The organism is Kribbella caucasensis (assembly GCF_004361855.1).
Taxonomy (GTDB): domain Bacteria; phylum Actinomycetota; class Actinomycetes; order Propionibacteriales; family Kribbellaceae; genus Kribbella; species Kribbella caucasensis.
The window spans coordinates 1-113954 of record NZ_SNWQ01000022.1; the positions used below are offsets into that span (position 1 = coordinate 1).

A 113954-nucleotide genomic window follows, 5' to 3' on the forward strand; every position below is an offset into this window, starting at 1 on the left:
AACCAACGCCGCCGAGTACGGTACTTCTGCACCCGGCAATCACGCCGGAGCACAGCCAGACCAGAATCGCTGCCCGGTCAAGTTTGAAGAGCCCGTTAGGGCCTGTCTGACGGTTCCCTGCGTGCTGCGCGGCACGCTCAGGCAGGCCCTAGTCGAGCGTGCGGAACAGCAGCCCCACGCGTGGCTTGGGGCCGAACGAGGTCGCCTTCTGCGGCAGGACGACGCCCCGCACGGCTGAGCGGAGTACCTGATCCATCTTGGGAGCGGTCAGCTCCACAGCGACCTGTGTGGGACCGGCGAGGGCCAGCGCGTCGCTCAGTGCGTGGTGGAAGCCGATCTCATTCACGTCAACGCCCCAGGCCGGCAGGAGTTCACCGTGCAGCAGGGAGACCGTCGGCTCCGGTCGGTGGTCGGTGGACCGCAGGGTGACCCACGTGGAGCCGTCACTGATCGCGATGCGGTCCGGTACGCCGTCCACGCGTCCGGGCAGCACGTCCCAAGTCGGAGGAGTCCGCTCCGACACCGTGGCCAGTGACAGACCAGGGACCACTCGGTGGATCGGGTCCAGGGTTAGTGGGTGCCGGTCGTTGTCCACCAGCATCGCGAGACCAGACCGCGTACCGGGTCGCTCTGGTTGGCGGCGGGACCTCTCCAGGTACGCCGCGTACCGGTGGTGGCCGTCCGCGATCAGGGCGTCGTGCCGGGCGAGTTCCGTTGCGATCTGGCGTAGTACTGCGGGGTCGTCGATCCGCCAGATCCGGTGGTGTGCGCCGTTCTCGGTGTCGGCGACCAGCCACGGCGTACCGGAGCGGGCGGAGTCCACGGCATCACTGGCGGCCCCACCACCGGCGTACGCGAGCAGGATGGGCTCCAGGTCGGCGTCAGTCGCCTCCATCAGCTGGAAGCGGTCGTCGACCCAGTGCGGCATCACGTCCTCGTGCGGGAGCACCACCCGACGGGCCGGGTCGAGTCCGAGCGATCCGACCAGACCACAGAGCACTGCGCCCTGGTACTGCTGCTCGTAGACGTACAGTGCGGGCCTGGTGTCCTGCACCACGATGCCGTCGTGCTGCCAGCCGGCCAGGCGTCGCGCCGGTTCGTCGTACCGGGCAGGGCCGAGCTCGGGGTCGCGTGGAAGGATGAGCCTCACCATGTTGTGCAGATCAGCGTCAGTCAGCCGCCGGACCAGGGCGGGTTCCAGTACGTCGTACGGCGGCGAGGTCACGGCGCCGAGCGCGCTCACCTTGCCGGCGACGAATCGCCAGGCACGGAACGGCTCCAATCGGAGCACCGGCGCCGCAGGCATGCGGGGCATCGTACGGGGGGAAGCATGACCGCGAAACGGGAATCGCCCGCGCCGCTCTCGGAGTGTGACGAACCGCTCGCCAATCGGTACGACGTGGCGCTGCTCGACCTCGACGGGGTCGTGTACGTCGGCCCCGACCCGGTCCCGGACGCACCGGATAACCTCCGTAAGGCTGCGAAGGAGGGCATGCGGCTCGGCTACATCACCAACAACGCCAGCCGGCCGGCCTCGGTGGTCGCCGAGCATTTGGCGTCGTTCGGGCTGGATGTGATCGCCGATGACGTGGTCACCTCCGCGCAGGCTGCCGCGAAGCTGATCGCGGACGACTTCCCGGCCGGGTCGCCGGTGCTGGTGATCGGCGGTGAGGGGCTGTACGCCGCGCTGGAGGAGTACGGGCTGAAGCCGGTCCGGTCGAGTGACGCGGATCCGGTGGCCGTCGTACAGGGGTTCCACCCGGACGTGAACTGGGTGATGCTCGCCGACGGGGCGCACGCGATCAACGAGGGCGCGAAGTGGTACGCGACGAACCTCGACCTGACGATCCCGACCGCGGGCGGGATGGCGCCGGGGAACGGGACGCTGGTGCAGGCGGTCCGGGCGGCCGTCGGGCGGGACCCGATCGTGGCGGGCAAGCCGGAGCCGCCGCTGCTGGAGACGAGTATCGAACGGCTGAAGGCGAAGCGGCCGCTGATGATCGGCGACCGGCTGGACTCCGACATCCAGGGCGCGAATGCCGTCGGGATCGCGAGTCTGTGGGTGGCGACCGGCGTGCATGACGCGCACGACCTCGCGCGGGCGCCGAAGGACCAGCGGCCGACGTACATCGCGGAGGGGTTGACCGCGCTGCTGGACAAGCAGCCGGGCGTGGTGGTTGAGGGCGGCAAGCACACGTGCCGCGGGTGGACGGCCGAGGTGGTCAACGGGTCCGCCGCGGTGAAGGGCGAGGGCGAGCCGTACGACGGGTTGCGCGCGATCCTGTCGGCCGTGTGGACCGCGGTGGACGAGCCGGCCAAGCCCACGGCGAAGTCGGTCAGCCGCGGCCGCCGCCCGCTCCCGAAGCCCACCCCCAAACCCGGCACCATAGCCATCGACACCGCCCTCCACCGAGTAGGCCTGGACAAGTAGGGCCTCCCCGCCTGACACCCACCGGCCCCGGCGGCATTTCGGAGGCTAGCCCATGAGGTGAATGGTTAGCCCATCGGATTCTGAGGGGGGTAACCATGAAGGTGCGAGGTTAGCCTCTGAGATTTCGGCGGGGCGGGTCTGGTTGTTGGGTGCGGGGTTGGGGTGGTGTTGGGGGGTTGGCGCGATACCGTTGCTGGGACGGACCGAGGAGGTAGTCATGGTGATGGATGCACTGCGCGGCTATGTACAGCTGGCGAACGGGCTGACCGAGGTGACCAAGCAGCGGGCACAGCAGGCGGCGAAGGCACTGTTGCAGCAGACCGGTGCCGACGCGCTGACCTCCGGGCTGACCGCCAAGGTGTCCGACCTGGCCGACGAGATCGTTGCCACCAGCAAGAGCAATCGCCAGTTGCTGCAGGCGATCGTGGCGAACGAGGTCGAGGGTGCGGTGGCGCGGCTCGGGTTCGTCCGGTCCGAGGAGGTCGCGGCGCTGACCCGGCGGGTGAACCTGCTCCAGCAGGAGCTGGCCGATGCGATGGCGAACGCGGCCGCGGCCCCGGCAGCTCCGGCCAAGGCCGCACCGGCGAAGAGCGCACCGGCGAAGAAGGCGCCGGTGAAGAAGGCGACCGTGAAGAAGGCGGCGGCGAAGAAGACCGCGACCAAGAGCACGGCGAAGAAGGCGGCCAAGAAGGCCCCGGCTAAGAAGGCCTGACGTGACTGAGCACCCCGGCGAGCAGGTACCACCGGCGTTCGACCCGGACGTCGAGCCCGGGTTCGGTCCCGAGCCTGACGAGCACACCCCGGACTACGACACAGAGCCCGAGCCGGAGAGCACCTACGACGAACCACCCGCCGACGACTTCCCCGGCGACTCCCCGACCGACCAGGCCTCGTATGGCGACCCGGCGGGCGATGCGGCGTACGGGGAGGCGGTTGAGGAGAGGGTGGGTGAGGGGGCGCATCCGTTGGTGGAGGAGACCATGGCTCGGCTGGATGGGTTGCGGGAGCGGCCTGTTGGTGAGCATGCCGAGGTGTACGCGGACCTGCACGAGCGGTTGCAGAACGCGCTCGTGGAGGCGGACGCCGAGTCCGGCGACCGTAACTGAGTGCCTAAGGGAGCTGCCAAGCGGCTGAGGCTCGACGCGGAGCTGGTACGGCGCGGGCTGGCGCGGTCGCGGGAGCATGCGAGTGAACTGGTCGCGGCGGGGAAGGTGAAGGTCTCCGGCACGGTCGCCACCAAACCGGCGACCGGTGTCGGCGCGGACGCCCCGATCCTGGTGGACACTTCTGAGACCGAAGACCCGGGATACGCGAGCCGTGGCGCGCACAAGTTGCTCGGGGCGCTGGAGGCGTTCAGCGGCGTACAGGTGAAGGGCCGGCGGTGCCTGGATGCGGGCGCGTCCACCGGCGGATTCACCGACGTGCTGCTGCGGAACGAGGCCGCGAGCGTGATCGCGGTCGACGTCGGCTACGGCCAGCTCGTCTGGTCGCTGCAGAACGACGAACGCGTCATGGTGATGGACCGTACGAACGTTCGCACGCTCACCCTGGACGATATCGGCGGCGACCCGGTCGACCTCGTGGTGAGCGATCTGAGCTTCATCTCGCTCACCCTCGTCCTGCCCGCCCTGATCGGCGTGGTGAAACCGGACGGCGAGCTGGTGCTGATGGTGAAACCGCAGTTCGAGGTCGGCAAGGAGCGGTTGGGCAAGGGCGGCGTCGTCCGCGACCCCGAGTTGCGCGCCGACGCGGTCCGCGGGGTAGCGGCGAAAGCTGCCGAGCTGGGCTGGGGCGTGGAGGGTGTCGCGGCGAGTCCGTTGCCTGGCCCGTCAGGAAATGTCGAATACTTCCTGTGGATACGCAGGTCGGCGTCACCTCTCGATGAGACGATGCTGCAGACCGCGGTCGAACGCGGCCCGCAATAACTAACCGTGAAACCGAGTGAATCGGCCCAGTGAGCCGATCGAAGGCAGGTCGGAGTGGAAGAGCGCGAGCCGCGGCGAGTGCTGCTGGTGACCCACACCGGCCGCGACCATGCGGTCGAGGTCGCCCGGGAGGCGCACCGGCTGCTCACGGCCGCCGGTCTGCTGGTCCGGCTGCTCGGTGAGGAAGCGGACGCGCTTGCCCTGGACCCGGTCGAGATCGCCAACGACCCGGAGAAGGCCGCCCTGGACGTCGAGCTGATCATCGTGCTCGGCGGCGACGGCTCGATCCTGCGCGGTGCCGAGCTGGCCCGCCCGCACGGTACGCCGGTGCTCGGCGTCAACCTGGGGCACGTCGGGTTCCTGGCCGAGGCGGAGGTCGACGATCTGGAGCGGATCGTCGACGTCGTGGTCGCCCGCACGTTCACGGTCGAGGAGCGGATGACGCTCGCGGTCGACGTGTTCGTCGGTGACGACCTGATCTTCGACACCTGGGCGCTGAACGAGGCGAGTGTGGAGAAGGCCGCGCGGGAGCGGATGCTCGAGGTGATGGTCGAGGTGGACGGGCGGCCGTTGTCGCGGTGGGGTTGCGACGGGGTCGTGGTCGCCACCCCGACCGGTAGTACGGCGTACGCGTTCTCTGCCGGCGGGCCGATCGTGTGGCCTGAGGTGGAGGCGATCCTGATGGTGCCGTTGAGCGCGCATGCGTTGTTCTCCCGGCCGATCGTGGTGGCGCCGTCTTCCCAGTTGTCGGTCGAGCTGGTCGCGGCCTGGCACGGGCGTGGTGTGGTGTGGTGCGACGGGCGGCGGATGGTCGAGGTGCCGCCGGGCGCCCGGATCCAGGTTCGCCGCGGCAAGCATCCGGTCCGGCTGGCGCGGGCGCACGAGGCATCGTTCACTGACCGGCTGGTGGCCAAGTTCGACCTGCCGGTGCTCGGCTGGCGCGGCACAGCGGCGGCCCGGAACGAACGCAACGCGGCGGCGCGCCGGCAACGCGATGAAGGTTCACAAGAGGAGACCTAGGACATGCTCTCGGAGATCCGTATCACCGGGCTGGGCGTGATCGAGGACGCCACCCTGGACCTCGATCCGGGCTTCACCGCGGTCACCGGCGAGACCGGCGCCGGAAAGACGATGGTCGTTACGGGTGTGAACATGCTGCTCGGCGGCCGCGCCGACAGCGGCCTGGTCCGGCACGGCACCCGCCGGGCGCGGGTCGAGGGCCGGGCCAGTTCGGTGCCGAGATCGATCGTGCAGCAGGCCGAGGAGCGCGGTGGCGAGCTGGACGACGACGAGTTGCTGATCGCCCGCGAGCTGTCGTCGGAGGGGCGCTCCCGGGCGTTCCTGGGCGGCGCCTCGGTGCCTGTGTCGGTGCTCGCCGAGGTCTCCGGTGACCTGGTCGCGATCCACGGGCAGGCCGAGCAGTGGCGACTGCTGCAGCCCGCGCGGCAGCGGGAGACGCTCGACACGTTTGCGGGCAAGCCGGTTCTCGTTCCGCTGGGGGAGTACGCCGCGGCGTACCGGCGGCATCGGGAGGTCGAGGCGGAGCTGACCGAGCTGACCACCCGGCAGCGCGATCGGCTGGCGGAGGCGGATCTGCTGCGCTTCGGGCTGGACGAGATCGCCAAGGCCGAGCCGCTGCCCGGTGAGGATGCCGAGCTGGCCGCCGAGGAGGATCGCCTCGCGTACGCCGACGGCCTCCGTACTGCGGCCACGACGGCGGCCGACGCTCTCGCCGCGGAGGACCTGGATTCGACCCGCCCGGGCGACGTACTCGGTCTGCTGGCGCTGGCGAAGCAGGCCCTCGAGGCGGAGCGCGAGCACGATCCGAAACTCGCCGAGCTCGCCGACCGGGCCAGCGAACTCGGGTACCTCGCGGCAGACCTGGCCGGCGAGCTCTCGTCGTACGCCGCTGACGTGGACACGGATCCCGCCAGGCTCGCCGTGGTCAGTGATCGGCGGGCCGCGCTGACGAACCTGGTCCGCAAGTACGGCGCGGACGAAGGCACGGTCGACGAAGTACTCGACTGGGCGAAGCGGTCGGCTGCAAGGTTGGCCGAGCTGGACGGCAGCGACGAGCGGGTCGAGCTGCTGGCCGGCGAACTGGACGAGTTGCGGGCCAAGCTGGCCGACCTCGGGCAGCAGGTCAGGCAGGCCCGGATCGAGGCCTCCGAGCGGCTCGGGGTGTTGGTGTCCGAGGAGCTGACCGGGCTGGCGATGCCGCACGCGAAGCTGACCGTCGAGGTGCACGAGACCACGGCCGGTCCGTTCGGGATCGACGAGATCGAGTTCTGTTTCGCGGCGAACATGGGCAGCCCGGCCCGGCCCCTGCAGAAAGCGGCTTCGGGCGGTGAGTTGTCCCGGGTGATGCTGGCCCTCGAGGTGATCCTGTCCGACACACATCCGGTGCCGACGCTCGTGTTCGACGAGATCGACGCCGGGATCGGCGGCCGGGCGGCGGTCGAGGTCGGCAAGCGGCTGGCCCGGCTGGCGGAGAAGGCCCAGGTGATCGTGGTGACGCACCTGCCGCAGGTGGCCGCGTTCGCGGATCGTCACGCGGTGGTGCTGAAGAGTGACGACGGCTCGGTCACCACGAGTGGCCTGGTCGCGCTGGACGACGACGGGCGGCTGAAGGAGCTGTCCCGGATGATGGCCGGCCTGGAGCACTCCGACGCCGCCCAGGCCCACGCCGAGGAGCTGCTCGCGCTGGCGGCGGAGCGGCATACCAGGCCGCGGAAGAAGTCTCGCCCAAAAGGATGATTTAACCCAACGCCACACGGGTATTCCTACGGGATTGACCCTCGCAGGCCGCAAATAGGCGGGCGTGGGGCTCTTGACATGGCAGGATGAGAGCGCGATGAAACTGCCCAGCCTGCGGAGAGCACGCCCTACTGAACTGCCCGGGACCGCCGGGGTGGTCCGGCTGGATCGCCGTACCAAGAATCTCACCAAACGGCTCAGGCCGGGCGAGATCGCGGTGATCGATCACGTCGACCTGGACCGCGTCAGCGCGGAGGCCCTGGTGGACCGCCGGGTCGCCGCCGTGGTCAACGTGGCCGACTCGATCAGTGGCCGGTACCCGAACCTCGGCCCGGAGATCCTGGTCGAGGCCGGCATCCCACTCGTCGACGGGGTCGGCCGCGAGGTCTTCTCGGTCCTGCACGAGGGTGAGCGGGTCCGGCTGCACGACGGCACCCTGTACCGCGGTGAGGAGGTCGTCGCCAAGGGGATCGCCCAGGATGACGAGACCGTCGCACAGCTGATGGACGACGCCCGTGCGGGTCTGTCGACCCAGTTGGAGGCGTTCACCGCGAACACGCTGGAGTACCTGCGCCGCGAGCGCGACCTGCTGCTCGACGGTGTCGGCGTGCCGGAGGTCCACACGGCGATGGACGGCAAGCACGTGCTGATCGTGGTCCGCGGGTACGATTACCGGGAGGACCTGGTCGCGCTGCGGCCGTACATCCGCGAGTACCGGCCGGTCCTGATCGGTGTGGACGGCGGCGCCGACGCCCTGGTCGAGAACGGCTACGTGCCGGACCTGATCGTCGGCGACATGGACTCGGTCAGCGACGACACGCTGAAGTGCGGCGCCGAGGTCGTCGTGCACGCCTACCGGGACGGGCGCGCGCCCGGTTCGGAGCGGCTGGAGCGGCTCGGCGTCGACTCGATCGAGTTCCCGGCCACCGGCACCAGCGAGGACGTCGCGATGCTGCTGGCCGACTCCAAGGGCGCCTCGCTGATCGTCGCGGTCGGCACCCACAACTCGCTGGTGGAGTTCCTGGACAAGGGCCGCTCCGGGATGGCGAGCACCTTCATCACCCGGTTGCGGGTCGGTGCCAAGCTGGTCGACGCCAAGGGTGTCGGCCGGCTGTACCGGAGCCGGGTCTCTACCTTCCAGGTGGTCGCGTTGATCGTGGCCGGCCTGTTCGCGCTCGGGGTGGCGATGGTCGCCATCGGCGCCGACGACGTGCTCTGGTCGATCCTGCGGGCGCGCTGGAACGACCTCGTCTACTGGATCCGGGAGCTGTTCACGTGATCGACTTTCGCTACCACATCGTCTCGATCGTGGCGATCTTCTTCGCACTCGGCGCCGGCGTGGTGCTCGGCGCCGGCCCGCTGAAGGGCACCGGCAGTGAGATCGTCCAGAGCCAGGCCGACCGGGACCGGGCCGCGCTCGAGGACGCCCGGGCCGAGCTGATCGAGGTCAAGGCACTGGACAAGTACCGCGACGACTACGTGGCCAAGGTGACCGCCGGGCTGACCGACGGCAAGCTGACCGGCAAGAAGGTCGCGATCGTGACGATGCCGTCCGCCGACGGCGACATGACCAACGCGGTGTCCGACGCGATCGAGAAGGCCGGCGCGCAGGTGACCACCCGGGTCTCGCTGGACAGCAAGCTGTTCGACCCCGGTCAGCGCCAGCTGGTCGAGCCGCTGGTGAACGAGCTCGTCACCGCGGACGTCACGTTCCCGAGCGACAGTACGACGTACCAGCGGGCCGGCCTGATCCTGGCCCGCGGCATCGTCGCCCGCGAGGAGGGCAAGACGCTGGACTCGGAGTCCACCAAGATCCTCAGCGGGCTGACCGATTCGAAGCTGCTGTCGCTGAAGCCGACGCCGAAGGACCGGGCCAGCCTGGTCGTCGTGATCGCCGCTAAGCCGCCGACCCCGGCCCCGGACAACTCGTCGTACGACGACGCGGTGAACTTCATCACCGGGCTCGACCTCGGCAGCGCCGGTTCGGTGGTCGCGGGCAATCCGGACAGCGCGCAGAACGGCGGCCTGGTGAAGGCTCTGCGCGGCAACTCCGACGCGACCGAGGTCGTCTCGTCCGTGGACGTCGCGAACATGCCGAGCGGGCAGGCGACCGTCGTCTTCGCGCTGGTCGAGCAGACCGGCGGCAAGGCCGGGCAGTACGGCGGCGTGGACGCGAAGAACGGGGTCGCCCCGTCCGCGGTGCAGGCGAAGGAGAACTGATGGGCTTCCTCGGTGCTGTGGTCGCGGCTGCGGCCACGGCGGGACTCGAACGGGCCGCTGCGAAGCTGCCTAAGGAGAAGCGCGAACCTTTCGAGCGGACAAACCATCGCGGTGAGACGGTCACGCTGCTCGAAGGACCGGTCGCCGTTATCGGCGCGCTCGCTGGTGTCGCGGCGGGTGGTTCTGACGGTCGGGTGAAGGCCGCTGCCCTGCTGGCTGGGTCTGTATCGGGTGCCGTCGGCGCGTATGACGATCTGGCGGGAACGACTGATACCAAGGGATTCCGGGGTCATCTCTCGGCTCTTCGCCGCGGTGAGGTGACCAGCGGGGCGGTGAAAATCCTTGGCGTCGGCGCGGCTGGGTTGGCGGCTGCGGCTTTGTTGCCTCGTCGCTCCAAGGGGGTAGGTGCGGTCGCCGGGATCGTTGCCGACGGCGCCTTGATCGCCGGTGCGGCGAACCTCGCGAATCTGCTGGATCTCCGTCCGGGCCGGGCGCTGAAGGCCGTCACCGCGGTGAGCGCACCGGTCGCTCTGACCGGAAGTGGTCCCGCCGCAGCGGTCGTCGGCGCGGCGGCCGCAGCGGCTCCGTCGGACCTGGGCGAGCGATCGATGCTGGGAGACTGCGGTGCCAACGGACTCGGCGCGATCACCGGTACTGCGCTGGCGGCGTCGCTGCCGCGTCCGCTCAAGGTGCTGGCGCTCGGTGCGGTGGTGGCGCTCAACCTGGCCAGTGAGAAGGTCAGCTTCACCAAGGTGATCGCCGGGAACCCGGTGCTGGACAAGATCGACCAGTGGGGCCGACGACCCAGGTGAGCGGGCCGGCTTCAGCCCAGCCGCTTCTCCAGCCCCGATGAGGTGAGCGGACTGTGAGCACAGGTGGCCGGGTCGCTCGGGCGGCCTTACTGGTCGCCGGGGTGACCGTGCTGGCTCGGGTCGTTGGGTTCGGCCGGTGGCTGGTCTTCTCGAAAACGGTCGGCGCGGGGTGTCTGGCCGAGGCGTACGCGACGGCGAACCAGTTGCCGAACGTGCTGTTCGAGATCGTCGTCGGTGGTGCGCTGGCCGGTGCGGTGATCCCGGTGCTGGCCGGTCCGGTGGCTCGTGGCGATCGGGCCGCGCAGGGGCGGATCATCGGTGCGCTGCTGACCTGGTCCGTGGTGTTGCTGGCCCCGTTCGCCTTGCTGGCTTGGCTTTTGGCCTCGCAGTACACGTCGGCCATGCTTGACGCGGGGCCGGAGTGCGGTGGGTCCGCGGAGACGGCGACGCGGATGCTGGTGATCTTCGTACCGCAGGTGTTCGGGTATGCGGTGGCGGTGATCGCGACCGCCGTACTGCAGTCGCACCACCGGTTCGCGGCCGGTGCGCTGGCGCCGTTGGTGTCCAGTGTGGTTGTCATCGGCACCTACCTGATCTTCGCCGCGCAGGCTCCGCGTGCGGATGAGGCGTCGCGGTCGGCAGCCGATCTGCTGGCCTGGGGAACGACTGCCGGTGTGGCGGCTCTGGCGCTCACCGTCCTGCTGCCGATGCTGGCCTTGCGCATCCCTGTGCGGCCGACCTTCCGGTTGGATCCTGGTGTCGGCCCGGTACTGCGCCGGCTGGCTCTGGCCGGTCTCGCGGTACTGGTGGCGCAGCAGCTCGCGTTCCTCGCCGCGACCTACCTGGCGAACCATCGGGGCATCCCGGGCAGCATCGCCGTCTACACGTGGGCCAACGCGGTCTACGTGCTGCCGTACGCCGTACTGGCCGTGCCGATCACGACTGCGGTCTTTCCGCGGCTCGCGGCTGCCTTTGAGGCTCGGGACACGGCAGGCTTCGAGCTGTTTGCTTCGACCTCCACGCGGGCCGTCATGCTGGCCGGGGGAGCTGGGGCTGCGTTGCTGGTCGGTACTGCGGTGCCCGTGGCGCGGGTCTTCGCGTACGACGACGGGCGGGTGCAAGAGGCGCAGGCGTCGTCCCTGGTGGACGGACTGTTTGCCTTCGCGCCGGCCCTGATCGGATTCGCTGTGCTCATGCACGTCGGCAGAGTGCTCTACGCACGCCAGGCAGGGCGCAGCGTCGCAGTGGTCACCGGTACGGCGTGGTTGGTGGTGGCCGCGGTCGGCTTCCTGCTGTCGCTGCGGTGGGACGGCGGTGGTGTGGTCTTCGCCCTGGCCGCGGCGATGTCGGTCGGGATGCTCGCCGGAGCGGTCGTACTCCTGGTCGTCCTGCGTCGCGCGGCCGGACCTGCTGTGCTCAGTGGGCTTCCGCGGGCAACGGTCGCCGCTCTGGTTGGTGCGGTGCTTGCTGCAGCAGTCGGCTGGTTCATCTCGCTGCCGTCCGGTGACGGAAGTTGGGGCAGTGGACTGGTGTTCTCGGTCCTGTCCGGGTTGGCTGTGGTGATCGTGTACGCCGGTGTCGTGGTCGCCCTGGATCGGCAGGACGCCCGAGCCCTGTTGCGCCGGGGCGTGCCGACAAGTGCTGTTACTGGAGAGGAGAAGCGATGAGGATCGGCCTGCTGCTGGCGGAGTCCCGGGGCGGGATCGGTCAGCACGTCGCCTCGCTGGTGCCGCGCTACCTGAACGCCGGCCACGAGGTGCTCGTGTGCGCACCGCCGGGCACAGCCGACCACTTCGACTTCAGCGGCGCCACTGTGGTCGGTCAGGCCGTAGGGCTGCGTGGATCCGACGTGGTGCACGCACACGGCTACCGGGCCGGGATGACCGCTCTGCGCGACCGGTCGCACCTCCGGCCGCTCGTGGTCACCTGGCATAACGCGGTCATCACCAGCGGTCCCCGGGGACTGGTGATGCGGCTCGGGCAGCGGTTGGTGGCCAGGGGAGCTGACCTGACCCTCGGGGCATCGTCCGACCTGGTCGAGCTGGCCCGGAGCCTCGGCGCTCGGCAGGCCAGGTTGGCGCCGGTTGCCGCGCCTGCGATCCCTGAGGTCCGCAAGCCGTCCGCGGCTGTGCGGGAGGAGTTGGGGATCGGGGATGCCCCCCTCGTACTGACTGTGGGTCGTCTGGCGCCGCAGAAGGACTACCCGACGCTACTGTCCGTGGCCGCGGACGTTGCGAGGGGCAACCCCGAGGCAGTGTTCGCCGTGGTGGGTGACGGACCGCTGCGGGACAACCTGCAGGCGCGGATCGATGCGGAGAACCTCCCCGTACGACTCCTGGGCCACCGGGACGACGTACCGGATCTCTTGGGGGCGGCTGACGTGTTCCTGCTCACGTCTCACTGGGAGGCGCGGGCTCTGGTGCTGCAGGAGGCCCTCCAGGTCGGCGTACCGGTGGTGGCGACCGCTGTCGGGGGAGTGCCCGAGTTGGTCGGCGACAGCGCGGTACTGGCGTTTCCAGGCGATGCGGGCGGCCTGGCGGACGGCGTACGGAAGGTGCTGGCTGATCCGGAGGCCGCGGCCGCTATGCGGACAGAAGGACTGCAGTTGGCCGCTGGATGGCCGGACGAGGACACGGTGGCGAAGAATCTGCTCGATATCTACGCGGGTCTCGTCGCGACCAGTGCTTGACAGCAGGTAGGCTGAAGGCCCGTGGACAGGGCTTCGAACTCCCAGCAGACCAAGCACGTATTCGTCACCGGTGGCGTGGCATCCAGTCTCGGCAAGGGGCTGACAGCGTCAAGCCTCGGCAGTCTGCTGACGGCGCGGGGCATCCGGGTCACCATGCAGAAGCTGGATCCGTATCTGAACGTGGATCCCGGCACCATGAATCCGTTCCAGCACGGCGAGGTGTTCGTCACCAACGACGGCGCCGAGACCGACCTGGACATCGGGCACTACGAACGTTTCCTCGACCGGGATCTCTCCCAGGTCGCCAACGTCACCACCGGCCAGATCTACTCGTCGGTGATCGCCAAGGAGCGGCGCGGCGAGTACCTGGGCGACACCGTCCAGGTCATCCCGCACATCACCAACGAGATCAAGGACCGGATGCTGGCGATGGCCGGTCCGGATGTCGACGTCGTGCTGCACGAGATCGGCGGCACGGTCGGCGACATCGAGTCGCTGCCGTTCCTCGAGGCGGCGCGCCAGGTCCGGCACGACGTCGGCCGCGACAACGTGTTCTTCCTGCACATCTCGCTGGTGCCGTACATGGCGCCCAGCGGTGAGCTGAAGACCAAACCGACCCAGCACTCGGTCGCGGCGCTGCGCTCGATCGGTATCCAGCCGGATGCCATCGTGTGCCGTGCGGACCGGCCGATCCCGGACAGCGTGAAGCGGAAGATCTCGCTGATGTGCGACGTGGATGTCGAGGCCGTCGTCGCCGCGGTAGACGCGCCGAGCATCTACGACATCCCCAAGGTGGTGCACGCCGAGGGCCTCGACGCGTACGTCGTACGCCGGCTGAACCTGCAGTTCCGGGACGTCGACTGGACCCGCTGGGACGAGCTGCTCCGGGTCGTGCACCACCCGAAGGACCACGTGACCGTCGCCCTGGTCGGCAAGTACATCGACCTGCCGGACGCCTACCTGTCCGTCGCGGAGGCGCTCCGCGCGGGCGGGTTCGACAACGACGCGAAGGTCGAGCTGCGCTGGATCGCGTCCGACGAGTGCGCGACCCCGGAGGCGGCCGCGAAGCTGCTCGGCGACGTGGACGCGATCTGCATCCCGGGCGGGTTCGGCGTCCGCGGGATCGAGGGCAAGATCGGCGCGATCCGATTCGCCCGCGAGGCCGGCATCCCGATCCTCGGGCTGTGCCTCGGCCTGCAGTGCATGGTGATCGAGGTGGCGCGCAACCTGGCCGGCCTGCTGGAGGCGAACTCCAGCGAGTTCGACCCGGACGCCGACCAGCCGGTGATCGCGACGATGGAGGAGCAGAAGCACATCGTCTCCGGATCCGGCGATCTCGGCGGCACCATGCGGCTCGGCCTCTACCCGGCGAACCTGGCCGACGGCTCGATCGTCCGCGACCTGTACGGCGCTCCGTCGGTCCAGGAGCGGCACCGGCACCGGTACGAGGTGAACAACGCGTACCGGGACAAGCTGGAGACGGCCGGCCTGGTTTTCAGCGGGTTGTCGCCGGACAACGAGCTGGTCGAGTTCATCGAGCTGGAACGGTCGCAGCACCCGTACTTCGTCGCCACCCAGGCGCACCCCGAGCTCCGGTCCCGGCCGACCAAGCCGCATCCGTTGTTCTCCGGGCTGATCGCGGCCGCACTGGTTCGGCAGCGCGAGTCCCGGCTGCCGGTGGAAGAGGTCCCCGCCGCCAAGGAGCCGGTCAAGGTTCCCTCTGGTCGCGGAGATGCGGTCGCCGGCGCCGGTCGGGCGAAGGCTCGATGACGGATCGGCCGGAGCTCCGGTACGGTTCAGGACTCGCCGACGAGCGCGAGTCCTGGCCGGTACTGGACTCGTCGACCGTGCACGAGACCGGCCGGGTGATCTCGGTACGCCGGGATCACGTGTCGCCGCCGAACGGGGGTGAGACCTTCACCCGTGACGTCGTGGTCCACCCCGGCGCGGTCGGCGTGGTCGCGCTGGACGGGGAGGACCGGATGCTGCTGGTCCGCCAGTACCGTCATCCGGTGGGTTATCGGCTGTTGGAGCCGCCCGCCGGGTTGCTCGACGTACAGGGCGAGGCGTACCGGATCGGTGCCGAACGCGAACTCTGGGAAGAAGCCGCCACCAAGGCCGCCGACTGGCGCATCCTAGTCGACGCGTTCACCTCACCCGGTCTGACCAGCGAGGCGGTCCGCATCTTCCTCGCCCGAGACCTGTCGGCGGCAGACGAAACCTACGACCGCCTCCACGAGGAAGCCGACATGGAAACGGTCTGGGCTCCCTTGGAAGACGTGGTCAAGGCGGTACTGGCGGGCGACCTCCACAACCCCGTCCTGGTGATGGGCTCCCTCGCAGCCTGGACCGCCCTCCACGGCAAAGGCTTCGACGCCCTCCGCCCCGCCGACTCCCCCTGGCCCGCCAAAGACAGCTGAGCTGTTTTGGGTTGGGTGGGATCATCTGGGGGTGAGCACAGCGCGGCAGCCGGAGGTGCGGCGCCGGGTTCTGGGGGGGGAGGTTTGGCTGGTTCTTGCGCTGTCGCTCGGCGCGTCCGCGGTGGCCGCATCCATCACCTTCATCGGTGTGCTCACCTCGGGCCAGGGGTTGAGCAGCCAGACGGCCGTGATCGTGGGTTCGCGGGCGCCGGGGCGTCCGTGGCTGAACCTCGCCTGGCAGCTGTTCGCGCTGGTGAGGGCGCTGGTACCGGTCGCGTTGGTCGCGCATCTGATGGCTCGTGGTGGTGAGTCGCTTCGGACGTTGGGATTCGACCTGCGCGACCGCAGACGTGACCTGATCCGCGGGACCGTCATTGCCGCCTGTGTCGGCGGGGCCGGCCTGGCGTTCTACCTCGCCGCGTACGCGTCCGGCGTCAACCTGACCGTCGATCCCGCGCAACTCCCGGGCGCTTGGTGGCGGATCCCGGTCCTCATCGCCGTCGCGGTACAGAACGCCATGCTCGAGGAGGTCATCGTCCTCGGCTATCTCAACCGGCGGCTGGACCAACTGGGGTGGTCGACCGCTCGCAGTACCACGGCCAGCGCGGTACTGCGCGGGTCGTACCACCTGTACCAGGGACTCGGTGGCTTCGCCGGCAACGTGGTGATGGGCGTCCTCTTCTGCCACCTGTACCGCCGGTGGGGACGGGTGATGCCGCTGGTCGTCGCCCACACCCTGATCGACACCGCCGCCCTGATCGGCGCCACCTACCTCATCGGCAAGGTCGGCTGGCTCCCCGGCTGAACGGCGAACCCGGGTCAGCCGAACAGGTACTGGTTGGCGATGTCGATCATGGCGGGGGCGCGGTAGTCGGGGTAGCGATCGACGATGGCCTTCTTGTAGGCCTCGCCGTCGTCGCCGAGAAGTTCGCGGGCGTCCATCAAGTACTGCGACAGCTCGGCGTACACGCTTCGGTTCGCGGGCAGGCCGTGTCCGGCCAGGATGATGTCGTACGCCGGGTCGGCGGCGAGCCGGTCGATGGCGGACTGCCAGCCGGTGATGTCGTTGTTGCCGAGGAACAGGTGTGTGCGGTTGAAGACGAGGTCCTGGGCAACCAGCACACCCTGTTCGGGGAGGCGGATGACCAGTTCGTCCGAAGCCTCACCACCGGAGTGTGCCTCGAAGACGAACGGCACCCCGTCGATGACCTCGGTACCCGGCTCGATGACGTGAGTCGGCGTGAAGTCGGCGACGGGGATGACCGTACCGCCCGGGTCCTGGCCGTCGCCTTGGGCAACGATCTGGTCCCGCACCACGGCCAGCGCGTGGACGGGTGCGCCGAAGCGGGCCGCGCCGTGGAAGTGGTCGGGGTGCGCGTGGCTGATCACCACCCGGTCGAGAGGCTTGCCCAGACCCTTCGCGTACGCCACCACCTCGTCGGCGTACCCGAGGGCGTACTGCGCGTCGACCGCGATGACGCGACCGGGTGTCTCGATGAGTTGCGTGGTGACGTTCAGGCTGTCGTCGGGCGACATGTAGCTGTGGACCCGGACCGGGCCGGCGTCGATGACGGTGATGGTGCCGTTCATGGTTCTTCCCTCATGGTCTCTTGGCGACCCCTCGTCGCCGTACACCATTCAGCATCCCTGTGAATACGCGGGCCGACGAGGTACGCTGCCAACCACCAATGGTCAAAAACGGACATCCGATCCCTGGGTTCGGATTCAGCGCGGAGAGTGCGCGGGTCCCCGGTTTCGAGGTGATGGACCTCGCCGAGGTGCACCGGCGCATCCCCGACGGCCGTCTGCAGCGCGTCCACCGGACCGACTTCCACAGCTTCTTCCTGATCACCGGGGGCAGCGGAGAACACGTCGTCGACTTCGTGAGCTACCCCTGCCGCCCCGGCACTCTGTTGTGGGTCAGGCCGGGGCAGGTCCAGCGCTTCGACCAGGCCGGCCGGATGGACGGCCGGCACCTCCTGTTCACCGCTGCCTTCCCACCCGAGTTCAGCGCCGCTGATCGCCTGGTCGCGGACTGGTCAGGCGTCACCTGCTGGCAGCTGGGCACCAGCCGGGACTACGCGACCGCGGCCGGTCTCTTCGCCCAGCTCAGCGCTGAGTACAGCCGCCCGTCCGGGACCGTGTCGCGGGAGATCCTCCAGTTCCTGCTGGCCACCTTGATGCTGCAGATCGACCGGCTGTCCGACGCCGGCGGTGACGGGCCGCGCCAGGATGCCCGCCAGGTGTACGCCCGCTTCCGCACCGAGCTGGAACGCTCCTACCTGCACACCCGCCGAGCCGAGGACTACGCCGCGAAGCTCGGCTACACGGTCAAGACCCTCACCCGCGCATGCCAGGAGGCGACCGGGCAGTCGATGAAAGGGGTCATCGATGCCCGCGTCGCCCTCCAGGCCCAGCGGCTGCTCGCCCACACCGACGACCCCGTCGCCGCGATCGCCCGCCACCTCGGCTTCTCCGAACCCACCAACTTCGGCAAGTTCTTCACCCGCCACACCGGCAGCACCCCAGGCGAATTCCGCCGCATCCAACGGGCCGAGGTGTGACCGCCGAGCGGATATGCGTGGTGCGGGGGGAGGTCAGCGGCCGACGGGGGAGAGGCCTAGTTGGCGGCCGAGGAGGCCGCGGGGGCGGCCGCCGAGGCGCTGGGCGATGTCGGCGAGGATCTGGGCCGCCGGGGTGGTCGGGTCGGCCGCGGTGAGCGGCTGGCCGAGGTCGCCGCCGCTGCGGAGGCGCTCGTCCAGCGGGATCTCGCCGAGCAGCGGGATCGGGTACCCGAGCCGCGCGGACAGCGTCTCCGCGACCCGTACTCCGCCGCCTGTCCCGAAGATCTCGATCCGGTGCTCCGGACCGCAGTGTGGGCAGGGCAGGAACGACATGTTCTCGATCACGCCCGCGACCCGCTGGTGCACCATCTGCGCCATCGTCCCGGCCCGCTCGGCCACCTCGGTCGCGGCCTCCTGCGGCGTCGTCACCACGATCACCTCAGCGCTGGTCAGCCGCTGGCCGACCGAGATCGCGATGTCACCGGTGCCGGGTGGCAGGTCGAGCAGCAGGACGTCGAGGTCGCCCCAGTACACATCGGCCAGCATCTGCACCAGCGCGCGGTCCAGGATCGGCCCGCGCCAGGCGACCACCTGGTCGCGCTTCGGCTTCAGCATGCCGATCGAGATCACCTTCACGCCGTGCGCCGGCACCGGCATGATCATGTCCTCGACCGCCGTCGGCCGCTCGTCCGCGACACCGAGCATGGCCGGCACCGAGTGCCCGTAGATGTCCGCGTCCAGTACGCCGACCGACAGGCCCTTCGCCGCCATCGCGACGGCCAGGTTCACCGTCACCGACGACTTGCCGACTCCGCCCTTGCCGGATGCGATCGCGAACACCTTGGTCAGCGAGTCCGGCCGGGAGAACGGGATCTCCTTCTCGGCAACCCCACCGCGCAACTGCGTCTGCAGGGCCGCCCGCTGCTCCGCCGACATCACCCCGAGCTCGATCTCGACCCCGGTGACACCTTCGAGTTTGCTCACCGCCGCCGTCGTATCGCGCCGCAACGTGTCCTTCATCGGACACCCCGCGACGGTCAGCAGGATCTTGACCGCGACCACACCGTCGGTCCGTACGACGACGGACTCGACCATGCCCAGCTCGGTGATCGGCTTCTTGATCTCAGGATCAAGCACACCGCCAAGCGCAGCGGTCACCTCATCAGTAGTGGGAGCCATACGTACAGGCTACGTGTTCCACCGCCCCCACCCCACCACGATCCCCTGTGACCTACCCCCGGCAAGGCAACCCTTACCTGCTCCACCCTTTCTGCCGGATCGAGGGCACCAAGCCGACAGCCCACTGGCCGCATCTTGCCATCGGCGGGCTGAGCTTCCTGGGCTGGTTAGTGTCGTGCGGTGATCATCCGGTTACTCGTTGCCCTCCTGGCCGTCGGCGCGCTCGTCGGATGCGGTCAGTCGTCCACGGCGTCGGATCAATCGCCGACCGGCGGCGCAACCCCCAGCCCCGCACCGACCGCGAGTCGCACACCTACCCCCACGCCCAGCCCCACCCGCAGTGCTTTCGAAGTCGCGGCCAGTGGACCGTTGAAGGTCGGGAAGGGGATGACCAAGCCGAAGACCCGATTGCGGTTCGGGCAGCGGGCGATTGTGCCCATCGAGTTCACCGGCGACGCGGTCCGGTTCCGCGGCGTGGTCTCGATCGTCGCCCAGGCTCCCCGGAAGGCGCCGGCGAGCGTGGTGGCCGCGCTCCCCGAGGACTCCCGGCCGGCCCGGGGACAAGTCGTGTACTACGTGCCGATCGTCATCACCAACGAGTCGACCAACAATCTGGTCGGCTACTCGGCGCCGATGCTGGTCGCCAAACTCCGCAGCGGCCGCTCCACGGCGTACCTGATCGGTGTCGGTGGAGTCGCCGAGTGCGACCCACACGGAGGACAACTCCAGTTGCCGGCCCTCGGATCCGCCGACCGCACCTGCGTGATCGCCGCGACCTCACCCAAGGACCCCCTGGGCGAGATCCAGTACGTCGACCCGCCGTACGGTTACGACAACGAGTTCACCGGCGACGAGCCCGACTACAACAACTCCTACAACCTCGGCCCAATCACCTGGCGCTGACCTTGTCGCATCACTGACTGAGAAGTAATTATTGAGTATTTGTTGCTCTCTGGCGTATATTTAGTCGACAGATGTTGCTTTCGCTGGATGAGGTCCCGGAGTTTCGCGATGAATGTTGCCCAGAACGCGCCGCACCCTGCAGGGCGTCTCGAGTTCGCCACCGCGACCAATCGCGCCTCATTGTCCCGGTTTCACCGGTCTGGTCGCGCCATCCGGCTCGCGTCAGGTCTATACGCCATCGACGCGACGCTGCCGCCGGAGAAGGTCGCGCATCATCACCGGTTTGCGGTGGCGGCGCACACCTGGCCCGCCGCGGTCATCTGCGACAGATCGGCGTTGAGTGGAGGTGAGCCGGTCGACGGCTGGCTGTTCCTCTGCCATCCGGAGCCGCCGCGTACTTCGGATCTGTCCTTGCCTGGTCTCACCCTGTCCGCACGAATCGGTCCCGGCCCACTGCCCGGTGACATGCCGATGCCCGACGGGCTGCACTTGTCCGGTCCAGCACGAGGGCTGGTCGAGAACGCAGTCACCCGTGGTCGGCCGCGGGAAGGTAAGCCCGCCAGGTACGCCGGACTGCGTGCGGTAGAGGACCGGATGGACGAGGAGGCCCGGATCGGTGGGGCCGGCCGCATCAGCCGTCTACTGGCGCAACTCGATGTCATCTCGGGACACTTCGGCAAACGTCAGGTCGAGGACGTCCGGTCGCGACTCGCGGCCCTGCTCGGGACATCGGCGAACACGCGGCTGACCTCGACCCGCCTGGCCGCCCGACTGGCCGGAGAGCCGTACGACGAACACCGGCTGCAGTTGCTCGAACGTCTGACCCGCTACCTGCAGACGATTCCGCCGGTACCGCGACCGGCCGTCGGCGGTGAGAGCCGTTGGGAGTGGCTGCCGTTCTTCGAGTCGTATTTCTCGAACTTCATCGAGGGCACCCAGTTCGGCGTCGAGGAGGCCCGCAGGATCGCCATCGACGGCGAAGTACCCACTACTCGGCCGCAGGATGCGCACGATGTCGCGGCCACCTACCGGATCGCCTCCGATCCGGTTCTCTCGAAGACCATTCCGGCCTCGGGAGACCAACTCCTGGAGTTGCTGGTGGAGCGGCATACGACCCTGATGGCCGCCCGGGACGACAAACGTCCGGGTCAGTTCAAGGTCGCCCAGAACTACGCTGGCGGATACGCCTTCGTCGCGCCGGAGATGGTGCAGGGCACGTTGGCGCGGGGCTTCGAGGCGATCGTGCCGCTGACCGACCCGCTCCAGCGTGCGGTGGCAGTCATGCTGCTCCTGACCGAGGTTCATCCCTTTGACGATGGCAACGGACGGATCGCGCGACTCTTCACGAACGCCGAACTGGCCGCGGCCGGACAGGTGCGGATCATCATTCCCACTGTCTATCGCAACAACTACCTAGCCGGTCTCGTCGGTGTCAGCAACGGTGCCGGTGACGGTCAGACGTTGTATTCCGTGCTGGACTTCGCTCAGCGCTGGACGGCGATGATCGACTGGAGCAGCTACGAGCGAGCTGACGCGGACCTGCGGAGCACCAACGCGTATCTGGACTCCGGAGTCGCCGAGTCCAGTGGGATCAGGCTTCGGCTGCCCGGCTGATCAGAGGCCGGGGGCGTTGTAGATGGGGAACCAGCGGGCGAGGTCTGGTTCCAGGTTCAGGTCGGTGGTGAGGAGGGACTTGATCTGGAGTTCGACTGTGTTGTCGCGGCGGTCTGGGCCGGTGGGGACGAAGGGATACCAGGAGCCGCGTTTGTAGAGGTAGACGAGGCCGAGGGACTTGGTGCCGTCGGTGAAGGCGACCAGGGTGCAGAGCAGGGCGGAGCCGAAGCCGGCGTCGACGAGCGAGGTGTTGACCGCATGCAGGTCGGTGACCAGTCCCTCGAGGTCGTCGGCGGAGGTCTGGCGGACCAGCCAGGTGAAGCCGTACGCGTCGGTGTGGCTGGTGAACTTCCCGTTGTCGAGCGCGAGCAGCTTGTCGACCTCCTCGCGCAGGGCCGAGAACCCGCCGCCCTCGGCCGTCTTGAAGCAGACCGAACCGCTGCCGGTCGCGCGGTAGCCGGCTGCGGTCTCCAGGGTGATCGCGGCCGAGGGGAGGGAGAAGAGCTGGTCGAGGTTCGGCGGGACGGCTTTGCTCCGGCCGAGCAGGATGTCGAGAAGGCCCATGGCTCCAGTGTGTGCCGAGTGCCCTAACAGGCGCGGCCTAGACCTGCTCACCCAGCTCGCGGGCGATGGCGCCGAGCCGGTCGAGGCGCTGGTCGAGCGGCGGGTGGGTGGAGAACAGCGAGGACAGGCTGAAGCCGCCCGATCGCGCCGGGGCGAAGAAGAACGCGTTGAATGCCTCCGCCTGCCGCAGGTCGCGGGACGGGATGCGGGCGATGTCGCCACTGATCTTGGTCAGCGCGGACGCCAGCGCGGAGGGCCGGCCGGTCAGCATCGCGGCCGCCCGGTCCGCGGCCAGCTCCCTGTACCGGGACAACGCACGCGTCAGCAGGAACGAGATCGCGTAGACCGCCGCGGACACCAGCACGACCGTCAGGACCACCACCGCCGTGTTCTGATCCCGCCGGCCAAAGCCGCCGTACAGGCCGAAGCGGGTGACGAGCCCGGCCAGTACGCCGAGGAACGAGGCGATCGTCATCACGGCCACGTCCCGATGCGCGACATGGGACAACTCGTGCGCGAGCACGCCTTCGAGCTCATCAGCGTCCAGCCGGCGCAGAACCCCGGTCGTCACGCACACGACCGCCTTGTCCGGATTGCGCCCGGTCGCGAACGCGTTCGGCAGGTCCACATCCGCGATGGCGACCTTCGGTTTGGGCATGTCGGCCAGCGCGCACAACCGGTCGATCGCGCCGTGCAGCTCCGGCGCCTCCTCGGGACTCACGACTCGGCCGCGCATCGCATAGAGCGCGATCCGGTCGGAGAACCAGTACTGCGCAAACAGCATCCCGCCAGCGATCACCACCGCGAGCACAGCACTCTTCGTCAACGCGATCAGCAACGCCACGAACCCGACGTACAGGAGGCCGAGCAGGAAGCTGGTCACCACCATCCGGCTGGTCAACCCGCGATCTGGCTTGAACCGACTCTTCATTTCACATCGATCCTTTCGCACCTGCTAGCGAGCGTAGCTCGGTGCGAAAGGGCTTCAGACGCGGTCGTCCTCGCGGGATCTGAGGTCGAGATCGGCGAGCAGGGAGCGGAGTTCGGAGCGGATGAAGTCGCGGGTGGCGACCTCGCCGATGGAGGTGCGGAGGGAGGCCATTTCGCGGGCCAGGAACTCCATGTCGGCCCTCGATCGGGCGTCGACCTCGCGATCGCGCTCGTACTGGACCCGGTCGCGGGCCTCCTGGCGGTTCTGGGCGAGCAGGATGAGCGGCGCGGCGTACGACGCCTGCAGGCTGAGCGCGAGCGTGAGGAAGATGAACGGGTACTCGTCGAACCGCACGCTGGCCGGGGCGAAGATGTTCCAGCCGACCCAGAACAGGATCGTCGCGGTCATGTAGACCAGGAACTGCCCGGTGCCGAGGAACCGCGCGATCCGCTCGGACAGCCGGCCGAACGCGTCCGCGTCGTACGCCGGCCGCGGTACGAAGGTGCGGCGCAGTTCGCGGGGCACGTCCAGCCGGGCGACGGTGCGCAGCCAGCGGCGGTCGTCGGTGCTGCGATCGTCACGGGGCATCGCGGTCCACCTCCTGCGGTTCGTGCGATAGGGATTCACGCTCGTGCGACAGGGAATCGCGCTCGTCCGATGGGGATCCGGGCTCGTGTGGTGGGTCGGGCTCGTTCGGTGGGGATTCGCGCCAGTCCTCGGGGAGCAGATGGTCGAGTACGTCGTCCACGGTGACCGCGCCGAGCAGCCGGCCCTCGTCGTCGAGGACGGGCGCCGCCACCAGGTTGTAGGTGGCGAGGTACTTGCTGACCGTCTGCAGGCTGTCGTCCGGCCGGAGTCCGTCCAGGTCGGTGTCGAGGATGCCGGAGACCAGCGCCGACGGGGGTTCGCGGAGCAGCCGTTGGATGTGGCCGATCCCGATGAACCGGCCGGTCGGCGTCTCCAGCGGTGGCCGGCAGACGTAGATCATCGCGGCCAGGGCCGGGGTGAGTTCGGCGTTCCGGACCTGGGAGAGTGCGTCCGCCACGGTCGCGTCAGCGGGCAGGATCACCGGCTCCGACGTCATCAGGCCGCCCGCGGTCCGCTCCGCGTACGTCAGCAGCCGCCGCACGTCCTCGGCCTCCTCCGGTTCCATCCGGGTCAGCAGTCGTTCTGCCAGTTCGGTCGGGAGGTCGGCGATCAGGTCGGCCGCGTCGTCCGGTGACATCTCCTCGAGCACGTCCGCGGCCCGCTCGGTGTCCAGATCGGCCAGGATCTCCACCTGATCGTCCTCGGGCAGCTCTTCCAGTACGTCGGCCAGCCGCTCGTCCGGCAGCGCGGCCGCGATCTCCTTGCGCCGCTTCGCCGAGAGTTCGTGCAGTACTCCGGCCAGGTCGGCGGCCTTCATCGACTCGAACGCGGCCAACATGTGCGCCGCACCCTGCCCCTCCTCGGTCTGCGCGATCCCGCTGACATCGGCCCAGTCCAGGACATGCGTCTGGCCCCGCCGGCGGAACCGTTTCGCGCCCTCGGTCACCGCGACCTTCGTCAGCAGCCAGTCCCGGTTCCGGACCTGCTCCATCGCCAGGTCGAACACCACCGCCTGCGCGTCGGTCTCGCGGATGGTGACCGTCTTGTCCAGCAGTTCGCCGAGCACCAGCACCTCGGTCGGCCGCTGCTCGAACCGGCGCATGTTCACCAGGCCGGTGGTGATCACGTGCCCGGCGTCGACCGAGGTGACCCGGGTCATCGGCAGGAAGATCCGCCGCCGGGCGAACACCTCGACGACCAGGCCGAGTACCCGCGGCGGCTGGTCGTTCTGCCGGAGCATCACGATGACGTCGCGGACCTTGCCGACCTGGTCCCCGTTCGGGTCGTACACCGGCAACCCCGCCAGTCGGGCGACGTACACGCGCGCCGGAGATCCGCCCATACAGCGAGGCTAACCGCCCGAGCACTGATTGACGTGGAGGGTCGGGTCTCAGCTGAGTTTCGGGCGTCGCCAGGCTCGGCGGTGCAGGGTGATCGGGCGCTTGCCCCGGGTGGTGGCAGGGGAGCCCGGTGGGGACTCGGCACGCGGTGTGGCATCGAACGAACCGCTGGTCTCGGTCAGCTCGCCGGTGGGCTCCAGGACGAGCAGGTCGGCCTCTGTCTTCCAGCGATCCAGTTGCTTGTCCAGTTCCGACGCGTTGAGCCGTTCGGTCCGCAGTACTTGGGCTGCTGTGGTCCACTCCTCGCTGCCGGGCTCCAGCCGCCGTACGGTCGCAGTCCACGCCGCCAGGCGGTTCGTCGCAGGCTTTGCCGGTACTACGACCTGCACGGTGCCGGCGTCGGCCAGTCCGGGCAGTGGTTGTTCAGTCCCACCGGACCGATCCGCGAGGACGACGTACGAGCCTTCCACCGCGGCGAACCAGGCTGGAGCCGGCCGGCCGCCGTTCCACGACAGCCAGACGAGTCCCGCCTTCTTCATCACACCGGCGATCTCGGCAGCAGCCTCTTCCTCGGTCACAAGCCTAAGACTGTCACACGGACCCGTTGCCGAGGTCACGGATCGCGGCCTGCGCGCCTGCCTGGAACCGGGTGTGCGCACCGAGGTCCTGCATCAGGGTGGCGATCTTGCGCTGGGCGGTACGAGCACTGACCCCGAGCTGGCGGGCGATGGCCTGGTCCGTCAGCCCGGACAGGAGCAACGCGACGAGTGCCTCGATCCCGTCGTCCGCCGACTCGGCCGGTAGCGAGTGGACCGGCAGGGCGCGTTCCCAGAGTCGTTCGAACAGCTCTGCATAGGCGTCGAACAACCCGCACGGCTGGAGGATCACCGCCGAGTCCGGAGCGAGCAGCACCAGCGCCAACCGGTCGTCCGCGAGGTAGAAGTGGATCGGCACCGACGGCAGCACTCTGGCTTGCTCGGCCGTCGTGAGCAGGTCGGCAACCTCGTTGCCGTCAGCATCGAGTACGGCGTGCTCGTACACGGTTCTGCAGTCGGCGCGGTGGACCGGTGGTGCACCGAACGGCGCCTTCACCAGTCGTCGCAGTTCGGTCCGTGCGGCCTGCTGTACCTGCCTGATCCGTTGCTGGACCGATGCGGTCCCGGTGACGAGCTCCAGCAACGTCGACGTGGGCGTGCCGGTGTGGTTGCGGTAGTCCGCAGCCAGTTCGTCGATGCGGGCGCGTGCGTCGCGCAGGAGTCGCTCCTGGTCGAGTAGCAGCACCTCCAACGCGATGTCCGGTGACACAGCGACGTACCGCCCCTCAACCTCACTGACCAGACCTTTGGCGACCAGTCCGCCCAACGCAGGTGACATGTCCAGTTCTTCAGCCGTTGCGGGTGGACGACCCACCAGGGCGCAGTACGTCGCCTCCTCCGATGGACTGAGTCCCAGTGCGGTCAAGTCACCCACGGTGCTCCAACCAGCCACGCAGTACGGCCTGATAGCCGGCCTGGAAGCGGGTGTCGGCGTCCAACCGGTGCCGCATGCCGTCGATGTGCTTGCGGACGGTCCGCTCACTCCAACCGAGGTGAGCGGCCATCTCCAGGTCCGTGAAGCCCGACATCAGCAGTGCCAGCAGGTCCCGCTCCTCGGCCGTCGGACGGTCCGCGGCCGGCTGTTGACCGTCATACGTGGCGAGCGGGACGGCCCTGTCCCAGTACAGCTCGAACAGCGCGGCGAGTCCGGCCACCATCGTGGGGTCGTGGATCAGGAGTGCCGTCTGGTGCCGCGTTGCCCGTACGTCGAAGGGGACGAAGGCCAGGGGTGCGTCGCTGATGGTCATCTTCAGCGGTACGTCGCCCACTCGGGCCTGCTCGCCGTCCGCGATGCCCTGGATGAGCGCGGCCAGTCGTCCCGGTCGGTCCACCGAGCCGCGTCGGTCGTACACCACCCGGAACGTGACACCACGCTTCAGCTGGTCCAGCTCCAGTTGGTTCACCTGGTTCGGGTCGTCCCGGTACGGCGGAGCGTCCCAGCCGCAGACCTCGTTGCGGGCACTGAGCAACAGCCTGGGCATGATCTGTGCGATCTCCTGATCGCCGTGTAGCACCTCCACCAGGTCCGCGGGCTCCCGGCGAGCCGTACTGCCGTGGAACCGGACAGTCAGCTCCACCATCTTCCGACGGGCATCGGCCAACTCCCGCTCCCGTCGACGCGCCAGTACGTCGAGTGCGATGTCCGGCGGCAGTACGACGTACTTGGCTGGGTCGGTGTCGACCAGTGTCACCAGGTCGAGCTCCACCAGCCGGGCCAGCGCCGTACTCTCGTCGATCAGTTCAGCAGCCGCCACCGGTCGACGGGACACGAGCGACTCGTACAGGTCCTGTTCCTGGCGGGTCAGACCGAGCGGCTCGAGCATTGGTCGATCATCGCCGGTTTCCGCCATTGGCGTGAACTGCTCAACCGGACCGCTTCCGGACATGTCGTACCCCTGCCAGGGTCTGTTTTGGATTCCTTCCCCGCTCACAGGTCCCGCTCGACCTCAGGAGATGCTCATGACCCGATGGCGGATGCCGGTCGCTGCGATCTCGGCGCTCTCGCTCCTGCTCGCCTCGGCCACGGCCGGTGCTACACCGCCGACTCCGATGCCGGCAGCCGCCCAGCCGCCTGCACAGGCTGCCGAGGTCGCCGGCCCGACGGGTAGCGAGAAGATCACCCTGATCACCGGCGACCAGGTGACCTACCGCTTCACCGCGGACGGTACGCTGGTCGACGCCGACGTCACCGCCGCCCGCCGGGAGGACGGCAGACCGGTCGTCTTCACCCAGGTCCGCGAGCGCGACCAGTACTACGTCTTCCCCTCCGACGCGACCGAACTCGTCCGGACGGGCCGCCTCGACCGCCGCCTCTTCGACGTCTCCTACCTCACCAAGTACGGCTACACCGACACCAGGTCGTCAACGCTCCCACTGATCCTCCGGTACGGCGCTACGACCGCCAAGGCAGCCACGTCCGCAGACGCACTCCCGGCGACCAGCAACGTGCACGCGCTAACCAGCATCCGTGCAGCCGCTGTCAGCGTCGGCAAGACCCAGACCGGCAGCTTCTGGGCAGCTGTGGACACTCCGAGCGCCCGGATCCTTGCCGGTGGTGTGGTGAGCGTCTGGCTCGACGGCAAGGTCCAGGCGAGCCTCGACGTGAGCGTGCCGCAGATCGGCGCACCGGAGGCCTGGCAAGCCGGATACACCGGCAAGGGCGTCAAGGTCGCCGTACTCGACACCGGAATCGACGACACGCACCCGGACCTGGCCGGCAAGATCGCGGCCTCACAGAGCTTCATCACCGGGCAGACCGTGACCGACGGACACGGTCACGGCACGCACGTCGCGGACACCATCGTCGGGTCCGGTGCTGCGTCCGGTGGCAAGTACAACGGCGTCGCCCCGGACGCCACGCTGCTCGTCGGCAAGGTGTTGGACAACACAGGCACTGGTCCGGAGTCGAACATCATCGCCGGTATGCAGTGGGCGGCAGCGCAGGGCGCCGACGTCATCAGCATGAGCCTGGGTGGCTGTTGCACCGATGGCACGGATCCGATGAGTCAGGCCGTCAACGACTTGTCGGCGCAGTACCAGACCCTGTTCGTAGTGGCTGCGGGCAACGAAACCATTCAGATGACCGTCGGCTCGCCGGGAGTCGCTGATGCGGCCCTCACTGTCGCCGCCGTCGACAAGCAGGACCAGAGGGCGTCGTTCTCCAGCCAGGGACCGCGGGTCGGCGACTACGGCCTGAAGCCGGACATCGCCGCGCCCGGTGTATCCATCGTCGCGGCCCGCGCCGCCGGAACCTCGCTGGGTACGCCGGTCGGAGACAAGTACGCGAGCCTAAGCGGTACGTCGATGGCCACGCCGCACGTGGCTGGTGCTGCCGTCCTGCTGGCCCAGCAGCACCCGGATTGGACTGGTCAGCAACTCAAGAGCGCACTGATCAGCAGCGCGAAGGAGATCGGGAGCAGCGCCTACGAGGTGGGCTCCGGCCGGGTCGACGTAGCCCGTGCTGTCGGCCAGGGCGTCTACAGCTCAGGCAACGTGGACTTCGGCATCCTCCCGCCGCCGTACGACGCTCCGGCCACGAAGACGATCACCTACGTCAACACCACCCAGCAGCCGGTGACGCTGAACCTGACCGCGTCGATCAAGGCCAACGAAGGCACGGCCCCAGCGGATGCGCTCAAGGTGCCCGAAACGATCACTGTGCCTGCGGAAGGCTCCGCACCGGTCGCTGTCACGTTCGACCCGAGTGGGCCGGGCACCTGGTATCAGGGCTCGATCGTTGCCACCGCAGACGATCTCCGGTTGCACAACGCAGTAGCGGCGTACGTGGAACCCAAGCGGCACGCGTTCACCGCGAACATCGCCCTGCCGGCCGGTGCGACCGACGTGCGCTACAACACCTGGTACTTCCAGCGGCTCGACGACCAGAAGGATCTGGATCTCTGGGACAACCAGCTGTTCGCCTCCGCCGCGCCGAGCGTGGACGGCAGCCTCGACGAAGGCACCTACAGCGTGCAGACCTCGATCAACTGGCGGGACGCACACGGCAACCCCCAGATCACACTGCTGATCGATCCGCAGGTGAACGTCCGTGCCGACACGAACGTCGCCCTCGATGCCCGGACCGCCACGAAGGTGAGCACGCGGACTCCGAGGGCGTCGGCGGCCGCGGAGGCGCAGTACGGGTATGCGCAGACGTCGGCGAGTGGCCTGCGTGGTCTGCGGGTCAGCGCGTCGTCGCCGTACCGGCAGGAATGGGGGCTGTGGGCAACACCGACCGAGCAGGTCACCGTCGGCCAGTTCCTGTGGCGGGACGACCGTCTGCTCACCACACCGCTGGTCGCGATGACAGTCGGCGGTATGGCCCTCGACCCGAAGTACTTCAGCCTGCATGTGCAGGACGCCCGGTTCAACGGCCTTCGGCGTCTGCCGTTGGTGTTCGGTGAGCCGGTACCCGGTGCCGTCGTACTGCTTGATGTCTCAGACCTGTGTCCTGCGATGGCGTGGTCCTGCCGTACCGGCGTCCTGGCTCGGGTGACTGAGGCGCAGAAGGCCGGTGCGGTCGGGATACTCGTGTACGGGGCGATCGGACGCGCCATACCTGTCGACGATGCGCAGGACGACATCGCAGTACCCATCCCTGCACTGACGTTGCCCGCTGAGCAGGGGCAAGCGTTGCGCGATCGGCTTGCGGGTGGGCCTGTGACTCTGACAGTGGTGGGTACGGCGACCATCCCGTACGTCTACTCGCTCTCGTACCCGGTGGAGGGCCGCATCCCTCGGCTGCAGCAGTCGGCGAGTGCACGGGACCTCTACCAGTTCGACAGCCGGTATCACGCGGACGCACCCGGTGAGCTCGACCTGAACTGGGGTGCGTCGATGAAGACCAACCGGCTTCTCGGTTCGACGAAGCTGACCATGCGGGCACCCGGAACGCTCACGGAGTACGTCGGCCCGATGCAGAACGGCGTACTGCGCACCCGCGGTGCCACCCTCATGTACGACGGACCGCCCGACATGGAGGCGTTCCACCGCAACGGTTGGCTGCAGAGTCGTGCGGACGTGCTGACGCGGACTGGTCGTCGTACGGACACGTTCGGGGCGCAGCCGCTGGTGCACGCCGCGCCACGGACCGTCACACCCGAGATGAACGACTACTACTGGCGGCTGTGCCAGGCGTGCCGCAGTGGCAGCGTCTTCATGCCTTGGCACATCATGGACAGCGACGGACTCGGCGGTGGAGCGCAGAGCTACCACTCCACCCAGGTACTGCGCGGTGAACCACAGACCCAGCTGCGGATGTGGGGACCGGACGGCCAGGAGATACTTGTCCAGGAGGGCTTCTGGTTGTTCTTCATCGCCTTCATCTTCGTTCCGTACTTCGTGTTGCCGGACGAGCCGGGTCGGTACCGGCTGAGGGAGACCTACCCGGCGCCGTACAAGCCGCAGCGCTGGGCGCGCACCGTGGAGTCGGAGTGGACGTTCACCACCGCCAAGCCGACCACGGGCTTCCCGTACCGGCCACCGAAGGGGTACGGCGTGCACTGTGGGACGTGGGACACCTTCACGAGTCTCGGCAGTCCAGACAAAGGCAGTTGTGAGGCGAACAGCCAGTTGTACCTGGGCTACGACCTGGACCTGCGACTGGACAACACCCTGCCGGCCGGACGGGACCACAAGATCACCGTCAACGGCTACCACCACTCGTACCGCAGCACCGATCCGGAGCTGACCAGCCTGAAGCTGTCCGTCAGCTACGACGACGGCACCACCTGGCAGCCCGTCAGGACAACGAAGTCCGGCCGCAGCGAATACACCGCCACCCTCAAGCACCCCCGCCTCCAGAACACCACCGGCGCAGTAAGCCTCCGCACCGAAGCCGTAGGTACCGCCGGCAACACCGTCACCCAAACCATCACCCGCGCCTACGGCCTAACCGCTCGCTAACCCGCCCACCCGCAACGCCGCCGAGTTGGCTGATCTGGCCTGTCGTCAAGCTCGGCGGCGCGGTGGCGGGTTGGCCGGCCGAGCATCTGGTCGAGTGGGCGTGCGTGGGACCGTGAACAAGTTGTCGGGGGCTCGGACAAGGTATTCCGTGTTCACGGTCCCGCGATGTTGTTCAACGTCCCGCGAGGTTGTGTCCCGCGATGTTGTTCAAGGTCCTCGGTGTCGGGCCGACGGTGAAGCAGTTGAGTCCGCGCGACCTCACCTTGAGCACCCACCAGCCGCAAACCGGCGCGAGACGTGACCAGTCGGTGCCCAAGGTCGCCCGCAGTCCGTCCACCGAACCAGCACGCACCTGGTGCCCCGATCTGATGCGGGCGGGCCGGGCGGTGAATCGGGACACACTGGGGTGCGAAGTGAGCGGGGTCACCGGAGGCGAGGGTGGTTTCGCCGTACGCTGCCGGTGACCGGCGGGTAACCCGAGCAGAGGGACACGGTGTGATGGCGGATCAGAAGTCGTTGCGTAGCAGGCGGTCGTGTTTGGCCACGCCGGGGTCGAACCCGCGGTTCCTGGCCAAGGCGAAGGGGCTGGACGCGGACCAGGTGTTCCTCGACCTGGAGGACTCGGTCGCGCCGATCGCCAAGGTGGACGCGCGCAAGAACATCGTCGCCGCGCTGAACGAGGGCGGCTGGGGTACGAAGCTCCGCGTGGTCCGGGTGAACGACTGGACCACCGAGTGGACGTACGCGGACGTGATCGAGGTCGTCTCCGGCGCCGGTGCGAACCTCGACTGCATCATGCTGCCGAAGGTGCAGACCGCCGAACAGGTGGTCGCGCTCGACCTGCTGCTCACCCAGCTGGAGAAGGTGCACGGTCTCGAACCCGGCCGGATCGGCATCGAGGCGCAGATCGAGAACGCGCTCGGCCTCACCAACGTGAACGCGATCGCGACCGCCTCGCCGCGGGTCGAGACGATCATCTTCGGCCCGGCCGACTTCATGGCGTCGATCAACATGAAGTCGCTGGTGGTGGGGGAGCAGCCGCCCGGGTACGACGTGGGCGACGCCTACCACTACATCCTGATGCAGATCCTGATGGCCGCGCGGGCGCACGGGAAGCAGGCGATCGACGGTCCGTACCTGCAGATCAAGGACGTCGAAGGGTTCCGCCGGGTCGCGGGCCGGTCGGCCGCGCTCGGTTTCGACGGCAAGTGGGTGCTGCACCCCGATCAGATCGCCGCCGCCAACGAGGTCTACTCGCCGCGGCAGGACGACTACGACCACGCCGAGAACATCCTCGACGCCTACGACCACTTCACCTCCGCCGCCGGCGGCGCCCGCGGTGCCGTGATGCTCGGCGACGAGATGATCGACGAGGCCTCCCGCAAGATGGCCCTCGTCATCTCCGCCAAAGGCCGAGCCGCCGGCATGCCCCGGACAAACGTCTGGACCCCACCCACCGACTGACCCCGTACCGCGGACGCCCGGCCGCCGATCCATCCCGTACTGCGGACGCCCGGGCCGGCCGATCCAGCTCGTGCTCCCGGTCCGGCCAGGCCGATCCAGCTCGTAGTCCCGGTCCGGGCGACCGGGTCAGTCCTCGGCCGGTGGGACCTGTGCCATCAGCGCGAGCAAATGGCCGTCCGGGTCGGGGAAGAAGGCCATCCACTCCTCGACGCCGTTGTCGTGTTTGTGGATCAGGTGCGGGGCGCCCTCGAACTCCACTCCCCGCGCGCGGAGTTCGTCGTACGCGGACTGGATGTCGTCGACGCGGAAGTAGAGCACCGACGGCTCCTCGACGCGATTCGGCTCCTCGGTGGCGCTCAGGTACAACCTGGTGCCGCCGCAGTCGAAGAACGCCAGGTCGCCGAAGGTGTACAGATGCGGGAGGCCGAGCACCTCGCCGTACCATTTGACGGCCGTCGGGATGTCGCTGACGGGCCGCGAGATCTGCCCGATGCTGCCTAGCCGCAACGGTGATCGTGCCATCGCACTGCCTCCTTCCCGGGAGTCACTTGGCGGGCGGGTTCGGAGCGCGCTGCAGTTCGGCACGCCGCGCCAGGTGCGGAGTTCGGCCCGCCGTTCCAGGCCGAGCTTCAGCAGCGCGTTGGCGACGTGGAACTTCACCGCGTCGACGCTGATCCCGCGCCGAGTCGCGATCTCCCGGTTCGACATCCCGTGCCGGACCGCGTCCACAACCCGCCACTCACCAGGCGTCAACACATCCGGATGCCGAGGCCGCCCACGCTTCCCGCCCACCCAGCCAACCTAACCGCGAACCCCTCGAATTACCCTCCCCCAACGCCGACTCCCAGTCCCGCCCCCACCGCCCCCTGGACCCAACCCTCGGCCTCTCGCCCCTCGGCCCACCGCCCTCGGCCCACCCTCGGCCCACCGCCCCGGCCCTCGACTCCGGCGCTGCCCACAGTTGGGGTCAGGTGCTGGTGCGTAGGCGTTCGAGGCCGTCCAGGAGGAGGTCCAGGGCGAACTCGAATTCGAACTGGTCGTCGCAACCGGGGCCGACGACGGAGCCTTGTTCGTGGGTGATCGCCGTGACCAGTTCGGTGATGTTGGGATACCGCGCGGCCATCTCCTGCGGCGGCGGCGCATCCGGCATGGGATCCGCGCTGGGGGAGTCTTCGAACAGTTCCTGGGAGAACCCCAGCAGCCGGCTGCCCATCGCGTGCAGCGCGTGATGGGTCAGGTCGATCGAGAAGCCCCCGGCCCGGAGGATCCCGACCATCGATTCCATGTAATCCATCACCGCGGGGGTCGGATCGGGTCGCGCCCTGGTCCGCGCCTCGATCACCCGGGACGCCCAGGGGTGACGCAGGAGCACCTGGCGGGCCGACAGAATCCGCTGCCGGATGGTCGTCTTCCAGTCGATGCCGACGGCCGGCGGGTCGATCTCGCCGACGATCGCATCGACCATGCCGTCCAGCAGTTCGTCCTTGTTACGCACGTGCTTGTACAGCGCCATCGGTACGACGCCGAGCGCCTGCGCGATCTTGCGCATGCTGACCGCGTCGATGCCGCCTTCGTCGGCCAGGGCGACGGCGGTGCCCAGAATCCGCTCCTTGCTCAACGGCAGGCGAGGTTGCGCGGCGGCTTCGATCTGCGTGGCGATGTCCCCTGTCTCCTCTCGTGCGCTGCGGACCGCGGCGGTCGGCCCATCGTTCCCTTGACAGGTGTACGGCGTCCACCTACCGTAAAACGTACCCCGGTGTACGCCGTACACCGCCTCTTTCGTTCGGGAAGCATGGAGTGTGAGTGATGGTGACTTCCGACTTCCGCAATGACGCCTCCGCCGCGTACGAGGTCAGCAAGGAACTGGGGCCTGAGTACGAGCGCGCAGTACTGGAATCCTTCGTCGCCAACGCCACGGAATCCATCAACCAGCAGGTGGACGCCCGCCTGGCACAGCACGGCGTCGGTCCGGCCATGCAGCAGGCACCGAGCCAGCTGCCGATGTCAGGCCAACTCCAGATGCCAGGCCAGCAGATGTCAGGCCAGCTCCAACCGCTGGGCCGGAATCAGCCTGCCCAGAAGCAACCGAAGGGCGGGCAAGGGCAGCCCGACAACTCGCATCTGGCCGTTCCGGTGTTCTCCTTGCTCTTCGGGGTCGGCGGCTCGATCTGGCTGACGGCCGGCGCTCACGCCGAATCGGACTCCGTGTTCGCCATGTGGTTGGGGATCGTCCTGGTCAACCTCGTCTTCGGGCGAATGTTCAAGCGCATGCGCTGAAGACGGCGGGTCAGCCGAGGGTGAAGGCCTTGTAGATGTGGACCGGTTTGGCCGGCGGGCCGTCCTGGTCGGGGTCGGCGATGCCGGCGGCGACGATGCGGTCGAAGGTCGACATGCCGTGGATGACCTGGCCCAGGATGGTGTAGTTGGGGGCGATGTTGGCGTGTGAGTGGACGACGAAGAACTCGCTGCCGTTGGTGCCGGGACCTTGGTTGCCGTAGGCAACTGTGCCGCGGGGGTAGGTTTCCTGGCCGGTGACTTCGTCGGGAAACTTGTAGCCGGGGCCGCCTTCCTCCTGGCGGTAGATGTCGCCGCACTGGAGGACGCCGAGGCGGGCCGAGTTGGTCAGCCGGAAGCACTGGGTGAAGTCGTAGAAGCGGCTCTTGGTCAGGTGGACGAAGTTGTGCACGCCGCAGGGGGCGGTGGCGCGGTTCATCCGCACCACGAAGGGGCCGTAGTTGGTGAAGAAGTAGACGTCCACCTTGCCGCGCGCCTTGGCGGTTGAGGATGGAATGGTGACCGGTTTCGCGGCAGGGTTCTCCGGGGTGGGAGTGAACTCACACTGGACGGTCGGTTTGTCACCGCCTGCCGGGGCGGCTGCCGCGGGGGCGGTGGGCAGTGTCGCGGCGAGCAGAGTCGTCGCGATCAGGGCGGCGGGGAGGAATGATCGCTTCATGCAATCAACCTAATACGCATGGTGGTCGGCCGCACTGTGGTTCTCCGCAATCCTCTGCTGTGGTTGACCGCAGGTAGCGGACGTGTTGGCTGCAGGTAAAGGAAATGGTCAGGACTCGCCCTCGTCGGCTGGGACGCCTAAGGTGGGGCGGTCGATCCGGCCACGGGCGAAGGTGTTGGGGTGTTGGTGTGAACGGCGAGCTACTCGCAGGGCGGTACCGGAAGGTCGAGCTGCTCGGCCGCGGCGGTGCGGGCGAGGTGTGGCGGGCCGAGGACGAGGTACTGGCCCGGCCGGTGGCGTTGAAGCTGCTGCGCCGGCTGGACGGCGACCCGATGGACGAGGTCGAGCGGTTCCGGATCGAGGCGCAGGCGGCCGCCCGGCTGACGCACCCGAACGTGGTCGCCACGTACGACGTGGGGACGACGGACGACCAGGTGTTCCTGGTGATGGAACTGGTGACCGGCAAGGACCTCGCGCAGTTGCTGAAGACCAACGGGCTGCCGGCCGCGAAGGTGATCGCCGACGTCGCCGTACAGGGTGCCCGGGCCTTGGACGCCGCCCACGCGGCCGGGATCGTGCACCGGGATGTGAAGCCGGGCAACCTGCTGCTCGCGACCGACGGCACGTTGAAGATCACCGACTTCGGGCTCGCGCATACCGGTGGGCTCAACGGAGCGACCGGACCTGTACTGCTCGGTACTGCGGCCTACATCTCGCCCGAGCAGGTCCGTGGTGGGCAGGCGACTCCCGCGAGCGACTGGTACTCGTTCGGTTGCGTCCTGTACGAACTGCTCGAAGGCGTACCCCCGTTCGTGGGTGACAGCGCCGACGCAGTACTGCGGCAGCACCTGGAGACCACACCGATCCCCGTACGCCGCGACGACGCGTCCGACGGGCTCGCCGAGTTGGTGATGCGCCTGCTCGCCAAGGACCCGGCAGAGCGGCCGTCATCGGCGGCGGACGTCACCGGTCTGCTCAGCGGCGACGGTCAGCTGACGGCAGCCCATTCACCGGTCTTCGAGCCGGTCGGTAACGCCACCCAGGTCCTCCCGTTCGTGGCGCCGGCCGCTGCGCTGAGCGGTGGGCAGCCGGCGCAGGACGGGCTGGATGCGGATGGCGGTCAGGGGCATGGCAGTCACGCGGCACCGCGTCGTCCGCTGCCCTTCGCGAAGGCGATCATCGGTGTTGCGGTGGTCCTGGCCGGGATCGTGGCGGCGGCCTTCCTCCGGGAAGGTGTCTCCGATCCGTCCGCCCAAGCCGGTGCGCCACCGTCGACGCCGCCGGCCGCGAAGGCGACCGCAAAGCCGAGCGCACTACCGACGACCCCGAAGCCGACGCCGACGAAGACCGCCCCGAAGACACCGACGGACCAGCCCAGGACCGGCCTGGCGGCGCTGCGGAACCTTGCTCAGCAGCTGCGGGACAACGCACCACCAGGCAAGCGGGGCCGGGTCGCGCGAGAGGCGGCACAAGATATCGACCAGGCGGCCAACGCGGTGGCCGAAGGCGACACCGACAAGGCGGCCGAGAAGTTCCGGGATGCGCGGCGGCGACTGCTGGAGGCGCAGCGCGAAGGGCGGTGGGAGTCCACCCCGCAGATCACCGCGCTGATCGTGAGCCTGAACCAGTTGCTGCCCAGCCAGGACGGCGATCGCCAGAACTCCGAGGAGTGATGGGGACCCGGAGCGGCCGCAGTACAGGAGCGTGAGGCACGCGGGGCTCCGCGGGAGTATGCGCCGGCCTTGCGTTCGTCGTACGGGAGCGTGAGGCACGTGACGGGCTGGGGGTGGCCGGTGTCACAGCGGGTGTCGGGGCTGGACGGGATGCTGGGAGCCGCGATACTCGCGGGTAGGGCACCACGTCTCGATGCAAGGAGCCGCAGATGAGCAGGTTGCAGCAGACCGACGGACTCACCGACATCCAGGAGGAGATCCTGAAGACGGTGCGCGCGTTCGTCGAGTCCGAGATCCTGCCGGTCGCGACCGAGCTGGAGCACAAGGACGAGTACCCGACCGAGATCGTCGAGGGCCTGAAGGAGCTCGGGCTGTTCGGGCTGATGATCCCGGAGGAGTACGGCGGGCTGGGGGAGTCGCTGCTCACCTACGCGCTCTGCGTAGAGGAGATCGCGCGCGGCTGGATGAGCGTGTCGGGCATCATCAACACGCACTTCATCGTCGCGTACATGCTCCTGCAGCACGGGACCGACGAGCAGAAGCGGAAGTACCTGCCGCGGATGGCGACCGGTGACGTGCGGGGCGCGTTCTCGATGTCCGAGCCGGGCTGTGGTTCAGACGTGGCCGCGATCAAGACGAAGGCCGTCAAGGACGGTGACACGTACACGATCAACGGCCAGAAGATGTGGCTGACCAATGGCGGTACGTCGAACCTGGTCGCCGTCCTCACCAAGACCGACGAGGGTGCCGGCTCGGTCTACAAGAACATGACCACCTTCCTGGTCGAGAAGGAGCCGGGCTTCGGCGAGGTGGACAAGGGCCTCACGGTGCCGGGCAAGATCGAGAAGATGGGCTACAAGGGCGTCGACACCACCGAGCTGGTGTTCGACGGATACCGGATCGACGCCGGGCAGATCCTTGGCGGCGTACCGGGCAAGGGTTTCTACCAGATGATGGACGGTGTCGAGGTCGGCCGGGTGAACGTGGCCGCGCGGGGTTGCGGGGTGGCCCGGCGGGCGTTCGAGCTGGGGATCTCGTACGCCCAGCAGCGGGAGACGTTCGGCAAGAAGATCGCCGAGCACCAGGCGGTGCTGTTCCGGCTGGCCGACATGGCGGTCAAGGTCGAGGCCGCGCACGAGCTGATGGTGAAGGCGGCCCGGAAGAAGGACGCCGGGTCACGCAACGATTTCGAGGCCGGGGTCGCGAAGTACCTGGCCAGCGAATACTGCTCGCAGGTGGTGGAGGACTCGTTCCGGATCCACGGTGGCTACGGGTTCTCCAAGGAGTACGAGATCGAGCGGCTCTACCGGGAGGCGCCGATGCTGCTGATCGGCGAGGGGACGGCCGACATCCAGCGGATGATCATCGGCCGCCGGCTGCTCGAGGACTACAAGCTCTGACCATCCGCACAGCGCGGGGCCCGGTCGGATCATGGCTGCCCCCTATGCGATCGGGTGCCGGCTGCCGTCCAGGACGAGGCGGCCGAGGTTGGTGAGGTCGTGGCGGACGGCCTGGCCGACGCGGCGGGTGGTGATCAGGCCCGCATCGCGCAGGATGGCCGCCTGCCGGCTCGCCCCGGCCAGTGAGATCTGGCAGCGCTGCGCGAGCTCTGTCGTCGTACAGCCCTCCGCGATCGACTCCAGAGCCGCGGCCCGCGTGTTGCCCAGCAGGGCGGCCAACGGGTTCGACCGGCGCTCCGTAGTGGTCGGGTGCAGCGATCCGGGAGCGTGCTGCACCGGATAGACCAGCACGGGTGCCAGCTCCGGGTCCCGCAGCTTCGTGGGGGTCTGCCAGCAGAACACGGACGGCTGCAGGCGAAGTCCGCGCCCTTCCAGATAGAGGTCCTGGTCGAGCAGCCCGGCCACCTTGAGCACCGGAGCCTCCCACTTGACCGACGGATGCAGCTTCCCGAGCAGCTCGTCCACGCCGGCCCCCGACAGGTGGTTGACCCGTCGCTGGTGGTCAGCGCGAACCAGGGACCGCATGGCATCCCAGTACGGCGCGATGCTGACCCGGTGGTACGCCCGCAACGCGTGGCCGAGTCCCTTCACCGCGTCACCACGTCCAGCGGCCAGCTCACGGGTCCAGGTCGACCGCGGACGGCGTACGGCGAGCAGGTCGAGCTCCCGTACGAAGCGGTGGCGGGACGTGGACAGCACCCGCTCGACACCGTCGTCGAAGCCGCGCTGGTGGGTGGGGGTGAGGAAGTCCGGGGAGTAGCCGCGTGGGGGAGCGAGCTGCAGCAACTGGGCGGCGGCCTGCCTCGGCAACTGCCGACGGGTCCGTTCCCGCCAGTGGCCGTAGTGCCCCGAACCGTCGCGCACCTGGAGCTGGTGGATGCTCAGCAGCACCTCCCAGAGCGGGTCCGGCTCCTCGGCCAGGGTCGTCCGGGCCAGATCCTGACCAGTGAAGTGGATCCGCAGCATCGGCACCGTCCCCTCCATAGCAGTCCTGTGACCATCCTTGCGCGTACCACCTGTCATGACCCTGTCACGGAGCTGAACACCCGGGGTAGTCTGCGAGCCTGCGGCTGGGGAGCGGAGGGCGATGACAGACGGAGGGCTGGCGCGTCCGCAGATCGCGGTTGGGTTGCTCGGGAACGTCGGCCTGCACATCGACGGCCGACCGGTGGAACTGGGCGGCGAGCGGGTGCGCACGCTACTCGCCGTACTGGCCCTGTCGGCGGGAGACTCGCTGCCCACCACGGTGATCGCCGAACGCGTCTGGGGCGACGACCCGCCCGCCAACATCGGCCCCAGCCTGCACACGCTGATGACCCGGTTGCGGCGAGCGGTCGGTGTGGACCTGGTCAGCACCGGTTCGGCCGGCTACAGCCTGCGGATCGACCCGGACGACGTGGACGCGCTGCGGTTCTCCCGGCTGCTGCGGTCTGCCGCACAGGCCGTCGACGCAGAGCACGAGCATGCGCTGATCGTGGAGGCCATGTCGCTGTGGATGGGGCAGCCGTTCGAGGGCATCCGCTCGGCGTGGCTGGAGTCGGGTGAGGCACCGCGGTTGGTGGAGCAGTACCTGGCCGCGGTCGAGCGCCGGGTCGACCTACGCGTCGACGACCGCCAGTACGGCGAAGTACTGGCCGAGCTGCGCGAGTTGACCAACGCTTACCCATTGCGTGAATCCCTGTGGGTGCGGTTCCTTCGTGTGCTGGCGCAGTGTGGCCGCACTGCCGAGGCGCTCGAGCTGTACGAGTCGGTGCGGCTCCGGATCGCCGACGAGCTCGGGGTCGACCCGGGCGTCGAACTACGTGCTCTGCATGCCGAACTACTCGCCGGCGATCGCCCTCGCCCCGTCCGCAAGATCGTCCCGAACCAGTTGCCCGCCGACGTCCCTGGCTTCACCGGTCGGAAGTCGGTAATGGCGGAGCTCGACCGGATCCTGGCCGGCCGTGGACCGGAATCCCTGGTGACGTTGGTGCTGCACGGTCCGGGCGGAGTGGGCAAGACGAGTCTGGCCGTGCACTGGAGTCACCAGGCAGCCGCGGACTTCCCCGATGGCACGCTGTTCGTGGATCTCGGTGGGTACGGTCCAGGCGAGCCGGTCGACCCTTCGGTGGCCCTGGGGTATTTGTTGCACGCGCTCGGCGTACCGGCTGCTCGGATACCGGCGGAGGTGGACGGGCGGAGTGCGTTGCTGCGGTCCACTCTTGCGGGGCAGCGGGTGTTGCTGGTTCTGGACAACGCGCGCAATGCCGAACAGGTGCGACCGTTGCTGCCCGGCACAGGAGCCGTTGTACTGGTCGCCAGCAGGAGCCGACTGCGTGGACTGGTCGCGCGGGAGGGAGCGCAGCAGCTCCCGGTCGAGCAGTTGTCGACAGCGGACGCGCGGACCTTGTTGTCCGAGCGGCTTGGGGAGACCGGCGAGTCCAAGCTGCTGGACCAGTTGGCGGACAGCTGCAACCACCTCCCGCTGGCCCTGGTGATCGCGGCCGAGCAGATCGCACGCCGCTCCGGTGCAGGGCTCACCGGACTGGCGGAGCTGGTGGAGGAACTCGACGAGCAGCACCTGGACGCGTTCGACACCGGTGACGACGTCGCGACCGACCTGCGTGCTGTCTTCTCCTGGTCGTACCGGGCACTGGACGACGAGGCGGCCCGGCTCTTCCGGATGCTCAGCCTGTACCCGTTCCGCCGGTTCGCGCCGTCGGCGGTCGCGGCGCTGACCGGTCGGGACGAGCGGGCCGCGACCAGACTGCTCCGGCGCCTGACCGATCTGCACCTGACGGTCGAGACCGGTCCGAACCGCTTCCAGCTGCACGACCTCCTGCGCGCGTACGCCGCCGAGCGGTTCGGCGAGACCGACACGCCCGAAGACGCCCGCGTTGCCTGGGAGCGGCTGCTGGACTGGGCGGTCCACTCCGCTCATGCGGCTCGGCGGGTCCTCGGTGAGCCCAACCGGCTGAAGTACCTGGCTGAACCGTTGCCCGACACCGTGCCCGAGTCGTTCGCCGACCAGCAGGCCGCCCTCACCTGGTTCGACGTGGAGTTGCGCGGGCTGATGGCGATGGTGAAGGAAGGGGCGGCCCGGGGTCTGCACGCCGGCGCGGCCAGCCTCGGGCTGTTGTTGTGGACGCACCTGGGCCGCCTGGTGAGCCCGGACGAGTCGATCGCGATCCAGCAGATCTCCGCCGAGTCCGGCCGGCTGGTCGGCAACCGGATGATCGAGGCGCTCGCCCATAACCAGCTCGGCACCAGCTACGGCGCCCGGGGCGACCTGGACCGGACCGAGACCGAGCTGACCCGTGCGCTGCGGGCGTTCGAGGCGATCGGGGCCGAGGCCGGCATCGCGCTGGTCCGGGGCAACCTCGGTTTCCTGTACCAACTCCGCGGCGAGTACGACGAGTCGATCCGGCAGCAGGAGATCGCCCTGGAGATCAACCGACGAGGGGACGACGCCCACGCCGAGTCAGTCGTGCTGAACAACCTGGCGATGACGTACGTCGAGTCCGGCCGGTACGACGAGGCACGGCGTACCGCGGTCGAGGGAGTGCGGCTGAGCGAGAACCTCGCGGATCGGCGGGCACTCAGCTACGTCCGGGACACGCTGGGGCAGGCCTACGTCGGTCTGGGCGAGGTGGAGCTCGCGGCAGAGCAGTTCGAGGCCGCGGTGGTGCTCAACCTCGAGCTGGGAAGCGTGGCGCCGGCGGTCAACGCGCTGGTCCGGATGGGGCAGACGTGGCTTGGCGCGGGCGACCGGGCAGCAGCGCGGACGGCGTGGAACCGCGCACTGGAACTCATCGACGACCACGGCCTGGGCATCCTCGAACCCCGCCGCCCCGAAATCACCGCACTGCTCGAGGATCTCTAGGGGACTTTTCGTCGGCCGCCGGAGCCGTGGCCGGAGAGGAGCCAGATGCCTAGTTGGGTGATCTCATGGCGGACCGACGCGCCGGCCCGCCGGGTGGTGATCAGCCCGGCCTCGCGCAGTACGGTCGCCTGGTGGCTGGCCGCGGCCGCGGAGATGTTGCATCGCTTGGCCAGCTCCGTCGTCGTACAGCCCGACACGGCCGCCTCCAGCGCGGCCGCCCGGGTGGAACCGAGCAGGGACCCCAGCGGGCTGCCGGGCGCGGACTGTTCGCCGGACGACTGCCGCAGGATGCCGGGGCGTGGTGGATCGGGTAGACCAGGATCGGCCTCAGCTCCGGGTCGCACAGCTTGGTCGGCACCTGCCAGCAGAACGCGGACGGCTGCAGCTCGATCCCGCGGCCGTCCAGGTAGAGATCACGGTCGTTCATGTCCAGCACCTGCAGCACCGGCGCCACCCACCGGACCCGCGGGTGCAGCGTCGACAGCAACCGGTCCACGCCGTACCGGGCCAGGGCCTCGCCGCGGTGCGCGTGGTCGGCGGAGACGTGCGCGCCGATGGCCTTCCAGTACGGCGCGATCGCGGCGTCGTGGTACGTCCGGATCGCCCGGCCGAGCTTGTTCATCGTGGCCCGGTCGCCCTCGGCCAGCTCCCGCGTCCACAACGAGGCCGGGCGGTAGTTGCCGAGCAGTTCGAGCTGGCTGCGCAACTGTTGCCGTGGAGTCGCCAGCGTCAGCTCCAGCGACGTCTCGAAGTCGGGCGCCGACGCGTCCGGGGTGAGGAAGTCGGGGGAGTAGCCCCACGGCGGGGTGAGCTCGAGCAGCAGCCGCATCTGGTCCGGCGCGACCGTGGCCCGGACGTGCCGGCGCCAGTCGTCGAACACCAGCGGGCCGTCGGACTGCTGGAGCATGTGCAGGCTGAGCAGGATCTCCCAGGCCGGCGCGGGCCGGGTGGAGATCGTAGTGCGCGCGAGGTCACGCGGCGTGAAGTGGATGCGGAGCACGATGCCCTCCTTGAGCGTCGCGGACCGTGCCGCAGTGCTGACGCTACGCGATGCCCGGGGGCTTCACAGCCATCGATTGCGCTTGAACAGCAGGTAGAGCGTGCTGCACGCGGCCGCCATCACCGCGAGCACGACGAAGTACGCGTACTTCAGCTTCAGCTCGGGCATGTTGTCGAAGTTCATCCCGTAGACCCCGGCGATCATCGTCGGCACCGCGAGGATCGCCACCCAGGCGGAGATCCGGCGCATGTCCTCGTTCTCCGACACCTGCACCTGGGCCAGCCCGGCCTGCAGGATCGAGCTGAGCAACTCGTCGAACGAGACGACCTGTTCCTTCACCCGGAGCAGGTGGTCGTCGACGTCGCGGAAGTAGTTCCGGGTCTCGTCGCTGATCAGCGGGTGCCGCAGGGTCGACAGTGCCCGCATCGGCCCGGTCAGCGGCGCCACCGCCCGCTTCAGCTCCAGCACCTCGCGCTTCAGCTGGTACACCCGGTCGATGCTGTGCCAGCCGCGCGGGGAGAACATCTCGGTCTCGATCTTGTCGATGTCCGCCTGGACCGCGTCGGCCACCTCCAGGTAGGTGTCCACCACGTGGTCGGCGATGGCATGCAGCACGCCGCCCGGCCCGGCCGCCAGCCGGTCCGGCTCCTGCTCCAGCTGCTGCCGCAAACCGGTCAGCTCACTGTGTTCCCCGTGCCGCACGGTGATCACGAACCCGGGCCCGCAGAACACCATCACCTCACCCGACTCGACCACCTCGCTGGTGGCGGTCAGGTCGCCGTGCGGCACGTAGCGGACCGTCTTCAGTACTGCGAACAGGGTGTCGTCGTACCGCTCCAGCTTCGGTCGCTGGTGGGCCTCGGTGGCGTCCTCGAGGGCCAGTGCGTGCAGGCCGAACTCCCCGCCGATCATGGCCAGCTGCTGCTCGTTCGGCTGGAACAGGCCGATCCAGACGAACCCGTCATCGCGCCGGGCCCGTTTCAGCGCGTCCACGTAGCTGGCGATGCGCCGGTCCCGGCGGCCGTCGCGGTAGTACGCCCAGTCGACCAGGGCGCCTTCCAGCTCGCCGCTGCCGACCAGGTCGAGCGGTGGCGGGTCGGCCGGCGCCCGGCGGGTGAAGACCCGTCCGACTCGGCGTGTCGCGCCCAAGTCCCACTTCCGCTCGCTCATCGACGCGAGGCTATCAACGTGCCGTGGCCAGAACGCTCCAGCGGGCCCGTGAGCCAGCAGGGTGACCACCCGTCGGCAATGATGGGAGGAAGCAACAGTGGAGAGGAACGACGATGACCACCCAGGGCATGCCCTCGATGGACCCCCGGCCGACGGGCCTGACGATCGGCACGTACGACACCTACCGGGAAGCGCAGCGAGCGGTCGACTACCTCTCGGACGAGAAGTTCCCGGTCGAGCACACCACCATCGTCGGCAACAACCTGCGTCAGGTCGAGAAGATCACCGGTCGGCTGACTTGGGGGAAGGCGCTCACCGCCGGTCTGGCCAGTGGCGCCTGGTTCGGCCTGTTCGTGGGCGTGCTGCTCGGCCTGTTCACCACCGGCGGCGGCTGGCTCGCCGCGGTGATCACCGGTGTGGTGCTGGGCGCGATCTTCGGGATGGCGTTCGGCGCGATCGGGTACGCCCAGCTGGGCGGCCGCCGCGACTTCACCTCGCGCACCGCGGTGGTCGCGACGACTTACGACGTGCTGTGCGACTTCAAGTTCGCCGAGGAGGCGCGCAACCACCTGGCCAAGCTGGCGCTCAAGGGTGAAGTGGCCCCACGCCTGCCGGAACAGTCCAACTAGACCGGGGCGCTGCCCTCGAGTAGTGCATGGCCCAGCTGGGTCGCCAGGTGCTGGACGGACTTGCCACGCCGGCGCGACTCGATCAGCCCCGCGTCCCGTAGTACTGCGGTCTGGTGGCTCGCCGTCGCCAACGTGATCCGGCAGGCGGTCGCCAGCTCGGTGGTCGTCCGGCCGTCGACCGTCATCGCCAGTACGGCCGCCCTGGTCCGGCCCAGTAGCGCCCCCAGCCGTTGCTGGGTATCAGCGGACGACCGGTCGGCGAGCAGCAGACCACGCGCGGTCCGGATCGGGAACACCAGCACCGGTGGCAGCCCTGGATCCCCCAGCTTCGTCGGGTGCTGCCAGCAGAAGTACGACGGTTGCAGGCGCAGACCACGACCGTCCAGGCGGACCTCCTCGTCCCGGAACGCCGCGATCTCCAGTACCTGGCCCCGCCACCGTGCCTGCGGGTGGATCGCCTCCAGCGCGGCCCCCACCCCACCGGTCACCATCTGGGTCATCCGCTGCCGATGGTCGGCCCGGACAGCGTTCGTCAGCGAGCCCCAGTACGGCGCGAGCGCGGTGCGGTGGTAGACGCGAGTGGAGTGGCCGAGTCGGTGCAGTGCCTCCGGCCGTACCTCGGCGAGGTGCCGGATCCAGGTGACCGCACTCTGCCGCGCCGCCAGCTTCGACAGGTCGTGCCGGACCCGATCGCGGGGCGCTGACAACATCCCGTCCAGTCCGGCGTCGAACCCGCCCGTACTGGCCGCCGGGGTGAGGAAGTCGGGGGAGTAGCCGACGGGTGGGGCCAGGGCGGCCAGGGGGCCTACCGATTCGCGGGGGAGCTTCCGGCGCATCCGCTGCCGCCAGGCGCCGTACGGGACCGGGCCGTCCTCGACCTGCAACATGTGCAGGCTGAGCAGCACCTCCCACAGCGGATCCGGATCGGCCGCGAGCGTCGTACGCGCCAGGTCCTCTGCGGTGAAGTGGATCCGCAACATGCCGTCCTCCCGGATTCCGGTCGTCTCTGCTCCAGCGCGAACACTGACGCCTGAAGCGGGCGGGATGGTTGCACCTAGGTTGAAGGAGCTCCGGTGAGACAAACGCCACGGCTGAGAGGCAGGGCATGTTAGGAAGGCCACGCGCGCGTCATCTGCCGACCGCGGGCCGGATCAGGTAAGCATTGCGGTGACGGAAGGAGCGGGAATGCAGTTCGGGCGCAGTTACGAGGAGTTCGAGGTCGGTGCGGTCTACAAGCACTGGCCCGGTAAGACGGTCACCGAGTACGACGACCACCTGTTCTGCCTGCTCACCATGAACCACCACCCGCTGCACCTGGACGCGAACTACGCCGGCGAGACCACCCAGTTCGGCAAGAACGTTGTGGTTGGCAACTACATCTACTCGATCCTGCTCGGCATGTCGGTCCCGGACGTGAGCGGCAAGGCGATCGCGAACCTGGAGATCGAGTCGCTCCGGCACGTCGCGCCGACCTTCCACGGCGACACGATCTACGGCGAGACGATCGTGCTGGACAAGTGGGAGTCGAAGTCCAAGGACGATCGCGGCGTGGTCTACGTGGAGACCAAGGGCTACAAGCAGGACGGCACCGTCGTCTGCCTGTTCAAACGCAAGGTCATGGTCCCGAAGAACAACTACCTGGACGCGCGTGGTGGCGAGCAGCCCGGCCGTCCCGTTCCGGCCGAACCGCCCGCCACCAACTGACAATCAGGCCAGGAACAGCTCGATCACCGGTACTGCGACATCGGGCTTCTGGATCGGGAGTTCGAGGGTGAGGGTGTCCGCCGCGAGGCCGCCCATTCGGGTGTTCTGAGCGGTCTGGTGCGGGTCGTTGACGATCTGCTTGATCTCGGACGCGTCGTTCAGCAGTTGCGCGTACTTCACCTTGCCGGCCAGCCCAGGCAGGTGCACGTGCTGCATCGGCCAGGAGAACAGGTGCAGGTAGAGCCGGTCACCGCGTTGCGTGTACCGGCAGTCGAGCGGTGCGGTGAACTCGCTCGGCCTGGCACCCCGTACCGACCGCTCGTGCACCCGGAACCACTCGCCGATCTGCGCCAGCGTGTCCAGCGCCCGCGGGTCGAACTCGCCGCGCCCGGTCGGGCCGACGTTGAGCAGCAGGTTGCCGTCCTTGGAGACCGAGTCGACCAGCATCCGGACGAGCAGGTCGGGTGACTTCCAGTCCAGGTTGTCCCGGTCGTATCCCCAGCTGCCGTTGAGGGTCTGGCAGGCTTCCCAGATCAGCGGCTTGCCGTCTCGCTGCATCGGGCCGCTCGGCTGGTACTGCTCCGGCGTGACGAAGTCGCCCGGGATGTCCAGCCGGTCGTTGATCAGGATGTCCGGCTGCAGTTCCCGGACCATCGCCATCAGTTCCTCCGACCGCCAGTCGTCGCGGCCCTTGCCGTGACCATCCCGGCCGTCGTCGTACTTGCGGCCCGGGTAGGAGAAGTCGAACCACATGATGTCGATCGGCCCGTAGTTCGTCAGCAGCTCACGGGTCTGCGCGTGCAGGTAGTCGGCGTACACCTGGACGTCCCGGCCGGCCGCCTTGGCGATGGCCTCCTCGTCGTCGCGCTGCGGGTGGACGAGGTCGATCGGGAACTCGGGGTGGTGCCAGTCGATCAGCGAGTGGTAGAACCCGACCCCGAGCCCTTCGGCCCGGCACGCCTCGACGAACGGCCCGACCAGGTCCTTGCCCCACGGAGTCTTCGCCACCGTGTAGTCGGACACCGCGGAGTCCCACAGGCAGAAGCCTTCGTGGTGCTTCGTCGTCAGTACGGCGTACTTCATGCCGGCCGCACGCGCCGCGGCGGCCCATTTCCGTGGATCGTAGAGATCGGGCTCGAAGTGGTCGAAGTACGGCTGGTAGTCCTCGTCGGTGAGCCGCTCGCGGTTCTTCACCCATTCGTGCCGGGCGGGCAGCGAGTACAGCCCCCAGTGCACGAACAGGCCGAACCGCCAGTCCTGGAACTTGGCCACGGACGATGCGGGCGGGAACGACGACGGGGCGTCGGTCATGTCAACACTCCTTGGATTTCGACGTGGGTTTCACCGGCCGCCGAGGCCGGTGACGAGCAGACCGCGGACCAGGTGCTTCTGCAGCAGGACGACGAGCAGGATGGTCGGCAGCATGGACAGCACGGACGCGGCCATCATCAGGTTCCACTGGGTGCCCTGCTGGCCGATGAACTGGGCCAGGCCGAGTGGCACGGTGCCCTTGTCCGCGACGCTGTTCACGATGATCAGCGGCCACAGGAAGCTGCCCCAGAAGCTGATGAAGGTGAACACGGTCAGCACGGCGATGGCCGGCCGGGCCAGCGGCAGCATGATCCGCAGGAACGAGCGGAACGGCCCGCACCCGTCCACCCGGGCCGCCTCTTCGAGCTCGACCGGGACGGTGAGGAAGAACTGCCGGAGCAGGAAGGTGCCGAACGCGGTGAACGCCCAGGGCAGGATCAGCGCCCAGTAGCTGTCCACCCAGCCGAGCGACTGCATCAGCCAGTACATCGGCACGATCAGCACTTCCTGCGGCACCATCAAGGTGCCCAGGAACAGCACGAACAGTTGCTCACGGCCCCTGAACCGCAGCCGGGCGAACGCGTACGCCGACAAACTCGACGCGACCACCACGACCAGCGTCCCGGCCACCGCGACGAACAGGCTGTTCAGGAAGTAGCGGCCGAACGGCGCGAAGGTGAACGCGTCGGCGTAGTTCTGCCAGCGGATCTCGGAGCCGAACAACTCGGGCGTCGGCGTGAACACCTCGTCGGCCGGCTTCAGCGAGGTCGCGACGGCGTACACCAGCGGGCCCATGAAGACGATGGCGACGGCGATCAGGAGGATGTGCGAGACCCCGTTGCGCACCTTGGCGACGGGGCTGTTGGCATCAGACGTCATAGTGCACCCACCGCTTCTGGCCGAAGAACTGGATCGCGGTGATGCCCATGATGATCACGAACAGCACCCAGCCCGCGGCCGACGCGAGTCCCATGGTCAGGAACTGCCAGCCCTGGTTGTAGACGTACATGACGATGGTCTGGGTGGCCACACCCGGACCGCCCTGGGTCAGGATGAACGGCTGGGCGAACACCTGGAACGAGGTGATCAGCGTCATCGTGGTGGCGAAGAAGATCGACGGCGTGATCATCGGCCAGGTGACGTACCGGAACCGTTGCAGCGGCCCGGCACCGTCGATCTGGGCCGACTCCAGCTGCGACTGCGGCACCTGGTCGAGTGCGGCGGAGAAGACCAGGAAGTTGTAGCCGAAGCCCTGCCAGACCGACATCGCCACGACCGCCGGCATCGCCCAGTTCGACGACCCGAGGAAGTTCGGGGCGTTCACGCCGAACCAGCTCTGCATCCCGCCGTCGATCAGACCGCCGGGCTGGAACAGCAGCCGCCAGACCATCACATTGGCCACCATCGGCGTCATCACCGGGATGAAGAACAGCACCCGGAACGCCTGCCGGCCCCTGATCTTCGGCCCCAGCCAGACCGCGAGCCCGAGCGAGACGACCACGTTCAGCGGTACGTACAGCACCACGAACAGCGTGGTGTTCAGCACGACCCGGCGGAACACCGGGTCGTTCAGCAGGTGCGTGTAGTTCTCGATGCCGAGGAACTTGCGCTCGCCGAACACCGGCCAGTCGAACAGGCTGATCCCCAGCGCCATCGCGGTCGGGAACAGCGTGAACAAGGCGAGGCCGACCAGGCTCGGGGCCAGGAAGACCCCGGCGTACCGGCCGTCCTTCCGCAGCGCGGGCCGCCGCCCCACCGGGCGGCCGCCGGAGGGGCGGCCGGCCGGCGGAGCGACGGTCGTGGTTTGAGCGGTGGACATCAGGACCCAGCGCCCGCCTGGTCCTGGATGGTCTGCAGCGCCTGCTCCGGCGGGATCTCACCGTTCAGCGCCTGAACCCCGAAGCGGGTGAGCAGGTCGGACACCTGGACCCAGTTCTTCGAGGTGACCAGCGGGACCGAGTTCTCCGAGGCGTAGTCGATCGTCTCCTTCGCGCCGTCGATGCCCGCCGCGGTGAACCAGGCCGGGTGCGCGGCGATCCGGGCCGGGTACGCCCGGCCGGCCGCGGCCAGCGTGGTCAGCGGCTTCTCGCTCGTCATCGACATGATCGCCTGGAAGGCGGCGTCCGGGGTCTTGCACGACCGGGAGATGCCGAAGCCCGAGCCGGCGGTGTACGTCTTGGAGCCGTCCGGTCCGGCCGGGATCGGTGCGATGCCGAGCTGGAACTTGACCTTGCCCTTGGTGTCGATCAGCGACCACGGCCCGTTCAGCTGCATCGCAGCCTTGCCGGCGACGAACTGCTGGGTCTCGAAGTCGGGGTTGCCGCCCGGCACCTGCGGCGCGATCTTGTCGGTCTTGACGAAGTCGGCGTACTTGGTGAATCCCTCGACGAACTTGCCGTCGGTGAGGTTCAGCTTGCCGTCGGCGAGCGGCTCCGCGCCGGTCATGGTCCGCACCCAGGACGTGACGCCCAGGTCGCCGGGTCGAGTCACCAGCCCGGTCTTCCCGCCGGCGGTGAGCTTCCTCGCGGCCGCCGTGAACTCGTCCATCGTCCAGCCCGGCTTCGGCTCGGCCACACCGGCGGCCTTGAACAGGTCGCGGTTGTAGAAGATCACCATCGGGCCGGAGTCGTACGGGATCGCGATCTGCTTCCCGTCCACCTTGAGGCCGTCCATGATCGGCTTGTCGAAGTCCTCGGTCTTCAGGCCGTACTTGCTCATCAGATCGTCCAGCGGCAGCATCGCGCTCGCGTACGACGTGGTCCGCAGGCTCTGCATGCCGATGATGCAGGGAGCCTTTCCGCTGGCCAGCAAGGTGCCGATCTTGGACCAGTAGCTGTCCCAGTCGGTGCCCTGGAGCTTGACGGTGATCCCGGCGTGATCGGTGGTCGCCTGGTCGGCGACCTTCTGCCAGGCCGCCACATCCTCGGTGCCGCCGACCCAGAACGACCAGGTCAGGTCGGCCTTGTCGGCGGACCCGGATCCGTCGCCGCTACCGCCGCTGCCGTCGTTGCCCCCGCACGCAGCCACGGCCGTCAGCGCGATGGCCGACAAGGTGGCGATCGCCCAGCGGCGGGCTCGCGCTGGTTTTCGGTACATCCTGACCTCCAGGGGAACTGATACCTCGAAGAAACGAACTGATTCATCCGATCTATATGCCGTCCCCTTGACATGAGTCAACAGTTCGTGTCCTTAATTCAGGGTCGAAACGTAATGGTGAGCGTGAAAAGCGCCCCAGACGTCCGATGTATGCGACGCTGACATCGGATGTTTCCACCGTCAGGCCAGGAGGTGTACGTGCGGGTCACCGACGAGGCGATCGACCGGATCAAGCAGATGATCGTGACCGGCGAGCTGCGGCCCGGCGACCGGCTGCCACGCGAGCCGGATCTGGCCGCGCGCCTCGGCCTGTCCCGGAACTCGCTGCGCGAGGCGGTCAAGGCGCTCGCGCTGATCCGGGTGCTCGAGGTCCGGCAAGGTGACGGGACGTTCGTGACGAGTCTCGATCCGGCGCTGCTGATGGAGACGATGGGGTTCGTGCTGGACCTGCACCAGGACGCGTCGGTGCTGGAGTTCTTCGAGGTACGCCGGATCCTCGAGCCGGCCGCGGCCGCGCGGGCCGCCCTGCGGATGCCTGGCTCGGACATCGCCACGCTGCGCAAGCTGCTCGACGAGCTCGGCCCGGAGCCGTCGGTGGAGGACCTGCTCGCCAGTGACGTGGAGTTCCACCGGCTGCTCGCGGTCGGCAGCGGCAACCGCGCGCTCGCCTCGATGATCGACAGCCTGCGCCAGCCCACCTACCGGGCCCGGATCTGGCGCGGCCTGACCCAGAACGACGCCGTCGCCCGGACGCTGGCCGAACACCGGGCGATCCTCGACGCGATCGAGGGGCGCGAGCCCGAAGTGGCCAGGTCCTGGGCGACGGTGCACATCGCCGGCGTCGAACGCTGGATCACCGAGGCGGTCAGCCTCGACCCGGACCTGCTGGAGCACGAGCTCGAGTCGGTCGAGCCCGAGCTCGGCGAGCTCAGCGGGCGCGGAACTCGAGCAACACCGCGGAAGGCATCGGCAGCGTCAGCTCGACGGAGGACAGGTTCCAGGTGAGTGGAGTGCTGACCAGCTGGCTCCTCCGGGCCAGCTCACGCCAGTGCTGATCGGTCGCCGGCCAGTCGCCGATCCCGAGGTCGGCGGCCGCCGCCACCAGATCACCGGACCCGGACGGCGGGGCGCCTGATCCGTACGGCGGGGTCGAGTCGCCTGATCCGGTCGCCGAATTGCGGGTAGTCAGGTACGTCGCGGTGCCCTGCCAATCCCCGGCGAGACCAGGGAGATCGACGCGGATCCGGCGGGTCAGCTCCGGTGCGCCGGAGGCCTTCGTCTGGTCGAGCGTGAGGTTCCACAGCAGGATCGCGATCCGGTCCTGGTCGCGCGACGCCCAGGCCTCGACCAGACTGCCGCCGCCGTCACCTTCCACCGTGATCGGCAGCTCGACCGGACCGAGCCGGCTGAGCAGACTGAGCGCGTGGTACCGCGGTTTCGGCAACCCGCCGACCGTCTGCAACCCGAATCCGCCGTGCAGCAACCGCGGCGGCCGCCCGAGTTCCTCGAAATGGTCCGAAGCGACCCAGTACGCGAGCGCGTCCACCCGCCCCGCCGCCGACCGCATCCCGCGCACCAGGAACACGCCCGAGAACACCGAGTCGCTGATCGGATTGAAGTGCGTCGGCGTGACACCCCACTCGGTCCACAGGATCCGCGCCTCGCCGAACCCATGCCGCTCCAGCGAAGCCCGTACGTCGAGCGGCGGACTCCCGTACGTGTGCGTGGAGACGAAGTCCACCGGCGAACCCACTTCGGCCGCATGCGCCAGCAGATCGTCGACCCAACCGGCCGCGGCCGACGACGGACCACCGACCGCGATCCGCTCGTCCACCGACTTCACGGCGGCCGCGCTCACGTCGTACAGGCGCATCCATTCGGCCTTGGTGCCGGACCAGAAGACCTCGAGGTTGGCCTCGTTCCAGACCTCGAAGTCCCAGGTCAGCACCTCGTCCTGGCCGTACCTGTCGATCAGGTGTTCCACCAGTTTCCGGACGAGTTCGCCCCACCGCTCGTACGACTTCGGCGGCGAGATGATCGCGCCGTACTCGAAGACCACTTTGGACGGATCACTGGCCAGATCCCGCGGCATGAAACCGAGTTCGACCACCGGGCGCAGGCCGATCGCGAGCAGCTTGTCGTAGATCGTGTCGACCACGGTGAAGTCGTACACCGGCTGTCCGGCTGACTCGGTGTACACGCGGGTGTCGTCGTGGAAGATCGCGTGCGCGCGCACCGTCCGGACGCCGATCTCGTCGTGCATCCGGCGCAACGCCTGTTCCAGTTCGGGACCGATCTGGCGGCCGCCGGTCACGTCGGTGCAGAGCAACTGGCTGAGCCGCTCGCTGCCGATCATCGGAACCCAGGGCCGGTGCAGCTCGGTGCCCTCAGCAACGGCATCCACCGTCACCGTCACCACTGGAACCGTGCCGTCGGCAACCAACGGTACGGCCCCGGCGGTCTCACTCGCGCGACCCGCGACCGTCACCTCGGGCACGCTCACCACCGCATAGCGGTACGGCGTACCGGGGGTGCAGGTGGTGTCGACATACGGCGGGGCCGGGACCGACAGGACGTCACCGCTGTGGTGGTCCACCGGTTCGAGTGGACCGTCCTCTGTCGCCCGGAGGATCAGGTAGCCGACCGCACCGGGAACGGGTTCCCAGTCGATCGTCACCTGCCCGATCCCGCCGACCGCGGTCACCTCCTTCGGCGGATCGAGATCCGGGAACTCGAACTCGCGGTCCTCGTCACTGCGGACCGCGATCCGAGCGTCCCAGTCGGCCTTCGCATCGCTCTGCATCAATCAAACTCCAGCTAGCTGTCGTCGTTGCGTCCGAAGAACCTTGCGTCATAACCCAAGGTTCTTCGGACGCAAGCGGTCAAGGGGTCAGTCGAGGCCCGCGGTGAATTCCTCCATGGCGATCAGGGGGCGGATGTGCTGGGTGGGGCCGCCGGGGGTGAAGTTGCGCCGGATCACGTCGCCGGCGAAGACGTTGCCGATGGCACCCATCACCATCGCCTGGTCCAGCGAAAGGTAGCGCTTGGCGATCAGGCCCGATCGCACCGCCACCGAGTCGTAGAACCCGCCGGCGCTGTAGGCGTGCAATGTCGACTCGATCTTCGCGAGGTTGTCGATCGCCTGCCGCGGCGCGTACTGCATGGCGAGGAAGGCCGCGTGCGGCGTGACCACACCGTCGCCGAACGTCGGGTCGGGGTTCGTGCCCTCCCGGCAGCCGTCGAAGCCGGCGTCGTAGTTCGTCGCCTCCAGGTCGGACGGGTAGCCGCCGGGGTCCATCCCGATCGCGTCGACGCCGTACACGGAGTACCCGCCGCGTGGATTGCTGGCCGGCGAGAAACCCCAGTAACCGTACTTCGCGTCGTACAGCCCGTGTTCGATGTGGATGCGGACCGTGAGCGGGTGGTTGAGTCCCCAGCTCCGCGGCGCCCAGCTCGACTCCGGCACGAACAGGTCGGGCATCAGCGACTCGAACATGTCGCCGCCCCACGACGGTACGAGCCGCATCCCGCGGTAGGAGTAGGAGCCCTCGAACACGTCGATACCGAGGTACGTCCGGTGCACGCCGACCGGCCTCTGCTCCACCCAGGACCAGTCGCAGGACTCCGGGAAGGTCCGGTACGTCGCGAAGTACTGCTGCGGCGGGACCTGTCCGCGGGCGATACCGATGTACGGCGCGATCCGTGCCTCGGTGTTGCAGGTGTCGTAGTGGAACTTGCGGTAGTACACGTCCGGACCGATGCCGGCGTGGTTGCCCTTGTCGGTCGCCTCGTCCGGCGGCGAGGTCTCGAAGAAGCCGCCACGCATCAGCCCCGCGCCGAGTCCGGGCCGGGCGTCGGGGTTGTAGTAGAAGGCGAAGTTCATCTTGTTCAGCAGGGGATCCGCGAGCCGGCGGGCGCCCGGTACGGCGTTGCGGACGACCATCAGGGCGGCCGCGAACCAGCCGTTGTCGACGCTGGACACGAACGGCGTGATCGGCCGGGTGCCGTCGGGATCGGTGTACAAGACCTCACCAGTGGCCTCGTCGTACCAGTTGAAGTACATCCCGCTCGGGTCGTGATGGTCGACGCGGGTCATCGTGGTCAGCGTCTGGTTGATCCGGTGCAGCGCCTCGGCGGGCGAGATGATGCCGAGCTCGCGCGCGACCAGGCTGCGCCAGGTGTCGCGGGCCCAACGGCCGACGACGGCCCGGTCCTGGCGATTCGGTTGCCACCCTCCGCGCAGGATCTCGGCCGGGCTGCGCGGACCGGCGTACGAGGTGCTCGCGGCGCCCGCGGTACCGATCAGAGCGGCGGATCCGGTGGCGGCGAGCAGGGTGCGGCGACTGATGTTGGCGGTCATCTTGTCTCCAAAAAGGGGGTCTATTTGATGCCGGTGATCGCTATGCCCTTGGTGACGTGCCGTTGGAAGGCGAGGAACATCACCAGCACTGGGATGACGACCACGACCGCGCCGGCCATCAGCAGGCCGAAGTTCTGCGCGTTCTGGCCGGTCGAGTACAGCGCCAGGGCGACGGGCAGGGTGTACTTGTCCTCGGTCTGGGCGATCACCAGCGGCCAGAGGAAGTTGTTCCAGGAGCCGAGGAAGGTGAGGATGCCGAGCGTGGCCAGGGCCGGCCTGGTCAGCGGCAACATGATCCGGGCAAATATCCCCAGCTCGCTGCTGCCGTCCACCCGGCCGGCGTCCATCAGGTCGTCCGGCAGCCCGGAGAAGAACTGCCGCATCAGGAAGACGCCGAACGGCGACACCAGGAACGGCAGGATCAGGCCGGGATAGCTGTTCGCTAGCCCGGCGTTGGTGACGAGCACGAACAGCGGCACGAAGGTGACCATGCCCGGCACCATCAGGGTGGCCATCACCAGCAGGAAGAGCGCGTTGCGGCCCTTGAACCGCAGCTTGGCCAGCGCGTAACCGATCATCGAGCAGAAGACCAGATTGCCGGCCGTCACCGCCAGCGCCACGATCGTCGAGTTGAGGAAGTAGCGCGGGAAGTTCGCCTTGTTGAACAGGTCGTCGTAGTTCTGCGTGGTCGGTGCCTCCGGCCACCAGGTCGGCGGCACCCGGAGCAGTTCGCCCTGGGTCTTGAAGCTGCCCAGGAACATCCAGGCGAACGGCGCGGCCACCGCGATCAGGCCGAGGACGCCGATCAGGTAGATCCACCAGGTACGGCGCATCATTTCTCCCTCAGCACCCGGAACTGGATGAACGTGACGACGGCGATCACCACGAACAGCAGGTAGCTCATCGACGTGGCCAGGCCGTAGTTGCCGAAGCCGAACTGCTGGTAGGTGTACATCGACACCGAGATCGTGCTGTTCAGCGGACCGCCCTGGGTCATCACGAACGGCTCCTCGAAGAACTGCAGGTACCCGATCCCGGTGACCACGCTGGTGAACAGGATGGTCGGCCGCAGCAACGGCAGGATGAGGTACCGGAATCGTTGCCACGGGCCCGCACCGTCGATCTGGCCGGCCTCCTCGACGGACTGCGGGATGCCCTGCAGCCCGGCGAGGAAGATGATCATCGCGGAGCCGAAGTTCCGCCAGGCCGCCATCACGATCAGCGACGGCATCGCCCAGGTCTTCGAGGCCAGCCAGTTCGGCCCGTCGATGCCGACCCAGCCGAGCACCGTGTTCAGCAGGCCGGCGTCCGGCGCCAGCACGAACCGCCAGATCACCGCGATCGCGACGATCGAGGTCACCACCGGCAGGTAGTAGCCGACCTTGAACACGGCCGTGAATCGCTTGAGACCGCGGTCCAGGAGGACCGCCGCCGCCAGCGCCAGCACGAGGGTCAGCGGCACCCCGACCACGACGAAGTACGCCGTGTTGAGCGCGGACCGGCGGAACGTCTCGTCGGACAGCGCCTTCACGTAGTTGTCGAACCCGACCCCGTTCACCGACAACGGCGTCCGCAGGTCGCGCTGCCGGATGTCGGTGAAGCTCATCCCGAGCGAGCCGAGCACCGGCCCGGCGGTGAAGGCCAGGAACAGCACGACGAACGGCAGCACGAGGATCCACGCGGCGGCGGTCTGATGGTCGAGTTTGCGGCGCCCCCGCCCCGGCGGCCGATCAGGCCTCCGGACGCGGGTAGCCGGTTCCCGCACAGTGGTGGACGACATCAGCTCAGCTGCCGGTCCCGATCGACGCGGCCTTGGCTTGGGTGGCCTTCGCGGTGTCGGCCGGCGACTGCCCGGCCTTGGCCAGCTTCTCGATCTCGGCGTCGAACGCGGTCGCGACCTGCTCCCAGTTCACGATCGCCGGCGGCGCCTTCGCGGTCTCCAGCTGCTTGCCGAACACCGGCAGCAGCGGGTCGCTCGCGATGCTCGGGTCCTGCCACGCGCTCTGTACGGCGGGCAGATCGGTGGACTGCTTGAACCACTCCGCCTGCGTCTTCGGGTCCGACAGCCACTGGACCAGCTTCCACGCGCTGTCCTTGTTCTTGCTGGTCTTGAACACCACGAAGTTGCTGCCGCCGACGAACGAGGTCGAGGTCTTGTTCTTCGGGATCTCGAAGACGCCGATGTTCTGCTTCATCTTGTCGCCGCCGAGCTTGGCGATCGAGCCGACCATCCACGGCCCGGAGATGAACATCGGCACCTGGCCGCTGACGAACTGCGCCTCGGTCTGGTTCGGTGGCAGGTCGGTGCCGGCCAGCTTCTCGGTGAAGAAGGACTGGTAGTACTTCAGCCCCTCCTGCATCTCCGGGGTGTCGAAGGTGAACTGCTTGTCGTCGTCGGTGGTCAGGTTCGCGCCGGCGGACCAGGCGAACGGCATCACCGTCTGCCAGGAACCCTGACCGCCCGGCTGCAGGTTGATCCCGTACTTCGCGCCGGCCTTGTCCTGCATCGCCTTCGTCATCGCCTTCAGGCCGTCCCAGTCCGTCGGCGGAGTGGTGATTCCGGCCTTCGCGGCGAGGTCCTTGCGGTAGTAGACCAGCCGCGTCTCGACGTACCAGGGGACGCCGTAGCTGACGTCACCGACCTTGGTGGTGTCCAGCGCGCCCGGGAAGAAGCCGGACGTGTCGATCGAACTCGGGGTCGGGTCGAGCGCGCCGAGGTCGGCGAACTCGCCCATCCAGGTGGTGCCGACCATCGCGGCGTCCGGCAGGCTCTGCGCGGTGATCGCGGTGGTGAACTTGTTGTGCGCCGCGTCCCACGGGATCGGCGTCACGGTGACCTTGACGCCGGGGTTGGCCTGCTGGAACGAGGTGAGCAGCTTGGGCAGGTTCTCGCCCTCGGTGCCCATCGCCCACACGGTCAGCTCGCCGGTGGCCGGGCCGCTGCCCACGCTGGTGGTTGCCGTGGGCGCCGATTCGGGGGAGTCCTCGGACCGGCCGCAGCCCGCTAGCGCGAGTGCGGTGGCAGTAAGGGCAGCGCTGCCGATCACCAGCCGGCGGCGGATGCTGTTGGTCATTCTCGTCTCCTCACTCGGTTACTGCTACTTCCCCCGATGCCGTGCCGCAGCTGTCCCGCAGCACGAGTTGTGTTGCCAGTACGTCGTTGCGCGACCGGGTCCGTTCTCCGGTGACCCGCTCGTGCAGTCGTTGGGCGGCGAGCCGGCCGAGTTCCGCGATCGGCTGCCGCACGGTGGTCAGTCCGGGCGTCACGTACCGGGCGGCCATCACGTCGTCCCAGCCGGTCACCGCGATGTCCTCCGGTACGCCGATGCCCGCCGCACGTAGTACTTTCATCACAGCCAGCGCGACTTCGTCGTTGCCGCAGACCAGTGCGTCCGGAAGCGTCTTTGCCTTTAGCAACTGGTTGGCGAAGGCGGCGCCGGATTCCTCGGTCAGCTTGACCCTCGGCGGTTCCGCCGCGCGGAGGCCGCGATCGCGGTGCGCGTTGCAGAAGCCCGTGTACCGCGCGGTGGCGTCGTACGGCGTCGCTGGGTCGCCGACGAAAACCAGACTCTTGCGGCCGTTGTCGAGCAGCCGGCCGGTCAACTGTTCGGCGCTGTGCAGGCTCTCGCTGCGGATCGAGTCGCAGCCGGTGACCGGGGGATGGGCGATCACCACCACCGGCACCTTGGCCCGGCGCAGATCCTGGATCAACGGCAGCTCCACCGCGTCTGCGTGGGCGACGATCCCGTCGACCCGGCTGGCCAGGTCGCGGATGCTGCGGCGCGGATCGGGGTTGCCGTGTGTGACGGTGATGATGACGCTCTGGCCGTGTTCGCCGGCCCAGCGTTCGTACCCCATCAGCAGGTCGCCGTAGAACGGGCCGGCCAGGTCAGGCAGTACGAGCCCGTGCGCCTCATGACGTTGCACCGCGAGGCTTCGGGCGGCTCGCAGCGGAACGTAGTTGAGCTCGTGTGCCGCCTGGTCGACCCGGGCCCGCGCCTTCGCCGACACCGGTCCGGTGCCCTGCAGGACGCGCGAAACCGTCGCGATGGACAGCTTCGCCAGCGCGGCGACGTCGTAGATCGTCGCCGGCCTGCCGGTCGGGCCGGAGGGCATCGGGAGAGCTCCTCGGTGTCGGGCGGTTGCCGGGGTTCCAGGGCCTGTCTGGGGTCCTGTCTGTGCCTTTCTGGGCGCTTCCCGGGTGCTTCGGGGCCAAAATGGAAGCGCTTACAGTTTTCGACCCTGCCCTGTCCGGGGTGCATCGGTCAAGACCTCGTGACCCATCTGGGACGATGAATCCGTGACCACATACGAAGAGTCAGCGGACCACGGGGACCGGATCTGGCTGGTCCGGCACGGTGAGACAGAGTGGAGCAAGAACGGCCGGCACACGTCGACGACCGACCTGCCGCTGACGTCGGAAGGCGAGCGGATTGCTGCCGGACTACGGGACCGGTTGGCGGAACAGAAGTTCGCGCTGGTGCTGACCAGTCCGCGGCAGCGCGCCCGGCGTACGGCGGTGCTCGCGGGCTTCCCGGATGCCGAGGTCGACGAGGATCTGGTCGAGTGGGACTACGGCGACTACGAAGGCATCACCACCGCCGAGATCCGCAAGACCGTGCCGGGGTGGACGATCTGGGCGCGCCCGGTACCCAACGGCGAAACCCCTGCTGCGGTTGCCGCCCGGCTCGACCGCGTGCGGCGGCGCATCAATGACGTAGCCGGCGACGTCCTCGTCTTCGGTCACTCACACGCCTTACGCGGCCTCACCGCCCGTTGGCTTGAACTGGATGTCACCGAAGGCCGCCACTTCGTCCTCAACACCGCCACCGTCTCAGTCCTGGGCTGGGAACGAGGCTCCCCCGCCATCCACCGCTGGAACTCCTGAGCTCCACTCGTACAGGTCGATCTCGCAATACGTTTTGAAACCGAGCGACTCGTAGACCGATCGACCTGCGGGGGAGGAGCCGAGTACGGCGTACGGGATGCCCGAATCCCTCGCCTCACGGAGTGCGTGCAAGGTGATGGCGGCGCCGATGCCTTGACGTCTGGCGGTCGGCACCGTCATGACGAAGTAGACCCCGGCTACTCCGGCCGCGAGAAAGATCGTCGCCGTCGCAACCGGTTCGTCATCGCGATAGGCGAGGTAATGACGCCACGGATCGTCGAAGCCCTCGCTCCCATACACCTCGGCAACCCACTCCGCCTCCTTCGGCCCTTCCCCGAATCCCTGGGCGAGCGTTGCCGCCCAGGTCGCCAGTACGTCGGCCGCCCGCACCCGAACGATCCGCAGTACGGGCCTCGGGTCACTTGGGTCGGTCAGCTGGGTCAGGTCGATGGCCATTCCCGGTTCGCTGCCGCCGTGGGTGAATCCGGCCGTCAGCAGGCGATCGCCGAGGTCGCTCGGTCGCATCGAGGGGCCGACGTGCCAACTGCCGGGGACGCCGTTCGCCTCGAATCGCTTGATCGACTCGGCGATGACCAGATCCGCTTCGTCGTCGGACAGGTCGGCTGCGACCACCGCATTGTGATAGTCGATCGGCGAACCACCGATCGTCCACCGGACCTTGTCGTCGCGCTGCTCACCACCGCCGGCCGCGCCCATCCGCAGCAGGAGCTCAGCCGCGTTCTCCTCGATCGCCCGGATCAGTTCCACCCGACCAGTATCAGCGGCCCTGCTCACTGCAGCACCCGAATTCAGCCCGGGAGGGCGTTCCATTGGGCGAGGGTGGAGGCCAGCAGGGTGGTGGTGGGGAGGGCGTCGAACTCGTTGCGGTCGACGAAGCGGGCGTCCGTGGCGTCGTCACCAGGTGTGAGGGTCCCGCCGACGGCCTCGGCCTCGTAGTCGCGGATGACATACAGCCTGCCGCCCGGCGCTTCGCGTTCGACCTCGCCGACGAGCTCGCCAACGGACACCTGGAGACCGGTTTCCTCCTCGACTTCCCGGGTCACCGCCGCAGGGTCGTCCTCACCTGGCTCGACCCGGCCGCCCGGCAGCGACCACAGGCCGCGACCGGGTTCGTTCGCCCGCTGGACCACCAGCAGCCGGTGCTGCTCGTCGTACACGAGCGCCCCCACACAGTCGATCCGGTCCTGCTCTCCCATGCCCGGCAACGATAGATCCGCCGTCCCACCACCACAACGCGGTAACAAATTGTCACGGACGGGTGCGATTAATAGTTACCGCGCGGTGAGCCTCGGGACACGGCGGAGCGGGCGTGGTGTGCGGAGGGTCGCTGAGCCCCGTCACTCCACCACTCATCAAGTGCGCCGAGCCTGCGCCCGCCACGCTTGAGCGGCGCCGCAGAAGGCGCGTTAACGGTGGTTGATGAGTGGTGCAGGCACCGTGTCGGTGTTCCGGGGGAGGTCTGGGCGGGCGTGGTGCGGGGCGGGCGCGGGGCGGGGCGGGGGTGTGCGGGGCGGGCGCGGGGCGGGGCGGGGGTGTGCGGGGCGGCGGCGTGTGTGGGTGGGGGTTTGGGTTGGGTGGTGCGGGTTGGGTGGTGCGGGTTGGGCGGGGTGTGGACAGTTGGGCGGGGAAAGGGGGTGGGCACGGATAGCATCAGCGGCGAGAGATGTCCGGAGAAGGGATCCTGATCGCCTGTGCGCATCGACCTGCACACCCATTCGAACCGCTCGGACGGCACCGACCCGGTCGACGTCCTGATCGCGCATGCGAAGCGGGACGGCCTGGACGTGATCGCGGTCACCGATCACGACACGGCCGACGGCTGGGTCGAGGGTCGCCGGGCCGCCGAGCAGCTCGGGATCGGGTTCGTGCCCGGGATCGAGATCTCCTGCAAGCTGAAGGGGATCTCCGTCCACCTACTCGGTTACCTGCCGGACCCGGCGTACGGGCCGCTGGCCGAGGAGTTGAAGATCGTCCGGGACGGCCGGACCGACCGGATCCCATCGATCGTCGCCCGGCTGAACGGTATGGGTGTCGCACTCACCGTCGACGAGGTGCTGGCCCAGGCGACCGGTACGCCGTCGGTCGGGCGGCCGCATGTCGCCGACGCATTGGTTGCCAACGGCACCGTCGCGAACCGGAGTGAGGCGTTCGACAGGTTCCTGGCCGACGGGAAGCCTGGGCACGTGTCGCACTACGCGATCGATCCGGGCCGGGCGATCGACCTGGTCCGCGCGGCCGGCGGCGTACCGGTGATCGCGCATCCGTGGGGCCGGTCCAGCCATCGCGTCATCACCGTGGACCTACTCGCGCGCCTGGTCGCGGATCATGGGCTGGCCGGGATCGAGGTGGACCACCAGGACCACTCGCCGGAGTCGCGGGCCACGCTGCGAGGAATCGCGACGGACCTCGGCCTCATCTACACCGGGTCCAGCGACCATCACGGCGTCGGCAAGGTGGATCACGACCTGGGGGTGAACACGACCGAGCCGGAGCAGTTCGAGCGACTGCTCGACGTGGCGAAGGCGAACGCGGCGGCCAGCGAGGCGAACGTTCCAGAGGCCTACCTGCCGTGAACGACATCATCAATCTGGCGCTGCTGAGCGAGGTCTTCGTCACCCTGTTCGTGATCATGGACCCGCCCGGCACCGTGCCCGTGTTCATCTCGCTGACGGCCGGCCAGTCGCGCGCCGTCCGGAAGAAGGCGGCCTGGCAGGCCGTGCTGGTCGCCTTCGGGGTGATCGTGGTGTTCGCGGCGTTCGGGCAGCAGATCCTGCACAACCTCGGGATCACCCTGCCGGCGTTGCAGTGCGCGGGCGGTTTGCTGCTCCTGCTGATCGCGTTGCAGCTGCTCACCGACACGGCCGAGGATCCGGTTCAGACTAAGAACGTGAACATCGCCTTCGTCCCACTCGGTACGCCGCTGCTGGCCGGACCGGGTGCGATCGTCGCGACGATGGTGTTCGTGCAGCGTGCCGACGGGTCGGTCCCGGACGTGGTCGCGATCTCGGTCGGCATCGTGCTGATCCACATCGTGATGTGGCTGACGTTGCGGTTCTCCGGGCTGATCATGCGGATCCTCGGCGAGAACGGCGTCCTCCTGGTCACCCGGATCGCCGGTCTGCTGCTGAGCGCGATCGCGGTCCAGCTGGTCGCCGACGCGGTGGCGGACTTCATCAAGGCGGGCTGAATCGTGGCTGACGACCTGCTGCCGGGGATGCCGTCGCGGCTGTTCGTGGCCACGCCGACGAAGCTGCTGACGTTCGCGGACTGCAAGCGCAAGTACCGGTACACCTACCTGGAGACGCCGCGGCCGCCGAAGGGACCGCCCTGGGCGCACAACACCGTCGGCGCGATCGTGCACGAGGTGCTTGCCGACTTCTTCGGCCGGTGGCAGGCGTCGCGTCGTACGCCGGACGAGGTGGTCGCGAAGATGCGGTCCAGCTGGCGGAGTGAGGGATTCCGCGACGAACGGCAGTCACTCAGTTGGCGCGATCGCTCGACCGACATGGTGCTCGGCTACCTCCGCGACTCCGACCCGTACTACGAACCGCTGGGCGTCGAACGTACGGTCGCGTTCACCACCGAACGGGCCAGCCTGCGCGGCCGCGTCGACCGGATCGACGAGCGGCCCGCCCGCGACGGCAACGGCGGCACCGAGCTCGCGATCGTCGACTACAAGACCGGTCGCCGGCTCCTGACCAGCACCGATGCGCGCTCCTCACTCGCGATGGCTCTCTACGTCCTGGGCGCCCGCCGAGTGCTCCGCCGTCCGTGCACCCGCGTCGAGCTCCACCACCTGCCGACCAACACGGTCGCCGCCGCCGACCATGACGACGACTCGCTCGCCCGGCACCGGCGCCGAGCCGAGTCCATCGTCAACGACGCGGCCGCCGCCGAAGCCCGCTGGCAGGAAGGCCTCACTCCCGCCGAGGCCGACGCCGTCTTCCCACCCGAACCGTCACCGCTCTGCGCCTGGTGCGACTTCTCCCGCATCTGCCCGCAAGGCCGCCGGGTAGCCCCACCCCGAGACCCCTGGTCCGGCCTCGACGACTCCGACACCGCCACCCCGGCCCCCGACATCGCCGAAGCCGGCTGACCCTCCCCCGAGCCCCGTGGTCCGGCCTCGACGGTCCCGGCACCACCACCGCAGCCCCTGACCTCGCCGAGGCCACCTGACCCAACTCGCCGGCGGCACCCTCGGTTCCACCCGCTGCGGGTTGCGACTTTGGGCACGGAGCAGTCGTATTCCGCTCGGGGGTGTGCCTGGCGGGTGCACAAGGTGGGCAGGGAAGCGTGTCAGCGGCGTGTGCGTGGGGTGCCAGCGGGGGTGTGCAGGCTGGTGTCACCGAGGATGAAGGGGTGACCAGATGAATGCGAAGACCGTGAACAAGGTGAAGGTGCCGGGCGCGACGCTGCACTACGAGGTGACGGGTTCGGGGCCGGTGCTGTTGCTGATCGCGGGTGGGTTCACGGATGGCGGGGTGTTCGAGTCGATCGTGGGGCAGCCAGTGTCCCGTGTCGGAGATTCCTTGACGTGGGCGGCGCCCAGGCACGCACCTCGCGGCGTTGGAGAAGCGGCCACGATGAACCCCGCATCGAGGCCGCTTCTCCGCCTTGCGATGCACGCACCTGGACACCGCCCACCATCAAGCAATCTCCGACACGGGACACTAGCCGCGGAGTACACGGTGGTCGCGTACGACCCACGCGGCAACTCGCGCAGCCCGTACGACGAGGCGCCGGTCGACGAACGCGTGGATCGGTCGGCCGCGGACGCGTTGGCCGTGCTCGACGTGGTCGGCGGGGACGAGCCGGCCTACGTGTTCGGGAGTAGTTCGGGGGCGATCACGGGGCTCGAGTTGCTCGCGCGGTACCCGGATCGGGTGCGGATACTGGTTGCGCACGAGCCGCCGGCGGTCGAGGTGCTGCCGGACGTGGAGGTCGCGCGGGCGTTCTTCGAGGATGTGCACGGCACGTTCCGTACCGACGGGGTCGAGGCCGCGCTGCGGCTGTTCTCGGGCGGGCTCGGGTTCGATGAGGAGGATGAGCCGGCGCCGGAGGACCTGCGGCCGGAGTACCGCGAGGTGATGGAGCGGATGGGCGCGAACATGGCGGTGTTCTTCGCGCACAAGTTGCTGCCGTTCACGCGGTACCGGCCGGAGCTGGCGGCGTTGAAGGAGGTCGCGCACAAGCTGGTGCCGGCGGCCGGGATCGAGTCGGCGAAGCATCTAGTTGTCCCGTGTCGGAGACAAAATCGGCGCAGCCGATCGGGGTGATCGCGGGCGAGGTGGGCTGGCCGGTGGTGAGCTTCCCGGGTGGGCATGCGGGGTACGCGAGTCATCCGGTGCCGTTCGCGACGCTGCTCGCCCGCGTGCTGGAGGCCGAGCTCAGCTGACACCCCAGATCGGCGGAATGCAGTTGACGCCCGTCGGCGGATCGGCGTAGCGTCGCTGTTCTTCCCTTGACAACGGCAGCTTCTTCGGCGTGCCGACACAGTGGTGTCCGAACCCCCCGGGTCCTGATGGATCCGGGGTAGTTCTGTGTGCCGCTGGACCCCCGGACACCGCCTCGACAGAGTGAAAGGAGGTTCGGGTGGGCGTGTACTGGGCGATCGCGGTGCGCTCGTTCCGCCGGTTCTCGACGTACCGGATCGCCACCTTGACCGGCGCGTTCACCAATACCGTCTTCGGGTTCATCTTCTGCGGCGTCTATCTCACGCTGTGGGAGCTGCGGCCGGGCCTCGGCGGGTACGACGTGTCCGACGCGCTCACCTTCGTCTGGTTGCAGCAGGGGTTGCTGATGCCGATCGGGATCTTCGGCGCGTCGACGACGGTCGAGCTGGGGGAGCGGGTCCGGACCGGGGAGATCGCGGTGGACCTGTACCGGCCGACCCAGTTGATGCTCTGGTGGTTGTCGGTCGACGCCGGGCGGGCCATGTTCCAGTTGATCGCGCGGGGCGGGCTTCCGCTGCTGGTGGGGTCGCTGGTGTTCGATCTGAACTTCCCGTCCTCCGCGGCGCAGTGGGTGGCGGTGGCGGCCGCGCTGGTCTTCGGGGTGGTGGTGAGTTTCGGCATCCGGTATCTGGTCGCGCTGTCCGGGTTCTGGATCACCGACTCGCGCGGGGTGGAACACGTGGCGATGGTGCTGTCGCTGTTCTTCTCCGGGACGATCCTGCCGCTGGTGGTGTTCCCGGGCTGGATCGGTGAGGTCGCGCGGGCGACACCGTGGGCGGCGACCCTGCAGGTGCCGATCGACGTCTGGCTCGGGCGCAATCCGGGCGGGGTCGGTTCGGCGCTTGCGTTCCAGCTCGGGTGGATCGTCGTCCTGCTGGCCGCCGGGAGCCTGGCGACGGTGTTCGCGACCCGGAAGGTGGTGATCCAGGGTGGCTGAGTCGCTCACCAAGGCCGAAGAGAGCTGGTTGTCCAAGGCAACGGCCTGGCCCGGGCAGTACTGGATGCTCGTGGTGATGTGGATCCGGTCCTCGCTGGCCTACCCGGCGTCGTTCGCGCTGATGCTGCTCGGTTCGGCGCTGGTCACCGGACTGGACTTCGTCGCGGTGTTGCTGATGTTCAGCCACATCGAGACGTTCGGCGGTTTCACCCTGGCCGAGATGGGACTGCTGTACGGGACCGCGTCGATGACCCTCGGCCTGGCCGACCTGGTGATCGGGTCGATCGATCGGATCGGGCAGCGGATCCGGACCGGGGAGCTGGACGTCTGGCTGATCCGGCCGGTGTCCGCGTTCCTGCAGGCCGCCGCGGACAACTTCGCACTCCGCCGGCTCGGCCGACCACTGCAGGCCGGACTCGTCCTGGTGATCTCCGTTGCCGCCCTGGAGATCGACTGGACCGTCGCCAAGGTCCTGCTGCTCGCGGTGTCGCTGATCTCCGGGTCGGTCATCTTCGCCGCGATCTTCGTGCTCGGTGGGGCGTTCCAGTTCGTCTCGATCGACTCGGCCGAGCTGGCGAACTCGTTCACCTACGGTGGCCAGCAGTTGACGCAGTACCCGTTGGCCATCTTCGGCAAGGACATCGTCCGCGCGGTCACGTTCGTCGTACCGCTTGCCTTCGTCAACTACTACCCGGTGCTCCAGGTACTGGGCAAACCCGCCCCGCTGGGCCTGCCGTCCTGGATCGGCCTGCTCGCGCCCGCGGTCGCCGTCGTGATGGTCGCGCTGGCGTCGCTGGCCTGGCAAGCCGGTCTCCGTCGTTACCGCAGCACAGGGAGTTGAGTCGTGCCAGTCATCGAATTGGAGAACGTGTCCCGCGCCTTCACCGTGACCAGCCGCACCGGGCTACGGCGTACCCGGCGGGAGGTCCGCGCTGTCGACGGGCTGTCCTTCACCGTCGAACCAGGAGAGGTGATGGGCTACATCGGCCCGAACGGCGCCGGCAAGTCCACCACGATCAAGATGCTGACCGGCATCCTCGTCCCGTCCAGCGGTTCGATCCGGGTGGCCGGCGTGGACCCGTCGCGGCACCGGTTGAAGCTGGCCAAACGCATCGGCGTCGTCTTCGGCCAGCGCACCACGCTGTGGTGGGACCTGCCGCTCAAGGACTCCTTCGCCGTCCTGCAGAAGATGTACGCCGTACCGCGGGCGCGCCATGCCGAGAACCTGGCCACCTTCGTGGAACTCCTCGATCTCGGCGACCTCCTCGACGTACCGGTGCGCCAGTTGTCGCTGGGCCAGCGGATGCGCGGCGACATCGCGGCCGCGTTGCTGCACGATCCCGAGATCGTCTACCTCGACGAACCCACCATCGGTCTGGACATCGTCAGCAAGGCCCGGCTGCGTGAGTTCCTCGCCCAGGTGAACGCCGAACGCGGTACCACGATCATCCTCACCACCCACGACCTCGACGACATCGAGGCGCTCTGCTCCCGCGTCATGGTGATCGACCACGGCCACCAGGTCTTCGACGGCACCCTCCCCGTCCTCCGCGCCTCCCAGAACGCCCCCCGCACCCTGATCATCGACCTCGCCACCTCCCATCCCCCCATCACCATCCCCGGCACCACCGTCACCAAGACCGACGGCCCCCGCCAATGGCTCACCTTCCCCACCACAACTTCAGCGGCCCCTCTGGTAGCCCAAATAGCCGCCACCTACCCCCTGGTCGACCTCACAGTCACCGAACCCACCATCGAATCCATCATCACCAACCTCTACGCCCAAGCCCACAAGTAACCCACAGACGAGTCAGATCGGGAGGTCAGCGGAGGTCGGCAATGACGGAAGCGAAGACCTGTTCGGGGTCGAGGGCTTCCGGATCCTGAGACCATTTGCTCAGGTGGTCGGCCATGGTCTGCTCGTCGAGAGGTGTCAGGCCGGCGTCGATGGCGTCCTTGGCCTTGGTGACGGTGACTTCCTCGTACGTCAGATTCCTGGTCATGAAGAAGTCCTCGCGGAGGCCGTCATTGCGGTGGAACTTGCCGGTGTTCGGGACATAGGTATAGATGTCCTCGGCAATCACAGCCGCGATCCAGAGGAACTCGCTGTCGTCCCGGACGACGTACACGCTCATCGTTCCCTTGCCTCCTTGAGGTTGAATCCCTGGTCGGCTCCGCCGATCGCGCTCGATCTCGTACGGCCGGGTCGTCGTCTCCGTCACCGCGATCGACGCGGATGAGTGCAGCGGTACTTCGATCCGCCAGCCGCCCGGTTCTCCTCAGTGACCCTCACGGGTTATGCCCGGCCGCCATCGACAGCGTCTCGGTCGGATCCAGCGACCGCTGATCGGCACGCCACTCCGCGAGGATCTCGGCGTACTCCTCCTCGTCAAGTGGCTCGACCCCGGTCTCGATCAACCGGCGAGCCTCGGCGATACCGCTCTCCGCGTAGGTGAAGTCGCGGTCCATGTAGAAGTCGTTGCGCAAGGCATTGTTATCGTGGAAGCGACCCGTGTTGGCGACATATCCGTACATGTTCTCGTGGGCCAACGCAGCCACCCAGACCATCCGGTCGTCTTCCATGACGCGAAAGAGCCTCATCATCTCAGCGACTCAGTCGAGATCGGCCGTGGCGGAGGCGAAAACCGTCTCAGGCGGAAGCGGGCTGCTGTCGGCACGCCAGGTCCTCAGCGGGACTGTGCTCTTCTCCTCGTCCAGGAGGCCCACGCCGTCTGCGATCGCGCGGGCAGCTTCGCGCACGCCAATCTCCGTGTATGTGAAGTCGCTCCCCACGAAGAAGTCGTCCCGCATCGCCTGATTCTTGTGGAACATCCCGGTGTTGGCGACGTACGTCCAGATCTCCTCGTCGATCAATGCCACCACCCAGACCGCTCGCTCGCCGTCGCCGGCCAGAAACAACCGTGTCATTTCGCCATCCCGCCGTTCTCGATGCGCTTGTCGTCATCCGATTGTCTATTGCTGGCAGATGCGTTCTGCGGACGCCGCATCTGACGTTGCTTTGTCTGCCGGTTTGAAGAACCGTAGCTTCTTGCCTCGACCGGTACGCCGCCGAGGTGTGTCAATCCGACGAGGCCGGCCGGTTGGGTCATCGCTGCCGAGAGGCTGATGGCCTCCGTAGCCGCTTCATTGCGGGTCTTTCTGCTTTCCCGAGGATCTCGATTGACGTGGTACAGACGGGTGGTCGCCATCTTCACGCGGATGGACTCGGGCGAGTGAAACTGGACCTCGACCTGAACGTCTTCGCGGGCACGCAGGATCGCGTGGATGCCGTTGTAGCGGCTGCCGTCGACGTAGGACTGGTGGGCGGACTCGACCCTCCACCCGTTAGCCTGCAGCCGATCGACCGTCTCGCGAGCTGACTCGACCACCTGTGCGGGGCTCTTGGCAACCACTGTGAAGCGCAGTAGATCGTCTGTCAGCGGCGTACGGTTCCGGTGCCAGGCCGACCAGATCTTGCGAGCCAAGGATGACGGCGATTTGACGCGGTGGTCCAGTTCGTGAGTGGTATCGCCTGGGCGGATCGAATCCAGCAATTGACGGGTCACCTCGCGCTGGTGCGTTACCAGACGGCAGAGGAGTTCGAGGCTTTCTGCCGTCGCTTCCGGGCCGAACTCAGCCGCTATCTGCGCGGCCGTCGGGATCGGATCGCCCCAGTCGAGGTGGTGTTCTGGGGAGAACTGGGCGTGCAGATCGGCTGGTTCGGGTGGGTCGGGTGGCATTGGTCCCCCAGATCGTCGTTTCTTCGAACGTAGTTATTGGGGGACGGGCTGTGGGGTGGTTTTCGGGATCTGTGGATAAGTGGGGTGACCTGGGGTGGTGGGGGTCGTTGGAAGGAAAGTGGGTGCGTGGGCCAACCGGAGAGGGTGGGCAGCGGGTAGACAGGGTGTGCCGACGACGATGACTGGGCAGGTGAGCGAGGTGGTGCCGCCTGCCGACGGGGCCGGGTTCGTCGAGTGGGTGCGGCCGCATCTGCCGGCGATGGCCCGGGTGGCGGCCCGGTTGGCGGTCGGGGCGGACCGGGACGACATCGTGCAGGAGTCGTTGGCGCGGGCGTGGACGAAGCGGCAGCAGTACGACGCGGGGCGGGGCTCGGCGTCGGCGTGGTTGCTGGCGATCACGGCGGACCAGGCGCGGAAGGCGGCCCGGCGGATGCGGCCGGTCGCCGCGTTGGAGGACCACGACGCGGCCGAAGTGCGGCCGGACGTGGATGCGCGGCTGGATGTGGATCAGGCGTTGGGGACGTTGTCGGCGCGGCAGCGGCTGGCGGTGGACTGCTACTACTTCGCCGATCTGTCGGTGGCCGACACGGCCGCGGTGATGGGGTGCTCCGAGGGCACCGTCAAGTCAACTCTTTCCGATGCGCGGGCCCGCCTGCGCTCCCTGCTGGAGGTCAGCGAATGAAGCCTACAGACGAGGTCGACGACCTGCTGGCACAGGCCGGAGCTCGGTGGCGGGCGGGGCAACCGCCCGCGCCGGAGCCGGATCTCCAGCGGATCACCGGACCGCGCAAACCGAAGTGGCGCGAGCCGAAGCGCTGGGTGCCCGTGCTCGCCGCGGCGAGCGTCGCGGCCATCGCCACAGCGGCGCTGATCGTGCTGCCCGGCAACGGCGACCACGAGACCGTTGCCCCCAGCAATGAGACGCCGCCCAGGGAACACCCGATGCAGGTCCGCGCGGGCGACAAGGTGCAGGTCACCGGACAGGTCGTCGCCGCGCCCGGAGCGCCGGTGTACTACTGCATTCCCGTGCCTACCGTCGGCCTGCCCGAAGGGAAGCCCAGGCCGCCGGCCTGCCTCCCGGGGCAGCAGATCGAGGTGACCGGTGTCGACGTGGCCCGACTGACCGGGCTGGAGACCATCCTGGGGGTCAAGACCGGCAGAGCTCACCTGGTCGGGATCTGGAGTGGTGGGAAGATCTCAGTCGAGCAGCAGTCCCCACCCCCACGCGGTCCGGGCGCGCCGGAGAAGGTGCCCTGCTCACCCCCGGCAGGCGGCTGGAAGCCGGCGTACGCCGCCGACTCGATCACCCCGGCCGTCGACGCCTTCATCAAGGCGCGGCCCGGCGAGCTGCAGGCGCCGTGGATCAGCTGGCCGGAGGGGTCGCCGACAGATGCGACTCCCGGCGCGCCGCCCAATAAGCCGAGTGTGCTGATGATCGGGGTCGCTCACGGTGACCTCGACCAGATCCGGACGGCGATCGACCCTCTCGTGGCCGGCAACCTCTGCGTGACGAAGGTTCGGTTCAGCCAGACCGAGATCAACCAGCTGCGAGCCGCGGTGGCAGCTTTACCTCTTGACGATCTGGATCTGGACATCCTCGGCGTCGGAACCCGCATCGGCGACACGCCGGTGACCATCAGCCTGCGCATCGTTGACGAGAAGGTCGTCGACGCCTTCCGCTCGATCGGGCTGGACAAGCTGGACTTCAATCCGGTGATCAAGCCAGCAAACTGACCGTACTGCGGGCGTCAGCTGAGCAGGTCGACCAGGGCGTCGCCGCGGGGTGTGCGTTGGATGCGCACCTCGCGGCCGACGCGTTGGCGGGTCACCAGGCCGGCCGCGGCGAGCTGGACGCAGTGGTACGTCGCAGTGCTCGGTCCGGCGTTCAGGTGTTCGGCGATGCGGCCCATGCTGCTGGGGTGGTCCAGGGCACGCAGGATCGCCGCGCGGATCGGTCCGATCAGCAGGGTGAGGTTGTCCGGGCTGTCCGCAATGTGGTTGGCCGCGCCCGGGCTGTCCGCGAGCCGCGTCAGGCCGGGAACGGGATAGCCGAGCCAGACCCTGTCGGGTTCGTCCAGGTTGAAGACCGACGCGCTCGTACCGGACACCAGAGGGACCAGGGTGACCGGCCGGTCGTTCAACTCGACCCGGTAGGGATGCCGGTCGGACAGGTAGAGCGTGCGATCGGCGTACCGGGCACGGCGGCTCAGGTTGCTCAGCAGGACGTCGAGGCCGCCCGTCACGGAGGCTGCGCCGATGCGCTCGGTCTCGCGGGTGCGCAGTCCGGTCGACTGCTTCCAGATCGGTGCGTACGCCTCCCACGCGGCGTTGAGGACCTTCACGTACTGCTCCAGCCACTGCGTCGGGCGTCGGAGCGCGCCGCGCCAGGGCAGTGGTGGTTCGCCGGGTTGCAGCTGCTCGACACCTTCGCTCAGCACGTCAGGCGTCACGTCCGCGACCTGGGCGAGCTGGTCCGCGACCGGCTCGCCGTTGATGCCGAGTGGGGTGAGGCAGTCCGGCAATAGTGCTCTGGTCCGGTCGAACATGGGCAGTACGGCCTGCGCCGCGTCCCCCGGCAAGCTGTCGCGAATCGTCCGGAGCCACTCCGGCGCGACCCCCTGCCGAGGCCCACCCAGTACGTCGACCACGAGCGACACCAGGCTCGCCATCGGCGCCGGCGCCACCGAGATCCGCAGCCGCCCGAGATCCCCCAGGACCAACTCGGTATGTCGCGGACTCACCGTCGCCGGACCCACCTCACCCCCACTCACGAAGGAACCTCACGCGAGTGAAGACGTCCCCCACCCCGTTTTGGTTGCTTCCGTCCGCAACAACCACACCCCATCCGCCCGGGCACTGCGTTCCCCCACACCCGCCCTGTCCCCTCCGCCATGCCTCAACCGGGGAGGGTTTTCGCGGCAACCGGGGTGAGGTTTTGCCTCTGAGCGGGCAGAAACTCACCCCGGACTCATGGAGTTCAGCGGTCGTGGAAGAACTCGGTGAGGAGGCGGGCCGTGGTTGCGGGCTGTTCGATCGCGGGGGAGTGGGCGGCGTCCGGGATCACCTTCGGGCGGACGCCGAGCAGCTCCGCCATCCGGTCCTGCACCGGCAGCGGCCAGCCGTCGTCGGATTCGCCGTACAGCACCTGCGCCCGGACGCCCGACGCGGCCAGCTTCTCGGTGCGGTCCTCGGCGTCCATCAGCCGGCGGGTGATCTCCGCGAGGCTGATCGGCACGTTCTGAGTGAACCGCTCGCGCAGGAACTCGGCGATGTCCGCGGGCGGCGCGATGTACTGCGGTGCCTCGCTGTCGTGCGACAGCTTCATGTCGTACACCTGCTCGATCGGCAGGTTGTCCAGCCCGAACGCGAGCAACTGCAGCCCCTGCAGCGTCACCTGGTCCGTGAACGCACCCGGCCCGGAGCAGAGCAGCGTGATCGTGGAGAACACACTCGGCTCGATCAGCACCGCCTCCCGCGCGACCAGCCCGCCGAACGAGTGACCGACCAGTTGGCTGTATCCGCCGAGCGCCTCGCTTATCGCGGCCACGTCGGCGCCGAGCGCGGCCAGCGTGTACGCCGAGGGGTCGGCCGGGCCCGGGGTCTCGTACTGGCCGCGCTGATCGACGGCGACGGTCCGCCAGCCGTACCGGGCCAGGTGATCCACCAACGGCGTGAAGTCCTCCTTGCTCCCGGTCCAGCCGGGAACCAGCAGCACCGTGCCGAGCGGCGTACCGACGTCCGGCACCGCCATCAGGGTGGCGAAAGTGCCACGGTCGGTCTCGAGGTTCGCGGGGTGCACCCCGTCGGGCAACGTCAGCGTGCGCGGCGTACTCACAGGTACACGGTATCCGCTGGTGGTCCCGCACCCCGGATCGACGGCCCGATCAAGCTGAGACTTCAACTATGCTTGAACTTTTGAGACACCCGGATCGGCCGCTGTTCGACCGTGCGGCACAATGGCCGGGTGCCTCGCACACTAGCTGTCGCCAACCAGAAGGGCGGCGTAGCCAAGACCACCACGGTGGCCACGCTCGGCGCTGCCCTGACCGAGCTCGGCCGGCGCGTCCTGTTGGTGGACCTGGATCCGCAAGCCTGCCTCACGTTCTCGCTCGGCATCGATCCGGAGGACCTGGACAAGTCGATCCACCATGTCCTGCTCGGCGGTGTGAAGGCGCGCGACGTGCTGGTCTCCGTGGACGACGGCCCGGATCTGCTGCCCGCGACGATCGAGCTGGCCACGGCCGACCTGGAGCTGGCGCGTGAGGCCGGTCCCGAGCAGGTACTGCGAACCACACTGCGCCCGCTGGCGTCGGCGTACGACTGGATCATCGTCGATTGCCCGCCCACACTCGGGCTACTGACCGTCAACGGTCTGTCGGCGGCGTCCGACGTACTGATCCCGTTGCAGTGCGAGACCCTCGCCCATCGTGGTGTCGGTCAGTTGCTGGACACCGTCCACGATGTCCAGCGCCTGACCAACCCGGGCCTGGAGGTCCTCGGTGTCCTCCCGACCCTGTACGACGGCCGTACGACGCACGCCCGCACCGTCCTCGAGACCATCGCGGACACCTACTCGCTGACCGTCCTGGCCCCCGCGATCCCGAAGTCGATCCGCTTCGCCGAAGCCCCCGCCGTCGGCCACACCATCCTCACCACGGCCCCCTCGACGCCCGGAGCCACGGCGTACCGCGAACTGGCGACCAGCCTGGTCTAGACCTGGTCCGGCTGCTCTAGGCCTCGTCCGGCCCGTCCGGGTGCTTCGGCAGACCCGAACCGGCGGTCGCGGTTGCCGTAGCGGGCACGGGTCCCGGCGTACGGCGGAGGCGGTTGCGGAAGCGCCAGATCGGTACGCCGATCAGGGCGAACAGGATCGCGAACGGCAGCACCGCGCCGACTCCTGTCGCGAGCGCGGAGAACGTTGCGGTGAAGGCGTTCCAGCCATCCTTGAGACCGGCCACGAATCCGGTGTCGTTCTTCACCACGTCCTGCGGCACCGGCCCGTTCTTCTTGACCAGGAGGAGGTTGAGGGTGGCGAGCTCGGTCTGATCGGCGAGCGCCTTCTGCTTCGCCAGCAGCGATTCGAGATCCGCCTCCCGCCGGGTCAGCTCGGTCTCGATCGAGACGATCTCGCCGATCGTGTTCGCCTTGGCCAGCAGGGTCCGGATCCGTTCCAGGCTCGCGCGCTGCGACCCGATCCGGCTGTCCACGTCGACGACCTGCTCGGTCACGTCACTGGACTCCTGGTGGATGGCGGTCCGTACACCGAGCACCGACAACCGCTGGATCGCGGTCTCGTACGACGCGGTCGGCACCCTGAGTACCAGGTTGGCCCGGGTGATCTTGCCGTCTGCGTCGCCACCGGTGTCCTCGGAGGCGACCAGACCGCGCAGTCCGGTGACCACGGTGATCGCGGCCTGCCGTTGCTTGTCCACGTCGTCGGCCTCGACCGTGAGCGAACCGGTCTTGATGATCGCGCGGGTCACAGTCGGCTGCTGCGCGGCGCCACCTGCCCCGTCCGTACCGGGTGCTGCCTTCCCGTCGGTGGTCCCCTCTTTGGACTCCCCGCTGCCGCTGCTGTCGTTCTGTGGAGCCGCGGCGCCGGACGTACTGGCCTCGTCCCCGCCTGCACTGCAACCCGACAACACAACGGCCGCGGTCAGCAGAACCCCCGCCACCGCGGCCGTGATACGCGTCCTCGTCATCGCCACACCTTTCCCTCTCCGACCACTGTCGGACGAAGGACGGCCCACCCCGGCCCCGGTGTTGCACCCCCCGATCACCTTTCAGCCACGACCCGGCGACGAACTGATCTCGCCACTACACCCCGCACATCTCCAACCACTCAGCGCGGCATGGTTGGTGTACCGGTGTGTTTGCTACTCCGGAGCGGTGAAGGTCGGGATGGTCGGCGCGGTCCGGGGTGCGGGTGCCTTGGCCGCCGTCTTCTTGGTGGCGGTCGCTGCCTTCCTCGCCGGCTTCTTCTCGGCAGGCGCTGCCTTGGTGGCCGGCTCCTCGCTGGGTGCCGTCGCCTTGGCCGTCTTCCGCGCTCGGGTTGTCTTCTTGGCCGGCGCCTTTGCGGGAGCGTCCGCTTCGGCCGGCGCGGATTCAGTGGCGCTCGCCTCGGCCGGGGCGGTTTCCGGTGCGCTTGCCTCGGCGTCGGCCGGCTTCGGCTCCGCGGTCTTGCGGGTACGAGACCTGGTCCGCTTGGCCGGCTTGGCTTCCGCCGATCCCTCGACCTCAGCGGCCGACTCGGCCGGCTTGGCCTCCGTCGCTACCTCAACCGCAGTCGCCTCAGCCACCGGGGCGGCCTCGGTCGACCCACCAGCGGCGGTTTCGGTCGCGCCGGCGGCGGTGGTACCGGCCGCGCCAGTGGTGGATGCGTCCGCGGCTTCGCTGGTACGACGACGGCGGGTGCGTTGGCGGGGTTTGCGCTCGGTGCTCTGCGCTACCTCAGCGGCCTCGGTGGACGACTCCGGCGTCGGCGGGACCTGGGTCTTCGCCGTCACGTCGGCCTCGGACTTCTCCTCGACCTGTTCGGTTGCCTCGCCGACAACGCCCTCCAGCGACCGGCCGCTGCGGGTGCGGCGCCGGTTCCGGTTGCGCTTGCTTCGGGCCGAACGATCGCCGGCCTCCTCGCCCTCGGTCCGCCGGGCTGTCTCCTGGCCCTCGGTCCGCCGGGCCGGCTTCTCGCGCCTCGGCTTCTCCTCGCGCTCGGGTTCCCGCGCCGGCTTGATCCGGCCCTTGGCATCCGTCGGGATACCCAGATCGTGGTACAGCTCCGGCGACGTCGAGTAGATCTCCTGCGGCTCGTCGTACGGCAGATCCAGCGCCTTGTTGATCGTCTTCCAGCGGATCACGTCCGCCCAGTCGACGAAGGTGACGGCGATCCCGCTCGCCCCGGCGCGACCGGTACGGCCGATCCGGTGGATGTAGGTCTTCTCGTCCTCGGGGCAGGTGTTGTTGACGACGTGCGTGACGCCCTCGACATCGATTCCGCGCGCGGCGACGTCGGTACAGACCAGTACGTCGATCTTGTCGCCGCGGAATCGGGTCAGGGCCCGCTCCCGCGCCTGCTGGTTCAGGTCACCGTGGATCGCGGCGGCCTTGAACCCGCGGTCGGCCAGATCGTCGGTGAGCCGGGACGCCTCCCGCTTGGTCCGGCAGAAGATCATCACCCGGCCACGGTCCTCGGCCTGCAGGATCCGCGCGACCACCTCGGGCTTGTCCATATCGTGTGCCCGGTAGACGAACTGCGCGGTCGCCGGCACGATCTGGGAATCGTCGTGCGACTCGGCCCGGATGTTCAGCGGGTGCCGCATGTGCGTGCGGGCCAAGGTGATCACGGCCGACGGCATCGTTGCCGAGAACAACATCGTCTGACGCAGCTCGGGCGTCTTGCGCAGGATCCGCTCGACATCGGGCAGGAAGCCGAGATCGAGCATCTCGTCCGCCTCGTCGAGGACCAGCACCTTGATGTGGGACAGGTCGAGCACGCCACGGTTCGCCAGGTCGAGCAGCCGGCCCGGCGTACCGACAATGACGTCGACGCCCTTCTTCAGCTGGTCGAGCTGTGGCTCGTACGCCACGCCGCCGTAGATGGTCAGCACCCGCACGGTCCGGACCGTGGACGCGGTCTCCAGGTCCTTGGCGACCTGGATGGTCAGCTCGCGGGTCGGGGTGACGACCAGCGCCTGCGGCTTGCCGGGAGCGGCGAGCTCCTCGTAGTCGGGTTCGCCGGGGGAGATGGTGCGCTGCAGCAACGGAATGCCGAACCCGAGGGTCTTACCGGTTCCGGTCCGGGCCTGACCGATCAGGTCAGTGCCCATCAGCGCGATGGGGAGCGTCATTTCCTGGATCGGAAACGGCTCCACGATGCCGACGCGCTCGAGCGCGTCACAGATCTCGGGCAGTACCCCGAGCTCTCGGAAGGTGGTCAGGCTGATCGCCTCTCACATGCTGGTACGGACAGATGCACAATGGGCCGGCGCCGAGGGCATAGGGGCTGCCCTGTCTGTGAGGCGCGGGACACTGTGCAAGCGGCTCGCACCAGCTGCCCATCATGGGCGTGTCACCGGCGAAACGCCTTCCAGTGTAGCCGTAAACCATCTCGTGCTATTACGCCCCGATTTCCCACCCCTCGGACGCCCATTCCACTGCCACGTCCCAGTTGTGGTCCGTGCGCTTTCATCCGGCGGTCCCGGTGGGCCGATATGGTGCCGACCATGAGTGAGACGACGGCCTTCGATGATCCCGCCTACCGGGCCGCGGCGGTGGATCTGCTGGGCGTGCTGGCGTACGGCGAACTGACGGCGTTCGAGCGGATCGCCGAGGACGCGAAGCTCGCGCCGACCCTCAACGACAAGGCGCAGCTGGCCCAGCTGGCGACCACCGAGTTCGGCCATTTCGTCCAGCTCCGGGACCGCCTGGTCGAACTCGGCGTGGATCCGATGGACGCGATGCAGCCGTTCGTCACCCCGCTGGACGCGTTCCACGACCACACCGCGCCGTCGGACTGGCTCGAGGGTCTGGTCAAGGCGTACGTCGGGGACGGGCTGGCCAACGACTTCTATCGCGAGATCGCCTCGTTCGTGGACGCGGACACCCGGGCCCTGGTGCTCGAGGTGTTCGGCGACTCCGGCCAGGCCGAGTTCGTCGTCGACCGGGTCCGCGCCGCGATCGAGGAGGACCCCAAACTCGGCGGCCGGCTGGCGCTGTGGGGTCGCCGCCTGGTCGGTGAGGCCCTCAGCCAGGCCCAGCGCATCGCCGCCGACCGCGACTCCCTGGCCGCTCTGCTGGCCGGCTCCGTCGACCGCCCCGGCCTCGATCTGGCCGCCATCGGCCGCATGCTCACCCGCCTCACCGAAGCCCACACCGCCCGAATGACCGCCCTGGGCCTCCAGCCCTGACCCCACCGCCTGGGCGAAGGCCCCGGTACGCCGAGCGGCCGCCTGCCCGGGATCGGGTGGCGGCCGCTGTATTGGGGGTGGTCAGGCTGCTGTCTTCGAGCCTTTTCGGGACGAGATGATGGCGACGACGACGGCCGCGCAGGCGATCTGGATCAGGTACTGGATCCAGTCCGGGCCGCTGGTGTCCTTGACACCGAGGGCCTTGGCGATCAGACCACCGGCGAAGGCGCCGATACCGCCGCCCAGGATGGTCCAGCCGAGGCTGATGTTCTGCTTGCCCGGCAGCACCAGACGGGCCAGTGGCCCGAAGATGACTCCGGCGATGAGACTGACGATGAGCATCCAGACCCAGTACACGGTTCCTCCTCCGAAGGATGGACGACCTGCGCCGGTCAAGTGCCCCGTGCTAAACCGGCCGGCTACCCGTGCCGAAGAAGCAGACCACCTGCACGCAGGTCTCACCCCTCATCGTGCCCGCTTCGTCGCCCTTGGCAACCTGGACACGCGGACCCGTGTCCGGACCGATGCCGAATCAGGGCGTATCGACAGACACGCCCTGGGCCCGGACCGGCCTCAGATCGCGCCGAAGCCGACCTTGCGGATCGACACCTCGCCGATCTCGACGTACGCGAGCCGATCGGCCGGGACGATGATCCGGCGGCCCTTCTCGTCCGTCAGCTGCAACAGGTTGGTCTTGCCGGCGAGCGCCGCGGCCACGGTCGCTTCGACCTCTTCCGGGGTCTGCTCGCTCTCCAGCACCAACTCACGATTGGCGTGCTGCACGCCGATCTTGACCTCCACGAAACCCTCCGGGGCACGCTCCTACCAGCGGCTCTCGCCGGTACCGCTTCGAGCCTATCCGCTACCGGCCCCCAGCCCGCACCCGTCCGCCAAGAGCAGAACCTCGCGCGCCTTCCCCGTACTACGTCCCGCCGGCTGCGCCCCTCCACGCCCTGCCGGGGCACGGGGTCAGGTGTCGGTTCGGGGAAAGCCTCGGATGCCTCGCCAGGCGAGGCTGGCTACCAGCTCGGCGGCTTGGTCCTGGTTGGTGGTGCCGTCGCCGGCCGCGAGCCAGTAGCGAGCGCTGACCTGGGCCATGCCGACCAGGCTGACGGCCAGGACCATCGACTGTTCCTTGCTGAGACCGGCGTCGGCGCTGATCACCTCGGAGACGGCCTCGGCGCACGCGTGCGTCACCCGGTCCACCCGCTCGCGGACGGCAGGCTCGTTGGTCAGGTCGGACTCGAACACCAGCCGGAAAGCGCCCTGGGCGTTCGCCACATAGTCGTAGAAGGCGTGAATCGTCGCTGCGACGCGTAGCTTGTTGTCCTCGGTGGAGCGCAGCGCCTCGCGCACAGAGGCGATGATCGCGTCGCAGGAGGTGTCCAGCAGCGCCAGGTAGAGGTCGAGCTTGCCCGGGAAGTGCTGGTACAGCACCGGCTTGGAGACGCCGGCCCGGTCGGCGATGTCGTCCATCGCGGCGGCGTGGTAGCCGTTCGCGACGAAGACTTCCTGGGCCGCCTCGAGCAGCTGCGCGCGACGGGCCAGTCGCGGCAGGCGGCTGCCGCGTTTCGGTGCGGTCTCCGGTGTCGTCGACACGTCGGCTCCTTCGCTGGTGCGGCACCGACGGCTCGCGCCGACGGCGGTATACCGGCGAATCCTACCCAGCGGTGTGTCTCGCCAGTAGCTTGCTACCACCCCTTGGCGCTCCGGGGACCTGATTACTGGTAGTCGTCCTCGTCATCAAGGCGTACCGAGCGGCGTTGGTCGACCACGTCGGCCGGGTTGGCCTCCTGGGGTACGTCGCTGTCGAGGTCGTCGTCCTCGTCATCCAGGGCGGCCGGTGACTGGGATTGGGCCAGGACGTCCGCCTCCGGAGCGTCCAGGGGTACCTCGATACCGGGCTCGGTCATGTCCGTCTCCTCTCCGCGAATCGGTCCTGCTCACGACGGTAGCGGCCGCGGGTCGTCGTACAAGCCCGCGAGCACATCGCCGTACTCCTCGACCCGCGCCAGTACATCGTGCGGCAGGAACGTCAGCTCCCGAGTGTCTGTGGCCGCGGCGACCTCGTCCCAGTCGATTGGCGTCGACACCCGGGGTTCGTCGGACCCGCGCAGCGAGTACGGCGCGAGCGTGGTCTTGGCGCTGGCGTTCTGGCTCCAGTCGATGAACACCTTGCCCGGCCGGAGCGCCTTCGTCATATTCGCGGTGACGTTCTCGGGCAGGGCCTCGGCCAGTTGTTCCGCGAGCATCTTGGCGAACGCCGAGGTGGACCTGGACGACGCGGGCTCGATCGGCACGTACAGGTGCATCCCCTTGTTCCCCGACGTCTTCGGCCAGCCCTCCAGCCCGTAGTGGCTCAACAGCTCCCGCAGTGCGAGCGCGACGTCGCAGCACTCGACGATCGTGGCCCCTGGCCCCGGGTCGAGGTCGAACACGATCAGATCGGCCTGCGGGTCCTTGCCGTCGTCGGACAGCCCGATCCGCCACTGCGGCACGTGCAGTTCCAGTGCCGCCAGGTTCGCGAGCCACACGACGGTCGGGATGTCGTCCGCCACGACGAAGTCGGCCTCGTCCCGCCCGGTCGAGCTCCCGGGGGTCGGCAGGGTCACGGTGCGCACCCACTTCGGCGTACCGCGGGGTGCGTTCTTCTCGAAGAAGTACGCCGCGCCGGTGCCGTCGGGCCAGCGCTTCCGGGTCAGGGGACGGTCGGAGAGGTGTGGGAGCAGCAGGGGAGCGATCTGGTGGTAGTAGTCGATCACCTCGGCCTTGGTGAAGCCCGTCTGTGGGTACAGGACCTTGCCGAGGTTGGTGAGCTTCATCGTCTGCCCGTCGACCTCGGTGGTCAGTTGCGTTTCTCCGGCCGCCATAGTCCCCAGTGTCCAGTGTCAGGGCGCTCTAACATTGCTTTGTGGAGAGTTACGGGGCGGTAACCGGCATTTCGGTGCCGTTGGGCGCACAGCAGTGGCCGGCGCGGACAGTGCCGGTCGCCGGTGTTGACCTGCTGGTCAGGGAACTTCCGGGGGCTCCGGCGGATCTCCCACCCGCGCTGTTCGTGCACGGGCTCGGCGGGTCGTCGCTGAACTGGACGGCGTTGGGTCTGCTGCTCAACGACACCATCCGCGGGATCGCACCCGATCTCCCGGGCTTCGGCCGTACGCCGCACGTCGGCCGCGCGGGAATCGCCGAACAAGCCGATGTCCTGGAAGAACTGATGGACCGGGAGCTGGACGGCAAGGCGCTGCACTTGTTCGGCAACTCCATGGGCGGTGCGGCCGCAGTGGCTCTTGCAGCGCGACGCCCCGAGCAGGTGCTGTCGCTGACACTGGTCTCCCCGGCGCTGCCGCATCCACGTGCGTCGGCCAGTGCGCTGTGGTTCGCCGCGCTGGCGACTCCACGGCTCGGCAAGGTCGTGCTGGAGCGAACCAAGCGGATGCCGTTCGAGCGGCGGTTCCAGGCGTCGCTCGCGATGGTGTTCGGCGATCCACGTGCGCTGCCGCCCGAGGTACGGCAGGCGTACGAGGATGAGTTGCACCGGCGGGACACGCAGCCGTGGGGGACACAGGCCATGCTCGACGGGGCGCGCAGCCTGTTGTTGTCGTCACTGGCACGGCCGAGGCGGTCTCTGTGGGCCGACGCAGCGCAGCTCACCTGTCCGGTGCTGCTGATCTACGGCGGCCGGGACCGGCTGGTCGACGCGAGGATCCGGACCAAGGCGCAGCGCACCTTCCCGAACGCGCGACTGCTCTACCTCCCCACCTCCGGCCACGTCGCCCAGATGGAACACCCCCACGAGGTCGCCCTAGCCTTCCGCCAGCTGATCGCATAACCGGGCGCCCCCGGTTGGCGGCGTTGGAAGCACCGGTGCGTACCCCACTCGTATCGGCGGCGCGACATACCTCGGTACGGGTCCGCGAAGAGCCCGTCATCCTCTGGGATGATCTCCGCACCCGATCCGCTGACGAGGGCAACTTTCCGCCGGACCACGACGTCGGACGGTTGCTCTGTTCGCCGACGAAAGGACACTCGTGCGGATCATCGGCAGAATCACACTGTCGCTGGGGATGGTCGCACTACTGGGGTCGGGTCTGACCGCGCCGGCCGCGTTCGCCGCCCCGCCGCCACCAGTTGCCCAAGGCAAGAACTGGATCACCGAACCGGTTGCCGGCGGCTACCGAATCACTCTCCGGCTGGACGCGCCGGCGCCACTACGCGACGCCCTCCCGCTGCTCTCGGTGGACGGCGAGACCATCGGCGTCGCCCGCCAATCGGCCGACCGCCGCACCGTCTCCCTGATCACCAAGGACCCGTCCGTACTACGCGCACGCGACGTGCGGCTGGTGTGGTCGGGCGAACCCGCCGAAGGGCGCAAGCGGTCCAGGGAGGGCGCGGGCCCGACTGATTCGTATTGGCTCAAGGCACTGCGTGGTCCCGCGCTCGCCGAGGACCCGGCGACCCCCGGCAGGTACCAGGTCGCGACGTCGGAGTACAACCTCGGCGACGAAGCCGTGTACCTCCCCGGGCTCGGGCACAAGTCCGAGGTCCGCGGCAAGGTCTACACGCCGCGCGGCGCGTTCGGGCCCCGTCCGCTTGTGGTCTTCCTGCACGGCCGTCACCAGGTCTGCTACGGCGACGAGGACAACCCGTCGGAAGTCCCGTGGCCTTGTGGCGGTAAGTCGAAGGCAGTGCCGAGCTACCGGGGGTACGACGGTCCCGCACAGGCGCTGGCCAGTCACGGCTACCAGGTGGTGTCGATCAGCGCGAACGCGATCAACGGATGGGACAGCGACGCATTCGACGCAGGTGCTCAGGCCCGCGCCGAACTGGTGCTGCACCACCTCGACCTGTGGCGGAAGTGGTCGACGATCGGCGGCGGCCCGTTCGGTTCGCAGTACGTCGGCAAGGTCGACCTCGGCAACGTCGGACTGATGGGACACTCGCGTGGTGGTGAGGGTGTCGCCCGCGCGGCCGTGCTCAACACAGACCGGGGCGGCCGATACGGCATCCGCGCTGTCCTTCCACTGGCGCCGACCGACTTCGCCCGTGCGACAGTGCCCGGAGTGGCGATGAGCGTGCTGCTGCCGTACTGCGACGGCGACGTGTCCGATCTGCAGGGGCAGAAGTTCTACGACGACACGCGGTACTCGGTGACCGGTGACAGTGCGCCGCGCTCGACCGTCACGGTGCTCGGGGCCAACCACAACTTCTTCAACACCGAGTGGACTCCAGGGCAGTCGGTGGCGCCGTCCAACGATGACTGGTGGGGTGAGGAGAAGACGTCGCCGTGCGGCGCGAAGTACGCGGGCCGGTTGACCGCGAAGGAACAGCAGGCGGTCGGAGCGGCGTACATCGCGGGGTTCTTCCGTCTTCAGCTCGGGCACGAGGCGAAGTTCCTGCCGTTGTTCGACGGGTCGGATACGAGGGCGACCTCGGCCGGGCGCGCCGTCGTACGGGTGGTTGCACAGGCGCCGGCTGGTGATCGGCGGGACGTGTTCCGGTTCGACCAGGCACTGCCGGCCGGTGCGGTCAGTGGGAGTGCGAAGGCGGCCGTGTGTGCGGGGGTGCGTGTGCCGCAGGCGCCCGCGGGCGTTGTCCGATCGCGGCGTCCGGCGGCAGATCGCGGCGCAGGACGGCAGGCGGCTGGTCCGTGCGTGACGAATGACGACAGCAGCCAGTCGCCGCACTGGGTCGAGGCGTGGTTCGCGGCGCGGACCCCGACGACCGCAGTCACCAAGCTGACCTGGACGGGCAAGAGCGGCGTTGTCCGGATTGTGGTGCCGGCGGCGCAACGTGATGTCCGGCGGTACTCCGCGCTGACGTTCCGGGCGGCTCCGGATCCGACGAGTGCGGCGCGGACCGACCTGAGCATGCGGGTAGTCGACGGTCGCGGGCGGGCCGTGTCCGTACCGGTGTCTAGTCTCGGTGACGCCCTGGTCCGGTTGCCGGGCGCGAACGACAGCGGTCTGCCGAAGAACCTGCTCAGGACCGTACGGATCCCGGCTGCTTCCTTGAAGGGGATCGATCTGCGGGATGTCCGGGCGATCGAGCTGCGGACGGATCGGGCTTCGAGCGGGTCGGTGTTCGTGAGCGATCTGGCGTTCTCGCGGCCCGGGCTCGGGTGGTCGGGGCCGGCCCGGTTGCTGCCGCGGTTGTCCGCGTCCGACGTGAAGACGCAGGAGGGCAACAGCGGGGTGAAGAACCTCGACTTCTGGGTGTCGATGTCGCGGCCGAGCATCCGTCCGGTCACGGTGTACGCCGAGACCAGCGGCGGTGAGTTCGGCGACGTCATCGGGGATGTGGCGCGGCAGTTGGTGTTCAAGCCCGGGCAGACGCGGCAGAAGGTGACCGTGCCGATCAAGGCGAACACCCGGGACGGGGACGACCTACCGTTCAACCTGGTGCTGTCCGCGCCGCGGGACGGGTTGCTGGCCGACTCGTTCGGGTCCGGTCTGGTGCTCGACGACGATCCGACGCCGACGGTTTCGTTCGGGTCTGCGTCGGTGGTGGAGAAGAACGGGTTCATCGAGTTCCCGATCCGGTTGTCGGCGCCGAGTGATCGGTACGTGTCGGTCAGCGGTCTGCTGAAGGACGGGACGGCGGTGATCCGGAAGGACTACCGCAGCGTGTACGACGATGGGTCGAACCCGGCGGACCGTGCTTTTGACGGGTACCTCGAACCGGGGCAGACGACAGGCGTCGTCCAGGTCCAGGTGGTCGACGACAAGGTCAAGGAACCCACCGAGACCTTCACAGCGACGGCCACCACAGTCGACGGCGCCACCCTCACCGGCCCCAAAACCGCGACCGGCACCATCCGCGACAACGACTGACGCAGCCCCGTACTACGGCCCGCCGGCGGGCTCGTAGCGGCCGGCGGGCTGCACTGGGGACCTCGACCACCAAGGCGGGACCTCGGACAAGGTATTCCCTGTCCGGGGTCCCCGCTCCCTGTCCGGGGTCCCCGCTCCCTGTCCGGGGTCCCCGCTCCCTGTCCGGGGTCCCCGCTCCCTGTCCGGGGTCCCGGTTCCGGTTCCGTGTCCGGGGTCCCGGTTCCGTGTCCGGGGTCCCGGTTCCGGTTCCGTGTCCGGGGTCCCGGTTCCGTGTCCGGGGTCCCGGTTCCGTGTCCGGGGTCCTGGTTCCGTGTCCGGGGTCCTGGTTCCGTGTCCGGGGTCCCGGTTCCGTGTCCGGGGTCCCGACCCGCCGGGAGCCGTGGAGCCAGCCGGATCCCGCCCGTCGGGACTGTGAACAACAACGCGGGACCTCGGACAGGGTGATTACCTGTCCGAGGTCCCGCCTTGTGGTCCGAGGTCCCGCTTTCCGGTGGGAGGATTCGGGTGCACCTTGAGCGTGGGGAAACCGGCTGGGTGTGAGACGGGTGTCCCGGGATCCGGACGCGGCGGGCCTGGGCTGGGGTGGTGCGGGAACATGGACGAGGGAACGATGGTTGAAAACCGGAGATCCCCCGCAATTTCCCGCTGACGAGGAGCCGACAAGTGTCATTGCCCCCGCTGGTCGAACCGGCCGACGAGCTGACCATCGACGAGGTCCGCCGGTATTCGCGGCACCTGATCATCCCCGAGGTCGGGATGGCCGGCCAGAAGCGGCTGAAGAACGCCAAGGTGCTGGTGATCGGCGCCGGCGGTCTCGGCAGCCCCGCGCTGCTCTACCTGGCCGCGGCCGGCGTCGGCACCCTCGGCATCGTCGAGTTCGACACCGTCGACGAGTCGAACCTGCAGCGCCAGATCATCCATGGTCAGTCCGACGTCGGGAAGTCCAAGGCGCAGTCGGCCAAGGACTCCATTCTCGAGACCAACCCGAACACGAACGTCGTCCTGCACGAGACCCGGCTGGACAACGACAACGTCTTCGAGATCTTCGAGCAGTACGACCTGATCGTCGACGGCACCGACAACTTCGCCACCCGGTACCTGGTGAACGACGCGGCGGTGCTGCTCGGCAAGCCGTACGTGTGGGGCTCGATCTTCCGGTTCGACGGCCAGGTCAGCGTGTTCTGGGCCGAGCACGGACCGTGTTACCGCTGCCTGTACCCCGAGCCGCCGCCGCCCGGCATGGTCCCGTCCTGCGCCGAAGGTGGCGTGCTCGGCGTGCTCTGCGCGTCGGTCGGCGCCGCCCAGGTGACCGAGGCGATCAAGCTGCTCACCGGTATCGGCGACCCGTCGCTCGGCCGGCTGAACATCTACGAGGCGCTCGACCTGAACTGGCGCGCCCTGAAGGTTCGCAAGGACCCGAACTGCGCGATCTGCGGCGAGAACCCGACCGTCACCGAGCTGATCGACTACGAGGACTTCTGCGGCGCGATCACCGAGGAGGCGGCCGACGCGGCGGTGGGTTCGACCATCTCGGTGAAGCAGCTGAGTGAGTGGATCAAGCTCAAGGACAACGGCGAGAAGGACTTCCTGCTGATCGACGTCCGCGAGCCGAACGAGTACGAGATCAACCGCATCCCCGGCGCGGTGCTGATCCCCAAGGCCGACTTCCAGACCGGTGTCGCGCTGGAGAAGCTCCCGCAGGACAAGCAACTCATCTTCCACTGCAAGTCGGGCGTCCGTTCGGCCGAGGTGCTCGCCATCGCCAAGGGTGCCGGCTTCTCCGACGCCGTGCACGTGGGCGGCGGCGTAGTCGCCTGGGTAGACCAAATCGACCCCAGCCAGCCGTCCTACTAGCCCGACCGACAGACCCCGTACGCCAACGCTCCCGCTGGACCCATCCGTGGATCCAGCGGGAGCGTCACGTCGTGCCGCCAGGCGTATCTCCACCACTCAGTAACCTCGGCCGGGGCGGACGCCCAGCCCATCACAATGCGATCTGGCAGGCCGTCCTGAGCGTGGGCGAGCGTGCGATGGACCGATTGTGATGGGCTGGCCGTCCGCATCAACCGCGCTTGATGAGTGGTGCAGATACGGGTGGGCGGGATCAGAACGGCATTCGGCATCCTGCGACCGCGTCGACCCCGGCTGGATCGCCCGAGACGAGCTCGACTGCCGGGTGGTCGTCGCGGCCGGACACGGTTCGCATGTAGCCGACAGCGTCGGTCCGCAGCGTCGCGACTGGTTCGCCTGATCCGAGGTGGTAGATCCCGCCACCCTGCCCGGTGAGTTCGAGGACCACGGTCGGTCGTGCGCCCCAGAACGGTCCATCCACGAGATCGAGCATGACCTGGGCGACCACCTCCTCGGCGTACGGGCCGGCGTCGAACTCGCGGCCCAGCGCCTGGCACACGTCGTCGCGGTGCATCCACAAGTCGCGCGCGAGCAGGATGTCCTGGACGTAGCCGAGCTCGATCCTCTCGAACCCCGGGATCCCGTCCACCTTGAACTGGATCCGCCGGATCAGCCCCGGATTGCGGGAGATGATCCGCGACGCCTTCGCCCACAATCGGTCGAAGCGCGCCCGCAGCTCGGCAGGCGGCGTACCGCGATGATCGTCGGCCTGCACCATCATGTGCGCATCGAGCAGCACGACATCCGGGTAGACCCGCTTGGCGCGCCGGTCCCGGAGTGGGAACGACCAAGGCCGGATCACGTCCTCAGCCTGCCCGCACAGGTGCCCCGCGATGTCGGCGACGTCCCACTCGTCGCAGACCGTCCGGCGATGCCAGTCGTCGCCGTCGAGTGATGCGAGCAGGTCGTGCCAGGCCTGGATCTCGGCGTCGCGGTGCAGTCTGCAGCGCGACCGATCGGCCCGGGCGATCTCCCGGGCAAGTACTGCGGTCATCTCTTCCGCCCCCATTTCATCTCTTCCCCCTTGTTGGTGCGTATCGCTGGTGAAACATCTCCAGTACGACGGGCAGCAGTCGCGTGAACCGTCCGTCCTCGAACGCTGCGTCCGGCTCGTTGGCCAACTGCTGCGACATCACGCCCGCCGTGATCGACGTGTAGAGCGCGACGCCTTCCTCGGTCGCGGCGTCCGGGTGAAGCCGACCGGCGTCCACGGCCGCCTGCAAGTGATCGCGCAGATCCTGCAGGGATTCCTGGGCCGGTGCGAACGCCTCCGGACTCGGTTCGAACCCCGGCACGGTCCGCCAGAACAACAGCTGCGAGTACACGGGATTCGCCATGCACCAGCGGCTGAACGCGGTCAAGTTGATCAGGCCCTGCTCCAGTACGTCGTCCGTGGTCGCGGTCCGCTCGGCCTCCCGGCGTACGTCGCGGAACTGCTCCGCGCCGCGTTGGAACAGGGCGTCGTAGATCGCCATCTTCGACGGGAAGTACTGGTAGAGCGACGGCGGCTGCATCCCGACCTTCCGCGCGACCGCCGACAAACTCAACGCGGCAACCCCCTCGCTCGCCATCAGTTCGACAGCCACGTCGAGGATCTCGTCAATCGTCTGCTGCCGCCGCTTACCCCGACGATCCACCGCTGCTGTGCTCACCCCCTGAGGAAAACCTAATACCATTAGGAAAGTCAATACCTCGTAGTCTCTGTTGTGGGTCGTGTGGGTTGTCCCCGGGGACGCGTACCGTCTTCTGGTATGTGCCGAAACATCACCGTTCTCCGCGGCCTGGAGCCGGCCGCGACTTCTGAAGAGATCTACGCCGCCGCCCTGCAGTACGTGCGCAAGGTGAGCGGTGTGGGGTCCCTGAGCGCGACCACCCGCGAGCCGATCGAACGGGCCGCCGCCGAGGTCGCCAAGATCACCGAGGCCCTGCTCGAGGAACTCCCCGAACGCCGCGTCCCCCCGCAGAAGGTCCCACCGCTGCGCCGCCCCGAAGTAAGAGCCCGCCTCGGCCTCGACTGACGCCCAGCCGGCGCCGCGTCCGCACAGCCCTCCCCCTGCTATCCAGCTCCGGCGCACCCGGTTGGGCGGATTGGCGAGGTTGGTGGTCTGACCCGGAGCGGGTTGGTGGGGTGGTGGTACGGGGCGTGCGTTCGTGGGTGCTGGGGCGCGGGCGAGGGATCGGCGGTGCGCGGGCGTGGTGGAGGATCGCGAGCGGTGTCGGGTTAGAGGAGGGGGTAGGTTGCGGGGAAACCCTTTACCCGGGAGGCGTGCGATGCGGTTTGCGATCAAGACCAGGCCGGAACACACCACGTGGCAGCAGATGAGGGAAATGTGGGTCGCGGCGGACGAGTTCGAGATCTTCGAGTCGGCCTGGCACTGGGACCACTTCTACCCGTTGAGCGGCGACATGGCGGGTCCGAACCTCGAGGCATGGACGACGCTGGCCGCGCTGGCACAGGCGACGCGGCGGATCCGGGTCGGGTGCCAGGTGACCGGGATGATCTACCGGCATCCGGCGGTGCTGGCGAACATGGCCGCGACCACCGACGTCATCTCCGGCGGCCGGCTCGAGCTTGGTGTGGGCGCGGGCTGGAATCAGCTGGAGTGCGACGCGTACGGCATCGAGTTGCCGCCGCTGAAGGAACGCTTCGACCGGTTCGACGAGGGCGTGCAGGCGATGATCGCGCTGCTCACCGAGAAGGTCGCGAACTTCGACGGGCAGTATGTGAAACTCACCGACGCGTACTGCGAACCGAAGGCCGTCCAGACCCCGCATCCCCCGATCACCATCGGCGGCAAGGGCCCGAAGCGCACGCTGCGATCCGTCGCCCGCTGGGCCCAGCAGTGGAACGTGATCGTCCCGGGCCCGGCGGAGTGGAAGCCGCTCAAGGACATCCTGGTCCAGCACTGCGAGGACGTCGGCCGCGATCCCGCTGAGATCACGTGTTCGGTCAACGTCCGGATCGACCCGGACCAGCCCCTCGACAGGGCCGTCGCCGACGCCGCGGCGTACGGAGAAGCCGGCGTCGACCTGGTCATCATGAACCTCCCCCTGGACGCGTCCCCCTCCGTCCTGGAACCCCTCGCCAAGTCCCTCGCCTCCCTCACCTGACCCCAACACCGGCCCGAACTTTCCGCGAAGAAGTCAGCGGCTAGCGTTGGCGTGTGGATCGGGAGGAGTATGTCGAGGCTGTGCTTCGGGCGGTCGAGTCGATTCCGGAGGGGCGCGTCTCGACGTACGGGGACATCGCGGCGTATGTCGGGCAGGGCGGGCCGCGGCAGGTCGGGGCGGTGATGCGCGAGTACGGCGGCGGGGTGCCGTGGTGGCGAGTCATCCGGGCCAGTGGGGTGCCGGCTGACGAGGTGGGCGACGAGCAGCTGCAACTCCTGCGTGGCGACGGTGTGCGGATCACCGACGGCAAAGTCAACCTTCGCGCCGTGCGCTGGGATCCCGACGAGTAGCGACGATCTGCCCGTCCCTCAGACAGCGTCCGGATTGCGGGTAGAACCGGGGGTTGCGGCGGGTGCGGCGGGGGATTGTCGGTGGGGTCTGATGGGATGAGGCGGTGGTCAGCAGAACAGGGTCCCGGTACCGGCTTGTCAGGCCGGAGGGACGGCAGGCGGTGGCACCGCCGGCACCTGTTCTCGATGCTGATCAGCAAGCTGTGGTGGACCATCCAGGTGGTCCACTTCTTGTGCTGGCCGGCCCCGGCACCGGGAAGACGACGACCTTGGTCGAAGCAGTCGTCGACCGAGTCGCCAACCGCGGGCTGACGCCCGACGAGGTGCTCGTGCTGACGTTCGGGCGGAAGGCGGCAACCGAGCTCAGGGATCGGATCACCGCGCGCCTCGGGCGGACCACGCGGGTGATGCCGTCGATGACGTTCCATTCGTTCTGTTATGCGTTGTTGCGCAGGTTCACGCCGGCGGATGCGTTCGACGTGCCGCTGCGGCTGCCGTCCGGGCCGGAGCAGTCGTTGCGGTTGAGCGAAGCCCTCGGAGGCAGTCGCGAGGTCGGCGCCGTGCATTGGCCGGGGAGTCTGCATCCGGCGTTGAAGACGCGCGGATTCACCGACGAAGTGCAGGCGGTCATCGGCAAGGCGCGGCAGCTCGGGCTCGATCCGGAGGACCTGTCGGCGATCGGGCATTCGGCGAGCCGGCCGGAGTGGGTCGCGGTCGGCGACTTCTTCGAGGAGTACCTGCAGATCCTCGACCACGAGCAGGTGCTGGACTACTCCGAGCTCATCCACCGCGCGGTGATCCTGGCCCAGCAACCCGAGGTGCGGGCGAAGTTGCGCCAGGAGTTCAAGGCCGTCTTCGTCGACGAGTACCAGGACACCGATCCCGGCCAGACCAAGCTCCTGCAGGCGCTCGCCGGTGACGGCCGCGACCTGGTCGTGGTGGGCGACCCGGACCAGTCGATCTACACGTTCCGCGGCGCCGAGGTGCGCGGTCTGCTGCGCTTCACCGACGAGTTCCGTACTGCGTCCGGCGAGCCCGCCCCGCAGATCGCGCTCGCGACCACCAGAAGATTCGGTACGACGCTGCTCCGCGTCTCCCGCAACGTGGTGAACCGCCTCGGCGTACCGGGCGCACTCGATCGCGACACGTTCGAGCGGTTCCGCAATCCCGATGGGAGTGGATGCGTCTACGGCCCGGGCAAGGTGGAGGCGAACCTCTACTCGACCAGTGGCGCCGAGCTCGAGCACATCGCCGACCTGCTCCGCCGGGCCCACGTCCAGGACGGCGTCGGCTGGCACGAGATGGCGGTGCTGGTCCGATCCGGCAGCCGGTCGATCCCGCCGTTGCGTCGCGCGCTGGCGGCCGCGGGGATTCCGGTCGACGTCGCCGGCGACGAGTTGCCGTTGTCCCGCGAACCCGCAGTACGGCCGATGCTGCTGGCCCTGAGGGCGGTTGCCGATCCGTCGACGCTCACGGTGGACGTCGTCCGGGCGTTGGCGTTGTCGCCGTTGGGGGCGATGGATGCCGGTCAGCTACGGCGGCTGGCCCGGGTACTGCGGAAGCGCGATCGCGAGGCTGCGGGTGGTCAGCGGTTGCCGCGTTCGTCGGACGAGTTGTTGCGTGAGGCGCTGCTGGATCCGTTGCTGCTGGACGAGCAGGCGTCACCGGCCGAGGCGCGGTTCGCGGCCCTGGGGGAGAGGTTGCTCAAGGCAAGGAACATCGTGATCGCGGGAGCCGCGCCGGACGAGGTGATGTGGTCGCTGTGGTCGGAGTCGCCATGGTTGCGTCGACTCCGCGGTCAGGCGAACAGCGGCGGTGAGGTCGCGCGGACGGCGAACCGGGATCTGGACTCGTTGTGCGCGCTGTTCGACGCGGCGAGCCGGGCCGAGGAGCAGGTCGGGTTCAAGGGCGTCTCGGCGTTCCTGAGTGAGTTGGAGTCGCTCGACATCGCGGCGGACAACCGGTTCGATGCGACGTACCGCGAGGCCGGCGTACAGCTGATGACCGCGCACCGGTCGAAGGGTCTGCAGTGGCGGCTCGTCGTCGTGGCGAGCGTGCAGGAGGGGCAGTGGCCGGACCTCCGGCGCCGGGGTTCGCTGCTGGAACCGGACCGGCTCGGCCCGGACGGACTGGTGGAACCGCTGTCGGCCGGGGCGTTGCTGGCCGAGGAGAGACGGTTGTTCTACGTCGCGATCACCCGGGCCCGGGAGAGGTTGATCGTAACGGCGGTGCAGGCGCCTGAGGCGGATGGCGATCAGCCGTCCCGATTACTTGCCGAGCTGGACATTCCTTTGAAACTGGTCGCCGGACGGCCGCGCCGACCGCTGTCGTTGTCCGGGCTGGTCGCGGATCTGCGGTGCGTGCTGGCGGATCCGGCTTCGTCTCCGGCCTTGAAGCGGGTCGCCGCCGATCGGCTGGCGTTGCTGGCGGATGCGGTGGACGAGCGTGAGTACTCGCTGGTCCCGACGGCGGATCCGCAGCGGTGGTGGGGTGTGCGGGAGCGGACGAGGTCCGAGCGGCCGATCGCGGATCCCGATCTGCCGGTGCCGTTGTCGGGGAGTGCGCTGACGACGATCGTGGACTGTCCACTGCGCTGGTTCCTGCAGCGTCGCGCGGGTGGGGAAACACCCAGTACGTCGGCGATCGGGTTCGGCATGGTTCTTCATACGTTGGCGGACGCGGTCGCGACGGGGACGCTGCCGCCGTACGCGGACGAGTTGAACGGATGGCTCGACAAAGTGTGGACGCAGTTGGAGTTCGAGTCGTCCTGGATCTCTGATCGTGAGCGGGTGGAGGCGGAGCAGGCGTTGCGGCGGTTCGTCGCGTGGCACCAGGGGCGGCCGGATCGCACGCTGCTCGGTACGGAGGTGGACTTCAGCGTGCTGCTGCCGGACACGGACAAACCGGCCGTGCAGGTGAAGGGCCGGATGGACCGGATCGAGCAGGACAGCGACGGCGCGGTCCGGGTGATCGATCTGAAGACGGGCCGGTCGATTCCGACCAAGCCTGCGCTGGAGCGGCATGTTCAGCTGGCGATCTACCAGCGGGCGATCGCGTCTCGGCAGCTGGAACAGCTCGGCGAGGATCCGCGCAGTGGTGGTGCCGAGCTGGTCCAGCTCCGGCATGACGACAGCGGGCTGCCGAAGGTGCAGCCGCAGGCGCCGTTGGAGGCCGACGAGGACGGCCGTACCTGGCTGGACGAGGCCGTCGAGGACGCCGAGGCGATGGTCCGCTCCGAGGAGTTCGTTGCCAAGCGCAACGACGGCTGCACCCGCTGCGAGGTCCGCGGCCTCTGCCCCATCCAGCCCGAAGGCCGGGAAATCGTCTGATGCGCGCTCAGCTGACCTCTACGGCGGATCTCGTTGATTTGCTGGGAATTCCGTTCAGTGATCAGCAGTTGGCGGCGATCACCGCGCCGCTTGCGCCTGGGGTGATCGTGGCCGGGGCGGGTTCGGGGAAGACGACTGCGATGGCCGCGCGGGTCGTCTGGTTGATCTGCACGGGTCAGGTGAAGCCGGAGGAGGTGCTCGGGCTGACCTTCACCAAGAAGGCCGCCAACGAGCTCGACGTGCGGATCCGCGAGGACCTGACCAAGGCGGGCGTGCTCGGCTCGACCCTGCCGCCCGAGCAGCACCCGATCCTCGCAGCCCACCTGCGCAGCAACATCCCGAACTGGGAGCCTGAGGAACCAGGCGAGCCCGTCGTCTCGACGTACCACGCCTTCGCCGGCACGTTGATCGCCGAACACGGACTCCGGCTCGGCCTCGAACCCGACGTCCGGGTGCTCGCCGACGCGACCAGGTTCCAGCTCGCCGGCCGCGTCGTACGCCGATCCGCCGGGCCGATCCGGCACGCATCGCACCACGTGCCGACGTTGGTCAACAGCCTGCTCTCGCTCGACGGTGAGCTGGCTGACCACCTGCTCCGCGCGGACGAAGTACGGGATCACGACGAGGCGGTACGCCGTGAGGTGGCCGCGGCGCGGAAGCAGACCGTCGAGGTGAAGAAGCTCGCCGAGACGTCGCTGAAGCGGGGCGAGATCCTGCAACTGGTCGAGGAATACCAGGCATACAAGGCGGATCGCGGTGTCGTCGACTTCGCGGACCAGATGGCGCTCGGGGCGCGACTGGCGGAGGAGTGTCCCGAAGTCCCGGTGATCGAGCGGTCGCGGTACAAGGTCGTGCTGCTGGACGAGTATCAGGACACGTCCGTCTCGCAGCGGCGGATGTTGACGGCGTTGTTCGCCGGGCCGGATCCCGAACACGGTCGCGGGCACCCGGTCACGGCTGTCGGCGACCCCTGCCAGGCGATCTACGGTTGGCGCGGCGCGTCGGTCGCGAACCTGGACGAGTTCCCCGAACACTTCCGGAACCTCGACGGTACGCCGGCCAACCGCTACGTGCTGAGCGTGAACCGGCGCTGCGGCAGCCGGATTCTCGCCGCGGCGAATCAGCACGCGACCGAGCTCTACGTACAACACCCCGGTGTGATTCCGCTGGAGGCGCCTGAGGGTGCTCCGGAGGGCGCGATCACGGTCGGGCTGTTCGAGACGCGGTCGCAGGAGATCGAGTGGGTCGCGGACTCGATCGTCGCCGCGCACCGGACGCCGAACCGCCGGTGGAAGGACATCGGCATCCTGATGCGGACCAACGTCGACCTCAGCGCGGTGCACGAGGCGTTGATCGCGCGCAAGGTCCCGGTCGAGGTGGTCGGGCTGGGCGGGCTGCTCACGTTGCCCGAGGTGGTCGACGTGGTCGCGACCCTGCAAGCGGTGAACGACCTGACCGCGAACGCGGCGATGCTGCGGATCCTCACCGGGCCGCGGTACCGGATCGGGCATCGCGATCTCGCTCTGCTCGCCAACCGGTCCCGGGCGCTGGCCGACGGCGGCGAACGACCCGCTGCCGACGATCTGGTCGCTGCCCTGGATGCTGCCGTCGCGGGGATGGATTCGACCGAGGTGATCTCGCTCGCCGAGGCCGTCGACGATCCGGGGACGGCGGCGTGGGGGTATTCGCCGGCGGCGCTGGAGCGGTTCCAGGAGCTGTCGGCCGAGCTTCGCGAACTGCGGGCGCATGCGGCTGAGCCGTTGCTGGATCTGGTCCGCCGGGTGATCAGCACGATCGGGCTCGACGTGGAGCTGACCGCCACCCCGGATCACGTGGACTCGGGTCGCCGGGATCACCTGGCCGCGTTCTTGGATGCCGTGGGCAACTTCGTGTCGACCGAGTCGGACGGCTCGCTCGACGGGCTGCTCGCGTATCTGGCCGCCGAGGAGGAGTACGCCGCCGGCCTCGACCTCGCCGTACCGAGTGAGGCCGATTCGGTCAAGCTGCTCACCACCCACCGGTCGAAGGGGCTGGAGTGGCCGGTCGTGTTCGTGCCGACGCTGGTGTCGAAGGTGTTCCCGTCGGATCGCGGCCGGGACAAGTGGACCACGAACGCGAAGGTGCTGCCGTGGCCGTTGCGCGGTGACGCCGACACGTTGCCCGATTTCCACGACCTGTCGAACGCGGGGCTGAAGGCGTTCGCCGACGAGTGCAAGGACGTGAACGCGCTGGAGGAACGCCGGCTCGGGTACGTCGCGTTCACCCGGGCGAAGGAGATCCTGGTCGCCACGGGGCACTGGTGGGGGCCGACGCAGAAACGCCCGCGCGGACCCTCGGCGTACCTGGAGATGCTGAAGAAGCACGCGGGCGACCGGGTCGTCGAATGGGCGCCGCAACCGGAACTGTCGGCGGAGAACCCGGAGCTGGCGGAGCAGACCCGGGCGCCGTGGCCCGCGGCGTACGACTCGGCGGCGTACCAGCGTCGGCTCGAAGCGGTCGCGTTGGTCGAGCGATCCCGGGCGGAAGGGCCGTCGGTCGAGGCGGAGGAGTCGTTGCTGCTGGACGAGCAGGCGACGGTCGCCCGGTGGGACTCGGAGATCGAGCGATTGTTGTCCGAGGCAAGGGAAAGCCGGAGCCGGAAGGCGTACGACGTGGAGTTGCCGCGCGCGTTGTCGGCGACCCAGGTGATGCGGCTGGCCAAGGACCCGGACGGCCTCGCCGCCGAGCTGGCCCGGCCGATGCCGCGCAAACCCAACCGGGCCGCACGTTTCGGGACCAGGTTCCACGCCTGGGTGGAGAGCTACTTCGGCCAGCAGTTGCTGCTCGATCCCGACGACCTGCCCGGCGCCGCGGACGAGGGGATCGTCGACGACACCGACCTGTTCGAACTGATGGACGCGTTCCGGATCGGCCCGTTCGGCGAGCGCACACCGTACGAGATCGAGGCGCCGTTCGCCTTGTCCCTCGGCGGTCGGGTGATCCGCGGCCGGATCGACGCGGTGTACCAGGTGGTCCGGCCGGACGGTTCCCGCGGCTACGACGTCATCGACTGGAAAACCAGCCGCACCGAGGCCGCCGACCCCCTCCAACTAGCCATCTACCGAGTCGCCTGGTCCGAACTCCTCGGCATCCCCGTCGACCAAATCGACGCCGCCTTCTACTACGTCCGCACCGCCGACATAATCCGCCCCGAAAACCTCCCCAACCGCGAAACCCTCATCAGTTTGCTGAACGGCTAGCCTGCGCCTGCACCTCCCGGCCTTACGACCGAACGTGATCCGGCATGCGACGTGCCCGGCCGGCTTCCTTGGCCGCTGGCGGGTTGTGTCGCCACTGCCGAGTCGTTGGACCGATGTCGCGCTACAACACGCCACCGGCAACACAACCCGGCAGTGGCCGGCGGTAAGCGGATAGTCGAGGGACCGTGAACAGGATGCCGGGAGCTCGAACAACCTGTGCGGTGTTCACGGTCCCGCGATGTTGGTCAAGCTTCGGCGTCGGTGCCCGTCTTGGCCGTCGGATCGTGTTCGCGTTGCGATGGGTGGTCCGTCAGTCGGCCCGGGACGACCTCGACTGGGAACGGTAGGTCGGCCGTGAATACCTCGCCTCCGGTGACTACGGCGCGTTCGGCGTACTGGCCGTTGACCAGTTCGAGGACCGTCAGCGTCTGCTCGGTCGGATCGAGCATCCAGTACGAATCCACGCCTGCCTTCTCGTAAAGCGAAGGCTTTAACGTGGTGTCCGTGGTGCGTGTGGCGGACGACAGGATCTCCACGGCGAGGAACGGCGGATGTTCGAGGATGTGTCGCCCGAGATCGTCGCGATGGCAGACCAGTACGTCCGGCTGCAGCGATACCCACTCGGACGGCCGGAAGTCGACCGGCCCGGTGAGCACCCTCAGATCGTCAGGTCGATGCTGCCCGAGCAGGGTGGCGAGCTCCGTCGCGATCGCCTGATGGGCCAGGGTCGGCCGATGTGAGACCAGCAGCGCGCCCTCGATGATCTCGAACCTGCCTACGTATGGCAGGGCATCGAGCTCCGCCGGGCCAAATGCGCACGTCGCCCGGCGGGGAGCCCAGTCAAGAGACTGCGGGTCCGGATGCGGCTGGTTGGCGGGGTGCTCGCCGGTGCAGGTCGTCGTCGTGTCGGTCATGCGCGTCAGCGTTGCGTGGTTCGGCGGTGGGGCGGAGGGCTGATGCGGATCTGCCCTGGGGTGCCCCGGTCATCCCGTCAAGCCCGCCGGGGTTAGGTCGATGGAGAAGGGGTGTGTGGCGTGGAAGGTTTCGTTGTGTTGGAGGACGGCTTGGCAGGTGTAGTGGGATTCGGTCAGGGCGAGGATGGTGAGTTCTTGGGTGGTGGGGTCGAGGATCCAGTACGACGGGACGCCGGCTTGTTCGTACAGGGCTCGTTTGTGGACTACGTCGGTGATTCGGGTGCTGGGGGAGGTGACCTCGACGGCTAGGAGCAGGCGGGTCGTGTACTGCGGGCCGGCGTCCTCTGCGCGGCAGACGAGGAGGTCGGGGCGGAGTGAGAGGTGCCGGGTGGGGCGGAAGTCCAGCGAGTTCACCGCGACGCGGAGGTCTGGTGGGCAGGCTTGTTTGAGCTGCACGAGGACGGCGACGACGGCCGCGTGGTGAGCAGGTGGTTGCGCACCCGTCACCAGCAAACGGCCGTCCGCGATCTCGTACCGCCGCCCATCCGTCCGCGCGTTCCCCAGATCGTGCATCACCTCATCAGCATGACCGAAATCGCCGATGCACCGCGGGAGTTATCCACAGATGGGGTTCTCCAGGGTGCCGATGAAGACCAGGGAGCTGGCTACGTCGGTCAGGTCGACCATTTGCTGGTTGTTCCGCAGTTGCAGCCGGTTCAGGCACGACAGCGCGAACTCCGGCGCGAACATGTCGTACTTCGCGAACGCGTCCGCCAACTCCGGTGTCGCCGCCTGGTAGTCGCGCACCGAGTCCCGCACGACGGCCCAGAACTCCTCCGGCGTCAGCAGTCCCTCCCGATCGAGCAACGGCGAGAGGAACCGGAAGATGCAGTCGAACACATCCGTGAAGATGCTCAGCAACTTCTCATCGTCGGGTACGTCGGCGCGGACCCGTTCGGCGTCGGCGGAGAGCTCGGTCGAAGGACTCAGGACGGCGATCTCCTCCGCGATGTCCTTCATGATCACGCGGCTCGGCACCGCGTCCCGCAGTACCAGGATCAGGTTCTCCCCGTGCGGCATGTAGACCAGTTCGTACGCGTAGAAAGAGTGCAGCAACGGCACCAGGTACGCGTCGAGGTAAGCGCGCATCCACGCGGCCGGCGCGAGACCCGACTCGCGGATCAAGGCGGCCGCGAGCGGCGTACCGTGCCGGTCGACGTGCAGCAGGCTCGCCATCGTGGCAAGGCGTTCGCCCGAGTCGAGCGCCGGTAGCGGGCTCTCCCGCCAGAGCGCGGCCAGCATCTTCCGGTACGGCGAGATCTTCGGCGTCGCGGCCTCGTAGTACGTGTTGTGGTACCCGACCGCGGCGATCTCACGCAGTACCGAGAAGCCGTACCGCTTGAGTGTCACGTCGTTCTCGACCAGCCCGTACACCCAGTCGTTGATCGCCGGCGTCTTCTCCATGTACGTCGGTGACAGGCCGCGCATGAATCCCATGTTGAGCACCGACAACGCGGTCTTCACGTACGCGCGTTCCGGGTGCGACCGGTTGAAGAACGTCCGGATCGACTGCTGCGGCTGGTAATCGTCGTCGCTGGCGCCGAGGTGGATGATATGTCGCTGGGCGATGTCCGCGGCGAACGTGATCGACGTCTTGTTCTCCCACTGCCACGGGTGCACCGGCATCAGTCGATACCCGGCCGGGTCCTCGCCGACCGCGCGGATCCGTTCGGCGAATCGCTGCAACGTGTCCGGACCGAGTTCGTCGCGCAGGAACTCGTCGTAGGAGATCGTCGTGCTGTGCGACACCGTCGTACGGTCCGCGCGGGCGGCGATCCACGTCAGCCGGACTGCCGCACCCGTCTCCGGTGCGAAGGCGCGGTAGTCGTTCACGCCGAATCCGAGCCGGCCGTTGTTCGCGACGAAGCACGGGTGCCCCTCGGTCATCGCGGCCTCGATCGTCTGGAAGTCCGCGTGGACCAGGTCGGCCGCGATCAGGTCCGGCTTCGCCAGTTTGTACGCCGAGCTCGCGAGCGTGCTGCTGATCTCCTCGAGGTACACGGGCAACATGTCGGCACCGATGCCGAGCTGCTCGTGGAACTCGGTGATGAAGTCGAGCGCGTCCACCGGCGCCTCGGCCCCGTCCTTGGTCCGCCGGATGCTGGCGGCGTCCACCTCCCAGTGGTGCAAGGGGTAGAGCTTCGCCTCGAAGTAGTAATTGCTGACCGGGTTCGCGAGCAGGAAACCGTTGCCGGTGGCAATGGGTTCGAAGATGCGTTCGTGGGTGAACTCGGCCAGCGCCTTGCGGACCAGGGCGCGGTTGGCGACGGCCCAGACGTCCGGCTGGAGGTGTGCGGTCGGTTCGGTCATCTCAGCCTGCCTCATTCAGATCTGGAGTCGCGGCGGAAACCGCTTCGGCGTACTGGTCGCGGGTGCAGAAGCTCAGCCAGGACTGCTTGTCCGGCAGGTCGACGATGCTGTGCTTGCGGAAGCCCGTCCGTTCGTTCAGAGCTTGGATCTTGGTGTTGTTCACGTCGGGTTCGACCACGACGCGGTCCACCAGCGGATCACTGAACAGGAAGTTGAGGATCGTCTCGAACACGGCTCCGGTGAAACCCGGGATGCGGTGCTCGGGCGGTGCCACCAGGACGTGCATGCCGATGTCGCCGGGCGCGGGGTCGTACACCTTGCCGACCGGATCGTGCTTGGGTTCGTACCGCTCCATCAGGAACGCGGGGCGGCCGTCGTGCTCGCCGAGGAACGCCTGGTGATATCCGGTCTGCTCGATCCGCCGGTATTCCCTGCGCACGTCGGCGACCGATGCCTCCGTCAGGCCCCAGTACCGTGCGTACGGCTGGGTGACCCAGCTGTGCAGGGTCGGGGTGTCGGCGTCCACGTCCAGCGGGCGGAGGGTGAGCGCGCCGACGCCGGCAGTGTGATGCCGGTAGAAGGGCTGTCGTTCTGGCGCAGCACGGTTCATGGCGGATTCCCTGCTTTCGAGGTGGGCGACTCCTGTTAGCTAAGGCTTACCTTAGTAGATAACTGAGAGGGCATCGAATCCGGTCCGCATCCCGGCGCCGTCCGGGCGGGCGCCACTACTGAAGGGGGATGCAGCGGGTACACCGCGAGGCTGATGTTGGCTGATCGATCGGCGGCCTACGTTGGAGGCATGTTGATCGCCGAGGATCTCCTGTTGCTGCTGTACGACGACGCGAGTGGCAAGCCGATCGCTGGGTCGCCGGGGCTGGACTACGCGCTGGCCGGGGCGGTCGTCATCGAGTTGACGATGCTGGGCAAGGTGAACGTCGCCGGGCCGGGAGAGGACGTCAAGGCAAGGCCGGTTGAAGGTGCTGGACACAGCGCCGACCGGCGACGCCGTACTGGACGAGCGGCTGGCCGTCCTGGTCGGGAAGGCGGGCCGGAAGCCCAAGGACGTGATGGGGAAGCTGTCGAAGAAGCTGCGCGACCAGGTGCTGGAGCGGCTGGCCGGGCGGGGAATTCTTGAGGCGGACAAGGACAAGGTGCTCGGGCTGTTCCCGGTGACGCGGTGGCCGGCCAAGGACGCACAGCACGAGCTGGAGGTCCGGGCGGGGCTGGAGGGCGTACTCAAGCTCGGGATGCAGCCGGATGAGCGGACCGGTGCGCTGATCGCGTTGCTGAGCGCGTTGAACGTGGTGCCGAAGGTGGTGACGGACGCGGTCGACAAGAAGGCGCTGAAGCAGCGCGCCAAGGCGATCGCGGAGTCCGATTGGGCCGCGGACGCGGTGCGCAAGGCCGTGCAGGAGATGCAGGCAGCGGTCACGACCACGATCGTGGTCTCGGCCGGGGGAGCAACAGCCGGAAACTGACCTGGTGGAGGTGTCCTCCACCTGACGATTGCCGGTCTACTCCGCTTGGCAGTTGGCTGTGCAGAGCTTGTCCATCAGGCTCAGGTGCGCGCCCGGTTCTTCACTGTCCACCTCGACCGACCAGTCGATCTGCCAGTCGCCCTCGGTGGTCTGCGCCGCCGTCTCGTCCGCCTGCTCACCGAACCAGTCGACCATCGGCTGAGCGGGGCTGACCTGTGCCAGCTCCAGCGCCTGCGGCAACACCTTGCCGATCGCGGCCGCTGCGACGTCTGCGGATCCCTCCGAATGCAGTGACACGACCGGCGGCCGAGTGTGGTTGCCCGTGAGTACCCACACCGCCACCGCGCCCGTAGTACAGATCGCGTAGTCGCCGTCCCTGCCGCACGTGTACCCGGCGCCCGACAAGCGGGAGATGACCTCCGTCGGGGTCACCGTCGACACCTCACTGGACGGGGTGTCGACGGCGGCCGGTGTCTGCTCGGAGGACGGTGTCTCTTCGGGCGGGTTGTCGTTCGAGCAGGCCGTGGTACCGACGAGCAGGGCGATGCTCGTCAACGCGATGCCGATGCGGTTCAGACCGGTACCTCGATCGCTGCGTCGAGTGCGATGGTGATCATCTCGGAGAAGGTGGTCTGCCGCTCCTCGGCGGTCGTCTCCTCCTTGGTGATCAGGTGGTCCGACACGGTCATGATGCCGAGCGCGCGACGACCGAACTTGGCGGCCAGCGTGTACAGCGCGGAGGCCTCCATCTCGATCCCCAGGACGCCGTACTCCGCGGTCCGCGCCACCAGGTCGGGGCGGTCGTTGTAGAACAGGTCGCCGGAGAACACCTGGCCGACGTGCACGTTCAGCCCGGCGCGCTCCGCGTTGTCCACAGCCGCACGGAGCAACTGGTAGTCGGCGGTCGGCGCGTAGTCGATCCCGTGGAACCGGAGCCGGTTCATCTGCGAGTCGGTGCTGGCGGACATCGCCACGATCACGTCGCGGAGCTTGACCTTCTCGGTCAGCGCGCCACACGTACCGACCCGGATCAGCGTCTGTACGTCGTACTCGGCGAACAGTTCGTTCGCGTAGATCGAGGCCGACGGCTGACCCATCCCGGAGCCCTGGACGGAGACCTGCTCACCCTTGTAGGTGCCGGTGAACCCGTACATGTTCCGGACCTCGTTGTACCGAGTGACGTCTGACAGGTAGGTCTCGGCGATCCACTGGGCCCGCAGGGGATCCCCGGGGAACAGCACGCGCGGAGCGATCTGCCCCTTCTCGGCGGCGATGTGAATACTCATGGACGGGATCCTCCCACGGAGGGTCCCCAACTGCGCCCCGGGCGCGGTGAGGACCCTTGCCGCGCGGGATAGTTTGTGGCTGTGGCCTACTCGATCAGTCCTGGTTCGCTCGCTCTGTCCCGTTCCGTCCTGGACCGCGCCGCTGACCGGCGACGGGACACCGAGTGGCTGGAGAAGGTGTGGGCCTCACCGGACACACAGGTCGCGGTGGTCGCCAAGGACAAGTTGGTGGTGACAGCAGAGCGCACCGCACTGAAGCTGGTGTCGCCTACGGAGGCGCCGGAGGGCATCCGGATCTTCCTGGGCATCGACCGTGAAGCAGGCGCCGGCCAGACCGCCGACGGGCGCGCCGTGTTCGCAGTACTGGTCGAGGGCGAGCCGGACGAGTCGTACGCCGGGCTGCGCGAGATCGGCGGCATCCTGGACGACCGGGAGGCCGGGATCGCGGTCAACGTGGTCGGCCTGTCCAACTGGCACGGCGTACACACGCACTGTGCGAACTGCGGCGAACACACCGAGGTCGTCGAAGCCGGTCACGTCCGTGAGTGCCCTACCTGCGGTGCGCACCACTTCCCGCGGAGCGACCCGGCGATCATCGTGCTCGTGACGGACGACCATGACCGTGCACTGCTCGGCCGCAACCCGAATTGGCCGCCTGGCCGCTTCTCCACCCTCGCCGGCTTCGTGGAGCCCGGTGAATCCCTGGAGGCCGCCGTACGCCGCGAGGTCCTCGAGGAAAGTGGTGTCGTCGTCGGCAACGACGTGTACTACGCGGGCAGCCAGCCCTGGCCGCTGCCGTCGAGCCTGATGCTCGGGTTCTACGCGGTCGCGACCGAGTTCGACATCGAGGTGGACGCGGACGAGATCGTCGACGCCCGCTGGTTCAGCCGGGACGACCTGCGCGCGCTGATCGAGGAGGGCTCGATGGCCCTCCCCGGCAACATCTCCATCTCCCGCCGCCTGATCGAAGGCTGGTACGGCGCCGAACTGACCGGCAGCTGGTAGTACTCAGGCGACGAGCTTCTCGGCGACCTGCGCGAGGCTCGGGTTCGTCATCGCGGTGCCGTCCGGGAAGACCACCGTCGGCACCGTCTGGTTGCCGTTGTTGATCTTCTCGACCAGCTTGGCGGCGTCCGGCACCTGCTCGATGTCGACCTCGGCGAACGCGATCCCGGCCCGCTTCAGCTGACCCTTCAGCCGGTGGCAGTAACCGCACCAAGGGGTCGAGTACATCGTCAGTGCCGCCATCGTGGCTTGCTCCGTCTCTCGTCGTCACCGGGCCGCGAATTCTGTCCGCCGACCCGTCTAGGGTGGTCCTCGTTGTATCCGAACCACTGCGACGGGGGTCCTGTTCCCGCATGTCTCAGCCCGTGAGCGACTTCACACAGGTCGTGGCGAGCCGGTCCGCCGACGCCCTGCTCGAGGCCCTCGACCCCGAGCAGCGAGCCGTCGCGACCGCGCTGCACGGGTCCGTCGTGGTGATGGCTGGCGCCGGAACCGGGAAGACCCGCGCGATCACCCACCGGATCGCGTACGGCGTGCGGACGGGCACGTTCGACCCGGTCCGGGTGCTCGCCGTGACGTTCACCCAGCGTGCCGCGGGGGAGATGCGTGGCCGGCTCGCCCAGCTCGGCGCGGACGGCGTACAGGCCCGGACGTTCCACTCCGCGGCGTTGCGGCAGGCGCGCTTCTTCTGGCCGAAGGTGTACGGGTCGGAGTTGCCGCCGATCGTGGACCGGAAGTTCCCGCTGCTGACCGAGGCGGCGTCGCGGTGCCGGGTCCGGGTGGACACGCCCGCGTTGCGCGACCTGGCCGGTGAGGTCGAGTGGTCGAAGGTGAGCAACGTCCGCCCCGACGACTACGCCCGGATCGCGCCGAAGTCGGGCCGGACCCTGGCGGCCTTCGACCCGGCCACGATCGCCCGGATCTTCGCGGCGTACGAGGACGTCAAGCTGGAGCGCGGCCGGATCGATCTGGAGGACGTGCTGCTTTGCGCGGTCGCGCTGCTCGCCGAGGACGAGCGGGTCGCGGCCGAGATCCGGCGGCAGTACAGGACCTTTGTGGTCGACGAGTACCAGGACGTCAGCCCACTGCAGCAGAGTCTGCTCGACCTGTGGCTGGGTGGGCGCGAGGACGTGTGCGTGGTCGGTGATCCCGCGCAGACCATCTACTCGTGGGCCGGCGCCGACCCGCAGAACCTGGTCCGCTTCGCCGCGCGGCACCCGTCGGCGACCGTGATCAAGCTGATCCGGGACTACCGCTCGACCCCACAGGTGGTGGAGGTCGCCAACAAGATCCTCGACGCCGCCGGCACGGCCGGGCTGCCCGGGCAGGTGACTCTGCGTTCGCAGCGCGAGCCCGGCCCGGCGCCGACGTACCGGGAATATCCCGACGAGGTTGCCGAGGCGGACGGGGTGGCCCGCGCGATCCAGCGCTTACAAGACTCCGGTACGGCGCTGCGCGACATCGCCGTGTTGTTCCGGACCAATGCGCAGTCGGAGAACTTCGAACAGGCGTTGGCCGAGCGGCGGATCCCGGCGGTGCTGAAGGGGGCCGAGCGGTTCTTCGAGCGGGCCGAGATCCGGCAGGCGGCGATGCTGCTGCGCGGTCAGACCAAGGCGGGGGACAGCGGGGGAGACCTCGCTGAGACCGTTCGCGGGGTGCTCGCCGGGGCCGGGTGGTCCCCCGAGCAGCCAACCGGCAAGGGCGCGGTCCGGGATCGGTGGGAGTCGCTCAGCGCGCTGGTGACGATGACGTCGGACTTCGCGGCCGCGCATCCAGAGGCGGGGCTGGCCGAGCTGATGACCGAGCTCGACCGGCGCGCGGCGATCCAGCACGCGCCGCTCGCGGAGGGTGTCACGCTCGCGACGCTGCATACCGCGAAGGGCCTGGAGTGGGGCTGCGTCTTCATCGTCGGCGCCCACGAGGGGACGCTGCCGATCAGCTACGCCCAGACCCCGTCTCAGGTGGAGGAGGAGCGGCGGCTCTTCTATGTCGGTGTCACCCGGGCGAAGGACCAGCTCTCCGTCAGTTGGTCCACGTCACGCTCTCCGGGTGGCCGTGGCCAGCGGGGGCCTACTCGTTTTCTCGATCCGCTCGGCGTCCGCGGCTCGTCCCGCTCGGCGTCGGACTGGCAGCCGTCGTCCCCTCGTACCGGCCGGGAGCGCTCGGACAAGCCGATCCCGAAGTGCCGCGTCTGTGGTCGCGCCCTGCTCGACGCGGGCGCGCGCAAACTCGGCCGCTGCGAGGACTGCCCGTCGACGATGGACCAGAAGCTGTACGACGCCCTGTTCGAATGGCGCGCCGAGCGAGCCGCCGAGGAGAGCGTGCCCGCCTTCGTCATCCTCACCGACGCCACGCTCACAGCCGTCGCCGAAGCCCGCCCGACCGACGAACGGTCCCTCCTCCGCCTCCCCGGCATCGGCCGCACCAAACTGACCAAGTACGGCGAACCCATCCTCAACATCTGCACCCGCTGACCGCACCACAGCTGCACCGCCCCGCCGGCCCGGCCTGCGGGCGGCGCAGGCCGGTTCCGGGGGGACCTTGAACAGGAACCGGGGAGCTCAGACAGGTCCCGAACCTGTCCGAGGTCCCCGGTTCCCGTCCGAGGTCCCCGGTTCCTGGTCAAGGTCGCAGCGGCGACCCAGCGGTGCAGGCCCGCGTCGTACCGGCGAAGCTGCCCCATCGGGCAGGCCGCCGGAAAAGGCCTTGCGTGGTTGACGGCGGCGAGCGCACAGTGGACGGGTGTGATTTTGCTGAGAGCAGACAGATCGCGGCGCGTGGCATTTAGGTGACACAGGCAACGATCTCGCAGGGTGCCGGTGAGGCCCCGGAGCGTGCCGGGTCGGCGCGGCGGCCGCAAGATGAGGCCGCTTCGGCGGCAACTTCCGGCCAACTTCGGAAACTGGCGATAAATAGTTTGCGGGCCTCGCATGCCTCGGCGTACTGTTCTTTCTGCGGTCACCGGTGTGGCCGAAAACTTCAAACCATAGCGATCGAGCTTGCTGCCCGTTCGTCACAACGAGAGGAGGTGCCCTGGGATGAACACCATGATTCGGAAGCCTAAGTCCGACATGACCGCGCTGCCGTGCGCCCTGATCCAGGGTGCCCCGTCGCGTCTGCACGTCGCGACCGTTGTGCTCCTGGCGCCGGATTACGCCCAGTTCGAGGGCGGAGCTGTCGCCGATGTGAAGCGTGGCGGTCAGGGTTCTAGAGCATGGAGACCACCGGCCTGACTCTCAAGTCAGCCGGCACCTCCGAGGCCGCGGAACCCACCAAGGGTCCCGCGGCCCTTTTGTTTGTCAGCACAGATTTACCGGCCACCAACCGGTGGTCGGAACGGACGACAAGAGATCAGCACGACAGTCACTTGGAGGTGACCGGAATGAGCGTGAGCTTCCTCGATGCATTCACCGAGGTGGCCTCGTCGCAGGACCTGCCCTGTCGGTCCTACGCGCCAGAACTCTTCTTCGCCGAATCGCCGGCGGACGTCGAGTACGCCAAGTCTCTCTGCACCACCTGCCCGCTGAAGGCGGAATGCCTGGCCGGAGCGCTCGAGCGTTCCGAGCCGTGGGGAGTGTGGGGCGGCGAGCTGTTCGTCCAGGGAGTGGTGGTTCCGCGCAAGCGGCCCCGTGGGCGTCCCCGCAAGAACGACACCGTGACCGCTGCCTGAGACCCACCCATCCGAATCGAGACTCGAACCATGAACCCGAATCAGACTTCGCACAGGAGAACCGAAATGCATTTACTTCACGAAGATCTCGCCCGTGCTCATTGTCGATCCAGACTGAGTGACGCGGAGCAGAACCGGCGCTTCCGCCTGGCGCAGACCGTTGCGCGGGCGCAGAAGCAGGCCGAGCGGGCCACGGCGCGTGCGGAGAGGGCCAGCGCAAAGGCGCGCCTCACCCTCGCCCGCCTGGTCTGATCCACCCCGGTGCCGAACCACCGGCCGGACCGCCAAGGTCCGGCCGGCCGGCGCCACCCAACCGGCCGACCACCCAGGAGCCGATCTCCCAGGGCCCGGCCGCGCAAGAACCCGGCCGCGGTATGAGCACGGCCGGCGCAGAACCGGAGCAGGGGGCCGAGAGCTGCGCCGGCCGAGTACACACCCCGGCCGACAGCTGAAACACCGAAGGGGCGGCATCCACCGAGACGCCGCCCCTTCGCCACGCCCACCGTGGCCCACCGCCGCCACCCCCGCCCACCGCCGCCACCTCCGCCCACCGCCGGCACCCCCGCCCACCGCCGGCACCCCCGCCCACCGCCGGCACCCCCGCCCACCGCCGCCACGCCCACCGCCGCCACGCCCACCGCCGCCACCCCCGCCCACCGCCGCCACCCCCGCCGACGGTCGCCCCGCCCTTTGCCACAAGCTGCCCCCACCTCCCGGTTTCGGCCGCCTCAGGGGTTGTCCTAGGAGTTCAGCAGGGTTTGCTGGAGGCCTACGAGGGTGATGGCGCTGACGATCTCGCGGCGCTGGATCAAGCCCGGTACGTCGGACAGCGGGATCCACTCGATTCGGTCGGACTCGTTTCGCTCGACCGGGTGCCCGATCCAGGTCGCCGTGGTGGCGCGGTACACGTGGTGGGCCGCGTCCATGATCCCCGCGCCCGGCTGGGAGTAGATCAGCTCGCTCAGCGGCCCCGGACGCCAGCCGGTCTCCTCCTCGACCTCCCGCGCGGCCGCCGCGATCGGCGTCTCACCGGGCTCGACGATCCCCATCGGCAGTTCCCAGGCCCACGTGTCCGTCAGGAACCGATGCCGCCAGAGCAGCAGCACCCGATCGTCGACGTCCGTCACTACCGCAGCGGCCACGTCGCTCAGGCGGATCGCGTGGTACTCCGTCCGCCCTCCATCCGGCTGTTCGACGTCCAGGGCGCGCACGCTCAACCACCGACTGCCCCAGAGCTCCTCGTCACCGTGGATCCGCCAGCGCATGGTTACGGACGAACCCTATGTCGATCCACGGTTCGTCCGTACGACGCACTGGTATCGGACGGATCGTCGGAAGGACTGGACGGATGGACATCGTGGCGGCACCCAAGGCGGGTCGCAGGGAGTGGATCGGACTCGCAGTACTCGCACTGCCCACCCTCCTGGTCTCACTGGACACGTTCGTGATGCTGCTGGCGCTCCCACCGGTCGCCACGGCGCTCGGCGCGACCAGTAGCGAGCAGCTGTGGATCATGGACGTCTACGGGTTCATGGTCGCCGGGTTCATGATCACGATGGGGTCCCTGGGCGACCGGATCGGGCGACGCCGGTTGTTGCTCGCGTCAGCGCTCGTATTCGGGGTGGCGTCCGTGCTCGCGGCGTACGCGAACAGCCCGGAGCTCCTGATCGGCGCCCGCGCCCTGCTCGGTCTGGCCGGTGCCGCGATCACGCCGTGCACGCTCTCCCTGGTGATGAATCTGTTCCGCGATCCCCGGCAGCAGGCCTCCGCGATCGGGATCTGGGGCGGCTGCTTCACGGTCGGTGCGGTGATCGGTCCGGTCGTCGGTGGGGTGCTGTTGGAGCACTTCTGGTGGGGTGCGGTGTTCCTGATCGGGGTGCCCGCGATGGTGGTGCTGCTGGTCGCCGGGCCGCTGTTGCTGCCGGAGTACCGCGATGCGTCAGCCGGGCGGATCGACCTGCCGAGTGTGGCGCTCTCGCTCGCCGGGATCCTGCCCTTGATCCAAGGGCTGAAGCAGTTGGCGGCGTCCGGTTGGGGTGCTGGGCCGGCCGGGTTCCTGGTTGTCGGGCTGGTGTTCGGGTGGTTGTTCCTGCGGAGGCAGCGGCGGCTGGTGGATCCGCTGGTCGATCTGGGGTTGTTCCGGAAGCGGACGTTCACGGTGACGTTGGGGAGCATGATGACGTACTCGATGCTCTCCGGCGGGGTGATGGTGTTCGTCGCGCAGTACTTCCAGCTGGTCGACGGGTTGTCGCCGCTGAAGTCCGGGCTGGCACTGGTGCCGGGCATGATCACGTCGACCGTGAGCTTTCAGGTCGCTCCTTTGCTGGCCCGGTGGATCCGGCCGGGGCGGTTGATCGCGGGGGCGCTGGTGTTCACCGTGGTGGGGATGGGGTTGGTCGCGGTGGCTGACAGTACGGCGATGCTGGTGGTCGCGTTCGCTGTCACCTGCCTCGGGGTTGCGCCGTTGATCGTGCTGGGGACGAACCTGGTCGTCGGGTCCGTTCCGCCGGAGAAGGCGGGGACGGCTGCGGCGCTCTCACAGACGGGCAACGAGTTCGGGTACGCGCTGGGCATCGCAGTACTGGGCTCTGTCGTCACCGCGGTGTACCGGAGTGGCGCACCGTCGTCGGGTGGCGACTCGCTCGCCGCTGCACTCTCCGCCGGGCTCCCGGACGCCGTACTCGAGCAGGCGAGGGACGCGTTCACCAGTGGGCTGCACGTTGCCGCTGTGATCGCCGCCGTGGTGATCGCGGGGATGGCGGTGCTGCTGCGCGTCGTACTGCGCAAGCTTCCTGTACTAGGTGGCACCGACGGGCACTAGATGCAGACTGGTGCCATGGCCAATCCGACCTGTGCACTGTGTGGTCAGCAAGCCGACAGTGAGGACCTACCACTCACCTGGGTGACGTCGCTGGAGAACGGCCGGCAGCTCGTGTACTGCGACCGCTGTGCCCGCGACAACGTCCGCAACATCGAAACCAAGCTCGACAGCGCCTGGTGGTAGCCAGACCGGCGGCCGACAGCTCGACCGACGGCCGGGGTCAGTCGTCGGCTGTCGTGAAGCCCGGCAGGAACTCCTCGAGCACCTCGCGAAAGGGAGCTTCCGCCTCCAGCTGGGCAAGAACCGCCATGCCACCGATCCACAGTCGGTGGATGAGCACGTACGACGGCGGCATGTTGAGCTTGAAGGCCAGTGAGGCGTTCGGGGAGCGGAAATCGCCGGTGCGGCTCGCCTGTTCGCGCATCCAGGCCCGGCTGAACTGGAACGTCTCGGACCGGGCCGGCTCCGCGAACGGCGCCAGGTAGTCCATCAGCTGATCCGGGTCGATCTCCATCCGCGGCTTGACGAACCCCTCGTCGCGCAGCCCCTTCAGCACCGCGGCGCCGTCGCCGTCCAGCGAGATCCGCAGCAACCGCCCGATCGCGGGCGGCAGCCCGTCCGGGAGCCGTGCGCAGAGGCCGAAGTCGACCACGCCGAGCCGTCCGTCCTCCATCACCCGGAAGTTGCCGGGGTGCGGATCCGAGTGCAGCAACCCGGCCAGCCGCGGCCCGCTGAACATGAACCGCACGTACTTCAGCCCGATCTCGTCGCGCTCCTGCTTGGTGCCGCTCGCGATCACCGACGACAGCGGCTTGCCCTCGATCCACTCCGACACGATCACCGAAGGGGAGTGCTTGATCACGCGAGGTACGACGAATTCGGGGTGCCCCTTGAACGCATCGGCGTACTGCTGCTGGGCCTGCGCCTCGCGGTCGTAGTCGAGTTCTTCGCCGATCCGCTCCTGCAGTTCCGCGACCAGCGGCTTCATGTCGAGCCCGGGGACCAGCGTGCCGAACGTCCGGGCGAACCGGCCGAGCTGCCGCAGGTCCGCCCGCAACGCCTCCGCGGCGCCCGGGTACTGCAGCTTGACGGCGACCTCGCGCCCGTCCTTCAGCACCCCGCGATGCACCTGCCCGATCGACGCGGCCGCGGCCGGCAGGTCGTCGAACTCCTCGAACCGGTCCCGCCACCGCCGGCCCAGCTCACGCGACAGGATCGTGTGCACGGTCGAGGCCGGCATCGGCGGAGCAGAGTCCTGCAGCTTGGTCAGGGTCGCCCGGTACGGCGCCGCGAGCTCCTCGGGCATCGCGGACTCCATCAGGCTCAGCATCTGCCCGAACTTCATCGCGCCGCCCTTGAGCTCACCCAGGACGGCGAACAGCTGATCGGCGGTCCGGCGCTGGAACTCGGCCATCACCGCCTCGGCCGGCGCCCCGCCGATCCGCTTGCCGAGTCCGACGGTCGCCCGCCCCGCGGCACCGAGCGGCAGGCTGGCGAGCTTCGCAGTACGGCTCAACGCCTTGCGAGGGAGGTCCGACACTCTCCCATTCTGTCGGGTCCCCCCAAGCGAACCCCA

The 113954-nt window shown here is 68.5% G+C and carries 108 protein-coding genes and 1 pseudogene; 56 read left to right on the forward strand and 53 right to left on the reverse strand.

All coding sequences use genetic code 11. The annotated features are described in order from the left end of the window. Nucleotides 1-148 precede the first annotated feature (148 nt). The gene (locus EV643_RS34280; protein WP_133804363.1) at nt 149-1306 is read right to left on the reverse strand and encodes a DUF1015 family protein; all 1158 of its coding nucleotides are present in this window, start codon (nt 1304-1306) and stop codon (nt 149-151) included. 24 nt (nt 1307-1330) lie between these two features. On the opposite strand from EV643_RS34280, the gene EV643_RS34285 reads away from it, so the two are divergent. The 14 genes from EV643_RS34285 to EV643_RS34350 all read left to right on the forward strand — a co-directional run bounded on the left by EV643_RS34285 (nt 1331) and on the right by EV643_RS34350 (nt 16059). Further along, nucleotides 1331-2431: an HAD-IIA family hydrolase gene (locus EV643_RS34285; protein ID WP_133804364.1), complete on the forward strand. Its 1101-nt coding sequence runs from the start codon at nt 1331-1333 to the stop codon at nt 2429-2431. Nucleotides 2432-2648: 217 nt separating this feature from the next. Beyond that, complete coding sequence (locus EV643_RS34290) at nt 2649-3143, forward strand: polyhydroxyalkanoate synthesis protein PhaF (RefSeq protein WP_133804365.1); 495 nt, start codon at nt 2649-2651, stop codon at nt 3141-3143. 1 nt (nt 3144) lies between these two features. After that, nucleotides 3145-3537, forward strand: coding sequence for a hypothetical protein (locus EV643_RS34295; protein WP_133804366.1), 393 nt, complete (start codon nt 3145-3147; stop codon nt 3535-3537). Then, nucleotides 3538-4356, forward strand: a complete 819-nt coding sequence (locus tag EV643_RS34300) for a TlyA family RNA methyltransferase (protein WP_133804367.1) — start codon at nt 3538-3540, stop codon at nt 4354-4356. Nucleotides 4357-4410: 54 nt separating this feature from the next. After that, entirely contained in the window at nt 4411-5376 is a 966-nt protein-coding gene (locus EV643_RS34305; RefSeq protein WP_133804368.1) for an NAD kinase, read from the forward strand. Between the two features lie 3 nt (nt 5377-5379). Further along, nucleotides 5380-7113, forward strand: a complete 1734-nt coding sequence (gene recN / locus EV643_RS34310) for a DNA repair protein RecN (protein WP_133804369.1) — start codon at nt 5380-5382, stop codon at nt 7111-7113. Between the two features lie 97 nt (nt 7114-7210). Further along, nucleotides 7211-8392, forward strand: a complete 1182-nt coding sequence (steA, locus tag EV643_RS34315) for a putative cytokinetic ring protein SteA (protein ID WP_133804370.1) — start codon at nt 7211-7213, stop codon at nt 8390-8392. Next, nucleotides 8389-9333, forward strand: coding sequence for a copper transporter (locus tag EV643_RS34320; RefSeq protein WP_133804371.1), 945 nt, complete (start codon nt 8389-8391; stop codon nt 9331-9333). The genes steA and EV643_RS34320 overlap by 4 nt, the downstream gene beginning before the upstream one ends. After that, nucleotides 9333-10145, forward strand: a complete 813-nt coding sequence (locus EV643_RS34325; RefSeq protein WP_133804372.1) for a hypothetical protein — start codon at nt 9333-9335, stop codon at nt 10143-10145. The genes EV643_RS34320 and EV643_RS34325 overlap by 1 nt, the downstream gene beginning before the upstream one ends. A gap of 53 nt (nt 10146-10198) precedes the next feature. Next, nucleotides 10199-11812 carry a murein biosynthesis integral membrane protein MurJ gene (gene murJ / locus EV643_RS34330; protein WP_133804373.1) on the forward strand — a complete coding sequence of 538 codons (1614 nt, stop codon included), beginning with the start codon at nt 10199-10201 and terminating at the stop codon, nt 11810-11812. Next, on the forward strand, nt 11809-12834 hold the full coding sequence (locus EV643_RS34335) for a glycosyltransferase family 4 protein (RefSeq protein ID WP_133804374.1): 1026 nt from the start codon (nt 11809-11811) through the stop codon (nt 12832-12834). The genes murJ and EV643_RS34335 overlap by 4 nt, the downstream gene beginning before the upstream one ends. 21 nt (nt 12835-12855) lie before the next feature. Next, nucleotides 12856-14604, forward strand: a complete 1749-nt coding sequence (gene pyrG, locus EV643_RS34340; RefSeq protein WP_238165993.1) for a CTP synthase — start codon at nt 12856-12858, stop codon at nt 14602-14604. Next, complete coding sequence (locus tag EV643_RS34345; RefSeq protein ID WP_133804375.1) at nt 14601-15254, forward strand: NUDIX domain-containing protein; 654 nt, start codon at nt 14601-14603, stop codon at nt 15252-15254. Before pyrG ends, EV643_RS34345 begins: the two co-directional genes overlap by 4 nt. 31 nt (nt 15255-15285) lie before the next feature. Beyond that, entirely contained in the window at nt 15286-16059 is a 774-nt protein-coding gene (locus EV643_RS34350; protein WP_238165994.1) for a CPBP family intramembrane glutamic endopeptidase, read from the forward strand. 14 nt (nt 16060-16073) lie between these two features. Here EV643_RS34350 and EV643_RS34355 read toward each other — a convergent pair whose 3' ends face one another. Next, the gene (locus EV643_RS34355) at nt 16074-16844 is read right to left on the reverse strand and encodes an MBL fold metallo-hydrolase (RefSeq protein WP_133804377.1); all 771 of its coding nucleotides are present in this window, start codon (nt 16842-16844) and stop codon (nt 16074-16076) included. 98 nt (nt 16845-16942) lie between these two features. Here EV643_RS34355 and EV643_RS34360 point away from each other — a divergent pair, with 98 nt between their 5' ends. Then, nucleotides 16943-17818, forward strand: coding sequence for a helix-turn-helix domain-containing protein (locus EV643_RS34360; RefSeq protein ID WP_133804378.1), 876 nt, complete (start codon nt 16943-16945; stop codon nt 17816-17818). Between the two features lie 33 nt (nt 17819-17851). On the opposite strand, the gene EV643_RS34365 is transcribed toward EV643_RS34360, so the two are convergent. Beyond that, nucleotides 17852-18997 carry an Mrp/NBP35 family ATP-binding protein gene (locus EV643_RS34365; RefSeq protein WP_133804379.1) on the reverse strand — a complete coding sequence of 382 codons (1146 nt, stop codon included), beginning with the start codon at nt 18995-18997 and terminating at the stop codon, nt 17852-17854. A 180-nt stretch (nt 18998-19177) separates the two neighbouring features. Here EV643_RS34365 and EV643_RS34370 point away from each other — a divergent pair, with 180 nt between their 5' ends. Continuing rightward, entirely contained in the window at nt 19178-19900 is a 723-nt protein-coding gene (locus tag EV643_RS34370) for a hypothetical protein (protein ID WP_133804380.1), read from the forward strand. A gap of 108 nt (nt 19901-20008) precedes the next feature. Beyond that, a complete protein-coding gene (locus EV643_RS34375; protein WP_166665684.1) occupies nt 20009-21514 on the forward strand; it encodes a Fic family protein in 1506 nt (501 codons plus the stop codon). Here EV643_RS34375 and pspAB read toward each other — a convergent pair whose 3' ends face one another. Genes pspAB through EV643_RS34410 form a run of 7 tightly spaced genes read right to left on the reverse strand, consistent with a single transcriptional unit; the run spans nt 21515 to nt 27356 of the window. After that, nucleotides 21515-22078 carry a PspA-associated protein PspAB gene (gene pspAB / locus EV643_RS34380; protein WP_133804382.1) on the reverse strand — a complete coding sequence of 188 codons (564 nt, stop codon included), beginning with the start codon at nt 22076-22078 and terminating at the stop codon, nt 21515-21517. Between the two features lie 37 nt (nt 22079-22115). After that, complete coding sequence (gene htpX / locus EV643_RS34385; protein WP_133804383.1) at nt 22116-23009, reverse strand: zinc metalloprotease HtpX; 894 nt, start codon at nt 23007-23009, stop codon at nt 22116-22118. Between the two features lie 54 nt (nt 23010-23063). Next, on the reverse strand, nt 23064-23597 hold the full coding sequence (locus EV643_RS34390; RefSeq protein WP_133804384.1) for a DUF1003 domain-containing protein: 534 nt from the start codon (nt 23595-23597) through the stop codon (nt 23064-23066). Beyond that, nucleotides 23587-24939: a magnesium transporter MgtE N-terminal domain-containing protein gene (locus EV643_RS34395; protein ID WP_202869885.1), complete on the reverse strand. Its 1353-nt coding sequence runs from the start codon at nt 24937-24939 to the stop codon at nt 23587-23589. Before EV643_RS34395 ends, EV643_RS34390 begins: the two co-directional genes overlap by 11 nt. A 48-nt stretch (nt 24940-24987) precedes the next feature. Then, complete coding sequence (locus EV643_RS34400) at nt 24988-25515, reverse strand: hypothetical protein (RefSeq protein ID WP_133804385.1); 528 nt, start codon at nt 25513-25515, stop codon at nt 24988-24990. 13 nt (nt 25516-25528) lie between these two features. Next, nucleotides 25529-26398, reverse strand: coding sequence for a hypothetical protein (locus EV643_RS34405; protein ID WP_133804386.1), 870 nt, complete (start codon nt 26396-26398; stop codon nt 25529-25531). A 1-nt stretch (nt 26399) separates the two neighbouring features. Next, nucleotides 26400-27356 (reverse strand): LuxR C-terminal-related transcriptional regulator, encoded by a 957-nt coding sequence (locus EV643_RS34410; protein WP_133804387.1) that lies wholly within the window; start codon nt 27354-27356, stop codon nt 26400-26402. A gap of 136 nt (nt 27357-27492) precedes the next feature. Between EV643_RS34410 and EV643_RS34415 the strand changes: the two genes are divergently transcribed. From EV643_RS34415 to EV643_RS34425, 3 genes are all read left to right on the forward strand, one after another. Next, nucleotides 27493-31437, forward strand: a complete 3945-nt coding sequence (locus tag EV643_RS34415; protein ID WP_133804388.1) for a S8 family peptidase — start codon at nt 27493-27495, stop codon at nt 31435-31437. A gap of 200 nt (nt 31438-31637) precedes the next feature. Next, nucleotides 31638-31901, forward strand: coding sequence for a hypothetical protein (locus tag EV643_RS34420; protein ID WP_133804389.1), 264 nt, complete (start codon nt 31638-31640; stop codon nt 31899-31901). 34 nt (nt 31902-31935) lie between these two features. Continuing rightward, on the forward strand, nt 31936-32901 hold the full coding sequence (locus tag EV643_RS34425; protein ID WP_133804390.1) for an HpcH/HpaI aldolase/citrate lyase family protein: 966 nt from the start codon (nt 31936-31938) through the stop codon (nt 32899-32901). A gap of 126 nt (nt 32902-33027) precedes the next feature. On the opposite strand, the gene EV643_RS34430 is transcribed toward EV643_RS34425, so the two are convergent. Further along, nucleotides 33028-33693, reverse strand: a complete 666-nt coding sequence (locus EV643_RS34430) for a VOC family protein (protein WP_133804391.1) — start codon at nt 33691-33693, stop codon at nt 33028-33030. 175 nt (nt 33694-33868) lie between these two features. Next, nucleotides 33869-34519 (reverse strand): TetR/AcrR family transcriptional regulator C-terminal domain-containing protein, encoded by a 651-nt coding sequence (locus EV643_RS34435; protein ID WP_238165995.1) that lies wholly within the window; start codon nt 34517-34519, stop codon nt 33869-33871. Nucleotides 34520-34707: 188 nt separating this feature from the next. Between EV643_RS34435 and EV643_RS34440 the strand changes: the two genes are divergently transcribed. Continuing rightward, on the forward strand, nt 34708-35178 hold the full coding sequence (locus tag EV643_RS34440; protein ID WP_133804392.1) for a hypothetical protein: 471 nt from the start codon (nt 34708-34710) through the stop codon (nt 35176-35178). Nucleotides 35179-35188: 10 nt separating this feature from the next. On the opposite strand, the gene EV643_RS34445 is transcribed toward EV643_RS34440, so the two are convergent. Continuing rightward, nucleotides 35189-35854 (reverse strand): peptidylprolyl isomerase, encoded by a 666-nt coding sequence (locus tag EV643_RS34445; protein WP_133804393.1) that lies wholly within the window; start codon nt 35852-35854, stop codon nt 35189-35191. Nucleotides 35855-36042: 188 nt separating this feature from the next. Between EV643_RS34445 and EV643_RS34450 the strand changes: the two genes are divergently transcribed. Continuing rightward, nucleotides 36043-37527 (forward strand): serine/threonine-protein kinase, encoded by a 1485-nt coding sequence (locus tag EV643_RS34450; RefSeq protein WP_238165996.1) that lies wholly within the window; start codon nt 36043-36045, stop codon nt 37525-37527. A 209-nt stretch (nt 37528-37736) separates the two neighbouring features. After that, nucleotides 37737-38927: an acyl-CoA dehydrogenase family protein gene (locus EV643_RS34455; protein WP_133804395.1), complete on the forward strand. Its 1191-nt coding sequence runs from the start codon at nt 37737-37739 to the stop codon at nt 38925-38927. A gap of 42 nt (nt 38928-38969) precedes the next feature. Here the strand turns inward: EV643_RS34455 and EV643_RS34460 are convergent, their stop codons facing one another. Next, nucleotides 38970-39953 (reverse strand): ArsR/SmtB family transcription factor, encoded by a 984-nt coding sequence (locus EV643_RS34460; RefSeq protein WP_133804477.1) that lies wholly within the window; start codon nt 39951-39953, stop codon nt 38970-38972. A 121-nt stretch (nt 39954-40074) separates the two neighbouring features. On the opposite strand from EV643_RS34460, the gene EV643_RS34465 reads away from it, so the two are divergent. Then, nucleotides 40075-42849, forward strand: coding sequence for an AfsR/SARP family transcriptional regulator (locus EV643_RS34465; RefSeq protein WP_133804396.1), 2775 nt, complete (start codon nt 40075-40077; stop codon nt 42847-42849). A gap of 100 nt (nt 42850-42949) precedes the next feature. On the opposite strand, the gene EV643_RS34470 is transcribed toward EV643_RS34465, so the two are convergent. Together EV643_RS34470 and EV643_RS34475 are read right to left on the reverse strand one after the other, a co-directional pair. Then, nucleotides 42950-43849 (reverse strand): transcriptional regulator, encoded by a 900-nt coding sequence (locus tag EV643_RS34470; RefSeq protein WP_238165998.1) that lies wholly within the window; start codon nt 43847-43849, stop codon nt 42950-42952. Nucleotides 43850-43912: 63 nt separating this feature from the next. Next, complete coding sequence (locus EV643_RS34475) at nt 43913-45019, reverse strand: magnesium and cobalt transport protein CorA (RefSeq protein ID WP_133804397.1); 1107 nt, start codon at nt 45017-45019, stop codon at nt 43913-43915. Nucleotides 45020-45132: 113 nt separating this feature from the next. Here EV643_RS34475 and EV643_RS34480 point away from each other — a divergent pair, with 113 nt between their 5' ends. Beyond that, on the forward strand, nt 45133-45648 hold the full coding sequence (locus tag EV643_RS34480) for a phage holin family protein (RefSeq protein ID WP_133804398.1): 516 nt from the start codon (nt 45133-45135) through the stop codon (nt 45646-45648). On the opposite strand, the gene EV643_RS34485 is transcribed toward EV643_RS34480, so the two are convergent. Beyond that, nucleotides 45645-46628, reverse strand: coding sequence for an ArsR/SmtB family transcription factor (locus tag EV643_RS34485; RefSeq protein ID WP_133804399.1), 984 nt, complete (start codon nt 46626-46628; stop codon nt 45645-45647). The genes EV643_RS34480 and EV643_RS34485 overlap by 4 nt on opposite strands. Nucleotides 46629-46833: 205 nt before the next feature. Between EV643_RS34485 and EV643_RS34490 the strand changes: the two genes are divergently transcribed. Continuing rightward, nucleotides 46834-47352, forward strand: a complete 519-nt coding sequence (locus EV643_RS34490) for a MaoC family dehydratase (protein WP_133804400.1) — start codon at nt 46834-46836, stop codon at nt 47350-47352. A gap of 3 nt (nt 47353-47355) precedes the next feature. Here EV643_RS34490 and EV643_RS34495 read toward each other — a convergent pair whose 3' ends face one another. From EV643_RS34495 to EV643_RS34510, 4 genes are read right to left on the reverse strand one after another with little or no spacing between them, the layout of a single operon-like run. Further along, on the reverse strand, nt 47356-48663 hold the full coding sequence (locus EV643_RS34495) for an alpha-L-fucosidase (protein WP_133804401.1): 1308 nt from the start codon (nt 48661-48663) through the stop codon (nt 47356-47358). Between the two features lie 30 nt (nt 48664-48693). After that, nucleotides 48694-49542, reverse strand: a complete 849-nt coding sequence (locus EV643_RS34500; RefSeq protein ID WP_133804402.1) for a carbohydrate ABC transporter permease — start codon at nt 49540-49542, stop codon at nt 48694-48696. Continuing rightward, nucleotides 49532-50482: a carbohydrate ABC transporter permease gene (locus EV643_RS34505; protein ID WP_238165999.1), complete on the reverse strand. Its 951-nt coding sequence runs from the start codon at nt 50480-50482 to the stop codon at nt 49532-49534. Before EV643_RS34505 ends, EV643_RS34500 begins: the two co-directional genes overlap by 11 nt. Continuing rightward, nucleotides 50482-51759 (reverse strand): ABC transporter substrate-binding protein, encoded by a 1278-nt coding sequence (locus tag EV643_RS34510; RefSeq protein WP_133804403.1) that lies wholly within the window; start codon nt 51757-51759, stop codon nt 50482-50484. The genes EV643_RS34505 and EV643_RS34510 overlap by 1 nt, the downstream gene beginning before the upstream one ends. A gap of 198 nt (nt 51760-51957) precedes the next feature. Here EV643_RS34510 and EV643_RS34515 point away from each other — a divergent pair, with 198 nt between their 5' ends. Beyond that, nucleotides 51958-52764: a FadR/GntR family transcriptional regulator gene (locus EV643_RS34515; protein ID WP_133804404.1), complete on the forward strand. Its 807-nt coding sequence runs from the start codon at nt 51958-51960 to the stop codon at nt 52762-52764. Here the strand turns inward: EV643_RS34515 and EV643_RS34520 are convergent. The 6 genes from EV643_RS34520 to EV643_RS34545 all read right to left on the reverse strand — a co-directional run bounded on the left by EV643_RS34520 (nt 52688) and on the right by EV643_RS34545 (nt 60235). Continuing rightward, nucleotides 52688-54562, reverse strand: coding sequence for a GH39 family glycosyl hydrolase (locus tag EV643_RS34520; RefSeq protein WP_133804405.1), 1875 nt, complete (start codon nt 54560-54562; stop codon nt 52688-52690). The two genes, EV643_RS34515 and EV643_RS34520, sit on opposite strands and share 77 nt — an antisense overlap. 87 nt (nt 54563-54649) lie before the next feature. Further along, on the reverse strand, nt 54650-56119 hold the full coding sequence (locus EV643_RS34525; protein WP_133804406.1) for a glucoamylase family protein: 1470 nt from the start codon (nt 56117-56119) through the stop codon (nt 54650-54652). A 20-nt stretch (nt 56120-56139) separates the two neighbouring features. Then, nucleotides 56140-56955, reverse strand: a complete 816-nt coding sequence (locus EV643_RS34530) for a carbohydrate ABC transporter permease (RefSeq protein WP_238166000.1) — start codon at nt 56953-56955, stop codon at nt 56140-56142. Further along, entirely contained in the window at nt 56952-57899 is a 948-nt protein-coding gene (locus EV643_RS34535; RefSeq protein WP_238166001.1) for a carbohydrate ABC transporter permease, read from the reverse strand. Before EV643_RS34535 ends, EV643_RS34530 begins: the two co-directional genes overlap by 4 nt. Nucleotides 57900-57903: 4 nt before the next feature. Continuing rightward, nucleotides 57904-59193, reverse strand: coding sequence for a sugar ABC transporter substrate-binding protein (locus EV643_RS34540; protein WP_133804407.1), 1290 nt, complete (start codon nt 59191-59193; stop codon nt 57904-57906). A 10-nt stretch (nt 59194-59203) separates the two neighbouring features. Beyond that, nucleotides 59204-60235 (reverse strand): LacI family DNA-binding transcriptional regulator, encoded by a 1032-nt coding sequence (locus tag EV643_RS34545; RefSeq protein WP_133804408.1) that lies wholly within the window; start codon nt 60233-60235, stop codon nt 59204-59206. Between the two features lie 184 nt (nt 60236-60419). Here EV643_RS34545 and EV643_RS34550 point away from each other — a divergent pair, with 184 nt between their 5' ends. Beyond that, nucleotides 60420-61007: a histidine phosphatase family protein gene (locus tag EV643_RS34550; protein WP_133804409.1), complete on the forward strand. Its 588-nt coding sequence runs from the start codon at nt 60420-60422 to the stop codon at nt 61005-61007. On the opposite strand, the gene EV643_RS34555 is transcribed toward EV643_RS34550, so the two are convergent. Continuing rightward, complete coding sequence (locus tag EV643_RS34555; RefSeq protein WP_238166002.1) at nt 60954-61775, reverse strand: GNAT family N-acetyltransferase; 822 nt, start codon at nt 61773-61775, stop codon at nt 60954-60956. The genes EV643_RS34550 and EV643_RS34555 overlap by 54 nt on opposite strands. Nucleotides 61776-61816: 41 nt before the next feature. After that, nucleotides 61817-62224 carry an NUDIX hydrolase gene (locus EV643_RS34560; RefSeq protein WP_133804411.1) on the reverse strand — a complete coding sequence of 136 codons (408 nt, stop codon included), beginning with the start codon at nt 62222-62224 and terminating at the stop codon, nt 61817-61819. 495 nt (nt 62225-62719) lie between these two features. Here EV643_RS34560 and EV643_RS34570 point away from each other — a divergent pair, with 495 nt between their 5' ends. From EV643_RS34570 to EV643_RS34600, 8 genes are all read left to right on the forward strand, one after another. Beyond that, nucleotides 62720-63601, forward strand: coding sequence for a PHP domain-containing protein (locus tag EV643_RS34570; protein ID WP_133804412.1), 882 nt, complete (start codon nt 62720-62722; stop codon nt 63599-63601). Beyond that, nucleotides 63598-64215, forward strand: a complete 618-nt coding sequence (locus EV643_RS34575; RefSeq protein WP_133804413.1) for a MarC family protein — start codon at nt 63598-63600, stop codon at nt 64213-64215. The genes EV643_RS34570 and EV643_RS34575 overlap by 4 nt, the downstream gene beginning before the upstream one ends. Before the next feature lie 3 nt (nt 64216-64218). After that, complete coding sequence (locus EV643_RS34580) at nt 64219-65124, forward strand: RecB family exonuclease (protein ID WP_202869887.1); 906 nt, start codon at nt 64219-64221, stop codon at nt 65122-65124. Nucleotides 65125-65395: 271 nt separating this feature from the next. Then, complete coding sequence (locus EV643_RS34585; protein ID WP_133804414.1) at nt 65396-66304, forward strand: alpha/beta hydrolase; 909 nt, start codon at nt 65396-65398, stop codon at nt 66302-66304. Beyond that, nucleotides 66268-66423 (forward strand): hypothetical protein, encoded by a 156-nt coding sequence (locus EV643_RS44405; RefSeq protein WP_166665685.1) that lies wholly within the window; start codon nt 66268-66270, stop codon nt 66421-66423. The genes EV643_RS34585 and EV643_RS44405 overlap by 37 nt, the downstream gene beginning before the upstream one ends. A gap of 197 nt (nt 66424-66620) precedes the next feature. Beyond that, the gene (locus EV643_RS34590; RefSeq protein ID WP_133804415.1) at nt 66621-67418 is read left to right on the forward strand and encodes an ABC transporter permease; all 798 of its coding nucleotides are present in this window, start codon (nt 66621-66623) and stop codon (nt 67416-67418) included. Continuing rightward, nucleotides 67411-68259: an ABC transporter permease gene (locus EV643_RS34595; RefSeq protein WP_238166003.1), complete on the forward strand. Its 849-nt coding sequence runs from the start codon at nt 67411-67413 to the stop codon at nt 68257-68259. Before EV643_RS34590 ends, EV643_RS34595 begins: the two co-directional genes overlap by 8 nt. 3 nt (nt 68260-68262) lie before the next feature. Beyond that, the gene (locus EV643_RS34600) at nt 68263-69216 is read left to right on the forward strand and encodes an ABC transporter ATP-binding protein (RefSeq protein WP_133804416.1); all 954 of its coding nucleotides are present in this window, start codon (nt 68263-68265) and stop codon (nt 69214-69216) included. Between the two features lie 25 nt (nt 69217-69241). Here EV643_RS34600 and EV643_RS34605 read toward each other — a convergent pair whose 3' ends face one another. The 4 genes from EV643_RS34605 to EV643_RS34620 form a co-directional block, all read right to left on the reverse strand. Beyond that, entirely contained in the window at nt 69242-69553 is a 312-nt protein-coding gene (locus tag EV643_RS34605; RefSeq protein ID WP_238166004.1) for a ligand-gated ion channel, read from the reverse strand. Nucleotides 69554-69707: 154 nt separating this feature from the next. Continuing rightward, nucleotides 69708-70022, reverse strand: a complete 315-nt coding sequence (locus EV643_RS34610; protein ID WP_238166005.1) for a hypothetical protein — start codon at nt 70020-70022, stop codon at nt 69708-69710. A gap of 9 nt (nt 70023-70031) precedes the next feature. Next, on the reverse strand, nt 70032-70346 hold the full coding sequence (locus EV643_RS34615) for a hypothetical protein (protein WP_133804417.1): 315 nt from the start codon (nt 70344-70346) through the stop codon (nt 70032-70034). Then, entirely contained in the window at nt 70343-71158 is an 816-nt protein-coding gene (locus EV643_RS34620; protein WP_133804418.1) for a nucleotidyltransferase family protein, read from the reverse strand. Before EV643_RS34620 ends, EV643_RS34615 begins: the two co-directional genes overlap by 4 nt. 178 nt (nt 71159-71336) lie before the next feature. Between EV643_RS34620 and EV643_RS34625 the strand changes: the two genes are divergently transcribed. Together EV643_RS34625 and EV643_RS34630 are read left to right on the forward strand one after the other, a co-directional pair. Continuing rightward, nucleotides 71337-71840, forward strand: a complete 504-nt coding sequence (locus tag EV643_RS34625; RefSeq protein WP_133804419.1) for an RNA polymerase sigma factor — start codon at nt 71337-71339, stop codon at nt 71838-71840. Then, on the forward strand, nt 71837-72892 hold the full coding sequence (locus EV643_RS34630; RefSeq protein WP_133804420.1) for a hypothetical protein: 1056 nt from the start codon (nt 71837-71839) through the stop codon (nt 72890-72892). The genes EV643_RS34625 and EV643_RS34630 overlap by 4 nt, the downstream gene beginning before the upstream one ends. A 14-nt stretch (nt 72893-72906) precedes the next feature. Here EV643_RS34630 and EV643_RS34635 read toward each other — a convergent pair whose 3' ends face one another. Both EV643_RS34635 and EV643_RS34640 read right to left on the reverse strand, forming a co-directional pair. Beyond that, on the reverse strand, nt 72907-73899 hold the full coding sequence (locus EV643_RS34635) for a winged helix-turn-helix domain-containing protein (protein WP_133804421.1): 993 nt from the start codon (nt 73897-73899) through the stop codon (nt 72907-72909). A 236-nt stretch (nt 73900-74135) separates the two neighbouring features. Continuing rightward, on the reverse strand, nt 74136-74993 hold the full coding sequence (locus EV643_RS34640) for an alpha/beta fold hydrolase (protein WP_133804422.1): 858 nt from the start codon (nt 74991-74993) through the stop codon (nt 74136-74138). 129 nt (nt 74994-75122) lie between these two features. Here EV643_RS34640 and EV643_RS34645 point away from each other — a divergent pair, with 129 nt between their 5' ends. Beyond that, a complete protein-coding gene (locus EV643_RS34645) occupies nt 75123-75872 on the forward strand; it encodes a ParA family protein (protein WP_133804423.1) in 750 nt (249 codons plus the stop codon). 16 nt (nt 75873-75888) lie between these two features. Here the strand turns inward: EV643_RS34645 and EV643_RS34650 are convergent, their stop codons facing one another. After that, nucleotides 75889-76860: a DUF4349 domain-containing protein gene (locus EV643_RS34650; protein WP_238166006.1), complete on the reverse strand. Its 972-nt coding sequence runs from the start codon at nt 76858-76860 to the stop codon at nt 75889-75891. 174 nt (nt 76861-77034) lie between these two features. After that, a complete protein-coding gene (locus EV643_RS34655; RefSeq protein WP_133804425.1) occupies nt 77035-79005 on the reverse strand; it encodes a DEAD/DEAH box helicase in 1971 nt (656 codons plus the stop codon). A 375-nt stretch (nt 79006-79380) separates the two neighbouring features. Between EV643_RS34655 and EV643_RS34660 the strand changes: the two genes are divergently transcribed. Beyond that, nucleotides 79381-80064, forward strand: coding sequence for a ferritin-like fold-containing protein (locus EV643_RS34660; RefSeq protein ID WP_238166007.1), 684 nt, complete (start codon nt 79381-79383; stop codon nt 80062-80064). A gap of 81 nt (nt 80065-80145) precedes the next feature. On the opposite strand, the gene EV643_RS34665 is transcribed toward EV643_RS34660, so the two are convergent. From EV643_RS34665 to ligD, 5 genes are all read right to left on the reverse strand, one after another. Beyond that, a complete protein-coding gene (locus tag EV643_RS34665) occupies nt 80146-80421 on the reverse strand; it encodes a GlsB/YeaQ/YmgE family stress response membrane protein (RefSeq protein ID WP_202869888.1) in 276 nt (91 codons plus the stop codon). A 216-nt stretch (nt 80422-80637) separates the two neighbouring features. Further along, the gene (locus EV643_RS34670; protein ID WP_133804427.1) at nt 80638-80865 is read right to left on the reverse strand and encodes a DUF3107 domain-containing protein; all 228 of its coding nucleotides are present in this window, start codon (nt 80863-80865) and stop codon (nt 80638-80640) included. A 168-nt stretch (nt 80866-81033) separates the two neighbouring features. Continuing rightward, nucleotides 81034-81663, reverse strand: a complete 630-nt coding sequence (locus EV643_RS34675) for a TetR/AcrR family transcriptional regulator (RefSeq protein WP_133804428.1) — start codon at nt 81661-81663, stop codon at nt 81034-81036. 122 nt (nt 81664-81785) lie between these two features. After that, nucleotides 81786-81977, reverse strand: coding sequence for an Rv3202a family protein (locus tag EV643_RS34680; protein ID WP_133804429.1), 192 nt, complete (start codon nt 81975-81977; stop codon nt 81786-81788). Between the two features lie 30 nt (nt 81978-82007). Beyond that, nucleotides 82008-82934, reverse strand: coding sequence for a non-homologous end-joining DNA ligase (gene ligD, locus EV643_RS34685; protein ID WP_133804430.1), 927 nt, complete (start codon nt 82932-82934; stop codon nt 82008-82010). Between the two features lie 41 nt (nt 82935-82975). Here ligD and EV643_RS34690 point away from each other — a divergent pair, with 41 nt between their 5' ends. From EV643_RS34690 to moeZ, 3 genes are all read left to right on the forward strand, one after another. Then, nucleotides 82976-83893, forward strand: coding sequence for an alpha/beta fold hydrolase (locus tag EV643_RS34690; RefSeq protein WP_133804431.1), 918 nt, complete (start codon nt 82976-82978; stop codon nt 83891-83893). A 235-nt stretch (nt 83894-84128) separates the two neighbouring features. Further along, nucleotides 84129-86894, forward strand: a complete 2766-nt coding sequence (locus EV643_RS34695) for a Calx-beta domain-containing protein (RefSeq protein ID WP_238166008.1) — start codon at nt 84129-84131, stop codon at nt 86892-86894. A gap of 663 nt (nt 86895-87557) precedes the next feature. After that, nucleotides 87558-88748 carry an adenylyltransferase/sulfurtransferase MoeZ gene (moeZ, locus tag EV643_RS34700; protein ID WP_133804433.1) on the forward strand — a complete coding sequence of 397 codons (1191 nt, stop codon included), beginning with the start codon at nt 87558-87560 and terminating at the stop codon, nt 88746-88748. Nucleotides 88749-88998: 250 nt separating this feature from the next. Here moeZ and EV643_RS34705 read toward each other — a convergent pair whose 3' ends face one another. Both EV643_RS34705 and EV643_RS34710 read right to left on the reverse strand, forming a co-directional pair. Then, the gene (locus EV643_RS34705; RefSeq protein WP_133804434.1) at nt 88999-89814 is read right to left on the reverse strand and encodes a maleylpyruvate isomerase family mycothiol-dependent enzyme; all 816 of its coding nucleotides are present in this window, start codon (nt 89812-89814) and stop codon (nt 88999-89001) included. 1 nt (nt 89815) lies between these two features. Further along, the gene (locus EV643_RS34710; protein WP_166665686.1) at nt 89816-90457 is read right to left on the reverse strand and encodes a TetR/AcrR family transcriptional regulator; all 642 of its coding nucleotides are present in this window, start codon (nt 90455-90457) and stop codon (nt 89816-89818) included. A 99-nt stretch (nt 90458-90556) separates the two neighbouring features. Here EV643_RS34710 and EV643_RS34715 point away from each other — a divergent pair, with 99 nt between their 5' ends. From EV643_RS34715 to EV643_RS34735, 5 genes are all read left to right on the forward strand, one after another. Beyond that, nucleotides 90557-90823, forward strand: a complete 267-nt coding sequence (locus EV643_RS34715; RefSeq protein WP_133804436.1) for a DUF2277 domain-containing protein — start codon at nt 90557-90559, stop codon at nt 90821-90823. 253 nt (nt 90824-91076) lie between these two features. Continuing rightward, nucleotides 91077-91916, forward strand: a complete 840-nt coding sequence (locus tag EV643_RS34720) for a TIGR03560 family F420-dependent LLM class oxidoreductase (RefSeq protein WP_133804437.1) — start codon at nt 91077-91079, stop codon at nt 91914-91916. A 53-nt stretch (nt 91917-91969) separates the two neighbouring features. Continuing rightward, complete coding sequence (locus tag EV643_RS34725; RefSeq protein ID WP_133804438.1) at nt 91970-92266, forward strand: MGMT family protein; 297 nt, start codon at nt 91970-91972, stop codon at nt 92264-92266. 206 nt (nt 92267-92472) lie between these two features. Beyond that, entirely contained in the window at nt 92473-95595 is a 3123-nt protein-coding gene (locus EV643_RS34730; RefSeq protein WP_238166010.1) for an ATP-dependent helicase, read from the forward strand. Beyond that, nucleotides 95595-98834 (forward strand): ATP-dependent helicase, encoded by a 3240-nt coding sequence (locus tag EV643_RS34735; protein ID WP_133804440.1) that lies wholly within the window; start codon nt 95595-95597, stop codon nt 98832-98834. Before EV643_RS34730 ends, EV643_RS34735 begins: the two co-directional genes overlap by 1 nt. 245 nt (nt 98835-99079) lie before the next feature. On the opposite strand, the gene EV643_RS34740 is transcribed toward EV643_RS34735, so the two are convergent. The 4 genes from EV643_RS34740 to EV643_RS34755 form a co-directional block, all read right to left on the reverse strand. Next, on the reverse strand, nt 99080-99748 hold the full coding sequence (locus EV643_RS34740; RefSeq protein ID WP_133804441.1) for a Uma2 family endonuclease: 669 nt from the start codon (nt 99746-99748) through the stop codon (nt 99080-99082). Between the two features lie 69 nt (nt 99749-99817). Further along, nucleotides 99818-100321: a Uma2 family endonuclease gene (locus EV643_RS34745; RefSeq protein WP_133804486.1), complete on the reverse strand. Its 504-nt coding sequence runs from the start codon at nt 100319-100321 to the stop codon at nt 99818-99820. A gap of 42 nt (nt 100322-100363) precedes the next feature. Next, complete coding sequence (locus EV643_RS34750) at nt 100364-102118, reverse strand: IucA/IucC family protein (protein ID WP_133804442.1); 1755 nt, start codon at nt 102116-102118, stop codon at nt 100364-100366. A 1-nt stretch (nt 102119) separates the two neighbouring features. Further along, nucleotides 102120-102728: a GNAT family N-acetyltransferase gene (locus EV643_RS34755; RefSeq protein ID WP_133804443.1), complete on the reverse strand. Its 609-nt coding sequence runs from the start codon at nt 102726-102728 to the stop codon at nt 102120-102122. Nucleotides 102729-102917: 189 nt separating this feature from the next. Here EV643_RS34755 and EV643_RS46565 point away from each other — a divergent pair. Together EV643_RS46565 and EV643_RS34760 are read left to right on the forward strand one after the other, a co-directional pair. Further along, a pseudogene (locus EV643_RS46565) lies at nt 102918-103004 on the forward strand (GOLPH3/VPS74 family protein); the annotation flags it as partial. A 91-nt stretch (nt 103005-103095) separates the two neighbouring features. After that, a complete protein-coding gene (locus tag EV643_RS34760) occupies nt 103096-103596 on the forward strand; it encodes a GOLPH3/VPS74 family protein (protein WP_255513071.1) in 501 nt (166 codons plus the stop codon). A gap of 36 nt (nt 103597-103632) precedes the next feature. Here the strand turns inward: EV643_RS34760 and EV643_RS34765 are convergent, their stop codons facing one another. Continuing rightward, complete coding sequence (locus EV643_RS34765; RefSeq protein WP_133804444.1) at nt 103633-104151, reverse strand: hypothetical protein; 519 nt, start codon at nt 104149-104151, stop codon at nt 103633-103635. 17 nt (nt 104152-104168) lie between these two features. Then, nucleotides 104169-104882: a purine-nucleoside phosphorylase gene (gene deoD, locus EV643_RS34770; protein WP_133804445.1), complete on the reverse strand. Its 714-nt coding sequence runs from the start codon at nt 104880-104882 to the stop codon at nt 104169-104171. A gap of 81 nt (nt 104883-104963) precedes the next feature. Here deoD and nudC point away from each other — a divergent pair, with 81 nt between their 5' ends. Beyond that, a complete protein-coding gene (nudC, locus tag EV643_RS34775; protein WP_133804446.1) occupies nt 104964-105887 on the forward strand; it encodes an NAD(+) diphosphatase in 924 nt (307 codons plus the stop codon). 3 nt (nt 105888-105890) lie between these two features. Here the strand turns inward: nudC and EV643_RS34780 are convergent, their stop codons facing one another. Further along, nucleotides 105891-106130 (reverse strand): mycoredoxin, encoded by a 240-nt coding sequence (locus EV643_RS34780; protein WP_133804447.1) that lies wholly within the window; start codon nt 106128-106130, stop codon nt 105891-105893. Between the two features lie 110 nt (nt 106131-106240). On the opposite strand from EV643_RS34780, the gene EV643_RS34785 reads away from it, so the two are divergent. From EV643_RS34785 to EV643_RS47220, 3 genes are all read left to right on the forward strand, one after another. After that, nucleotides 106241-108361, forward strand: coding sequence for an ATP-dependent DNA helicase UvrD2 (locus tag EV643_RS34785; RefSeq protein WP_133804448.1), 2121 nt, complete (start codon nt 106241-106243; stop codon nt 108359-108361). A 740-nt stretch (nt 108362-109101) separates the two neighbouring features. Further along, nucleotides 109102-109557 (forward strand): WhiB family transcriptional regulator, encoded by a 456-nt coding sequence (locus EV643_RS47195; RefSeq protein WP_440589990.1) that lies wholly within the window; start codon nt 109102-109104, stop codon nt 109555-109557. Nucleotides 109558-109587: 30 nt separating this feature from the next. After that, a complete protein-coding gene (locus EV643_RS47220; protein ID WP_502255087.1) occupies nt 109588-109809 on the forward strand; it encodes a putative WhiB-interacting protein in 222 nt (73 codons plus the stop codon). 488 nt (nt 109810-110297) lie between these two features. Here the strand turns inward: EV643_RS47220 and EV643_RS34805 are convergent, their stop codons facing one another. Beyond that, entirely contained in the window at nt 110298-110822 is a 525-nt protein-coding gene (locus EV643_RS34805; protein WP_133804450.1) for an NUDIX domain-containing protein, read from the reverse strand. Nucleotides 110823-110905: 83 nt separating this feature from the next. On the opposite strand from EV643_RS34805, the gene EV643_RS34810 reads away from it, so the two are divergent. Both EV643_RS34810 and EV643_RS44410 read left to right on the forward strand, forming a co-directional pair. Beyond that, nucleotides 110906-112378: an MFS transporter gene (locus tag EV643_RS34810; RefSeq protein WP_133804451.1), complete on the forward strand. Its 1473-nt coding sequence runs from the start codon at nt 110906-110908 to the stop codon at nt 112376-112378. 15 nt (nt 112379-112393) lie between these two features. Further along, nucleotides 112394-112561 carry a hypothetical protein gene (locus EV643_RS44410; RefSeq protein WP_166665687.1) on the forward strand — a complete coding sequence of 56 codons (168 nt, stop codon included), beginning with the start codon at nt 112394-112396 and terminating at the stop codon, nt 112559-112561. A 37-nt stretch (nt 112562-112598) separates the two neighbouring features. Here EV643_RS44410 and EV643_RS34815 read toward each other — a convergent pair whose 3' ends face one another. Beyond that, nucleotides 112599-113918 carry an ABC1 kinase family protein gene (locus EV643_RS34815; RefSeq protein ID WP_133804452.1) on the reverse strand — a complete coding sequence of 440 codons (1320 nt, stop codon included), beginning with the start codon at nt 113916-113918 and terminating at the stop codon, nt 112599-112601. Between the last annotated feature and the right edge of the window lie 36 nt (nt 113919-113954).

Excerpts from the sequence above, each read along its gene's own strand:
- EV643_RS34485 (WP_133804399.1), bottom strand. The coding sequence starts at position 46,628 with ATGTTGCGGATCCACTTCACCGCAGAGGACCTGGCGCGTACGACGCTC.
- EV643_RS34585 (WP_133804414.1), top strand. The coding sequence starts at position 65,396 with ATGAATGCGAAGACCGTGAACAAGGTGAAGGTGCCGGGCGCGACGCTG.
- EV643_RS34715 (WP_133804436.1), top strand. The coding sequence starts at position 90,557 with ATGTGCCGAAACATCACCGTTCTCCGCGGCCTGGAGCCGGCCGCGACT.
- EV643_RS34540 (WP_133804407.1), bottom strand. The coding sequence starts at position 59,193 with ATGACCAACAGCATCCGCCGCCGGCTGGTGATCGGCAGCGCTGCCCTT.
- EV643_RS34375 (WP_166665684.1), top strand. The coding sequence starts at position 20,009 with ATGAATGTTGCCCAGAACGCGCCGCACCCTGCAGGGCGTCTCGAGTTC.
- EV643_RS34415 (WP_133804388.1), top strand. The coding sequence starts at position 27,493 with ATGACCCGATGGCGGATGCCGGTCGCTGCGATCTCGGCGCTCTCGCTC.
- EV643_RS34520 (WP_133804405.1), bottom strand. The coding sequence starts at position 54,562 with ATGCAGAGCGATGCGAAGGCCGACTGGGACGCTCGGATCGCGGTCCGC.
- EV643_RS44410 (WP_166665687.1), top strand. The coding sequence starts at position 112,394 with ATGGCCAATCCGACCTGTGCACTGTGTGGTCAGCAAGCCGACAGTGAG.
- deoD (WP_133804445.1), bottom strand. The coding sequence starts at position 104,882 with ATGAGTATTCACATCGCCGCCGAGAAGGGGCAGATCGCTCCGCGCGTG.
- EV643_RS34345 (WP_133804375.1), top strand. The coding sequence starts at position 14,601 with ATGACGGATCGGCCGGAGCTCCGGTACGGTTCAGGACTCGCCGACGAG.
- EV643_RS34680 (WP_133804429.1), bottom strand. The coding sequence starts at position 81,977 with ATGACCGAGCCCGGTATCGAGGTACCCCTGGACGCTCCGGAGGCGGAC.
- EV643_RS34615 (WP_133804417.1), bottom strand. The coding sequence starts at position 70,346 with ATGACACGGTTGTTTCTGGCCGGCGACGGCGAGCGAGCGGTCTGGGTG.
- EV643_RS34650 (WP_238166006.1), bottom strand. The coding sequence starts at position 76,860 with ATGACGAGGACGCGTATCACGGCCGCGGTGGCGGGGGTTCTGCTGACC.
- EV643_RS34780 (WP_133804447.1), bottom strand. The coding sequence starts at position 106,130 with ATGGCGGCACTGACGATGTACTCGACCCCTTGGTGCGGTTACTGCCAC.
- EV643_RS34280 (WP_133804363.1), bottom strand. The coding sequence starts at position 1,306 with ATGCCTGCGGCGCCGGTGCTCCGATTGGAGCCGTTCCGTGCCTGGCGA.
- EV643_RS34655 (WP_133804425.1), bottom strand. The coding sequence starts at position 79,005 with ATGACGCTCCCCATCGCGCTGATGGGCACTGACCTGATCGGTCAGGCC.
- EV643_RS34535 (WP_238166001.1), bottom strand. The coding sequence starts at position 57,899 with ATGTCGTCCACCACTGTGCGGGAACCGGCTACCCGCGTCCGGAGGCCT.
- EV643_RS34410 (WP_133804387.1), bottom strand. The coding sequence starts at position 27,356 with ATGCTCGAGCCGCTCGGTCTGACCCGCCAGGAACAGGACCTGTACGAG.
- EV643_RS34285 (WP_133804364.1), top strand. The coding sequence starts at position 1,331 with ATGACCGCGAAACGGGAATCGCCCGCGCCGCTCTCGGAGTGTGACGAA.
- EV643_RS34605 (WP_238166004.1), bottom strand. The coding sequence starts at position 69,553 with ATGAGCGTGTACGTCGTCCGGGACGACAGCGAGTTCCTCTGGATCGCG.
- EV643_RS34420 (WP_133804389.1), top strand. The coding sequence starts at position 31,638 with ATGTTGTTCAAGGTCCTCGGTGTCGGGCCGACGGTGAAGCAGTTGAGT.
- EV643_RS34490 (WP_133804400.1), top strand. The coding sequence starts at position 46,834 with ATGCAGTTCGGGCGCAGTTACGAGGAGTTCGAGGTCGGTGCGGTCTAC.
- EV643_RS34290 (WP_133804365.1), top strand. The coding sequence starts at position 2,649 with ATGGTGATGGATGCACTGCGCGGCTATGTACAGCTGGCGAACGGGCTG.
- EV643_RS47220 (WP_502255087.1), top strand. The coding sequence starts at position 109,588 with ATGAACCCGAATCAGACTTCGCACAGGAGAACCGAAATGCATTTACTT.
- EV643_RS34505 (WP_238165999.1), bottom strand. The coding sequence starts at position 50,482 with ATGTCCACCGCTCAAACCACGACCGTCGCTCCGCCGGCCGGCCGCCCC.
- EV643_RS34325 (WP_133804372.1), top strand. The coding sequence starts at position 9,333 with ATGGGCTTCCTCGGTGCTGTGGTCGCGGCTGCGGCCACGGCGGGACTC.
- EV643_RS34440 (WP_133804392.1), top strand. The coding sequence starts at position 34,708 with ATGGTGACTTCCGACTTCCGCAATGACGCCTCCGCCGCGTACGAGGTC.
- EV643_RS34630 (WP_133804420.1), top strand. The coding sequence starts at position 71,837 with ATGAAGCCTACAGACGAGGTCGACGACCTGCTGGCACAGGCCGGAGCT.
- EV643_RS34785 (WP_133804448.1), top strand. The coding sequence starts at position 106,241 with ATGTCTCAGCCCGTGAGCGACTTCACACAGGTCGTGGCGAGCCGGTCC.
- pspAB (WP_133804382.1), bottom strand. The coding sequence starts at position 22,078 with ATGGGCCTTCTCGACATCCTGCTCGGCCGGAGCAAAGCCGTCCCGCCG.
- EV643_RS34455 (WP_133804395.1), top strand. The coding sequence starts at position 37,737 with ATGAGCAGGTTGCAGCAGACCGACGGACTCACCGACATCCAGGAGGAG.
- EV643_RS34465 (WP_133804396.1), top strand. The coding sequence starts at position 40,075 with ATGACAGACGGAGGGCTGGCGCGTCCGCAGATCGCGGTTGGGTTGCTC.
- EV643_RS34500 (WP_133804402.1), bottom strand. The coding sequence starts at position 49,542 with ATGACGTCTGATGCCAACAGCCCCGTCGCCAAGGTGCGCAACGGGGTC.
- EV643_RS34810 (WP_133804451.1), top strand. The coding sequence starts at position 110,906 with ATGGACATCGTGGCGGCACCCAAGGCGGGTCGCAGGGAGTGGATCGGA.
- EV643_RS34395 (WP_202869885.1), bottom strand. The coding sequence starts at position 24,939 with ATGGGCGGATCTCCGGCGCGCGTGTACGTCGCCCGACTGGCGGGGTTG.
- EV643_RS34475 (WP_133804397.1), bottom strand. The coding sequence starts at position 45,019 with ATGAGCGAGCGGAAGTGGGACTTGGGCGCGACACGCCGAGTCGGACGG.
- EV643_RS34805 (WP_133804450.1), bottom strand. The coding sequence starts at position 110,822 with ATGCGCTGGCGGATCCACGGTGACGAGGAGCTCTGGGGCAGTCGGTGG.
- EV643_RS34530 (WP_238166000.1), bottom strand. The coding sequence starts at position 56,955 with ATGATGCGCCGTACCTGGTGGATCTACCTGATCGGCGTCCTCGGCCTG.
- EV643_RS34335 (WP_133804374.1), top strand. The coding sequence starts at position 11,809 with ATGAGGATCGGCCTGCTGCTGGCGGAGTCCCGGGGCGGGATCGGTCAG.
- EV643_RS34660 (WP_238166007.1), top strand. The coding sequence starts at position 79,381 with ATGAGTGAGACGACGGCCTTCGATGATCCCGCCTACCGGGCCGCGGCG.
- EV643_RS47195 (WP_440589990.1), top strand. The coding sequence starts at position 109,102 with ATGGAGACCACCGGCCTGACTCTCAAGTCAGCCGGCACCTCCGAGGCC.
- htpX (WP_133804383.1), bottom strand. The coding sequence starts at position 23,009 with ATGAAGAGTCGGTTCAAGCCAGATCGCGGGTTGACCAGCCGGATGGTG.
- EV643_RS34705 (WP_133804434.1), bottom strand. The coding sequence starts at position 89,814 with ATGGGGGCGGAAGAGATGACCGCAGTACTTGCCCGGGAGATCGCCCGG.
- EV643_RS34510 (WP_133804403.1), bottom strand. The coding sequence starts at position 51,759 with ATGTACCGAAAACCAGCGCGAGCCCGCCGCTGGGCGATCGCCACCTTG.
- EV643_RS34620 (WP_133804418.1), bottom strand. The coding sequence starts at position 71,158 with ATGCCACCCGACCCACCCGAACCAGCCGATCTGCACGCCCAGTTCTCC.
- EV643_RS34750 (WP_133804442.1), bottom strand. The coding sequence starts at position 102,118 with ATGACCGAACCGACCGCACACCTCCAGCCGGACGTCTGGGCCGTCGCC.
- recN (WP_133804369.1), top strand. The coding sequence starts at position 5,380 with ATGCTCTCGGAGATCCGTATCACCGGGCTGGGCGTGATCGAGGACGCC.
- EV643_RS34545 (WP_133804408.1), bottom strand. The coding sequence starts at position 60,235 with ATGCCCTCCGGCCCGACCGGCAGGCCGGCGACGATCTACGACGTCGCC.
- EV643_RS34695 (WP_238166008.1), top strand. The coding sequence starts at position 84,129 with ATGGTCGCACTACTGGGGTCGGGTCTGACCGCGCCGGCCGCGTTCGCC.
- EV643_RS34355 (WP_133804377.1), bottom strand. The coding sequence starts at position 16,844 with ATGAACGGCACCATCACCGTCATCGACGCCGGCCCGGTCCGGGTCCAC.
- EV643_RS34720 (WP_133804437.1), top strand. The coding sequence starts at position 91,077 with ATGCGGTTTGCGATCAAGACCAGGCCGGAACACACCACGTGGCAGCAG.
- EV643_RS34755 (WP_133804443.1), bottom strand. The coding sequence starts at position 102,728 with ATGAACCGTGCTGCGCCAGAACGACAGCCCTTCTACCGGCATCACACT.
- EV643_RS34560 (WP_133804411.1), bottom strand. The coding sequence starts at position 62,224 with ATGGGAGAGCAGGACCGGATCGACTGTGTGGGGGCGCTCGTGTACGAC.
- ligD (WP_133804430.1), bottom strand. The coding sequence starts at position 82,934 with ATGGCGGCCGGAGAAACGCAACTGACCACCGAGGTCGACGGGCAGACG.
- EV643_RS34745 (WP_133804486.1), bottom strand. The coding sequence starts at position 100,321 with ATGCACGATCTGGGGAACGCGCGGACGGATGGGCGGCGGTACGAGATC.
- steA (WP_133804370.1), top strand. The coding sequence starts at position 7,211 with ATGAAACTGCCCAGCCTGCGGAGAGCACGCCCTACTGAACTGCCCGGG.
- EV643_RS34445 (WP_133804393.1), bottom strand. The coding sequence starts at position 35,854 with ATGAAGCGATCATTCCTCCCCGCCGCCCTGATCGCGACGACTCTGCTC.
- EV643_RS34610 (WP_238166005.1), bottom strand. The coding sequence starts at position 70,022 with ATGATGAGGCTCTTTCGCGTCATGGAAGACGACCGGATGGTCTGGGTG.
- EV643_RS34425 (WP_133804390.1), top strand. The coding sequence starts at position 31,936 with ATGGCGGATCAGAAGTCGTTGCGTAGCAGGCGGTCGTGTTTGGCCACG.
- EV643_RS34495 (WP_133804401.1), bottom strand. The coding sequence starts at position 48,663 with ATGACCGACGCCCCGTCGTCGTTCCCGCCCGCATCGTCCGTGGCCAAG.
- EV643_RS34360 (WP_133804378.1), top strand. The coding sequence starts at position 16,943 with ATGGTCAAAAACGGACATCCGATCCCTGGGTTCGGATTCAGCGCGGAG.
- EV643_RS34740 (WP_133804441.1), bottom strand. The coding sequence starts at position 99,748 with ATGACCGACACGACGACGACCTGCACCGGCGAGCACCCCGCCAACCAG.
- EV643_RS34480 (WP_133804398.1), top strand. The coding sequence starts at position 45,133 with ATGACCACCCAGGGCATGCCCTCGATGGACCCCCGGCCGACGGGCCTG.
- EV643_RS34625 (WP_133804419.1), top strand. The coding sequence starts at position 71,337 with ATGACTGGGCAGGTGAGCGAGGTGGTGCCGCCTGCCGACGGGGCCGGG.
- EV643_RS34525 (WP_133804406.1), bottom strand. The coding sequence starts at position 56,119 with ATGACCGCCAACATCAGTCGCCGCACCCTGCTCGCCGCCACCGGATCC.
- EV643_RS34460 (WP_133804477.1), bottom strand. The coding sequence starts at position 39,953 with ATGCTGCGGATCCACTTCACTGGTCAGGATCTGGCCCGGACGACCCTG.
- EV643_RS34390 (WP_133804384.1), bottom strand. The coding sequence starts at position 23,597 with ATGCCCCGTGACGATCGCAGCACCGACGACCGCCGCTGGCTGCGCACC.
- EV643_RS34365 (WP_133804379.1), bottom strand. The coding sequence starts at position 18,997 with ATGGCTCCCACTACTGATGAGGTGACCGCTGCGCTTGGCGGTGTGCTT.
- EV643_RS34735 (WP_133804440.1), top strand. The coding sequence starts at position 95,595 with ATGCGCGCTCAGCTGACCTCTACGGCGGATCTCGTTGATTTGCTGGGA.